This window comes from Bacillus sp. Medicinal_06, assembly GCF_056711665.1.
This window is the reverse complement of sequence record NZ_JBWYHD010000002.1, coordinates 346029-461371: the sequence shown is the minus strand read 5'-3', so window position 1 is coordinate 461371 and position 115343 is coordinate 346029. Positions and strand designations below refer to the sequence as shown.

Annotated in this window: 110 protein-coding genes, 2 tRNA genes, 1 pseudogene and 4 other annotated features (2 of these 117 cut by a window edge); of the genes and pseudogenes, 20 read left to right on the top strand and 93 right to left on the bottom strand. The window is 36.6% G+C overall.

What is annotated here, in order from left to right; all coding sequences use genetic code 11:
- A protein-coding gene (locus tag AC1M36_RS05970) for an MOSC domain-containing protein (protein ID WP_336450229.1) crosses the window boundary here: on the top strand, positions 1-330 show its 3' portion. It extends 318 nt beyond the left edge of the window; only the last 330 of its 648 coding nucleotides appear in the window; its start codon lies off the left edge, out of view; it ends in the stop codon at positions 328-330.
- Between the two features lie 43 nt (positions 331-373).
- On the opposite strand, the gene pheA is transcribed toward AC1M36_RS05970, so the two are convergent.
- The 24 genes from pheA to AC1M36_RS05850 form a co-directional block, all read right to left on the bottom strand.
- Positions 374-1225, bottom strand: a complete 852-nt coding sequence (gene pheA / locus AC1M36_RS05965; RefSeq protein WP_336450623.1) for a prephenate dehydratase — start codon at positions 1223-1225, stop codon at positions 374-376.
- A gap of 95 nt (positions 1226-1320) precedes the next feature.
- Complete coding sequence (locus tag AC1M36_RS05960) at positions 1321-3234, bottom strand: ABC transporter permease (protein ID WP_479845650.1); 1914 nt, start codon at positions 3232-3234, stop codon at positions 1321-1323.
- A 49-nt stretch (positions 3235-3283) separates the two neighbouring features.
- Positions 3284-5197, bottom strand: coding sequence for an ABC transporter permease (locus tag AC1M36_RS05955; RefSeq protein WP_336450231.1), 1914 nt, complete (start codon positions 5195-5197; stop codon positions 3284-3286).
- On the bottom strand, positions 5172-5948 hold the full coding sequence (locus AC1M36_RS05950; RefSeq protein ID WP_336450232.1) for an ABC transporter ATP-binding protein: 777 nt from the start codon (positions 5946-5948) through the stop codon (positions 5172-5174). The genes AC1M36_RS05955 and AC1M36_RS05950 overlap by 26 nt, the downstream gene beginning before the upstream one ends.
- 93 nt (positions 5949-6041) lie before the next feature.
- Complete coding sequence (locus AC1M36_RS05945) at positions 6042-7124, bottom strand: HAMP domain-containing histidine kinase (protein ID WP_336450233.1); 1083 nt, start codon at positions 7122-7124, stop codon at positions 6042-6044.
- The gene (locus AC1M36_RS05940; protein ID WP_336450234.1) at positions 7114-7821 is read right to left on the bottom strand and encodes a response regulator transcription factor; all 708 of its coding nucleotides are present in this window, start codon (positions 7819-7821) and stop codon (positions 7114-7116) included. The genes AC1M36_RS05945 and AC1M36_RS05940 overlap by 11 nt, the downstream gene beginning before the upstream one ends.
- A 141-nt stretch (positions 7822-7962) precedes the next feature.
- Positions 7963-9249: a GTPase ObgE gene (gene obgE, locus AC1M36_RS05935; protein ID WP_336450235.1), complete on the bottom strand. Its 1287-nt coding sequence runs from the start codon at positions 9247-9249 to the stop codon at positions 7963-7965.
- Entirely contained in the window at positions 9249-9797 is a 549-nt protein-coding gene (locus AC1M36_RS05930) for a sporulation initiation phosphotransferase B (RefSeq protein WP_336450236.1), read from the bottom strand. The genes obgE and AC1M36_RS05930 overlap by 1 nt, the downstream gene beginning before the upstream one ends.
- Positions 9798-9861: 64 nt before the next feature.
- Positions 9862-10152 carry a 50S ribosomal protein L27 gene (gene rpmA, locus AC1M36_RS05925; protein WP_017150650.1) on the bottom strand — a complete coding sequence of 97 codons (291 nt, stop codon included), beginning with the start codon at positions 10150-10152 and terminating at the stop codon, positions 9862-9864.
- Positions 10153-10155: 3 nt separating this feature from the next.
- A complete protein-coding gene (locus tag AC1M36_RS05920; protein ID WP_336450237.1) occupies positions 10156-10500 on the bottom strand; it encodes a ribosomal-processing cysteine protease Prp in 345 nt (114 codons plus the stop codon).
- Positions 10501-10511: 11 nt separating this feature from the next.
- Positions 10512-10820, bottom strand: coding sequence for a 50S ribosomal protein L21 (gene rplU / locus AC1M36_RS05915; protein WP_003200848.1), 309 nt, complete (start codon positions 10818-10820; stop codon positions 10512-10514).
- Between the two features lie 14 nt (positions 10821-10834).
- Positions 10835-10912, bottom strand: a sequence feature (ribosomal protein L21 leader region).
- Positions 10913-10989: 77 nt separating this feature from the next.
- Complete coding sequence (locus AC1M36_RS05910) at positions 10990-12378, bottom strand: Rne/Rng family ribonuclease (RefSeq protein ID WP_336450238.1); 1389 nt, start codon at positions 12376-12378, stop codon at positions 10990-10992.
- A 67-nt stretch (positions 12379-12445) separates the two neighbouring features.
- On the bottom strand, positions 12446-13306 hold the full coding sequence (locus tag AC1M36_RS05905) for a M50 family metallopeptidase (RefSeq protein ID WP_336450239.1): 861 nt from the start codon (positions 13304-13306) through the stop codon (positions 12446-12448).
- Positions 13299-14042, bottom strand: a complete 744-nt coding sequence (locus tag AC1M36_RS05900; protein WP_336450240.1) for a M23 family metallopeptidase — start codon at positions 14040-14042, stop codon at positions 13299-13301. The genes AC1M36_RS05905 and AC1M36_RS05900 overlap by 8 nt, the downstream gene beginning before the upstream one ends.
- A 172-nt stretch (positions 14043-14214) precedes the next feature.
- Positions 14215-15012 carry a septum site-determining protein MinD gene (minD, locus tag AC1M36_RS05895; RefSeq protein WP_336450241.1) on the bottom strand — a complete coding sequence of 266 codons (798 nt, stop codon included), beginning with the start codon at positions 15010-15012 and terminating at the stop codon, positions 14215-14217.
- 2 nt (positions 15013-15014) lie between these two features.
- Positions 15015-15701 carry a septum site-determining protein MinC gene (minC, locus tag AC1M36_RS05890; RefSeq protein ID WP_336450242.1) on the bottom strand — a complete coding sequence of 229 codons (687 nt, stop codon included), beginning with the start codon at positions 15699-15701 and terminating at the stop codon, positions 15015-15017.
- 35 nt (positions 15702-15736) lie between these two features.
- Complete coding sequence (gene mreD, locus AC1M36_RS05885; protein WP_336450243.1) at positions 15737-16279, bottom strand: rod shape-determining protein MreD; 543 nt, start codon at positions 16277-16279, stop codon at positions 15737-15739.
- Positions 16280-16291: 12 nt separating this feature from the next.
- Positions 16292-17146: a rod shape-determining protein MreC gene (gene mreC / locus AC1M36_RS05880; protein WP_336450244.1), complete on the bottom strand. Its 855-nt coding sequence runs from the start codon at positions 17144-17146 to the stop codon at positions 16292-16294.
- A 41-nt stretch (positions 17147-17187) separates the two neighbouring features.
- Positions 17188-18204 (bottom strand): cell shape-determining protein MreB, encoded by a 1017-nt coding sequence (mreB, locus tag AC1M36_RS05875; protein WP_336450245.1) that lies wholly within the window; start codon positions 18202-18204, stop codon positions 17188-17190.
- A gap of 159 nt (positions 18205-18363) precedes the next feature.
- Positions 18364-19041: a RadC family protein gene (gene radC, locus AC1M36_RS05870; protein WP_336450246.1), complete on the bottom strand. Its 678-nt coding sequence runs from the start codon at positions 19039-19041 to the stop codon at positions 18364-18366.
- 47 nt (positions 19042-19088) lie between these two features.
- Complete coding sequence (locus AC1M36_RS05865; RefSeq protein ID WP_479845649.1) at positions 19089-19664, bottom strand: Maf family protein; 576 nt, start codon at positions 19662-19664, stop codon at positions 19089-19091.
- Between the two features lie 200 nt (positions 19665-19864).
- Entirely contained in the window at positions 19865-20824 is a 960-nt protein-coding gene (locus tag AC1M36_RS05860) for a stage II sporulation protein B (RefSeq protein WP_336450248.1), read from the bottom strand.
- 166 nt (positions 20825-20990) lie between these two features.
- Positions 20991-22292 (bottom strand): bifunctional folylpolyglutamate synthase/dihydrofolate synthase, encoded by a 1302-nt coding sequence (locus tag AC1M36_RS05855; protein ID WP_336450624.1) that lies wholly within the window; start codon positions 22290-22292, stop codon positions 20991-20993.
- Between the two features lie 115 nt (positions 22293-22407).
- Positions 22408-25053 (bottom strand): valine--tRNA ligase, encoded by a 2646-nt coding sequence (locus AC1M36_RS05850; RefSeq protein ID WP_336450249.1) that lies wholly within the window; start codon positions 25051-25053, stop codon positions 22408-22410.
- 39 nt (positions 25054-25092) lie between these two features.
- Positions 25093-25324 (bottom strand) — a binding site (T-box leader).
- Positions 25325-25612: 288 nt separating this feature from the next.
- On the opposite strand from AC1M36_RS05850, the gene AC1M36_RS05845 reads away from it, so the two are divergent.
- Complete coding sequence (locus AC1M36_RS05845) at positions 25613-25807, top strand: hypothetical protein (protein WP_079999563.1); 195 nt, start codon at positions 25613-25615, stop codon at positions 25805-25807.
- Positions 25808-25834: 27 nt separating this feature from the next.
- Here the strand turns inward: AC1M36_RS05845 and ysxE are convergent, their stop codons facing one another.
- The 8 genes from ysxE to hemA form a co-directional block, all read right to left on the bottom strand.
- Positions 25835-26860, bottom strand: coding sequence for a spore coat protein YsxE (gene ysxE / locus AC1M36_RS05840; protein WP_336450250.1), 1026 nt, complete (start codon positions 26858-26860; stop codon positions 25835-25837).
- Between the two features lie 219 nt (positions 26861-27079).
- Positions 27080-28132 (bottom strand): stage VI sporulation protein D, encoded by a 1053-nt coding sequence (spoVID, locus tag AC1M36_RS05835; RefSeq protein ID WP_479845648.1) that lies wholly within the window; start codon positions 28130-28132, stop codon positions 27080-27082.
- 172 nt (positions 28133-28304) lie between these two features.
- Complete coding sequence (gene hemL, locus AC1M36_RS05830; protein WP_336450252.1) at positions 28305-29594, bottom strand: glutamate-1-semialdehyde 2,1-aminomutase; 1290 nt, start codon at positions 29592-29594, stop codon at positions 28305-28307.
- The gene (gene hemB, locus AC1M36_RS05825; RefSeq protein ID WP_336450253.1) at positions 29594-30583 is read right to left on the bottom strand and encodes a porphobilinogen synthase; all 990 of its coding nucleotides are present in this window, start codon (positions 30581-30583) and stop codon (positions 29594-29596) included. The genes hemL and hemB overlap by 1 nt, the downstream gene beginning before the upstream one ends.
- A gap of 30 nt (positions 30584-30613) precedes the next feature.
- The gene (gene hemD / locus AC1M36_RS05820) at positions 30614-31372 is read right to left on the bottom strand and encodes a uroporphyrinogen-III synthase (RefSeq protein ID WP_479845647.1); all 759 of its coding nucleotides are present in this window, start codon (positions 31370-31372) and stop codon (positions 30614-30616) included.
- A gap of 2 nt (positions 31373-31374) precedes the next feature.
- Positions 31375-32304, bottom strand: a complete 930-nt coding sequence (hemC, locus tag AC1M36_RS05815) for a hydroxymethylbilane synthase (RefSeq protein ID WP_479845646.1) — start codon at positions 32302-32304, stop codon at positions 31375-31377.
- A gap of 15 nt (positions 32305-32319) precedes the next feature.
- A complete protein-coding gene (locus tag AC1M36_RS05810; RefSeq protein ID WP_336450256.1) occupies positions 32320-33153 on the bottom strand; it encodes a cytochrome c biogenesis protein in 834 nt (277 codons plus the stop codon).
- A 16-nt stretch (positions 33154-33169) separates the two neighbouring features.
- Positions 33170-34507, bottom strand: a complete 1338-nt coding sequence (gene hemA, locus AC1M36_RS05805) for a glutamyl-tRNA reductase (protein ID WP_336450257.1) — start codon at positions 34505-34507, stop codon at positions 33170-33172.
- Positions 34508-34946: 439 nt separating this feature from the next.
- Here hemA and AC1M36_RS05800 point away from each other — a divergent pair, with 439 nt between their 5' ends.
- Both AC1M36_RS05800 and AC1M36_RS05795 read left to right on the top strand, forming a co-directional pair.
- Positions 34947-35399 (top strand): MarR family winged helix-turn-helix transcriptional regulator, encoded by a 453-nt coding sequence (locus tag AC1M36_RS05800; protein ID WP_336450258.1) that lies wholly within the window; start codon positions 34947-34949, stop codon positions 35397-35399.
- 2 nt (positions 35400-35401) lie between these two features.
- On the top strand, positions 35402-35818 hold the full coding sequence (locus AC1M36_RS05795; protein WP_336450259.1) for an organic hydroperoxide resistance protein: 417 nt from the start codon (positions 35402-35404) through the stop codon (positions 35816-35818).
- A 99-nt stretch (positions 35819-35917) separates the two neighbouring features.
- Here the strand turns inward: AC1M36_RS05795 and ysxC are convergent, their stop codons facing one another.
- The 7 genes from ysxC to AC1M36_RS05760 all read right to left on the bottom strand — a co-directional run bounded on the left by ysxC (position 35918) and on the right by AC1M36_RS05760 (position 45442).
- Complete coding sequence (gene ysxC / locus AC1M36_RS05790) at positions 35918-36514, bottom strand: ribosome biogenesis GTP-binding protein YsxC (RefSeq protein ID WP_336450260.1); 597 nt, start codon at positions 36512-36514, stop codon at positions 35918-35920.
- Positions 36511-38841: an endopeptidase La gene (gene lon / locus AC1M36_RS05785; RefSeq protein ID WP_336450261.1), complete on the bottom strand. Its 2331-nt coding sequence runs from the start codon at positions 38839-38841 to the stop codon at positions 36511-36513. The genes ysxC and lon overlap by 4 nt, the downstream gene beginning before the upstream one ends.
- A gap of 234 nt (positions 38842-39075) precedes the next feature.
- Entirely contained in the window at positions 39076-40746 is a 1671-nt protein-coding gene (gene lonB, locus AC1M36_RS05780) for an ATP-dependent protease LonB (RefSeq protein WP_336450262.1), read from the bottom strand.
- A 106-nt stretch (positions 40747-40852) separates the two neighbouring features.
- Positions 40853-42112 (bottom strand): ATP-dependent protease ATP-binding subunit ClpX, encoded by a 1260-nt coding sequence (gene clpX, locus AC1M36_RS05775; RefSeq protein ID WP_018764399.1) that lies wholly within the window; start codon positions 42110-42112, stop codon positions 40853-40855.
- Between the two features lie 268 nt (positions 42113-42380).
- A complete protein-coding gene (gene tig / locus AC1M36_RS05770; protein WP_336450263.1) occupies positions 42381-43664 on the bottom strand; it encodes a trigger factor in 1284 nt (427 codons plus the stop codon).
- 332 nt (positions 43665-43996) lie between these two features.
- Positions 43997-44995 carry a hypothetical protein gene (locus AC1M36_RS05765; protein ID WP_336450264.1) on the bottom strand — a complete coding sequence of 333 codons (999 nt, stop codon included), beginning with the start codon at positions 44993-44995 and terminating at the stop codon, positions 43997-43999.
- A gap of 198 nt (positions 44996-45193) precedes the next feature.
- Positions 45194-45442: a hypothetical protein gene (locus AC1M36_RS05760; protein ID WP_336450265.1), complete on the bottom strand. Its 249-nt coding sequence runs from the start codon at positions 45440-45442 to the stop codon at positions 45194-45196.
- 523 nt (positions 45443-45965) lie between these two features.
- Here AC1M36_RS05760 and AC1M36_RS05755 point away from each other — a divergent pair.
- A complete protein-coding gene (locus tag AC1M36_RS05755; protein WP_174098826.1) occupies positions 45966-46580 on the top strand; it encodes a PH domain-containing protein in 615 nt (204 codons plus the stop codon).
- A 305-nt stretch (positions 46581-46885) separates the two neighbouring features.
- Here AC1M36_RS05755 and AC1M36_RS05750 read toward each other — a convergent pair whose 3' ends face one another.
- The 9 genes from AC1M36_RS05750 to gerE form a co-directional block, all read right to left on the bottom strand.
- The gene (locus tag AC1M36_RS05750) at positions 46886-48556 is read right to left on the bottom strand and encodes an IS200/IS605 family accessory protein TnpB-related protein (protein ID WP_336450266.1); all 1671 of its coding nucleotides are present in this window, start codon (positions 48554-48556) and stop codon (positions 46886-46888) included.
- Between the two features lie 122 nt (positions 48557-48678).
- Positions 48679-48752 (bottom strand) — tRNA-Arg (locus tag AC1M36_RS05745).
- 1 nt (position 48753) lies between these two features.
- Positions 48754-48827, bottom strand: a tRNA-Gly gene (locus tag AC1M36_RS05740).
- A gap of 102 nt (positions 48828-48929) precedes the next feature.
- Positions 48930-49436 (bottom strand): metallophosphoesterase, encoded by a 507-nt coding sequence (locus tag AC1M36_RS05735; protein ID WP_336450267.1) that lies wholly within the window; start codon positions 49434-49436, stop codon positions 48930-48932.
- 13 nt (positions 49437-49449) lie between these two features.
- On the bottom strand, positions 49450-50061 hold the full coding sequence (locus AC1M36_RS05730; RefSeq protein ID WP_336450268.1) for an XTP/dITP diphosphatase: 612 nt from the start codon (positions 50059-50061) through the stop codon (positions 49450-49452).
- A gap of 11 nt (positions 50062-50072) precedes the next feature.
- Positions 50073-50810, bottom strand: coding sequence for a ribonuclease PH (rph, locus tag AC1M36_RS05725; RefSeq protein ID WP_336450269.1), 738 nt, complete (start codon positions 50808-50810; stop codon positions 50073-50075).
- Positions 50811-50939: 129 nt separating this feature from the next.
- Positions 50940-51986, bottom strand: a complete 1047-nt coding sequence (locus AC1M36_RS05720; RefSeq protein WP_479845645.1) for a GerMN domain-containing protein — start codon at positions 51984-51986, stop codon at positions 50940-50942.
- A 146-nt stretch (positions 51987-52132) separates the two neighbouring features.
- A complete protein-coding gene (gene racE / locus AC1M36_RS05715) occupies positions 52133-52948 on the bottom strand; it encodes a glutamate racemase (protein ID WP_420792321.1) in 816 nt (271 codons plus the stop codon).
- Between the two features lie 190 nt (positions 52949-53138).
- Positions 53139-53363 (bottom strand): spore germination transcription factor GerE, encoded by a 225-nt coding sequence (gene gerE / locus AC1M36_RS05710; RefSeq protein ID WP_000659494.1) that lies wholly within the window; start codon positions 53361-53363, stop codon positions 53139-53141.
- A gap of 459 nt (positions 53364-53822) precedes the next feature.
- Here gerE and AC1M36_RS05705 point away from each other — a divergent pair, with 459 nt between their 5' ends.
- Both AC1M36_RS05705 and AC1M36_RS05700 read left to right on the top strand, forming a co-directional pair.
- On the top strand, positions 53823-55646 hold the full coding sequence (locus AC1M36_RS05705; protein WP_336450271.1) for an APC family permease: 1824 nt from the start codon (positions 53823-53825) through the stop codon (positions 55644-55646).
- A gap of 207 nt (positions 55647-55853) precedes the next feature.
- On the top strand, positions 55854-56039 hold the full coding sequence (locus AC1M36_RS05700) for a PspC domain-containing protein (RefSeq protein WP_026593550.1): 186 nt from the start codon (positions 55854-55856) through the stop codon (positions 56037-56039).
- Positions 56040-56070: 31 nt separating this feature from the next.
- On the opposite strand, the gene AC1M36_RS05695 is transcribed toward AC1M36_RS05700, so the two are convergent.
- The 8 genes from AC1M36_RS05695 to AC1M36_RS05660 form a co-directional block, all read right to left on the bottom strand.
- Entirely contained in the window at positions 56071-57792 is a 1722-nt protein-coding gene (locus AC1M36_RS05695) for an amylo-alpha-1,6-glucosidase (RefSeq protein WP_336450272.1), read from the bottom strand.
- Positions 57793-57842: 50 nt separating this feature from the next.
- Positions 57843-60929 (bottom strand): beta-galactosidase, LacZ type, encoded by a 3087-nt coding sequence (lacZ, locus tag AC1M36_RS05690; RefSeq protein ID WP_479845644.1) that lies wholly within the window; start codon positions 60927-60929, stop codon positions 57843-57845.
- A gap of 49 nt (positions 60930-60978) precedes the next feature.
- Positions 60979-61806, bottom strand: a complete 828-nt coding sequence (locus tag AC1M36_RS05685; RefSeq protein WP_336450274.1) for a carbohydrate ABC transporter permease — start codon at positions 61804-61806, stop codon at positions 60979-60981.
- A gap of 23 nt (positions 61807-61829) precedes the next feature.
- Positions 61830-62774 (bottom strand): carbohydrate ABC transporter permease, encoded by a 945-nt coding sequence (locus tag AC1M36_RS05680; protein WP_336450275.1) that lies wholly within the window; start codon positions 62772-62774, stop codon positions 61830-61832.
- 22 nt (positions 62775-62796) lie between these two features.
- Entirely contained in the window at positions 62797-64047 is a 1251-nt protein-coding gene (locus AC1M36_RS05675) for an ABC transporter substrate-binding protein (RefSeq protein ID WP_479845679.1), read from the bottom strand.
- Between the two features lie 187 nt (positions 64048-64234).
- Positions 64235-65401, bottom strand: coding sequence for a response regulator transcription factor (locus AC1M36_RS05670; RefSeq protein ID WP_336450276.1), 1167 nt, complete (start codon positions 65399-65401; stop codon positions 64235-64237).
- The gene (locus AC1M36_RS05665; RefSeq protein ID WP_479845643.1) at positions 65388-67106 is read right to left on the bottom strand and encodes a sensor histidine kinase; all 1719 of its coding nucleotides are present in this window, start codon (positions 67104-67106) and stop codon (positions 65388-65390) included. The genes AC1M36_RS05670 and AC1M36_RS05665 overlap by 14 nt, the downstream gene beginning before the upstream one ends.
- Before the next feature lie 119 nt (positions 67107-67225).
- On the bottom strand, positions 67226-67798 hold the full coding sequence (locus tag AC1M36_RS05660; RefSeq protein ID WP_336450278.1) for a helix-turn-helix domain-containing protein: 573 nt from the start codon (positions 67796-67798) through the stop codon (positions 67226-67228).
- Positions 67799-67903: 105 nt separating this feature from the next.
- Here AC1M36_RS05660 and AC1M36_RS05655 point away from each other — a divergent pair, with 105 nt between their 5' ends.
- Positions 67904-68869: a DMT family transporter gene (locus AC1M36_RS05655; protein ID WP_479845642.1), complete on the top strand. Its 966-nt coding sequence runs from the start codon at positions 67904-67906 to the stop codon at positions 68867-68869.
- Positions 68870-69046: 177 nt separating this feature from the next.
- The gene (locus AC1M36_RS05650; RefSeq protein ID WP_479845641.1) at positions 69047-69712 is read left to right on the top strand and encodes an aquaporin; all 666 of its coding nucleotides are present in this window, start codon (positions 69047-69049) and stop codon (positions 69710-69712) included.
- Positions 69713-69768: 56 nt separating this feature from the next.
- Here AC1M36_RS05650 and AC1M36_RS05645 read toward each other — a convergent pair whose 3' ends face one another.
- From AC1M36_RS05645 to AC1M36_RS05635, 3 genes are all read right to left on the bottom strand, one after another.
- Complete coding sequence (locus AC1M36_RS05645) at positions 69769-70200, bottom strand: Rrf2 family transcriptional regulator (protein WP_000512994.1); 432 nt, start codon at positions 70198-70200, stop codon at positions 69769-69771.
- 116 nt (positions 70201-70316) lie between these two features.
- The gene (locus AC1M36_RS05640; protein WP_336450281.1) at positions 70317-71537 is read right to left on the bottom strand and encodes an ABC transporter permease; all 1221 of its coding nucleotides are present in this window, start codon (positions 71535-71537) and stop codon (positions 70317-70319) included.
- Positions 71538-71539: 2 nt separating this feature from the next.
- Positions 71540-72424, bottom strand: coding sequence for an ABC transporter ATP-binding protein (locus AC1M36_RS05635; RefSeq protein WP_336450282.1), 885 nt, complete (start codon positions 72422-72424; stop codon positions 71540-71542).
- Positions 72425-72795: 371 nt separating this feature from the next.
- Here AC1M36_RS05635 and AC1M36_RS05630 point away from each other — a divergent pair, with 371 nt between their 5' ends.
- Entirely contained in the window at positions 72796-73623 is an 828-nt protein-coding gene (locus AC1M36_RS05630; protein WP_336450283.1) for a 5'-nucleotidase, lipoprotein e(P4) family, read from the top strand.
- Positions 73624-73854: 231 nt separating this feature from the next.
- On the top strand, positions 73855-74634 hold the full coding sequence (locus AC1M36_RS05625) for a M15 family metallopeptidase (protein WP_479845640.1): 780 nt from the start codon (positions 73855-73857) through the stop codon (positions 74632-74634).
- Positions 74635-74740: 106 nt separating this feature from the next.
- On the opposite strand, the gene AC1M36_RS05620 is transcribed toward AC1M36_RS05625, so the two are convergent.
- The 5 genes from AC1M36_RS05620 to sdhC form a co-directional block, all read right to left on the bottom strand.
- Positions 74741-75040: a hypothetical protein gene (locus AC1M36_RS05620; protein WP_336450285.1), complete on the bottom strand. Its 300-nt coding sequence runs from the start codon at positions 75038-75040 to the stop codon at positions 74741-74743.
- Positions 75041-75097: 57 nt separating this feature from the next.
- Entirely contained in the window at positions 75098-75544 is a 447-nt protein-coding gene (locus AC1M36_RS05615; protein WP_336450286.1) for an acyl-CoA thioesterase, read from the bottom strand.
- Positions 75545-75886: 342 nt separating this feature from the next.
- A complete protein-coding gene (gene sdhB / locus AC1M36_RS05610) occupies positions 75887-76648 on the bottom strand; it encodes a succinate dehydrogenase iron-sulfur subunit (RefSeq protein ID WP_016116528.1) in 762 nt (253 codons plus the stop codon).
- Complete coding sequence (gene sdhA, locus AC1M36_RS05605) at positions 76641-78434, bottom strand: succinate dehydrogenase flavoprotein subunit (protein WP_336450287.1); 1794 nt, start codon at positions 78432-78434, stop codon at positions 76641-76643. Before sdhA ends, sdhB begins: the two co-directional genes overlap by 8 nt.
- Positions 78435-78447: 13 nt before the next feature.
- A complete protein-coding gene (sdhC, locus tag AC1M36_RS05600) occupies positions 78448-79074 on the bottom strand; it encodes a succinate dehydrogenase cytochrome B558 (protein WP_336450288.1) in 627 nt (208 codons plus the stop codon).
- Positions 79075-79385: 311 nt separating this feature from the next.
- On the opposite strand from sdhC, the gene AC1M36_RS05595 reads away from it, so the two are divergent.
- Positions 79386-79835, top strand: coding sequence for a YslB family protein (locus AC1M36_RS05595; protein ID WP_017150595.1), 450 nt, complete (start codon positions 79386-79388; stop codon positions 79833-79835).
- 306 nt (positions 79836-80141) lie between these two features.
- Here AC1M36_RS05595 and uvrC read toward each other — a convergent pair whose 3' ends face one another.
- Positions 80142-81926, bottom strand: coding sequence for an excinuclease ABC subunit UvrC (gene uvrC / locus AC1M36_RS05590; protein ID WP_336450289.1), 1785 nt, complete (start codon positions 81924-81926; stop codon positions 80142-80144).
- Positions 81927-82230: 304 nt separating this feature from the next.
- On the opposite strand from uvrC, the gene AC1M36_RS05585 reads away from it, so the two are divergent.
- The gene (locus tag AC1M36_RS05585; protein ID WP_336450627.1) at positions 82231-82476 is read left to right on the top strand and encodes a cytoplasmic protein; all 246 of its coding nucleotides are present in this window, start codon (positions 82231-82233) and stop codon (positions 82474-82476) included.
- Positions 82477-82521: 45 nt separating this feature from the next.
- On the opposite strand, the gene trxA is transcribed toward AC1M36_RS05585, so the two are convergent.
- The 6 genes from trxA to AC1M36_RS05555 all read right to left on the bottom strand — a co-directional run bounded on the left by trxA (position 82522) and on the right by AC1M36_RS05555 (position 88276).
- Positions 82522-82836, bottom strand: a complete 315-nt coding sequence (trxA, locus tag AC1M36_RS05580) for a thioredoxin (protein ID WP_097898333.1) — start codon at positions 82834-82836, stop codon at positions 82522-82524.
- Positions 82837-83228: 392 nt separating this feature from the next.
- Positions 83229-84206, bottom strand: coding sequence for an electron transfer flavoprotein subunit alpha (etfA, locus tag AC1M36_RS05575; protein WP_336450290.1), 978 nt, complete (start codon positions 84204-84206; stop codon positions 83229-83231).
- A 36-nt stretch (positions 84207-84242) separates the two neighbouring features.
- The gene (gene etfB, locus AC1M36_RS05570; protein ID WP_174098805.1) at positions 84243-85016 is read right to left on the bottom strand and encodes an electron transfer flavoprotein subunit beta; all 774 of its coding nucleotides are present in this window, start codon (positions 85014-85016) and stop codon (positions 84243-84245) included.
- Positions 85017-85094: 78 nt separating this feature from the next.
- Positions 85095-85871: an enoyl-CoA hydratase gene (locus AC1M36_RS05565; protein ID WP_336450291.1), complete on the bottom strand. Its 777-nt coding sequence runs from the start codon at positions 85869-85871 to the stop codon at positions 85095-85097.
- An 11-nt stretch (positions 85872-85882) separates the two neighbouring features.
- Positions 85883-86470: a TetR/AcrR family transcriptional regulator gene (locus AC1M36_RS05560; protein ID WP_431613198.1), complete on the bottom strand. Its 588-nt coding sequence runs from the start codon at positions 86468-86470 to the stop codon at positions 85883-85885.
- 114 nt (positions 86471-86584) lie between these two features.
- Positions 86585-88276 carry a long-chain-fatty-acid--CoA ligase gene (locus tag AC1M36_RS05555; protein WP_336450293.1) on the bottom strand — a complete coding sequence of 564 codons (1692 nt, stop codon included), beginning with the start codon at positions 88274-88276 and terminating at the stop codon, positions 86585-86587.
- Positions 88277-88819: 543 nt separating this feature from the next.
- On the opposite strand from AC1M36_RS05555, the gene AC1M36_RS05550 reads away from it, so the two are divergent.
- On the top strand, positions 88820-89794 hold the full coding sequence (locus AC1M36_RS05550; protein ID WP_336450294.1) for an ABC transporter substrate-binding protein: 975 nt from the start codon (positions 88820-88822) through the stop codon (positions 89792-89794).
- Positions 89795-89801: 7 nt separating this feature from the next.
- Entirely contained in the window at positions 89802-91838 is a 2037-nt protein-coding gene (fhuB, locus tag AC1M36_RS05545; RefSeq protein WP_336450295.1) for a Fe(3+)-hydroxamate ABC transporter permease FhuB, read from the top strand.
- A gap of 262 nt (positions 91839-92100) precedes the next feature.
- Here fhuB and AC1M36_RS05540 read toward each other — a convergent pair.
- Positions 92101-92250 (bottom strand): annotated as a pseudogene (locus AC1M36_RS05540) (sigma factor); the annotation flags it as partial.
- Between the two features lie 124 nt (positions 92251-92374).
- Between AC1M36_RS05540 and AC1M36_RS05535 the strand changes: the two are divergent.
- Positions 92375-92878 carry a DinB family protein gene (locus tag AC1M36_RS05535; RefSeq protein ID WP_336450296.1) on the top strand — a complete coding sequence of 168 codons (504 nt, stop codon included), beginning with the start codon at positions 92375-92377 and terminating at the stop codon, positions 92876-92878.
- Positions 92879-92939: 61 nt separating this feature from the next.
- On the opposite strand, the gene AC1M36_RS05530 is transcribed toward AC1M36_RS05535, so the two are convergent.
- The 9 genes from AC1M36_RS05530 to AC1M36_RS05490 form a co-directional block, all read right to left on the bottom strand.
- Complete coding sequence (locus tag AC1M36_RS05530; protein WP_336450297.1) at positions 92940-93632, bottom strand: ABC transporter permease; 693 nt, start codon at positions 93630-93632, stop codon at positions 92940-92942.
- A 52-nt stretch (positions 93633-93684) separates the two neighbouring features.
- The gene (locus AC1M36_RS05525; RefSeq protein ID WP_336450298.1) at positions 93685-94041 is read right to left on the bottom strand and encodes a hypothetical protein; all 357 of its coding nucleotides are present in this window, start codon (positions 94039-94041) and stop codon (positions 93685-93687) included.
- 23 nt (positions 94042-94064) lie between these two features.
- On the bottom strand, positions 94065-94934 hold the full coding sequence (locus tag AC1M36_RS05520; RefSeq protein ID WP_336450299.1) for a DUF4097 family beta strand repeat-containing protein: 870 nt from the start codon (positions 94932-94934) through the stop codon (positions 94065-94067).
- Between the two features lie 55 nt (positions 94935-94989).
- Positions 94990-95694: an ABC transporter permease gene (locus AC1M36_RS05515; protein WP_479845639.1), complete on the bottom strand. Its 705-nt coding sequence runs from the start codon at positions 95692-95694 to the stop codon at positions 94990-94992.
- Positions 95695-95740: 46 nt separating this feature from the next.
- Positions 95741-96142, bottom strand: coding sequence for an ABC transporter permease (locus AC1M36_RS05510; RefSeq protein WP_479845638.1), 402 nt, complete (start codon positions 96140-96142; stop codon positions 95741-95743).
- Complete coding sequence (locus tag AC1M36_RS05505) at positions 96142-96393, bottom strand: hypothetical protein (protein ID WP_479845637.1); 252 nt, start codon at positions 96391-96393, stop codon at positions 96142-96144. Before AC1M36_RS05505 ends, AC1M36_RS05510 begins: the two co-directional genes overlap by 1 nt.
- Before the next feature lie 19 nt (positions 96394-96412).
- Positions 96413-97336, bottom strand: coding sequence for an ABC transporter ATP-binding protein (locus AC1M36_RS05500; protein ID WP_336450302.1), 924 nt, complete (start codon positions 97334-97336; stop codon positions 96413-96415).
- A 122-nt stretch (positions 97337-97458) separates the two neighbouring features.
- Positions 97459-98394, bottom strand: coding sequence for a HAMP domain-containing histidine kinase (locus AC1M36_RS05495; RefSeq protein WP_336450303.1), 936 nt, complete (start codon positions 98392-98394; stop codon positions 97459-97461).
- Between the two features lies 1 nt (position 98395).
- Positions 98396-99088, bottom strand: coding sequence for a response regulator transcription factor (locus tag AC1M36_RS05490; protein ID WP_479845636.1), 693 nt, complete (start codon positions 99086-99088; stop codon positions 98396-98398).
- A 170-nt stretch (positions 99089-99258) separates the two neighbouring features.
- Here AC1M36_RS05490 and AC1M36_RS05485 point away from each other — a divergent pair, with 170 nt between their 5' ends.
- Complete coding sequence (locus AC1M36_RS05485; protein WP_336450305.1) at positions 99259-99432, top strand: hypothetical protein; 174 nt, start codon at positions 99259-99261, stop codon at positions 99430-99432.
- On the top strand, positions 99433-99627 hold the full coding sequence (locus tag AC1M36_RS05480) for a YwbE family protein (RefSeq protein WP_336450306.1): 195 nt from the start codon (positions 99433-99435) through the stop codon (positions 99625-99627).
- A gap of 70 nt (positions 99628-99697) precedes the next feature.
- Here the strand turns inward: AC1M36_RS05480 and AC1M36_RS05475 are convergent, their stop codons facing one another.
- The 8 genes from AC1M36_RS05475 to zapA form a co-directional block, all read right to left on the bottom strand.
- Complete coding sequence (locus AC1M36_RS05475) at positions 99698-100897, bottom strand: class I SAM-dependent rRNA methyltransferase (protein WP_336450307.1); 1200 nt, start codon at positions 100895-100897, stop codon at positions 99698-99700.
- Positions 100898-100990: 93 nt separating this feature from the next.
- Complete coding sequence (locus tag AC1M36_RS05470; RefSeq protein WP_479845635.1) at positions 100991-102781, bottom strand: cation:proton antiporter; 1791 nt, start codon at positions 102779-102781, stop codon at positions 100991-100993.
- 152 nt (positions 102782-102933) lie between these two features.
- Positions 102934-104259, bottom strand: a complete 1326-nt coding sequence (gene brnQ6 / locus AC1M36_RS05465; protein WP_479845634.1) for a branched-chain amino acid transport system II carrier protein BrnQ6 — start codon at positions 104257-104259, stop codon at positions 102934-102936.
- A 121-nt stretch (positions 104260-104380) separates the two neighbouring features.
- Positions 104381-104632: a binding site (T-box leader), on the bottom strand.
- A 121-nt stretch (positions 104633-104753) separates the two neighbouring features.
- Positions 104754-105443: a 23S rRNA pseudouridine(2604) synthase RluF gene (locus tag AC1M36_RS05460; RefSeq protein ID WP_336450310.1), complete on the bottom strand. Its 690-nt coding sequence runs from the start codon at positions 105441-105443 to the stop codon at positions 104754-104756.
- 208 nt (positions 105444-105651) lie between these two features.
- Positions 105652-108012: an endonuclease MutS2 gene (locus AC1M36_RS05455; RefSeq protein WP_479845633.1), complete on the bottom strand. Its 2361-nt coding sequence runs from the start codon at positions 108010-108012 to the stop codon at positions 105652-105654.
- 20 nt (positions 108013-108032) lie between these two features.
- The gene (gene polX / locus AC1M36_RS05450; protein ID WP_479845632.1) at positions 108033-109751 is read right to left on the bottom strand and encodes a DNA polymerase/3'-5' exonuclease PolX; all 1719 of its coding nucleotides are present in this window, start codon (positions 109749-109751) and stop codon (positions 108033-108035) included.
- A 56-nt stretch (positions 109752-109807) separates the two neighbouring features.
- Positions 109808-110347 (bottom strand): CvpA family protein, encoded by a 540-nt coding sequence (locus AC1M36_RS05445; RefSeq protein WP_336450313.1) that lies wholly within the window; start codon positions 110345-110347, stop codon positions 109808-109810.
- A gap of 1 nt (position 110348) precedes the next feature.
- Positions 110349-110618: a cell division protein ZapA gene (gene zapA / locus AC1M36_RS05440; RefSeq protein WP_000082702.1), complete on the bottom strand. Its 270-nt coding sequence runs from the start codon at positions 110616-110618 to the stop codon at positions 110349-110351.
- Between the two features lie 124 nt (positions 110619-110742).
- Here zapA and rnhC point away from each other — a divergent pair, with 124 nt between their 5' ends.
- Positions 110743-111681, top strand: a complete 939-nt coding sequence (gene rnhC / locus AC1M36_RS05435) for a ribonuclease HIII (protein WP_336450314.1) — start codon at positions 110743-110745, stop codon at positions 111679-111681.
- Positions 111682-111848: 167 nt separating this feature from the next.
- Complete coding sequence (locus AC1M36_RS05430; protein WP_336450315.1) at positions 111849-112103, top strand: hypothetical protein; 255 nt, start codon at positions 111849-111851, stop codon at positions 112101-112103.
- A gap of 150 nt (positions 112104-112253) precedes the next feature.
- Here the strand turns inward: AC1M36_RS05430 and AC1M36_RS05425 are convergent, their stop codons facing one another.
- The 4 genes from AC1M36_RS05425 to AC1M36_RS05410 form a co-directional block, all read right to left on the bottom strand.
- Entirely contained in the window at positions 112254-112388 is a 135-nt protein-coding gene (locus tag AC1M36_RS05425) for a YuzL family protein (protein WP_174098783.1), read from the bottom strand.
- Between the two features lie 93 nt (positions 112389-112481).
- Positions 112482-113873 (bottom strand): asparagine--tRNA ligase, encoded by a 1392-nt coding sequence (asnS, locus tag AC1M36_RS05420; protein WP_336450316.1) that lies wholly within the window; start codon positions 113871-113873, stop codon positions 112482-112484.
- Positions 113874-113925: 52 nt separating this feature from the next.
- Positions 113926-114177 (bottom strand) — a binding site (T-box leader).
- A 63-nt stretch (positions 114178-114240) separates the two neighbouring features.
- Positions 114241-114582, bottom strand: coding sequence for a hypothetical protein (locus AC1M36_RS05415; protein WP_336450317.1), 342 nt, complete (start codon positions 114580-114582; stop codon positions 114241-114243).
- Between the two features lie 78 nt (positions 114583-114660).
- Positions 114661-115343, bottom strand: the final stretch of a protein-coding gene (locus AC1M36_RS05410; RefSeq protein WP_479845631.1) for a YcdB/YcdC domain-containing protein. It continues 742 nt past the right edge of the window; only the last 683 of its 1425 coding nucleotides appear in the window; its start codon lies off the right edge, out of view; it ends in the stop codon at positions 114661-114663.

Genomic DNA, 115343 nt, shown 5'->3' with positions numbered 1-115343 from the left:
TTAGGTGAAGCAATTATCCAAGTCACACAAGGTAGAGTGCCATGTAGTACCATTTCCAAACGTCTCGGTATCCCTGGAATCTTACCTCGCATTGTAGAAACGGGTTATACTGGCTATTTATGTCGTGTTCTTCAAGAAGGTGTTGTTCGGAAAGACTCACCGATTCAACTACTAGAGCGCCATCCAAGTCAAGTTTCTATTCTATTTTCTAACGAAGTATATTTTCATAGACGGAAAGATAAAGAGGCGATGGAGAAAATCCTTGGCGTTTCAGAGCTGGCAGAAGTTTGGCGTGAGCAATTAACAGATCGTTTAGCGAAATTGAAATAACATAAAAAATCCCACCTTATCATCTGGTGGGACTTATTTATGTCTACAACCAATACGAAGAATAACTCCCTAGCACCGTAACAGAAAAACCAAGCGCCTCAAGCTCCATCGTCACGCCTGGCAATAATACATCATCATACTCCTTATCAACATCGATTAAGAAAAAGTAATTTCCAAGGCCCGTTTTCATCGGACGAGATTCAATTTTTGATAAATTTAATTTTCTCCATGCGAAAGCTGATAACACTTGATAAAGTGCCCCCGCATAATCAGCAGGTAACGTTATCATAAGTGTCGTTTTCTCTCCGCGGTTCTCACCATTTTTCGGCAATAACGCTTGCTTCTTTTTATGTAACACTAGGAAACGCGTATGATTGTTTTTATGCGTATGAATATCACGCTGCACAATTGCTAACCCATACTTTTCCGCTGCCGCTTCATTTGCAATTGCTGCGATCCTTTCTTCTGGATGTTCTTTCACATACTGCGCTGCCGCACTTGTCGATGTCATATCACGGACTGTTACACCTTTTAATTCTTCATTTAAAAATTTATGGCACTGCGCAATCGCATGCGGATGAGAATGTACAGCGTATACTTCTTTCCACATTTCTTCATATTGTGGATGCACAAGCAAATGTTGCTGAATAGGTACTGTAATTTCTCCTACAATACAGAGCGGCTGCTCATGTACAAGATAATCGACAGTAATATTTACTGACCCTTCTATTGCATTTTCTAGTGGTACAACCGCAAAATCTACATTTCCATTTGCCGCAGCATCCATACAATCAGGAATCGTTCGATACGGTACATGCTCTGCTTCCGGAAAAAAACGACTCACCGCCATATTTGTAAATGTTGCTTCTGGTCCTAAATAGCCAACTCGAATCATCATCTTTCCCCTCTTTTTCGTTTTCTTACTGTTATACCATAAATATTTATATTCCTCTATATAAATTTCGAATATTTAAAAAAGACTAGCATTTGCTAGTCTAAATGTTTCCTATATTCTCTTTGAGCGAAGAAGAAATAAACGATACATGCCGCAATGTAAAACAGAATAAATAAGCCTACTTTTCTTAAGGATCCGTCCATAAAGACAGTATTATGAAACGTATATAACGCAACTGCACTGTGCATACTCCCTACTATAATTGGCGCAAAAAATAGCATACATAATTGCCAACGAGAAATTTTCCACACTTCTTCTTTCGTCATTCCAAGTTTAGAGAGCGCCCCATACTGTTTACGATCCGATGCAATATTATGAAACCATTTAAAATATACGATACTACATGAAGTAAGGAAGAATAATATACTAATGAACGAGCCTACAAATAGAGTAATATCGCCGAACTCTTTCATATTCACATATAACTCCATATTATTTCGAAATGTATCATTTGTATCTTGTTTCATATGTTTCCGTAAATCTGCATTTAATTCCTTTGAACTTTCAATATTTGATAATATATAACCTCTATATATCATTTTTTCAGAATCCGGAACCTTATTTGCAATACTAGCAAAATCTTCATCATTCATGACGAAAAACAGACCATTAATATGCGAAGGGTGATAGTTAAATTGTACCCCTTCTTTCTGACCGTTAAATGCGAATTGATACGTTTGATTCATTACTTGTAATTGAATATCTTTTTGATTATATACATTCGGATGATTGCGTTTATTATAATAAACAAGTGTCACTGTTCCTTTTTTAGGATGATACGTTTTCTGTTTTTGTTTTCTCGCCTCTTGATTGTATTCACTTTCCTTTATAAGCGGTGCAACTTCTGTTTCTCCTTTATTGGACTGAAAAGATGCATACACTCCAACAAAACTCATATATTGAAAATCATCATACCCATATTGATGCAATAATTTTTCAACCGCACCTTCCTCAAAGACTTCATGAGAAGAAGTACCTTTTTCTAGATAAGAAAATGAGTGTACTCCTCCATCTCGCCACATATCTTGCATCCCTGAAAAATATAAGAACACCGTACCTGTTGCCGTAACTACAAACGTCGTTGCCATGGACAATATAAAGAAAAATCGACCATTTTCCTTCATTCGATGTGACAATTGATTCACTATAAATAAATACGGATATGTATACATAATCTTTTTATTTCGTTTTATCATTTCTAACAATTGGCTAATACCGTGTGTAAAAGAAAAATACGTTCCAAAAAAGATAAGTATAGATATAGGAAAAAAGTATAACGCTATCGTTGCCATCGTCACTTGTAGCGCTAACGCATATCCCGTTCCTAAACAAGCAAAACCGAATAAACAAAGCCACCTTGAAGTTTTCTTCTCTTTTTTATCTGTTCGAAATTCTTTCAATAACCGAATGATTTTTATATTCCATATACGTAAAGCACTTATAAAAGATAACAGAATAAAAACGACCATATATGTAACAAACGTTACACCAATCGCTCTCACGTCAAATATGACAGGGAGTTCTTTCGGAAGGCGAAGTAACATACTAAATACCATAAAAAAGAGTTTCAAAAAGATCATACCAAGCCCAATACCGAAAATATTAGCAAAAATTCCAATTAATATTTGCTCGGTCATAATCACTCCTATTACGTTAGACTTCGTCGCTCCCATTAACATATATAATCCTAATTCTTTCTTACGTGCTTCTATAAAAATAGAAGTAGAATACAAAATAAATATAACGAAAAAAGAAATAATTATAACATTACATATGATAAGTCCCCAGCGTACGTTTTGATACCACATCGTTTCTTGCATGTATGGATGTACAATGACAGACATATATGCATAAGAAGCAAATATCGCAAAACAACTGCTTAAGAAAAACACTTTATAATTACGCCAATTCCCCTTTATATTTTGCATCGCTAGTTGCCGAATATTCATCTATCGCCCTCCTGTAACATACTACATACGTAAAAAGCTAGAGGTTTCCCTAGCTTTTCACGTGTTTTAAATATCCTCTTTGCGCGATCATAAAGTAAATCGCAGAAGCTAAAATGTATGCTCCAATTACAATCGTACCTGATTTCCATAGATCTAAATAAAGCATTTTCCCTAATGTATGAAGAGCAAATCCGCTATGAATAGCACCAATGAGAATTGGGATAAAGAATATAACTCCCATTTGACGAATTGCAATTTTACGAATTTCTTTATCTGTCATACCAATTCGCTTTAATGATTTAAATTGAATACGATCTTGTTCTTTATCGTTAAACCATTTAAAGTATGTCATGCTACAAGCAAAGAAGAAGAAGAGTACTGCTACAAAGAAACCGATGAACATTGTAATTGCCCCTTGTTCCTTCATCGCTTTATACGCAAGAACAGAATTATGGAAATTCTCTTGTTGTTCTGGTGCAATTTCTTTTTTCAAGTCTACTACAAGATCCTCTGTTCCTTTCCAATCTCCAATATAATAGCCGTAATATTTCGTCTTTTCTTCATCTGATACGAGCTGTGCATATTTCACAAAGTCTTGGTCATTCACAATGAGATAGCCTTCATCATTAAAAACAGATTGCGAAATTGGATCCTTTAGCTTAATAGACTGTTTTTGTCCGTTCAGCGTAAACTCAAATGGCTTCGTACTATCTATCTTCACAAAGTCATTCATCATATCAATTAAAACCATCGTTGCGCTTCCTGGTGCATTATGAACTTCCTCTTTCTTTTGCTTACGTGCTTCTTCATTATATTCTTTTTCTGAAATAATACTTAAAGGCATCTCATGCTCACCATTAAACATCGCCAATTTTTGTTTTCCAGGAAGTTTTACATATGTTACTTTTCTCGCGTCTTCAAACCCGTGTTTTTTCAATAACTCTTGCATTTTCTCGTCACTAATGACATTATGCGTATTTACGCCCTTTTCCTCATATGAAATCGCATGAGGGGTACTAGCCACTGTTTTATAACTCATATCTTGAAAGAATACATAAAGCGTACCGATTGCGGAAGAAACAACAGCTGTAATAATTGAAATAACAAAGAGAAAGCGAGCATTGTCTTTCATTTTATAGATGAGATTACTAAGTACAAACATATTTGGATAAGTATAAAAAGATTTTTTTCGTTTTTGTAACGCCTTTAATACGACAGTGCTACCTTGCGTGAATAATAGATACGTCCCTGCAATTGTGAGTCCCACAATTGGTAAGAAATACATCAAAAAATTCATCAATGTAACTTGGAAACAAAGCACATACGCTACAATAATGCATAATACGCCGATGATACATAACCATGTAAATGCAAAAGGCTCTACTTTTTGTTTTCTCGCTTCTCTTAACAAATCAATAATTTGCAAGCGTCCCACTGTCCAAACACCAAACAATGATAAGATAAAAAAGAGAATGAAGTATATACTAGCTGTAATCAAAACTGCTTTTCCATTCCAAACGAGTGGAAGGGTTTTATCTATACCTAGCAATACACTTAAAGCTTGAAAAAACAACTTTGAACAAAGCATACCAAGAGCGATCCCTACTACAATTGCGATTACACCTAAAATCATTTGCTCTAGTATAATCATACGGCCAAGCTGTACTTTTGTCCCACCTATTAATGTTAATAAACCAAACTCTTTCTTTCTTGCTCGTAAAAACGTTGAGTTAGCATATAGAATAAAGAGTGCTGAGAAGATGACAACAATATAGTTCATAGATTCTAATCCTTTTGTAATCATCACCTTCATGCTAATGTTCCCGCTTACTACATCTGGATGATAGATAAAAGAAGCATACATAAAAAATACTAAAATCGATAAACAACTACTAATAAGAAATGCTTTATAATTACGCCAATTTCCTTTTACATTATTAAGCGCGAGCTGGCGAAAGTTCATGATATTCCCCTCCTAGCATCGCAAGTACATCTAAAATTTCTTGGAAAAAGGCTTGCTTTGTTTTTCCTTTATGAATTTCTGAGAAAATTTCTCCATCGCGTATAAAGAGAATTCGTTCGCAATAACTCGCTGCTACTGGATCATGCGTTACCATTGCAATCGTTACTTTTTTCTGTTCATGTAAATCTTGCAGAGCACCCATTAACGATTTTGCAGACTTAGAATCTAAGTTCCCCGTCGGTTCGTCTGCTAAAATTAATGTTGGTTCATGAATAATTGCTCGTGCAGCTGCTGCACGTTGTTGCTGTCCACCTGATACTTCATATACTTTTTTGTTTAAGATTTCTTCAATATTTAAGAACTTTGCAATCTCAAGTACCTTCGTATCAATTTCTTTTACAGAACGTTTTGCCATTACAAGCGGCAAAATAATATTTTCTTTAATGGATAACGTATCAAGCAAATTAAAGTCTTGAAAGATAAATCCTAAGTGCGTACGACGAAATTCCGCTAGTTTTTTAGCACGCATTTGGCTAATCTCCTCGTCATTTACGTAAACATGACCTGATGTTTGTTTATCAATTGTTGCTAACAAATTCAGAAGCGTTGTTTTCCCGCTTCCTGAAGGCCCCATAATTCCAACAAATTCGCCTTCCTCAATTTTAAAATTTATATCATGTAAAGCGGTCGTTGCCACTGAACCTTTTGATTGGTACACCTTCGTTAACCCTTTTACTTCAAGAACACTCATTTCTAATCCCCCTATGTGTTTTCTTCTTACATTTACTATAAAAAAAATGAGAAAAAGAAACGAGTGATTTCTCTTACAAAACCATTTGTTATCTTACAATTTTGTCATTTTTCTCATCAATGTATGATATTCTTCATCTTTTGCAAATTGGAACGTGAATGTCGTTCCTTCTCCTACAACTGATTGGGCATACATTCCATGATGTAAATTATCGCAAATTTCCTTCGTAATATATAAACCCATCCCAGTCGCTTCCCTCGTTTTACGGCCGTTTATTCCCGTAAAGAACGGATCAAATATACGCTTGACATCTTGCTCTGGAATACCAACTCCATTGTCCTTAATATGTAGCAACACCTTTTTGTCTTTCTCTTCAATTTGAAATTGAATTTCTTTTTTCTCTGCTTCTGAAATTTTTGTATACTTAATTGCATTTACAACAATTTGACCTATAGCAATACTTAGCCATTTTTTATCAGATGCAACCATACAAGTATCTTCTTCAAACATCACTTTCGGAAACACTGACGATTGAATGAAAGATTTTCGATTTTCATTAATAATACCTCGAATAATCTCTATAACATTTACTACTTCTACTTTATAATCCTTTGCAAATTGCTCTAATCTTGCCATATGTAATGCTAAATCTAAACCATTTAGTATGCGGTTGTTTTCTTCGCGAATACTTTCAACTGTTACTCTCGCTTCACGATGCTCTTTACCAAACTTCTGCAACAATAATTCAATAACAGATACTGGTGTTTTCATTTGGTGAATCCATTGGTTCATAAATATCATTTGCTGTTGCTCTCTCGCATGCTGTTTATGAACTTCATTCATATATTGCTGTCTTAGCAAAGTGAAAGCCTCAACGACCATCTCTTGCTCTGGTGTATAAGATTCATCAATAAGTAAAGAATCATGTAATGTATTTCCACCAGCAACATATTTTTCGATTCTATTTAAAAATACACTTCGTTTTCGGTAATCATAAATGAGGTATACAGTAAACACAACTGTCCCTAATAAAAGCCCGTATAACCACGCACTCCAATCAATTGATCTTTTTTCTAAGATACTTTGCAACTGCAATACGAGTCCAAATAAACAAAGGCTTACAATATAAGATAAAATTAAAGAAAAGCGGTCTATAAGGTACGTTTTAACCTTCATGCCCTTCGCCCCACTCTGTCAGGAGCGCGTAACCGTATCCACGTTTCGTTACAATTGCATTTTTTATGCCTAACTCCTCTAATTTCTTCCTTACGCGCTTTACATTTACGGTTAATGTATTATCATCAACAAAAGCTACTTCATCCCATAGAGCTTCTAACAGCTCTTCACGCGTTACATATTGGTTTGCCTGTTTCATTAAACACTCTAATAAGTAAAACTCATTTTTTGTCAGTTCTGTTTGTTGCCCCTGCCACTCAACAATATGCTGGGACGGAAATAACAACAGTCCATTTACACCTAAACAATCACTCTCTGCCGCAGAAGCATACTCACCATACCCACGGCGAAGTGCGCTTTTCACCTTTGCCATTACGATATCTAAATGGAATGGCTTCGTAATGTAATCATCTCCGCCATTTTCAATCGCCATTACTTGATCCATTTCTCCTGTTCTTGCAGAAACAAAAATAATGGGCGCATTCGATACAGTACGAATTTGACGACACCAATAGAAACCATCAAAATACGGTAAATTAATATCCAGTAGCACGAGATGAGGATTTACTTTTACAAACTCATCTTTTATATGACGTAAATCGCTCGCTCTAAATGCTTGATAGCCGTACCTTTCTAAATGCTCTTCTAATATTCCCGCAATTTTCTCATCATCTTCTACAATTAATATTTTATACATGTTCTTTTTCTCCCCATGAAAAAATTCTTTTAAAATTACTCCTTTTTTCCATTATAAATTGAAAATTAAATTAGTGGGGATTTTTTCCTATATCAATCTAACTATTGCGATATAAAAAAAGACTGCCGTATTTTGGCAGTCTTAATCGATAAATTCAAACTCATATTCAAGAATTTTTACAATATCCCCGTCTTTTGCACCGCGTGCACGAAGGGCTTCATCAATACCCATACCACGCATTTGACGAGCGAAACGACGTACAGATTCATCACGCGAGAAGTCTGTCATCTTGAATGTTTTCTCAATGTCATAACCAGAGATAACAAACGTACCGTCGCTTTCACGTGTAATTTCAAATTTAACACCTTCAGTTTCAAATTTGTACATTACACTTGCTTCAGATTCGTCTACAACATCATGTACTGGGAATTCTGGTGTTGTTTCCACTAAGTTTGCTACTTCAAATAATAGATCACGAACACCTTGTTTTGTTACTGCAGAGATTGGGAAGATTGGAACTTCGTCTCCTACTTTCTCTTTAAACGCTTGTAAGTTTTCTTCTGCATCTGGCATATCCATTTTGTTTGCAACAACAACTTGTGGACGTTCTGTTAAACGCAGATTGTACTCTTTTAATTCAGCATTGATTGTCACATAATCCTCATATGGATCACGGCCTTCTAAACCAGACATATCAATTACATGCACGATAACACGTGTACGTTCGATATGACGTAAGAATTGGTGTCCAAGTCCAACGCCGGCATGTGCTCCTTCAATTAATCCAGGAAGGTCAGCCATAACGAAGCTACGGTTATCACCTGTTTCAACAACACCTAGGTTCGGAACGATTGTTGTAAAGTGATATTCTGCAATTTTCGGACGTGCTGATGATACAACAGATAATAATGTTGATTTACCTACGCTTGGGAATCCAACAAGTCCAACATCCGCTAATACTTTTAGTTCTAAGATTACATCACGTTCTTGACCTGGTTCCCCATTCTCAGCAATTTCTGGTGCTGGGTTCGTCGGTGTTGCAAAACGTGAGTTACCACGACCACCACGACCACCTCTTGCGATAACTGCTGATTGCTCATGCGTTACTAAATCAGCAAGAATTTGACCAGTTTTTTCATCTTTTACAACTGTTCCTGGTGGAACCTTTACGATTAAATCGTCAGCTTTACGACCATGCTGCCCTTTACTCATTCCGTGCTGACCACGATCAGCTTTGAAATGACGTTGGTAGCGGAAGTCCATTAATGTACGTAAGCCTTCGTCAACAACGAAAACAACATCTGCACCTTTACCACCATCGCCACCTGCTGGGCCACCTTTTGGAACATACTTCTCACGACGGTACGCAACCATTCCGTTTCCACCGTCGCCACCTTTTACATATATCTTGACCTGATCTACAAACATTATTTCACCACACTTTTTTCAATTGGTTGTAATATAACCGAGACTTCGTTATCTCGCATTGTATAAGAAATGGAATACCATTTATTGTTTTGGTTTGTAAGCCACGTTTGCAGTTCTTCTACATTTGTTAGCTTGCCACGAAAATCAAAAAAGAAACGAGCATTCTCCGCGTTACATTCAATTGTGATACAAACATAATTTTCAACATAAACGTCTAAACTATGCTGAAGTATTGAGAAAAATTGACTCGTCCATGTATATACAGTCTCATCAACATGAGATAAGTTATGTAGTTCTCCTAATACTTCGTACTCCAATAAGCACGGTTGCTGTTTCCAATTATATGTTAAAATCCATTCTGAAAATAGAGGCATTGATAGCTCCATCAAATAGGATTCTTGTCTCGCTTCTTGGACAAAACGCTCGATGAGCCCATGAATCTCTTCCACTCTTCCAAGTGAAAGGTTTCCTTTAATCATCTGCATACGATTCAGCCAATCATGTCTTGAATGGCGCAATGCATCTATAATTGTCCATTTTTTATTCATCCAGATACTCCTTAATATAGAAAAACTCTAACCTGCACTCAGGTTAGAGTTTTCCGTGAGTTTCTTATGCTTCTTGAGCAACAGGATATACGCTCACTTGTTTGCGGTCACGGCCAAGACGCTCGAAGCGTACTACGCCGTCAACTTTCGCGTATAAAGTGTCATCGCCACCACGACCAACGTTAACACCTGGATAAATTTTTGTACCGCGTTGACGGTAAAGAATTGAACCACCTGAAACCATTTGACCATCTGCGCGTTTAGCACCAAGACGTTTTGACTGAGAGTCACGACCGTTCTTTGTACTACCTACACCTTTCTTAGATGCGAAAAACTGAAGATCTAATCTTAACATACGTTACACCTCCTGCACTTTTTCTATTAAACGGATATACTTTCCGTAATCAAGTTCAATCGTCTTAAGCGAAACAACTAATCCTTCTAAAAGTGTTTGTGCTTTTTCCATCGCATGAGCGTCTAAATCATTAGGCAATTCATACGTTAAGAATCCGCCGTCACTTCCGAGTTCAATAGTTGCCTGCACATTACAAAGTACTTCCACTGCATTTATAGAACCAAACACAACCGCAGTTGTTCCAGCACAAACAAGATCTTGTCCATGCGGCGCATAATCGGCATGTCCAGTCATTTTAAATGATTGGATACTTCCTAACTTCGTGCGACTTATCGTAATTTTAATCATCTTAACCAGAATTAAGCGTTGATTGCTTCAATCACTAGCTTAGTGTAAGGTTGACGATGACCTTGCTTTTTACGATTGTTCTTTTTCGCTTTGTATTTGAAAACGATGATTTTCTTAGCGCGACCTTGTTTTTCAACTTTCGCAGTAACTGTTGCACCTTCTACAACTGGGCTACCAACTTTCACGTTTTCGCCACCAACGAAAAGAACTTTGTCAAAAGTAACAGTTTCACCAGCTTCAGCATCTAATTTTTCAATGTAGATTTCTTGACCAGCTTCAACTTTGATTTGTTTTCCACCTGTTTCGATAATTGCGTACATACTTGCACCTCCTCATAATTACTAAGACTCGCCAAAACGAGGTAGACATAGCATGTCTTTTAGGAACCTGTCTTGTGCGGTTGTAGCATATAGCAGTTTAGGTGCTATAAACTATAACATAGAGATGTTATCATGAAACATAGACCATTGTCAATAAATGTTCTGCTAACTATTTTTTCCGATTCATGATTTCTTTCTTCGTTCCAAATCGAATAATCGCATACTTCTCAGTTTCTTCATCTGTGAAATAAATTTGAAGTAGTATATTTTTCTGCAATTCTTTTTGTAAAAATATTTTTTGCACTTCTTTGGGCGCTGCAATTAACACCGCTTCATCTTCTGCATGATTGTACGTAATAAGCTCTCTTTCTAGCTCATATGCAATCGTTTCATTTGAAATGACATATCCTGTCGTTTTGCAATGTAAACAATCTTCTAGTAATACGTCACGTAATGAATGTTTCTTACGCTTACGTGTCATTTCTAAAATACCGAGCTCTGTAAATCCGAGAACACGTGTATATGTACGATCTTTTTGTAAAGAAGAAACGAGTTTCTCTCTTACCTTCTCTTTATCTTCTTGTTTTTTCATATTAATGAAGTCAATTAAAATCATACCACCAATATCACGTAATCTTAATTGACGAGCAATTTCTTCCGCAGCTATTTCATTTGTTCGTAATACTGTATCTTGCAAGTTCTGTTTCCCAGTAAATTTACCGGTATTCACATCAATTACAGTCATTGTCTCCATTTGTTCTATGATTAAGTAAGAGCCGTTTGGAAGCCACACTATTTTTTGCAGTGCTTTTTCAATTTCACGCTCAACACCATAATGACCAAACATAGAAGTTTTTTCATTATAAAGCATAACTTTTTCTTTTCCTACTTTATCTTCTACTTCATTTAAAATACTGTGCGAGTCTATTATTACTTTTGAAATGGATTCAACTGGGTTTTCTTGAAACACACGATCTAAAAACGTCTCAGGACGATGAAGCAATAGAGGAGCCTTCCCTTTTCCCTCTTTTCTTTTTAACTCTTCAAACATCTCCTGAAAATGTTTCATTTCACTCTGAACTTTATCCACGGAACCTTTTTCACATGCTGAGCGAAAAATAAAACCTCCAGTTCCCCCTACTTGAATTTCCATTAATTGTTGTCGTTTCTTATAATTTTTTATTTTCCGGGAAACAGCACGCATCTCATCATACGGCATATAAACGACATATTTCCCGGTAAATTCTATATTAGCTGTTAGCTTTGGACCTTTTGTATCAATTGCTTCTTTCACAACTTGTACGAGCAGCGCTTGCCCTTCATGTATTCGATATGATGATGGAACATCGTCGTAGGAAAGATATGCATGTTTTTCTAAACCTATATTTACAAAAGCTGCATTCATCCCCGCAATTGTACGTACTACGCGTCCTAAGTAAATATGTCCGACAATTTCTTGTTCTTCGTTTCTTTTCCATAGTAGTTCGACAATCTCTTGTTCTTCTTCGACGGCAACTCTCTTTTCCGAACCAGTATAGTTGATGTATAACGTCTTCAAAATACTTTCCTCACTTTTTTATTTTCTTTTCCTCTTACAATATAAAAGGTTAGTGTCATCGTCAACACTAACCGATTAATTCTGCTACAGATGAAGTTGTTCGTTTTTCAGTAAAATATGCATAAAGCAATTCATTTTCATCTAATGTATAGTGCTCTTTATATTGGCCCTGAACGATAATCGAGTGTTTATACCCTCTCCGAAACTTTGTAAAAATCGTATACAACCGGTCGTCCGTTCGCACCTCGATTGGAGCAATTTTTTCAATATCTCGCTTGTTTCCATAATAACGTTCTAGTAAAAAACGCATAAATGCATAGCGCCGTTGCTTCCATTCTTGATATAAAGAAATAGCTAAAAACAGAAGAAGCGCCCACATCATAATATTATTACTATTCCAAAAGAGTTGCCATCCTAATATCGCACTAAAAAAAACACATGATATTTTCATCATCTTCTCATGCGCCTGTAAATAAGGGAATTGATGTGATAAAACATTAAACAATACTTTCCCACCATCTAGTGGCCAGATTGGTAATAAATTAAACCCTAGAATAATTAAATTGTTCCATACAAAAAAATGATACAGTTCCTCACTAACCCACCCTGTCCTAACCAAGACATACGCTACCCCAATCATCCATACATGTTGAATAGGTCCCGCTATTACAACGACTAATTCTTCCTTTAACGGCTTATTCCCATGCTCCTCAAGCTCCGCCACACCGCCAAACGGCAAAAGTTTTATTTCCTTAATTCTCCATTTATAATAAGCTGCTGCGAAGGCGTGCCCAAGTTCATGAATCAAAACGATACAAAATAAAAGTAGTATTTCTTTAAAACGCGCTGTAAAAATCCCAATCGCTATAATTCCCCAAAACAGTGGGTGCACTGTAATTTTTGACAATACTTCACTATATTTATTCAAATGAAATCACCTGAATCGGATCGATAAATTTTTCATTCTTTTTGATTGCAAAATAGAACTTACCATTCTTGTTATCTGCACTGCTCCCAACTGTTCCAATCTTTTGTTTCTTTTCAACATAATCATATAATTTTACAGATGTCTCACCTAAATTTCCATACCAAGATTCCGTACCATCTGCATGTTGGATCTCAACTATATTTCCATATTCCTCTTTCTTACCAGCGAAAATGACAACTCCTTCATTTACAGATTCAACAGCTGTATTCGCAGCTGTTTGTACAAATACCCCCTGACCATCTTTTTGAAAACTTTGCATGACTTTCCCTAAAGCTGGAACTGCATAATCTTTTTGCTGCGCTGATTGTTTCTTTTCATTTGCAGGTAGAAAGGCAAGCGGTTTTCCAAATTGATCTTCGTACCATTTAGATACAGTAGCAAACTGAAATTCTTCTTGCATAATTTGTTTTACAACCGTTTTTGCTCCATCAAAAGAAGCCGGTGCATTTTTAAATAAAATAGCTACCGAGAGAACGAGAATTGCTGCTAATAAAAATTTAAATAAAAATACTTCTTTTCGAAAAAGAGGATGCACCTCTTTTTCACCTTCTTCAATGAACATCGTTTCTCCATCAAAGTTACCTTCTGAAAAATACTGTTCTTCCTCGAGCCTCTCTTGTTCTTCTTTTCTCTTTGCAATCCGCTTTTTAATCTCTTCTACACGTCTATTCTTCATCTTGTCTCCTTCCTTTTTCCACCTCTTCTTGCAAGAGGCAAGTAAAGTAAAACTTCCAGTAAATAAAAGTTCTCTATTTACCAAAATACAGTTTGTACATATGTATGAACTCTGAAGAGAAGATATTCATGAGAAGAAAAAAGAAAGCACCTCGCATACATGCGAAGTGCTTTTAACGAATTCCAAAGAAATTCTTTACTTTTGTAAAAACAGATACTTTTTCTTGTTCAAAGGCTTGTAAAGGTACAGATTCGCCTAACAAACGTCTTGCAATATTCCGATAAGCTAATGATGCTTTTCCATTTGGCTGCAACGCTACAGGTTCTCCTGTATTTGTGGCACGAATGACCTCATCATCGTCTTCGACAACTCCAAGTAAATCAATCGAAAGCGTACGTACAATCTCATCTACATCTAACATATCTTGCTCATGCAACATGTGGCTACGCACACGGTTAATAACAAGTTTTGGTGGTTCGATATCTTCTTTTTCTAAAAGCCCGATAATACGGTCTGCATCACGCATAGAAGATACTTCAGGTGTCGTTACAACAATTGCTTTATCTGCACCTGCCACCGCATTTTTGAATCCCTGCTCAATACCGGCAGGGCAATCAATTAATATGTAATCATAATCTTGACGTAATACCTGTATTAATTCATCCATTTGTTCAGGTGTTACCGCTGATTTATCACTCGTTTGTGCTGCAGGTAATAAATAAAGCTCATCAAAGCGCTTATCTTTAATCAGAGCCTGAGATAAACGACAACGACCTTCGACGACATCAACAAGATCAAATACAATACGGTTTTCTAGCCCCATTACTACGTCTAAATTTCTTAGACCAATATCCGTGTCGATTAAACAAACCTTTTTCCCGGATAATGCTAGGGCTGTACCAATGTTTGCAGACGTTGTAGTTTTGCCTACTCCGCCTTTTCCAGATGTAATTACTATTGCCTCTCCCACAGCTATACAATTCCCCTTTCTAACTTTGTTAAATTAGGTCTAAGATGAGTGAGAAGTTGCAGGCGATCGACAACAATGTGATTGTTCTCATTAATATACGCACATTCTGCCGTCTCTGCTCCGTCTTCTTTCTCTTCCGGAGCCCGCATTGTCAAATCACTAATTCGAAGTTGCATCGGATTCATAACAGATGCCGCGATTACAGCATCTGTATCCCCATAATATCCTGCATGTGCAATACCTCGTAATGATCCAATGACAAAAATATTTCCCCCAGCGATAACCGTTCCGCCTGGATTAACATCTCCAATTAATAATAGATTTCCTTTTACTTGCAATACTTGACCTGAGCGAACAATTTTGGAAACAGGGACAATTTCTGTTTCTTCTTTCCACGCTATTGCTTCAGCTTTCGTGATAACATCACTCTCAATTGAATCGACAACAAGATTTTTTTTATTGCGAATCAAAGTACGAATTTCTTCTTGCTGTACATCTGTCAAATAGCGATTGCCAACTTTAACATGTACTTCGATTAATGAACGTCCATCACCATCATAATAGTGAGTAGAAAGTTTTTCATCCAGTTCTTTCAGTAATTCAGAAAATGAACAGCAATCATCTAAATGTAATGTCAGTCCATCTTTTGTCCCTTTTATCGTTACATTCTGTTGCTTTTTTTCTTCCACTAAAGTTCACCCCAACGATTCAATTCGACATAAAATCAGAAAATCCTTTTTTCTTTTTCTTCCATCGCTTTTGAAAGACGCACAAGATATCGTCTCAGTGGGAAACAAACTAGCAATAAGAAAATTCCATTTAACAATAAAGTAGCAAGGAGACGATCTGAGAAAAAGATATGCGCTGGTATATGAATACGTCCTAGCAACGTTAAAAATCCATATACATAATATTCTAATGCCGCAATACCCGCTAATACAATAAAAGAAACAATGAATAAATTCAATTGCAATACTCTCATTGCACTATACACAAGATACGCTAAAATCGGATAAGCAAATATATACACACCAACAAGTTCTGTATATACAGTATCAAATAAAAAACCAAATAATAGTCCGTAATAAATACCTTGCAAAGGACTAAAATAAACGGTAATAAAACATAGTACAATCATAAAGAAATGCGGAGCTGCAATACTATCTTTCCAAAACAATTCCGTTGGAACTACAGTAGAAAACATATTTTCGAATAAAAACACAAAAAGAAGCAGCAGAGGAAGAATTGCTCTTTTCAAAATAGCCATATCCTCTCCCCCTTACTGTTCTAACGCTGCTGAGGGCATAACTCTTTTTGTAACCATAACATGGTCTACATCATTTAAATCCGCAGCAGGTTTTACGTAAGCTGTTTGTGTTAATCCATATTCATCCGGTGCAACATCTACAATTTTCCCAATTACTAACCCTTTCGGGAAAATATCACTTAATCCTGATGTTACAACTGTTTGATCTTTCTCTACTTTTACATCAGATGGAATCTTTGTGAAAACAAGAGTTTGTTTTTCTTTGTCGTAGCCTTCAATCAATCCAAAAATACGCTCTTGCCCTTCTACTACAGCAGAAATACGATTTGTTCGATTTAGTGAGCTCAATAATTCTACAGTTGATGTAAATTGAGATACACTTTTCACTCGTCCTACTAAACCTTTTGATGTCATAACAGCCATATCCTTCTGGATTCCTTGCTGTTCACCTCTATCGATCCCGATTAAGTCATACCACTTGTCCGGATTGCGTGCAATCACTGTAGCTTGAATTGGCTTATAGTCACGAAGAGAATCTTTTTTATCAATCGTTTCACGAAGCGTCGCATTTTCTTTTTTTAAATCTTTTACTTCAACAGATAATTCAGCATACTTGTCTAATTTTTCTTTTAATGTTTTATTTTCTTCATACGTGCGCTTTACATCTTCTACGTTCTCAAAGAATCCGGCAACATAATTCGCTGGCTTTTGGAATACACGCTCTACAACACCGACAGTATCTTTTACAAACTGCTCTGGCCATGTTAGACTTTTTCGTTCTTTCAATGAGATTCCAATCAATGCCACGAGAAGAATAATACTAACTAGCAAAACAATTAATCTTTTGTTTAAGAAAAACTGTGGCACGTTCACACCCTCTTAATTTCATTGATTTTTATTTTGAAATATTATCGAGCAGTTTTGAAAAGGTCGATATTATCTAAAGCTTTACCTGTTCCAATTGCTACACAGTCAAGTGGATTTTCTGCAACAAGAACTGGCATTTTCGTTTCTTCACTAATTACTTTATCCAAGTTACGAAGCAATGCACCACCGCCTGTTAACACAATTCCACGGTCCATAATATCCGCAGCTAATTCAGGTGGCGTTTTTTCTAATGTATTTTTCACTGATTCAACGATTGCCTCTACTGTGTCTTTTAATGCATCTGCAATCTCTTCAGGTTTAATTAATACCGTTTTTGGTAAACCACTTACTAAATCACGACCACGGATTTCCATTGGTTCAACACCTTCTGGCTCGCCAGCAGACCCAATTTCCATCTTTAATGCCTCTGCTGTTCTTTCCCCGATCATTAAGTTGTAGCTCTTCTTAATGTATTGAATGATTGAATCATCCATGTCATCACCAGCAACACGAACAGATTGACTTGTTACAATCCCACCTAAAGAAATAATTGCAACTTCTGTTGTACCACCACCGATATCAACAACCATACTACCAGTTGGTTCCCAAACAGGTAAGTTTGCACCGATTGCTGCTGCAAATGGTTCTTCAATTGGATATGCATCGCGCGCACCTGCTTGGCGAGTTGCATCGATTACTGCACGTCTTTCTACAGCCGTAATACCAGATGGTACACATACCATTACATAGGGCTTACGAGAGAAAAATCCATTTGATTTTTGCGCTTGTTGAATATAGTATTTCATCATTGTCGCTGTTGTTTCATAATCAGCAATTACACCATCTTTCATAGGGCGAAGAGCCACTACGTTTCCTGGTGTACGACCAATCATTTGTTTCGCATCGCCACCAACTGCTACGATTTGTTTTGTGTCTGTTTGCAGAGCTACAACTGAAGGCTCACGTAAAACTACACCTTTTCCTTTCACATATACAAGCGTATTCGCTGTTCCTAAATCAATCCCAAGATCACGAGTAAAACCACCAAATCCAAACATGTCATCTATCTTCCTTTCTCATTTTCACGGACTCATTTTCTTACTTTATATTTATAATAAAACAGTACGTTTTTATATTTTCTATCCTTTATTGTAAGCGAATGCCTACAAAAAACTCATAAATCACATTATAAAACAAAATAAGTAAAAAGAATAGTCTTAAATATGACCTTTTTCTTTTAAACTCACGAATTTATGGTCACCTATAATAATGTGGTCAAGGACTTCAATCCCAATGATTCTCCCACATTCTACCAATCGTTTTGTCACTTCGATATCTTCACGACTCGGCGTAGGATCTCCTGAAGGGTGGTTATGCAGACATATAATAGAGGCTGCTGCACGGCGAAAAGCTTCTTTGAAGACCTCGCGCGGATGCACAATTGAGGCATTTAGACTCCCAATAAACACAGTTTGCCGATGCATAACTTGATTTTTCGTATTTAAGTATAAACAAACAAAGTGCTCTTGTTGTAAAAAACGCATCTCTTCCATCATATAACTAGCGCAATCTTCTGGACTCCGAATACTATACCTGTTTTGATACTCTAAACGCACCATTCTTCTTCCTAGTTCAAAAGCAGCGATTAACTGAGACGCCTTTGCTACTCCTACACCATGAATGCTTGTCATTTCTTCTATTGTAGCATCTTTCAACATTCGTAATCCGTCAAAATGATATAAAATTTGATCCGCTAATGTTAGAACAGACCCTTCCTTAGACCCCGTTCTAAGTAACACTGCAAGAAGTTCCCGATTCGATAAATTGTTTGCTCCTTCTACTAATAAACGTTCCCGTGGTTGTTCTTCTTTCAAAACATCACGAATGCCGTTCATATTTTCACTCCTTTTTCAATTTTTCGCAAAGAAAACCCCATGCAATTTCACGCATGGGATGCATCACTATCGAACTGTTTTAATTCACGAACAAGACGTGCAATTGGTAATCCAACCACACTGTAATAATCTCCTTGAATATGTTGAACAAAGATGGAACCTTTTCCTTGAATACCGTAACTTCCGGCCTTATCAAGCGGTTCTTTCGATGCAATATACGTATCAATTTCTGCTTCTGTTAACTCCCAAAATGTAACTTCTGTACGCTCATAAAAAGTGACTGTTTTTTCTTTTTCAATAAGTGCAACACCTGTATATACTTCATGTGTTTTTCCTGATAATAGTTGTAGCATTTCTTTTGCCTCATTCTCATCAGAAGGCTTACCAAGAATACGCGATTCATATGTGACAATTGTATCTGCACCTAATACCACACAATCACCATAATTTTCTGCTACAGCAGACGCTTTTTGCAAAGCAAGTGACATTACAATATCAGCAGGTGATAAATATGCACCGATTGTTTCTTCTATTTCACTTACAACAATTTCAAATGGTACACCTGCTAGTTCAAGTAATTCCTTTCGGCGCGGTGACCCAGATGCTAAAATAAGTTTCTTCATATGTTCTCCTTTCTTACATACAGCAGAAAAATATAACTTAATCGTATCAAACAAATATCTTTCCTACAAATTGTAAAAACATCATTTTCTTTTTAGGAAATGATGCTTTCTCACTATATAGCGAGAAAACATTTCTATAGATATATCATCCAAAAGAAAAGAAAGAAGTATACACACTTCTTCCCTCTTACTCCATTATCCTACTCTTTTGCTTTTTTCGAAACCACTTTTTCATAAGAAAGTAAACCATCAATGATAACTTGATTCAATTTACCTACTGCTTCTTTATCAGTCTTTCCTTCTTTTATTGTATGCATAGCTACTGATGCATACGTATATATTTTTTTTACATCCTCACGCTTAATTAATTTCCCTTCTTTTTCAATTGCCTTCCATTCCTTTTCAATAGCCTCTATTTCTTTTTGATTACTTTTACTTCCAGATTGTATACTAGTCAAGTATTTTACAAAATGCATGTATAAAGGCTGCAACTTACTTAACAACGGACCAGATTCTTTATCATTTTTCAATAATGCTTGATCTGTAATTTCCCATTTCTTTTTCAAAACTGATACGCCATCTTTTTTATATTGTCCGACTAATTGATCTACGGATTGCTCATTACTAGAAATTCCAACTACAAGTGAATACTTATCATTATTTGGTTTAATAGCTGCCACGCTCCCATTATCTTTCCACTCCTGAATAGCTGCCTGTCCTTTTTCTTCAGAAGAATAAAGACCACCTTGTACGAAATATAAGGTGATTGGTTCTAAAGCAGCGCTATTTCCCACTTTCGGTTTTTCTGCTTTTTTCTCTTCAGGCGTTATTTCTTTTTGCTCTGCTCCATTATTCTTTTCTCCACTTGTTACCGTAGCTTCCCGAACCGTACCTTGTCCCGTTAACAAGTGAAGCATTCCCATCCCTAACACTGTGCCAATAACAATTGCGGTAGTAACTGTAAAAATTAGTATATTACTCCATTTCTTTCGGCGTTGCCGAATAGATGATAACTTATTTTTTTGAAACGGCACTACATTTTTCGATGTTTCACCATCCACTACCATCCAATCAAATTCTTCTTTTTCTTTCTTCTTTTCCTCATACTTTGCTTCCGTTCCATTTACTTTAACCGAGATTGTTCGTGATTGCTTGTCCATACCCTCACACCTCACCTCTTATCATTGTCCGCATCATAACATATTCACTTCACAAAAAAACGAGATATTTGTCGGAGAGGTTCGTCAAATTGTCCCATATAGTTATCCTATATGTATGCATTTGACTTCATTTGTAGAACAAAAAACTAGGACAGCAGTTGCTATCCTAGTTTTTTTCACGAACGTATTTTCGAACTTCTGAAATGAAGTAAAGGGAGCCTGTTATGATGAAAACATCCTTTTCTTGTAGCTTGCTCATTTTCGTATCAATCGCTTCTTTCCAATTCTCAAAAACTTGTTTTGATTCCTTATTTGAATGAGTAGCAAGGTCCTTAGCGGAAATCGCTCGATCAAATATAAATGTTGTAAAAATTATTTCATCTGCTACGGTTTCAAGCGTACCAACCATGTTGTCTAATTGCTTATCACCAAGAGCTGTAAATAAAACGATAACATTTTTATCGCTATAATGAGCCTTCACCGTTTTCACAAGACTTGCAATTCCTTCTGGATTATGGGCACCATCTATAATTACGTCTGGATTACTTTGTAGTCGTTCAAATCGGCCAATCCAATATGCTTCACTTAATCCTATTCGAATATCCTCTTCCTCCAGTAAGAATGATAAGTATGTTTTAAGATACATAACCCCCATCAATGCTAGTGCTGCATTTCCTACTTGATGATTTCCTTTCATTGAAATCCGAACTTCCTCAAACGAAGCGAACGGACAAGAGAAATCAAAGTGTTCTCCATCTTCATCGGAACGCTGGTGAATTGCTTTAAATTGCTTTCCAAGTTCATAAAGGTTTGCATTTTTTTCTTTGGCAATCTTTTGAATCACCTCAAGTGCTTCTTCATCCTGCACACCTGTAATAACAGGAACACCAGATTTAATAATGCCCGCTTTTTCATACGCAATTTCTGCTAGTGTATTCCCTAGAATATGCATATGGTCATGGCCGATATTTGTAATCATTGTAAGAACTGGATGAACGACATTTGTAGAATCAAAACGACCTCCAAGTCCTGTTTCAAACAAGACAATATCGCAGAAGTTTATTTTACCAAAATAGCAGATTGCCATTACTGTAATAATTTCAAACTCCGTTGCTTCTCCTAAATTTGTTTCATCTAATTTTTCTACAACTGGTTTGACCATATTTACAAGTTCAACAATGTCTGTGTCTGCAATTGGTTTTCCATTCACACCAATTCGTTCATTGAATGTTTCAATGTATGGAGAGGTAAATGTCCCGATCTTATATTTTCCCGCTTCTAGCATATAACGCATATATGTTAAAGTTGAACCTTTTCCATTTGTTCCTGCAAGATGAACACACTTTATATGACGCTCAGGATTTCCAAGTTCCTCAAGCATCCACTGCATTCTTTCTAATCCTGGTTTAATGCCAAACTTTAATCGGCTATGAATCCAGTCTATCGCTTCTTCGTATGTATGTACCACGCCTGCCATTCCCCTTTCAAATCAACAAAAAGAACTAATTTAACAAATTACCTTAACTCTATTATACGCAATTAAAAGAGACTCACCAATATGGTGAGTCTCTTTGGAACAACTTTTATTTTTGAAGATCAGCTAAACGTTGGCGAACTGCCTCACGTTTTTCTAGATAATCTTGCTCTTTTGCACGCTCTCCTTCAATAACTGCTGCTGGAGCTTTTGCTACGAAACCTTGGTTTGCAAGTTTTTTCTGTACGCGCTCTACCTCTTTATCGAACTTCTCAAGTTCTTTTTCAAGGCGTGCTTTCTCTTCATCAAGATTGATTAGATCAGCTAACGGTAAGAATAACTCTGCACCTGATACGATCGCAGTCATCGCTTTTTCTGGTGCTTGTAAATCTGTTTGAATTGTTAATTCACTTGGATTACAGAAACGCTCAATGTAAGAGCTGTTTTTCGTAAGTTGTGCTAATACTGCTTCGTCTTTTGCTTTAATTTGCAATTGAACTTTTTTGCTCATTGGCGTATTTACTTCAGCACGAATGTTACGAACAGAGCGAATGATATCAACTAGAAGATGCATTTCTGCCGCTGCTTCTTCATCTTGTAAATCTTCGCGAACTGTTGGCCATGCAGCTACTGTAATAGACTCACCTTCATGAGGTAAATGCTGCCAGATTTTCTCTGTCACGAACGGCATGAATGGGTGTAATAGACGCATCGTTTGATCTAATACATAAGCTAGAATAGAACGAGTCGTTTTCTTCGCTGCTTCATCTTCACCGTATAATGGAATTTTTGCCATTTCAATATACCAGTCACAGAAGTCATCCCAAATGAAGTTGTATAAAGCACGGCCAGCTTCACCGAATTCATATTTATCCATATTACGAGTAACACTTTCAATCGTTTCATTTAAGCGAGTTAAAATCCACTTATCTGCAACTGATTTTTCACCAGTTAAATCAATATCTTCATATTTCATATCATCCATGTTCATTAATACGAAACGAGATGCATTCCAAATTTTATTAATAAAGTTCCAAGTAGATTCTACTTTCTCCATGCTGAAGCGTAAATCTTGTCCTGGTGCACTTCCTGTTGATAAGAAGAAACGCATTGCATCCGCACCATATTTGTCGATGACATCCATTGGATCAATACCGTTACCAAGAGATTTACTCATTTTACGCCCTTGCTCATCACGAACTAAACCGTGAATTAATACATCTTTAAATGGACGCTCTCCTGTAAACTCTAAACCTTGGAAAATCATACGAGATACCCAGAAGAAGATGATATCATAACCAGTTACTAGAGCATCTGTTGAATAGTAACGTTTGAAGTCTTCTGCATCTTCATTTGGCCAACCAAGTGTTGAGAATGGCCATAACGCTGAGCTAAACCATGTATCAAGCACATCGTTATCTTGATTCCAGTTTTCGATATCTGCTGGTGCTTCTGTACCTACGTATACTTCACCAGTTTCTTTATGATACCAAGCTGGAATTCGGTGTCCCCACCATAATTGACGAGAAATACACCAGTCATGAATGTTTTCCATCCAGCGTAAGTATGTGTTCTCGAAACGATCTGGTACGAACGTTACTTTTTCTTCTTCTTTTTGTTGCAGAGCAACAGCCTTTTCTGCAAGTGGTGCCATTTTTACGAACCATTGTGTTGATAAGTAAGGCTCAACAACTGCTCCGCTACGCTCACTATGACCTACCGCATGCATATGAGGCTCGATTTCTACTAATACGCCAGCTTCTTGCAAGTCTTTTACTAACTCTTTACGGCATTCGAAACGATCCATACCGTTATACTTACCAGCTTTTTCGTTCATTGTTCCATCTTCGTTCATTACTAAAATGCGTGGTAAGTCGTGACGGTTACCTACTTCAAAGTCATTCGGATCATGAGCTGGTGTGATTTTTACAACACCCGTTCCGAAATCTTTCTCTACATACTCATCGGCAATAATCGGAATTTCACGCTCTACGATTGGAAGTGTAACTGTTTTTCCGATTAAATGCTTGTAACGATCATCTTCTGGATGAACTGCTACTGCTGTATCACCAAGCATTGTTTCTGGACGAGTTGTCGCAAGACGAATGTGACCAGAACCGTCTGTTAATGGGTAATTCATATGGTAGAATGCACCTTGAACATCTTTATGAATGACTTCAATATCAGAAAGGGCAGTACGTGTTGCTGGATCCCAGTTAATGATATATTCACCGCGGTAAATTAAACCTTTTTCGTACAATTGAACGAATACTTTGTTAACCGCATCAGATAAGCCTTCGTCTAATGTGAAGCGCTCACGAGTATAATCTAATCCTAGACCAACTTTCCCCCATTGCTCGCGAATGTGAGAAGCATATTCTTCTTTCCATTCCCATGCTTTTTCAAGGAATTTCTCACGACCAAGATCGTAACGTGAAATACCTTCTTCACGAAGTTTCCCTTCTACTTTCGCTTGCGTTGCGATACCCGCATGGTCCATACCAGGAAGCCATAATACATCGTATCCTTGCATACGCTTTGTACGTGTTAAAATATCTTGAAGTGTTGTATCCCAAGCATGACCTAAATGCAATTTACCTGTTACGTTTGGAGGCGGGATTACAATTGTATACGGCTGTTTTTCCGCATCTCCTTTTGCTTCGAAATATTTGCCTTCAAGCCACCATTTATAACGACCTTCTTCAACGGACATATGATCATATTTAGTTGGTAAATTCTTTTCCGTGTTTGACATTATTTTCCCTCCTTCAAAATAAAAAATGTCCCTCATCCAAAAAAGGACGAGGGACATCGCGGTACCACCTTTATTTACAAACAAATTCAAAATTTGCTTATACTCTTAATTTGATAACGGACAAATCCGTCTTTTCCTAATGAGAATGACTCTGTTCAGAAAAGATGCTCCAGGGCTACCTTCTAACATGACTATCTAGAGAATCTCACAGCCAATGATTCTCCTCTCTGCAGACGTTTAATGTTATACTCTTCCCCTTCAATGCATTTATATAATTGTTATTTATTATATACAATAGTGTAAAAAACGAAACCATATTCGTCAAGATAAAAATATTTTTCAGCAATTTTCTACAATTGATAGATTCCATATTTTCTCACCATCTAAAAATCAGTGTGCAATCATCAATTAGCGTAAGCATTTTTTATAACCTATGTACGAAAAATGAAAAAAGCAGCACAAGCACCCTAGGTACTTATCCTGCATACTGTAATATTGCATCTTCATTTTTCAAGATTCATGTTTATTAAATGCTTTCTATACGGAGGAATGATTGATTATGCGACGCTACCGACGCACCTACAATTTTTCAGCCCCTTCATGGGTTAGAAATTTACAAACGATATTTTCTGATTTTGCCATTCCACTTACTATTTTCCAAGGAATTCGCACATTACTACTTCCAACCTTCTTAGATTTCATTATTCTTATTATCTTCGTTGTAGCAACAATCCGTTTACATTTTCAGCCGTAGCCTCACGGCGACTTGAGACTACGGCTATTATTCATTTCCTTGCTGCGCAGCTTGTAATTGTGAAATGAAATATTCTATATTACTTACAAGCCAATGCGCTTGTTGTAACATTTTCACACCTTGAAGTTCTTTCTTTTCACCACGGCTCTGCTGTTTACTTGTATAAGATTGAATTTGCCTAATAAATGGGGACGGATATGTTAGATAAGCAAACATAAGAAGTTGTTCTTCTTTTGTAAACGGAAAATTCTTTTGATACACCTGATACCATTCAAAGCGATCGCTTCTCGCAATTGGATACGTGTTCAATGAGCGGGAATAAAAACGGACAAGTTCTTGAACTGGTGTTGCAAATCCCGACCTTTCTAAGCTAATAAAATAACCGTTTCGTTCATAATCAAATAAAAAATGATTCATCGAAACATTACCATGAATAAAAGAAACGCGTGTTTTTTCTTTCTCTTTCATCGCTTCATGCCACTCGGAAAGCTGTTTCGTTGCAAATTCGCGCGCCCTCATCACATGATGAAAATACGTACAGTACTGTAGTTCAAACGGAGACATATACCATTTTGCCTCAGACTCTACAAGGAATCCCTCTAAGAGTTCCCCATCTTTCTCCCAACGATCAGATATATTTGTATAATGCTCCTCTAATGCCTCTTCCGTATACTTCTCTTCTTTTACCGTCCTTTGATGAAGTAGCGCTAGCGTCTGAAACATTTTATGATATTGATCATTGTCCTCTCCGCTTCCTTCTACTCGCTCTAGCCAAGGCATTAAATAATAACTATATGTTTCGTCGCTCAAAATATGATTTCCATCTGTCGCATGGTAAATCGGGACATAATGCGTAAATCCCTTCTCACGTAAAAATTGAACATGATACATTAAATTATTTCTTTTCAATCGATGAGATGGCAATTTCTTCAATGCATATGGACCTTGATTCGTATAAATTTTTATGACACTCCCATGCTCTTCCATATGATGGACGTCCAATTGATACCGCTGTACTATCGGTGCATAACGATCTCTCAATTCTATATCCATACGAATGATCCTTTCTCATTCAAAACGTAAGATAAAGTGAAACTTTAATCAGTATGCATCTCTTCATCCTCACTGATTATAAGCCTGCACCAACCGGGCTTTTACGGGCGGTTTATCTCCTACCTAACTTCCTCGCCCCTCTCTAAATCCTGAGGTTGTGGTCTTACTGCCCACGATCGCATAATAAAAAGAAAAGAGGTGAAGAAGAAGCTCCTTCACTCACTTTGTCTTCACTCTTGGCACAGGTATATATATAATCTGTCCTGCAGTTAAATATACTTCATCGGTTTGATTCACGCGGTGTAGATGCTGGACAGACGTTTCATATCGCTCCGCAACCGATTCAATTGTATCTCCTTCTTGCACGAAATACATACGTAATTTCGTAAATTCTTCTTCCGGCTCTTTCGTAAACAATTTTGTTAAGTATAATGCATTTTCATCCCGTTGCGAGTAGGCCGCTTCGGCTTCTTCCTCTAATTTCTTTTCCTTCTCTTTCTTAAAATCTTTCCGGCCAAACAATTCAAACTGTGGTGTAGTTTCTTTTGCTAATTCTTCTCGTTCTTCCTCTTCCGGTTCTTCTAGATCTTCTACCTCTTCTACCTCTTCTTCTAACTCTTGTTCTTTACGCTCCTCTAATTGGAAAGGTTCAAATGCATAATCCTCCCATCCATCTGATTCTGTATGGACTGTTACTTCTTCCACTTCCACTTCCACTTCCACTGGTGCTTTATCCTCATCCACCACTTTTGCTTCCTCAATTCTAGCAACTTCTAGATGCCCTATCTCTTCCTCTTGCATTTCATTCTGTATTCTCTCGTCCTCGCATAATCCAGATATCGATATATCTGCTAATAATTGCAGACAACCGTTTTCCTTTAATTCATAATCAAATTCCTCAATGGAAACATACAATTCTTCAACTTGTTTCACTCGATTTCGCGGAATCGAAATTTCTAATGGAAAAGAGTGTACAAGTTCGTTCACACCATCTTCTCTCGTTTCTACATAATCAATGGATTTCGCTGGAGATGAATCTCGTAATGAAAACGTAGAATCCTCTTGCCTTGCGACGTATTCCCCTGTCAAATCTAACTGCCCTCTCACAATTACTTCATATTCAAGCTCTTCTATCTCAACGTCTGGATCTAACGAAATTGACAAAAGTTCTTCGACTTCCTGTCCTTTTTGGAACCAAACCGATTCTTTTAATGAAAAACGTAATGAATGATCTGTTGCCACTTCTTTTCCCCCTCCCAAACTGTATGTCATTACAGATTTATGTGTCTGGGAGTCATTTTATGAGTAAAAAATCGAACTGCACATGTGAACCTCCTATCGATTTTTTCATATATCAACCAGCAGGCACCACTTATCGGAGCTTCAACAATATGTGACATAACAAAAAAAGGTTGTCAGAAATCTCCTGACAACCTTTTTTTCTTTACGCTTTTAATTTTGACATTGCAATTTCTGCCGCTGCAATCGTTGCTTCAATATCTGCATCACTATGCGCTGTTGATAAGAATAATCCTTCAAATTGAGAAGGTGGTAAGAATACACCTTGTTCTACCATTTCACGATAGTAAGCTGCAAAGAATTCTAAATTTGATGTTTTCGCTGCATCGTAGTTAATAACTGGTTCATTCGTGAAGAAAATACCAATCATAGAACCTGCACGGTTTATATAATGCGGAATGCCATGTTTTTCAGCTGCTTTACGTAGGCCATTTTCTAACATTTCCGCTTTACGTTCAAACTCTTGATAACATTCTGGTGTTAATTGTACTAATGTTTCATAACCTGCTGTCATTGCAAGAGGGTTACCGGATAATGTACCCGCTTGATAAATTGGTCCGCTCGGTGCAACTTGGCGCATAATTTCTGCTTTACCACCATATGCTCCTACTGGCAATCCACCACCAATTACTTTTCCTAAACAAGTTAAATCAGGCGTCACACCGTAATAGCCTTGTCCACAGTTGTAAGCAACACGGAATCCTGTCATTACTTCGTCGAAGATAAGCAGAGCACCATTTTGCTCTGTTACTTCACGAAGTCCTTCTAAAAATCCTGGCTGAGGTGGTACAACACCCATATTTCCTGCTACTGGCTCTACAATTACACAAGCAATATCGTCACCGAATTGTTCGAAAGCATATTTTACACTTTCTAAATCGTTATATGCTACTGTAATTGTGTTTTTCGCTACACCTTCAGGTACTCCAGGACTATCTGGTAAACCAAGCGTTGCAACACCAGAACCAGCTTTAATTAATAGAGAATCGCCATGACCATGGTAACAACCGATAAATTTCAAAATTTTATTACGACCTGTGTAACCACGTGCTAAGCGAAGTGCACTCATTGTCGCTTCTGTTCCAGAGTTTACCATACGTACAATTTCAATCGATGGCACACGCTCAATCACAAGCTGTGCTAATTTATTTTCAATTTCTGTTGGCGCACCAAAGCTCGTTCCTTTTTCAGCAACAGCTTTTAATGATTCTACAACACGGTCATTTGCATGTCCGTGAATAAGAGGTCCCCATGATAATACGTAGTCGATGTATTCATTCCCATCAATATCGTACACTTTAGAGCCTTTTCCGCGTTCCATAAAGAGCGGATTCATGCCAACGGATTTAAATGCACGAACTGGACTATTTACACCACCAGGCATTAAATCTTGCGCTTTTGTAAATGCTTCAATCGATTTATCGAACTTTTTCATTATTGTGCGCCTCCTTCTTGTAACCATCGTGCTGCATCTTTCGCATGATACGTAATAATTAAATCTGCTCCTGCACGTTTCATACTTAATAATTTCTCAAGTACAATGTCTTTTTCATTAATCCAACCATTTTGCGCCGCTGCTTTAATCATGGAATATTCTCCGCTCACGTTATACGCAACAATCGGTAAATTAAAATTATTTTTCACATCGCGAATAATATCTAAGTAAGAAAGAGCTGGTTTTACGATTAAGAAATCTGCTCCTTCCATTACATCTGATTCAGCTTCACGGAATGCTTCCATACGGTTTGCTGGATCCATTTGGTACGTTTTACGATCCCCAAATTGTGGTGCACCGTGTGCTGCATCGCGGAATGGACCGTAAAATGCAGATGAATATTTCACCGCATATGACATAACCGGTACATGTGCAAAGCCATTCTCATCTAAAGCATGACGAATCGCAGTTACAAATCCGTCCATCATGTTAGATGGTGCGATAATATCTGCCCCCGCTTTCGCTTGGCTTACCGCTGTTTTCGCAAGAACTTCTAATGATTCATCATTTAAAATGATTCCATTCTCAATAACGCCACAATGTCCATGGCTTGTATATTGACATAAACATGTATCCGCAACTACTACTAACTCTGGAAACTGTTCTTTAATTTGTTTAATTGCACGTTGTACAATGCCATGCTCACAAAATGCAGAAGATCCAACTTCATCTTTTTCAGCAGGTAAGCCAAATACGATAACAGAACGAATACCTAGATCTACAACTTCTTGCATTTCAGCTTGCAGAAGATCTAAAGAGATTTGATATACATCTGGCATAGAAGGAACTTCGTTACGAACATTTTCTCCTTCTAATACAAAAATAGGATAAATAAAATCTTCTGTATGTAAAAATGTTTCACGCACAAGCGCACGCATATTTCCACTTTGTCTTAAACGACGGTGACGATTGAATTGTAAAGAACTCATAGATTTCTATCTCCCATTCTTTTATTTAGATTATGCATTTTGATTATATTTTGAAATGCACTGTATTAACGCTTCTATTGTATATTCTTTTGGAACGATTACATCGGCAAAATAACGCCTTGCCTCCTGCTCTGTTATCGGTCCTATACAAGCAATTGTACATTTTTTTGTCCATTCTCTCCAGTTTGTACCCTCGAGTAATTTCACAAAGCTTATAACAGTAGATGGACTCGTAAATGTAACCACGTCTATCTTACCAGATTCTAAAGCTGCGATAAGATCTTGTTGTTTCTTATCATTTGTTTTTGTTTCATATACAATAAGTTCCTCTAAGAGTACTCCTAATTCTTGGAGTTTAATCGGAATCACATCTCTAGCTAAATTCCCTTTTGGAAATAAAATGCGTTCCTTCCCGCTTAATTCTCTTACAAATTCTTCTGCAAAGGTTTCAGCAACAAACGATGTTGGAACAAAACGAACCTCATAACCCCGCTTTTCTAATTCTTGACCTGTTTTCACACCTACTGCAGCGATGTGAACAGTAGAGGGAATTTTCTCTCCTAAACCATCTAAAAAGAACTTTACCCCGTTTTTACTCGTAAAAATAATCCAGTCATATAAGTGTATCTGCTGCGATACACTTTGAAACACTTGCTGAGATACACCTTCCATACGCAAAAGCGGAATTTCCACTGGAATTCCGCTCTCTTTTTTCACTGCTGCACTCATTTGTCTTACTTGATGCTTTGCACGCGTAATCAGTACTGTTTTACCAGCAAGAGCTTCCATGATTACTGTTGCTCCTTAGTTGCAGCGAGGATGAGCTCTTTTGCTCCTTGCTGAATTAACCGCTCAGCTGCTTCTAGGCCAACTCGCTCTGAATCCATACCTGTAACTGTTTCTTTTAACAAAACAGAACCGTCCATCGAGCCGACAAGAGCTGTTAATTCAATTTCATTATTCTCCGCAAGTGTTGCATAGCCAGCAATCGGTACTTGGCAGCCACCTTCAAGTTTGTGAAGGAACACTCGTTCAGCCGCCACTGTTCGTTCTGTTACAGCATCATTGATATGTGATAATAATTGCAATAAATCTTCATCATTCTCACGGCACTCAATTGCTAAAGCTCCTTGTCCTACAGCTGGTACACATAATGTTTCATCTAAATGCTCAGTAATCACATCATCATCCCAGCCCATTCTTTGTAATCCAGCTGTCGCTAAAATGATTGCATCATAGTTTTCTTCTTTTAATTTACGTAATCTCGTATCAATATTCCCACGAATCCATTTCACTTGTAAGTCTGGTCTAGCAGCTAATAGCTGTGCACTACGTCTTAAACTACTCGTACCAAGAATTGCACCTTCCGCTAAATCCTCAAATGATGCCCCGTTTTTTGAAATGAACGCGTCACGTGGATCAACACGCTTTGGTATACATCCAATTGTTAATCCATCTGGAAGCACAGCTGGCATATCCTTCATGCTATGTACAGCCATATCGATTTCTTTCGTAAGCAATGCATGCTCAATTTCTTTTACAAATAAACCTTTACCGCCTACTTTTGAAAGTGTTACATCTAAAATAACATCGCCTTTTGTAACAATTTCTTTCACTTCAAATTCATATGGTAAACCAAGCGCTTTTAACTGATCAATAAACCAATTTGTTTGCGTTAACGCTAGCTTACTCTTTCTCGAACCGACAATAATTTTGCGCATAATTTTCTCTCCTCATTATAAATACCAAAAGTGGAAGTTGGATAAACTGCTTAATAGGAAAATATTAATTAGCATAACGAGAAAGGCAGCAATATTCCAATTTATAATCTTCTTACCTTGCAATATATCTGATCCTCGTAAATATAACCCCATGCAATATACAAATAAAACAACAAAAGACCCGATTACTTTCGTGTCATACCAATGGAAATTATCTAACTTTGTATATCCCCATATACATCCCAGTAAAATAGCTAACAAGAAAAAAGGAACAGAAAATAGATTTAGTCCATAAGACATTGACTCAAGTTTCGGTAAATTTCCTAACCTTCTTAATCTTGCATTCCATTTCTTTTGTTTTAATAATCGATATTGCAATAAATACATAATCGAAAAGATAAACGATACTGTAAACGCCGCATAGGAAATAATCGCCATTCCTACATGTACGTATACAAGTTCTGAAACTAATTGATGCGCAAGTACCGGCGACATTTTTCCAAGCGGAGTAAAAATAGAAAAAGCGCTTACGCCAAACGCAATGACATTTGTAAAAAAGACTAAAAAGTCAATGCGCATAAATCGATTGATTACGAGCGACATTGTAATTAATAACCACACATAGAAATAAATTCCCGACAATAACGTTAAAATCGGATGCGTCTCTGATTCCGTAGCCCGAAGTAACATAAAAATAGACTGCAATATCCATACAATTGCAAGTAACCAAAAAGCAATTCGATTCGCCTTTCGGTTACTTTGAAAATAATCTATAAAATATAAACTAATGCTACAAGCATATAAAATAATTGCGATATGATAAATAATACTATTATTTAAAAAGCCCATCCGATCATCCTTCCAGTTATAAAGATGGAACGGATGATGTCCACGCTCGTTTATGTTCTCGTTCTTCCGTTTGTTTCACAGCCTCTTCTTGCACTTCTAAATCAAAAATCTTCGCGAATAAAGCGAGCTTTTCCGCAGCTTCCCCTTCAGCTGCCAACTCTTTCGCTACTAAAATTGGATCCTTTAGCAATTGATTGATAATGCTTTTCGTATGCTTACTAATCACTTTTCTCTCACGATCACTAAGCGTTGGAATTTTTCGTTCAAGACTTTGCATCGTCTCACTTTGAATTGCCAATGCTTTATCACGAAGAGCTGATATTAATGGAACAACACCCAGCGTATTTAACCACGCTTTAAATATAACGATTTCCTCTTCAATCATAAGTTCAATTTTTTCTGCTTCTTTCAAACGCTCCGCACGATTTGCTTCTACTACGCCTTGCAGATCATCAATATCGTACAAGAAAGAACCCTCTAGCTCATCAATTGCTGGATCAATATCACGCGGTACTGCAATATCTACCATAAATAACGGGCGACCACAGCGCATCCGTTCCACTCTTGTCATCATTTCTTTCGTAATCACATAATCTGAAGCGCCAGTTGAACTAATTAAAATATCCGCTTCTAAAAGCGCACATTGCAATTCACTTAACGGTTTCGCATGTCCCATATATTTCTCAGCCATTGTTTCCGCTTTCGTAAACGTACGGTTCATAACGGTTACTTTACGCGCTCCGCTTCCGTACAAGTTTTGCAATGCAAGTTCGCCCATTTTTCCAGCGCCAAGAATTAAAACGTGACAATCTGTTAAATCACCGAAAATTTTCTTTCCAAGCTCAACAGCTGCATAACTAACCGACATTGCACTTTCACCAATTGTTGTTTCTGAATGAGCACGCTTCGCTAACGTAATGACTTGTTTAAACAATTCATTAAAAATTGTACCAGTTGCTTTCACTTCTTGCGCCTCTAAGAAGCTATTTCGAATTTGACCTAAAATTTGCGTTTCACCAACTACCATAGAATCTAATCCGCACGTTACACGGAATAAATGTTCAATCGCACCATCTTGTTCAAAAATAGACAAGTATGGCGACACTTCTTCTATCTCAAGCTGAAACCAATCAGCTAAAAACTTCTTAATGTAATATCGTCCCGTGTGTAATTGATCGACGACAGCATAGATTTCTGTGCGGTTGCACGTTGATACAATGACATTTTCTAACACGCTCTTTTGATTTTGTAACGTTGTCATTGCCTGCTCTAACTCTGCTGCCTGAAATGTGAGTTTCTCACGAAATTCTACAGGGGCTGTTCGATAATTTACACCAACAACAAGAATATGCACGCAGCATGTCCCCCTTCAACCGTTTTATCACCTATCTACTATCATAATACAACTTTCCTGTTATGAATCTGACAATCGTGTGAACATCGACAAATTATTTCTTGCTGATTTTCACACCTAGCAGGAAATACGTTACCCATCTGCATAAATCCCTTACTTTATAATCATTATAAAATAATAACTCTATTTGTACGTTACCAAAAAAAACTGTCAGAATCAAGTGATGGAAACTATTCCATAAGGATTGGAAGGCTATCTTTTTTATCTTCTTTCATCATACAGAAAAATATGTATGATTGTTCCAAAATGTAACAATTTCTTTCATGTGACACATTACTCAACATTTTTTCGTTGCAATGTATTTGACATCTCATTTCTTTTTCGTTATATTTATTTTACAAAATTAAATTGCGCACAATTTTAAAAAGGGGGGATGTTTATGAAAGAGAATTCTTTACATCTCGATAATCAACTTTGTTTTTCTATTTATGCCTGTTCTAAAGAGGTAACACGCTTTTATCGGCCTTATTTAGAAGAAATGGGTATTACGTATCCACAGTACATTACATTATTAGTACTTTGGGAACAAGATGGATTAACTGTAAAAGAAATTGGCGAACGTCTATTTTTAGATTCTGGTACATTAACACCTATGTTAAAACGCATGGAAACATTAGAATTAGTTACACGTGTTCGCTCTAAGGAAGATGAACGCAAAGTGTGTATTGAACTAACAGAAAGAGGATACGCTTTAAAAGAAAAAGCTTGTTCATTGCCAGAAACTATGGCTACCAATTTAGGAATTACAGAACAAGAATATCGATCATTATTAATTCAATTAAATCAATTAATTGAAACCATGAAAACAATCAATGATAGAAAAGGGGAATAAACATGGAAAAATTATATACAGCAACTGTAACTGCAACAGGTGGAAGAAATGGGAAAGTTGTTTCTGAAGACGGCATTCTAAACCTTGATGTGAAGATGCCAAAAGCATTAGGCGGTATGGGCGGTGAAGCAACGAATCCAGAACAATTATTTGCAGCTGGCTATTCAGCTTGCTTTGATAGTGCTCTGCAGCTAGTTATTCGTACAAAACGTGTAAAAGTAGAAAGTACAGAAGTAACAGCCCACGTTTCCATTGGAAAAGATACAGATGGTGGTTTTGGATTATCTGTTGTACTTGATGTACGTGTAGTTGGCGTATCTCATGCTGAAGCACAAGAACTTGTAGAAGCTGCACATGGCGTATGTCCGTATTCAAAAGCGACTAGAGGGAATATTGAAGTTACATTAAATGTACTGTAAAGAGGTGTTCATAAGGTCCGGTAAAGATAGTTGTCTTATTTCTTTATCCCCTCTTTGCATTTGTACTATAATAAGAAACAAAAAACGTGCGACGAATTGTCACACGTTTTTTGTTTTCGTAAACTTATGAATGGCTTTCCAAGCTTCTTCTTTTCCAAGCCCTGTTTCTGATGAAAATAGAACAACCTCATCGCCAACCTCGACATCAAGCGTTTCTTTTACAACCTTCAAATGCTTTTGCCATTTCCCTTTCGGAATTTTATCAGCTTTCGTTGCAATGATAATCGTTGGAATTTCATAATGCTTTAAGAAATCGTACATCATCACGTCATCGTTTGTTGGTGGATGACGTAAATCAACTACTAATACAGCCGCGTCTAATTGCTCACGCGTTGTAAAGTAAGTTTCAATCATTTTGCCCCATGCCGCTCGCTCTGATTTTGATACTTTCGCATAACCATAACCAGGAACATCGACAAAGTGCATCATTTCATTAATTAAGAAAAAATTCAACGTTTGCGTTTTTCCTGGTTTAGAAGAAATACGTACTAACTTTTTACGGTTTAAAATTTTATTAATAAAGGAAGACTTCCCAACATTAGAACGACCTGCTAATGCAATTTCTGGTAAGTCACCATCTGGATATTGTTCTGGTTTAACAGCACTAATAACAATATCTGCTTTTGTTACTTTCATTGTTTCACTCCTACTAATGCATGCTCCAATACTTCATCTAAATGAGACACAAGCACAAACGTAAGATTTTCTTTTACGCTTTCTGGAATATCATCTAAATCTTTTTCATTTTCGGCTGGCAAAATAATTTTTGTTAAGCCCGCGCGGTGAGCACTTAATGTTTTTTCTTTTAAACCACCGATTGGTAATACACGACCACGAAGTGTAATTTCACCTGTCATCCCTACTTCTTTGCTTACAGGTACACCTGTCAGTGCGGAAATAAGCGCCGTCGCCATCGTAATACCAGCTGATGGGCCATCCTTTGGAACCGCCCCTTCTGGAACGTGAATATGGATATCATTCTTTTCGTGGAAATCTGGATCAATATGAAGCTCTTCTGCACGAGAACGAATATAGCTAAATGCAGCTTGTGCAGATTCTTTCATAACATCCCCAAGTTTCCCTGTTAAAATTAATTTTCCTTTTCCTGGTGCTACAGACACTTCAATTGCAAGCGTATCACCACCAGCAGCCGTATACGCTAAACCAGTTGCCATCCCAACTTGGTCTGTCGTTTCAGCTTGTCCATAACGGAATATATGTTTACCAAGTAAATCTGTAATATTTTTTTCCGTTACAATAATACGTTTACGCTCTTCTGTAACGATGATTTTTGCTGCTTTACGACAAATCTTTGCAATTTGACGTTCTAGTGTACGAACACCAGCCTCACGCGTATAGTAGCGAATAATCTCAAGCAACGCATCATCGCGCACTTGTAGATTTCCTTTTCGCAAGCCATGTTCTGTTAATTGCTTCGGTAATAAATGTTCACGAGCAATATGTACCTTTTCAATCTCTGTGTAACCAGCAATTGAAATAATTTCCATACGATCAAGAAGTGGACCTGGGATGCTGACAAGTGTATTTGCAGTTGCAACAAACATTACCTTTGATAAATCATACGGCTCCTCGATATAATGATCGCTAAAGTTATGGTTTTGTTCTGGATCTAATACTTCAAGTAACGCCGCCGATGGATCACCACGGAAATCATTAGACATCTTATCAATCTCATCTAATAAAAAGACTGGATTTATTGTCTTGGCCTTTTTCATTCCTTGAATAATACGACCTGGCATTGCTCCAACATATGTACGACGGTGACCACGAATTTCAGATTCGTCACGAACACCACCAAGGGAAACACGAACAAAATTACGATTTAACGATGTTGCAATCGAACGCGCTAAAGATGTTTTCCCCACACCTGGCGGGCCAACTAAACAAAGGATCGGTCCTTTTAAAGAATTTGTTAGCTTTTGAACAGCTAAATATTCTAGCACACGTTCTTTCACTTTCTCAAGACCGTAATGATCTCTATTTAAGATTGTTTCAGAATGCGCTAAATCGATCATATCTTCTGTTGCTTCTGTCCACGGAAGCGCTAATAACCAATCAAGATAATTACGAATTACACCGCTCTCCGCAGAGCTTACTGGTAACTTTTCATAACGATCTAATTCTTTTAAAGCAGCCTTCTTCGTTTCTTCTGGCATTCCTGCCTCTTCGATTTTTTCACGAAGCCCTTCAACTTCGCCGCCTTTACCTTCTTTATCACCAAGTTCTGTTTGAATCGCCTTCATTTGTTCGCGCAAGAAATATTCTTTTTGCGTCCGTTCCATCGAACGTTTCACTTTTTGACCAATTTTCTTTTCTAAGCTCAGTAGCTCTTGTTCGTCTTGAATGATAGAAATGAGTGTATGTAATCTTTCTTTTACAGATAAGATTTCTAAAATCTCTTGCTTTTGTTTTGTTTTAATCGGTAAATGAGAAGAGATTAAATCAGCTAAGCGACCCGGTTCTTCTACATCCACTACTGTTGCAAATGTTTCATTCGATACTTTTTTCGAAACTTTAATGTATTGCTCGAAATGTTCTAGCAACGTGCGCATAAGGGCTTTTTCCTCTAGAGTGCCCTCTTCTTCTTCTGTTACCGTTTGAATCGAAACTTTTACTACATCTTCTTCTTCAATAAACTCAACTATTTCTGCTCTATGTAAACCTTCTACAAGGACACGAAGCGTGCCGTTCGGCAGTTTTAACATCTGCTTTACTTTCGCTACTGTACCCACACTATATATGTCATCTTCTTTTGGATCATCGATATTCATTTCTTTTTGCATTGCTAAAAAGATGATATTTTCATCCATTGCTGCCTGCTCTAGTGCTTGTATTGATTTATCACGTCCTACATCAAGATGCAGAACCATCGTTGGATATACGAGAACGCCTCTTAATGGTAGGAGGGGCACAATTCTTTCGTTCGTATTCATACTAGACATAGCACCTCCATAATAAATTAAACTCCTGTTCAACTATTTTATATTACAATACATCTTGATGCAATTGCAGAGATTCCTTGCAATTGCAAATCCCCTACTTTTTCTTTCTCCAAAAAAGAAAAAGGGACCCCGCTTAAGCATACAAACTTAAACGAAGTCTGGCAAATATTATTATATTCTAGTTGCTGCTCACCTTAGATGAAATCGTCTATTACAACCTTATTCGGTTTCATATTACATGGATTGTACGTCACCTTCATCAACCTGATGACGCACATTGATTTCACGATGCAAGTTTTCCTGTACGAATGTTAACTCAAAAACTTCCTTCAATTTTCGAACAGGTATAATTTCAATACCCTTTATCGTATATAAAAATGGTTGCATATTTTCAGCAGGGATAATTACCTTTTTTGCTCCCGCCTTTTTTGCTGCTTTCACTTTTGCATATACGCCACCTACTGGCTTTACTTCACCATGAATACTTATTTCTCCTGTCATCGCGATTTCATTATTCACATAAACTTGATGGAGAGCAGAGTATACCCCTGTTGCCATTGCGATTCCTGCTGAAGGCCCATCAATTGGAACGCCGCCTGGGAAATTAATATGTATATCATATCCTTCTGGCAACAAATCAAGAGAACGCAGCACTGTCAACACATTATCAACTGAGCCTTTTGCCATACTTTTGCGTCGGATTGATTTCGTTTGACTACCAATGCTCTCTTCTTCCACAATCCCTGTAACATTTATCGTACCTTTTTCCGTAGCTGGTATTGCTGTTACTTCAATTTCTAATAGTGCTCCTGTATTCGGTCCATATACTGCAAGTCCATTCACAAGACCAACCTTCGGAATTGGATAAATACGCTTTTCATATTTTGGAGTAAGCTGACTAGAATGAACGACCCATTCAATATCCTCATCTTTAATAAATGAGCGTTCCTCATTAATTGCCATTCCAGCAGAAATTTGCACAAGATTAATGGCTTCTCTTCCATTCCTTGCATACATTCCAATTAATTCAATACCTTGTTCCCCGATTTCCATCTTTACTTTTTCTGCTGCATTCTTCGCTACTTTTTGAATTTCTTCCGTATCGAGTTCACGGAAGAAAACTTCTAGACAACGAGAGCGAATAGCCGGAGGAATTTCATCTGGAGAACGAGTTGTCGCTCCAACTAAGCGAAAATCTGCTGGTAAGCCTTTTTGAAAAATATCATGTATGTATGTTGGAATCATTGAATTTTCTTCGCTATAGTATGCACTTTCTAGAAATACTTTACGATCTTCTAATACTTTTAGCATTTTATTCATCTGGATTGGATGCAATTCACCAATTTCATCAATAAATAAAATACCTCCATGCGCATCTGTTACAGCACCTTTTTTCGGCTGCGGAATCCCCGCCTGTCCCATTGCACCTGCACCTTGATAAATCGGATCATGCACCGAGCCAATTAACGGATCAGCAATTCCACGCTCATCAAAGCGAGCCGTTGTTGCATCCAGTTCAATAAATGTTGCGTTCATACGAAATGGTGATTTTTGATTTTTCTTCGCTTCTTCTAACACAAGACGCGCCGCTGCCGTTTTTCCTACTCCAGGAGGGCCATATATAATGACATGCTGCGGATTCGGTCCACAAAGCGCCGCCTGTAATGATTTAATTCCGTCCTCTTGCCCAACAATATCTAAAAAAGATGTAGGGCGTACCTTTTCAGCAAGCGGTTCTGTTAAAGAGATTTCACGCATTTTGCGAAGTTGTTCTAATTCTTTTTTTGATTCTCGATCAATTGAAACTTTTTGTGTTCGCTGGTTTCGAAGCAAATGCCAGAAATACAATCCGACAATTACGCCAAAAACAAGTTGAACAAGTAAGAATATATTTGTCCAGCTCATAATTCATTTCCTCCCGCTATGTTTTACCATTCAGTATTTCCTGGGAGGAATCGTGCTAAACATAATAAGAAACAGCAATTATAAAAATTGCTGTTTCTCACTTATACTATGCAGATGTTTTTGTATCAAGCACAGTACCGTCTTGCAGCACCAACTTTGGTGGTGCATTGTCCGCTACTGTTTCTTTTGAAAGAATACACTTCTCGATATCTTTACGAGATGGAAGTTCGAACATTACATCTAGCATTAAGCCTTCAATAATAGAGCGAAGTCCACGAGCACCTGTTTTACGTTCAATTGCTTTTTTAGCAATTTCAATCAGTGCTCCTTCTTCAAATTCAAGCTCGACATCGTCAAGCTCCAATAATTTTTGGAACTGTTTCACAAGTGCATTTTTCGGTTTTGTTAAAATATCAACAAGAGCACCTTCATCAAGTGGCTCTAGGTTCGCAATAACTGGAAGACGACCAATAAACTCTGGAATTAAACCGAATCGTAAAAGGTCTTCTGGTAACACGTGAGATAAAACATGCTTTTCATTTACATCAGCATTTTTCTTCTCTGAACCAAATCCAATTACTTTTTCACCAAGGCGGCGTTTAATAATTGGCTCAATGCCATCAAACGCACCACCACAAATGAATAGGATGTTCGTTGTATCAATTTGAATAAACTCTTGATGCGGATGTTTACGACCACCTTGAGGTGGAACGCTTGCCACAGTACCTTCTAAAATTTTCAGAAGGGCCTGCTGTACACCTTCACCAGATACATCACGTGTAATTGATGGATTTTCTGACTTACGCGCCACTTTATCAATCTCATCAATATAAATGATTCCTTTTTCCGCTTTCTCTACATCATAATCAGCTGCTTGGATAAGTTTTAGTAAAATGTTTTCTACATCTTCACCTACATATCCAGCTTCTGTTAAAGATGTTGCGTCTGCGATTGCAAATGGAACATTTAAAATACGTGCTAATGTTTGTGCCAATAGTGTTTTACCACTACCTGTCGGCCCAATAAGCGCGATATTACTTTTCGCCAATTCTACATCATCGATTTTGCTGTTAGAATTGATGCGTTTGTAATGATTATATACCGCAACCGCTAGTGCTTTTTTCGCATTATCTTGTCCGATGACATACTCATCTAAGATTTCACGAATTTCTACCGGTTTCGGTACATCTTTGAATTCTACTTCTTCGTCTTTTGCAAGCTCCTCTTGCACAATCTCTGTACAAAGCTCAATACACTCATCACAAATGTAAACACCTGGACCAGCAACAAGCTTTCGGACTTGCGTTTGTGTTTTACCACAGAAAGAACATTTTAATTGCCCTTTTTCATCATTAAATTTAAACATATTTTCACACCCCTTACAAAGTGCTAATCTCTTGCCTTCGTATGTACACGATAAATGTATCGTATGTAAATACATATTATGTCACTACGTGGCGAGAAATACAAATAATATGACTAGTTATGTACAAATAAAAATTTTTTAAAACTTTTGAAATATGTATATTCGACTTTAGAAGGCTCATTTCCTTCTTCATCGAAAAGTTTTATAAATATATTTATATCTATATTTATAAAACAAGGCACGATTAAAATCGCGCCTTGTTATTTTATTATGCAGCTTTGCTGTTGTCTACTAAGAAGTCTACAGCTTTACGAACTTTAAGGTCTTCAGATAAAGCATCTAAGCTTCCAAGAGCTTGTGTGATAGCGTCAACTGGCATGTTGTACATTGCAGCCATTTTTTCAACTTCTGCAGTTACTTCTTCTTCAGTAACTTCGATGTTTTCAGCTTCAATGATCGCTTCAAGAACAAGGTTGATTCTTACACGTTTTTGTGCATCTTCTTTCATTTGTTCTTTTAACTTGTCAGCGTCAGTACCTGTGAATTGGTAGTAAAGCTCAAGGTTCATACCTTGTTGGCTTAAGCGTTGTTCGAACTCACGAACCATACGATCTAACTCAGTTTCGATCATAGCTTCTGGAATTTCGATTTCAGCGTTAGCAGCAGCTTTTTCTACTACTTCGTCACGAACTTTGTGCTCAGCTTCGTGCTTTTTGCCTTCTTCTAAGTTTGTACGAAGTTTTGCTTTTAACTCATCAAGAGTTGCAACTTCTTCGTCTGCATCTTTAGCGAACTCATCGTTTAACTCAGGAAGTTCTTTTGCTTTAATTTCATGAACTGTTACTTTAAATGTTGCTGGTTTACCAGCAAGTTCTTCTGCATGGTACTCTTCTGGGAATGATACTTCAACGTCTTTTGATTCGCCAGCTTTTAGACCAATTAATTGCTCTTCAAAACCTGGGATGAATGTACCAGAACCGATTGCTAGAGAGTAGTTCTCTCCTTTTCCGCCTTCGAATGCTTCGCCATCAACGAAACCTTCAAAGTCGATTACAGCTGTATCGCCGTTTTCAGCAGTACCGTCTTCTTTAACAACTAGTTCAGCTTGACGCTCTTGTAAAGATTTTAATTCATTCTCTACATCTTCGTCAGTTACAGTTGTTTCAACTTTTTCTACTGCTAATCCTTTGTATTCACCTAATTTAACTTCAGGTTTTACCGTAACTTTTGCAGTGAAGATTAAGTTTTCATTTTTCTCGAATTTCTCGATGTCGATTTCAGGATGAGCAACTGGGAAGATACCAGTTTCATCGATTGCTTCACCGTATGCTTTTGGTAAGATAATATCTAAAGCATCTTGGTATAAAGATTCAACACCAAAGCGTTGTTCGAATAACGGACGAGGCATTTTCCCTTTACGGAAACCAGGTACGTTAATTGTTTTTACTACTTTTTTGAACGCAGCGTCGATAGAGTTGTTTACTTCTTTAGCATCAACTTCGATTGTTAAAACGCCAACGTTACCTTCTAATTTTTCCCATTTTGCAGCCATTTATTCTTTCCCTCCAACTATAATAATGTATGCACATACCTCTACAGATTGAGCTTTCATTATTTCTTTTTTAGAAACAACAAAAGCGCGAAAGCCTATTGTTTCAAGTTTTTCAACCTTCTAGCAACAAGCTTTAAACCACGTAATTCTCAATCTATTATTTGTCTATAAGACAAACACGGTATATTTTGTTCGAGAATAATATGAAACATATTAAGTAAGAGAATTATACTTCTCTCCTCTTACAAACAGGCATAATTCAGCCTTTTGCAACCCTTACATTATAACATAGAATATTCTCGTTTCAATAACTGAACGATTCTTTTTCGTAATTATACTGGTAAATGCCCTTCTCTTTCCACACGTAAAAACCATTGATAAGCAATATGAAACTCCTCAACCGTAATATTATACGCTGCCATCAGTTCCTCTTCATCGATTATCAATCCAAAACGTTTTCTTCCGATTCTCTCTAAAACAGCAGCCCATACTTCATGCTTATCCATTAATAACGGGAACGGGAAAATACTAGTTTGCATTTCTCTCCAATATGTAATAATTGCCTCAAATATATCAGGATGATCATTTTCTAATCGATTAGATAATATATGTATAACTTTTTTCGAATACTCATCATTATGACCCAAATGAGCTGGGATAATCATTATTCTTTCGCCAAATTTCTCTACTTCTATTTCTTCTTCCATACGCTTTTCTACCATTTTGTATATAATGGAAGTTTTTAAATACGGATGTCGCGTTTCATCAATAAGAAATTTCTGTAAAGCTGGCAAAGCTTTTTCAAGATCTTTAAGTAATAGAGCATTAATCACTTGCAATTGTTGCCCAAAACTTTCCACAAATAGATTCTCCGAGAATTCTTCCAAATCAAAATCTGATTCTATTGGTGGTGCTTCCTCACCACTTAGCATATTCTCAGCAAACTGGGCAAGTTGCGCTAATTTTTCTCTTTGCTCTACGGTCAATTCTTTCTTCTGCAAAACCTCTTCAACAGTTTCAATTACACCTACATAATCATTTGTTTGAACTAAAATTGTAACGTATGTTTCAAGAATATCCCCAAACAAGACTGTCCCTGTTTCAAGCAACTCCTCACATCGTTCTTTCGATTCTTCCATTCGCTTTAATTCTAATAAACAAATAACTGAAGCTAATTCTGTTTGTTCTGTTTCTCCATTATACTGACGCAATATTTCAAAACAGCGCAATGCATCTTCGAACTTTCGCTCCCGCAGCGCCAAAAACCCTTGATCAATATAACGATCCGACAACTGTGGAAACAATACGACCGTATTTTCCTTTTTATCCATACGTCCGCCTCTTTTTTTAGATTTTAAATCTCTTCAAAGTAAATATAACAAATGACTGTTAAGAAAACAACATTCCAAATACATTTATTTGAAATATGAAAATATTTAACTTTTATAATTAAAATGAAAAAGTTACATCAAAAAAACCTCTTTATACACAGTAAAAAACCTCAGCAAATAACGCAGAGGATTTTCTAATCAATGGAAAGCTTTTATAATTGTAGGATATACGAAAAGAGTAATGATTTGGAGAACAATAATTGTAACAACAATCATGCTAAAAAAGAAGATTGACTTACTTTGTTTCATCAGAAACATAATAATAAGCATAATACAGGCAAGTAAACACATAAAAAATAAACTTGTAGTGGGGCTCAGTATTCCACTTGGGACAAATAACAATAGTATAACACTACAGACACCTATAATTCCGAATAACCATTCCATTCATCTACCCATTCCCTCTCATAACGATTCTATCTATGCTACTAAATGTTTTACGATATCAATTACATCTATTAATTTCTCATATGCAACAAATCCAAAAGCTACTGTTAAAGCTGTTACAACTAACCCTTTCATTTTTTATTCCTCCTCGTTTCATCTTTGTTACCTCCATTATAAAGAACTGACCATTTGTTACCATCGAACTTCCTTACATCTACCTTACAGAATTGTAAGATTTCAAATATGAAATAAAACCACTTAACATAATTGAAAGTGGTTTTTACGGAATTTCTCTATAGTTATCTACAAAATGAACGTTCTTTTCTTGCTGATTCTTCGGAGGGTCTATTCGTAAGCTAATTGATTTACTAAATGATTTCGGATTAAAGTTATTCTCTAAACAAAGTTCGGTAATTCGTTCACAATCCCTCCTTCAAAATTTTCATTTAAACCATATAAATTTTCCGCAAAAAATGATAGTATATTTTCGTACAATTCAGAACACAAAAAGGGGATGATACATATGTTCAAAAAAGTAGCTGCTGATGTTCTTGGGCTAAGCGATGTAGGTTCTGTAATCACACCGAAAGATTATGATAAAGTCGATGCCGATGATTATGTTATGCATGAAGATGGGGAAAAAATTTATTTTCTCATTAAATCAAAATCAGATGAATATTGCTTTACAAACAAAGGTTTAATTCACTTAGATGGCACGAGTGCAGCGAGTAAAAAACGCACACTACGTCGCTTTAGCTACAGTAAATATCAAATTAGAAATGTAGCGCTAGAAACTGCTGGCACAATCGATTTAGATGTAGAAATTAAGTTCCATATGGGTGATGAATATTACTCCATTGATGTTCATAAAAAACATATCGAAGAATTAAAAGATCTATATAAAGCCCTTCTCAAAATCGAGGAGATTTCATACGAGAACGATATTACATTACAATACGCTCATAAAAGCTTAGACATGGCTTCTAACACATTTAGCCGCATTACAAATGCACAAGTTAATTTAGCAGAGCAATTTAAAGAAATGAACCAAATTGCGTTTAATTGGCTTGTTGATACGAAGAAGCAATATAACGTGAAAGATTATGGATTCGTGTTTGAGAAATTTATTAATAACTAATTTAAAGATAATTGAACTACCCCCACCTACCTCTACAAGAGCTTGAGGTGGGGGATTCTCCTGTCTCTGTCCTCACAAAAACAGTTCCTCTCGTTCAACAAAGAGGATACAACGATATAGAGTTCGGTAGTGTCTATATGGAATGTAAGACGACCCATTCTATCTTCCGACGAAAGGCAAACAAAATAGGTACAACTACTTTTTCTTATATCGAGGCTAGAACACTTTGTCATGCATCCAGTTCCTAGACTTATTATCTGCTCTGGTAATAAGCGTAAAAATCTGGGACAAAGTGTTCTTCTTTATCATACAGATAGTTTTGCTAGTTTTTTCTTTTCATTTTCAAACAAGTGTAATCGCTCGATTTGTAATGCCTCTTGCGGTTGATCTACATCATATAGCTGATAGAAATGATGCGTGCGAATATCCAATTGATTGTTTAATTGATGCCAATGACTCCAGTGGTGCGCTTCTTTCTTTGGAATATAAGATTTCAGAACCCGAGGCACTTTTTCTTTATATCCTAATCCACGACGACCAATTATAAAGGCCGCGGATTGATGAATAGAAATCCCGAATTTTCGCATGTATTTCATCTTTCCGGAGATTGAAGTATAAGCGGGATTCACTTGAAAGACAGCCACGCCCCTTTTATCTGCACGATTCAGAATGGCACTTGTCATCTTCTCATATGCAAACATACTCTTCATCCGATTCACATGTTTATTTCCATATCGATTCCCTGTTTTCGATTGGGTCGTATCTAATTTCTCTAGTACAATTGGTTTGTTATACCGCTCCGCTAAGTCCACTAAGCGAATCACTTCCACTTCGATGATTTTTGTGATTTGTCCTGTAGATTTACCCATAATAGAAAAATGAAGGGAGCCACTTCCTTTATAATTCCCATCCTTCGTTACATTTGCCCAAGCAACATGCTCAAGATTACAATCTACACCGATCATACCATCTGATGTACTGTAATTCGTATGAGGGTTTTTCGGCACATCGACTAAACATTTTACAATGTAATACTCCCCGTGGTCTTCCACAGACCACGCAATCGGTTTGCCATCCTTTTTCTTATTCTTACACTGTAATTGGGTTGTGATTACTTCTTCAATCATTTCTTGTCCATACGGGAACGTAACAGCTGGAAACATAAGTGTTTTCCCAGAACTTGTCGTCATCCACAATTCTTTTGTCTCGAGCACATACTGAAATACAAAATTGCCATGTTTGGCATCTTTCCGACCAGATAGGATCAGTTGTTTATTTAGAGCACGAGAAAATAATGTTTTCCATTTGTCATGGTTACGTACAAACTCGCGGATGGTAAATTGCGAGCAAAACAGTTTTTTACTTCCAAATACTGCGCTTGGAATATGCGTTTGATCGGATGAAAGTTTTTGGGTTAAACGGGATTGTCTGTGGGTGAGATGACCAATTTTTGCCTGAATTCTTTTGATTTGCACATCTAAGTATTGGTGTTCAAACAGATATTCATTTAGCCAAATTAAGGTGTCTTTTTTACGGGATAAGGAGATGAGGTTGTTGTGCTTCGCGAAGCGGGTGTTTTTCGGAAACGTCAGCGTTCCTTTCACACAACTTTGTTTGATTTTGCGAAGATTTGTTAGTTTTGTCCGTTCTTGTTTCAACTTTTTCTTGAGCTTCTTAAGCTTCTCTTGCGTTTGCTTCTCATATCGTTTTTGTAACGCCATTAAACCTGTAAACAATGCCTTTGCTTCTTGCGCTACACTGTTTGCATAATAATCATTCAATTGATATTTCCGCTTGAGAACGAGATGAAGACTGTCTGTATACAACTTACGGCTCCAACGTTTTTCACGAACAATCGTTTGAAATGCAAATCGTTTCGCTCGATTAAATGTTTCGACTGTCTCTGCCAATGCATCTACCATTTCATGCGGTACATCTATCTTGTAGATCCGTTTCGAAAAATGCGCTTTCTTCACCTGTTCTCACCTCTTTTTATTTGATAAGATCATTATACATCAAATAGAACGTTAGTTCTAAAAAAGACGTTTTCTTTAAAAAGAAAAAACCTTGTTATTAAAAAATAACAAGGTTTTTTTAGCGTCCCAGGAGAGATTCGAACTCCCGACCGACGGCTTAGAAGGCCGTTGCTCTATCCTGCTGAGCTACTGGGACATGGAGCGGGTGAAGAGAATCGAACTCTCGACCAGAGCTTGGAAGGCTCTTGTTTTACCACTAAACTACACCCGCATATATTGTTTTTATTTTTTTGCCGATGTCTTATCGACAAGTTTTATTATATTTGCACACGAGGATAAAGTCAACACTTTTTTTCAAAGAGGATAATTTTTCTTATCCTCTTTGAAAAGTTTTATGTGCGACAACTTTTCCACCTAATGTTTCAAATCGAATTTCAATGTCATTTTCATTTATTTCTAACAAAGTAAATGTTTTTTCTTTACGGGAACGCGGTAATAAAATACTTCCAGGATTGATGAATAAAATATCATCAATAAATTCCGCTCCCAACATATGAGAATGTCCAAAACAAACAATATTCGCTTCCACTTCTTTTGCACGGTATAAAAGTGTTTGCAAACTCATTTTAACATTGTACCGATGACCATGCGTAGCAAAAAAACGTATCCCCTCTACATCAGTAATGATTTCTTCGTCAAAACCATTATAGAAATCGCAATTTCCTTTTACTACTTGGAACCCTTGTAAATCTGGATGCTCTGGTGTTAACTCTGAATCACCGCAATGAATCATAACATCTACATTTCCCTCATATGTATCCTTTAATTGCTGTAATTCTTTCGTAGAACCGTGACTATCGCTTACAATCAAAGCCCTCATCGGTCTCTCTCCCTTATTCTTCGTCTAAAAACCACGCTTGAAATTTCTCTTCTAACTTACGAAGAGCACGCCCGCGGTGACTAATTTCATTTTTCTCGTCTGAAGTTAACTCAGCCATTGCTCGTTTATATTCTTCTACATAAAAGATTGGATCATATCCGAAACCATTTTCACCACGAGGCTGTTCTAAAATCTTCCCTTCACACGTGCCATTTACAATAACTGGTTCTTTATCCTCTTCTGGAAAAGCAACTGCTAACGCACAATAAAAACGTGCTGTACGCTTTTCCATCGAAACGCCATCTAATTCTGTTAAAACTTTATCAATATTCGCCTGGTCATCTTTTTGTTCACCAGCATAGCGAGCAGAGCGCACACCAGGATTTCCATTCAATGCATCAACAATTAAACCGGAATCATCTGCAATAACGATTGAATTTAACTGTTTACATAAACTGTCCGCTTTCAAAATTGCATTTTCTTCAAACGTTTCACCAGTCTCCTCGACTTCTTCTATATGAGGGAAGTCATGAAGAGATTTTACTTCTAAATCAAATCTCTCGAATAACTCTGCAAATTCACGCACTTTCCCCGCGTTTTTCGTTGCAACAACAACTTGTTTCATATTTTCCACCTCTACTCTATGTGAGATACGATGTTGCCTAATGCTTCTTTTTGTTTTTCAACGAGTTGTAGAATTCCCTGTTCAGCTGCATCAAGTAATTCATTTAACTCCGCACGGCTAAATGTCGCTTCTTCTCCAGTTCCTTGTACTTCAACAAACTGGCCTTTTCCTGTCATAATGACGTTCATATCAACATCAGCTTTAGAATCTTCAGCATAGTTTAAATCTAATACTACACCTTGATCTTCAACAATTCCAACAGACGTTGCAGCTAAATAATCTTTCACTGGAATTTTAGATACTTTTTCTGCTTGTAATAACTTTTCAAATGCTAATACCATTGCGACATAAGCGCCTGTAATCGAAGCAGTTCTTGTTCCACCATCTGCTTGAATAACGTCACAGTCAATCCAAACTGTTCTTTCTCCAAGCGCTTCCAAATCAACAACCGCACGTAATGCTCGTCCAATTAAACGTTGAATTTCCATCGTACGACCAGTTACTTTCCCTTTACTGGACTCACGAATTGTACGCTGCTCTGTTGCGCGTGGAATCATCGCGTATTCTGCTGTTACCCAGCCTTTTCCTTCGCCTCTCATAAATGGCGGCACACGTTCTTCAATTGTTGCCGAACAAATAACCTTCGTATCTCCAACTTCAATCAGAACAGACCCTTCTGGATGTTTTAAATAATTTGTATGAAGACGTATATGACGCAGTTCTGCCGCTTGTCTACCATCTACTCGCATAAAATAACCCCCTAGTAACTACTAACTGTTAGTATAGCCCATTTTCAATTGCTGATATGTATAACAATAAGAAGGGGAATTCAAAAAGAAATTCCCCTTTCTTACATAATTATATCAAATTATTTACGATTAAAAACTACCTGTATTCACGTTTTGTGGACGATCAACAGGTTTTGTTAGTTTCTCACCTTTCTCGTTCATAAGATTTGCTTTACCATTCACTTCAATAGAAACGTTTTTCACTCCTTGCTTTTCTGTCAAAGATAAAACGATTGATTGTAACACATGATTTGAAATCATGTTTTTATCTTTGTTTGCATATATATTTTCGTTAAAGTTCAATGTTAACTTTCCATCTTGTAGTTTTGGCTCACTAACCAACTTAACATCCGGATTAAAATCATTAAGTAACGATGAACCAGACGGCCCTTTCACAAGCTCATTTATAACCGTCGTAACCTCATGTTCTTTCCCCTCTGCTACACGGCGCGTCACGGGCACATAGTACTGTTTTTTATTATTTTGCGCTAAGAAATAAAGTGTCACTGACTTCGTATTCGTGATATCTGCTACTTGTTCATCATCAAAATTAATGCCATCAGCACGGCTCACACCTTCACCAATTGGTGTACCAGCAACTGGCATCTTCGCTAATTTTTCACCATTTATTTGAAACTTCACTTGTTTAATCTCTTTAAATTGTGTTAATGTCCAAGCAACTGACTCAATAATTTGACGTTCTTCTTCTTTTTTATAACTCTTCATTTCCTTTGAAAAATCAATGACTGCCGTACCATCCTTTTTCAAATCCATAGTCATTGTTGTACCTGCTGGAAGAACTGCCCTAAACCCATTTGGTAGTAAGTTCTCTACTGGACCATCCTTCACTAAGTATTCTAATGTTTGTTTCACAACTTCATTTTGTTTTGGAGTAGGCAATGCTAACGTTTGTGGCACCACATAACCATTTTTATCAACAAGATATAATTCCCTTTGTGTCGTTTGCTCTTGCTTACCTTTCTTGGCAGTATCTTTCTTCTCACCTTCTGTATACGAAACTTTTTTCGGCGGATCAATTTGTTCCGTCTCTTTCTCCTTATTTAACAAACCGCACCCTGTTAGTAAAGCTGCGCTTACTGCCGTACAAACAAGCCATTTAAAAGTGGATTTAGGCATACCATTTCCCCCTAAAATCTAAGTTTGTACTACATGTATACGAGCTTTTTATCATTTTAGAACAAGCAATGAAAACTTATCTTACAATTTACAAAATAAAAAACTCCTAATTTCTTAGGAGTTTTCATACGAATATACTATTTTACTTATAAATTAATATGCTTTACATTTTCAATCGGTTGTCCAAACCATTTAGATGCAATTTCTTTGAATAAATCAATTTTCCCTGTTGTTAAGAAGAGATGATCGCTTTGCTCTTCTCCTTCATTTAACATCTTACTATGATATAAGATTGTGCTCACTTCACGAGCCGTTTCATCTCCAGAACTAATTAACTGCACCTTATCCCCCATTACCCGCTTAATAACTGGACCTAGAATCGGATAATGTGTACACCCTAAAATCAGCGTATCGATTTCAGTATTTTTTAATGGTTGCAACGTTTCTCTAACAACCTCATACGCCATCTCACTCTCAAAGTTTCCACTTTCTACAAGTTCAACAAACGGCGGACACGCTAAACTCTCTACCATAACACGATTATTAATAGATTTTAGCGCCTCTTCATACGCGCCACTTTTTACCGTTCCAATTGTTCCAATAATACCAACATGGTACGTATTCGTCACTTTCAAGGCTGTACGCGAACCCGGATGAATGACACCCACTACCGGGATTGGTAATTGCTTTTGCATCTCTTCTAGTACAACCGCAGTTGCCGTATTACAAGCAATGACTAACATCTTAATATCAAGTGCCAATAAATGCTCTGTCATTTCCCATGTGAATTGACGCACTTCCTCGCGAGAACGTGGACCATAAGGACAACGTGCTGTATCTCCTAAATATATAATACGCTCTTTGGGCAGCTGACGAATTAACTCTTTCGCTACTGTTAATCCTCCTACTCCCGAATCAATAACACCAATTGCTCTATTCAACATAATCACCCATTTTCTCATTCATCATCTTATTTTTGCATACGAATATATCTTACATACTTTAGATCATATAAACTAAAGCATCCTTTTTTAGTAGATTTTTAAATATGTACCTGTATAGACCAGGGACTTTTTTATTTTGCTCCTTTTCTTCATAATTTGCAAGACAGAAAAATAGCCGACCTTTTATAAAAAAGTCGACTTCATCTGTTTATAATTCGAGTTCTCCCATACGAAGAAGCTCAACAACCGCTTGTGAACGTCCTTTAACCCCTAGCTTTTGCATTGCATTTGATATATGGTTGCGTACTGTCTTCTCACTAATAAAAAGTTCACTTGCAATTTCTTTCGTTGTTTTATCTTGAACCAATAATTCAAACACTTCTCTCTCTCTCTTTGTCAATAAAGGTTTAGATTGATATGCTTTTTCCTTCAACTGGTATAACCCTCCTTGCTTAAGCCAGAGCTGTATATGTGTAAGTTGGGTGTTTATTTAGTCAAGATATTGTATGAACAATATGTGCAGGAGGTGAATGAAAATGGGCGAATTTCGGCATGTTATTTATGCCCTATATGTATGTAAGAACTTCCAAAAAATCTTTTTCAAACAATATTTGCTATTCATCAAAAAAATTATTAAATAATAGACTCAAAAATGCTTATAATACATATAATTATCCGATTTTTTCTCATTAGGTCCTAATACTCGAGCAATTTTTTATTTTTCATGAACAGAAGGGAAGATTCCTTTCTCACCTAAGACCCTTCACTCCAGTTATTACCTTCTTCTTTCCAGAAAGATTCACCAAAAAGACGCCAATACTACCAACTAGGAATATATGTGTCCATAACAATCCGCTTTGCGCACAAAATTTTATGTATTGGTGGTGTCATTATGTTTTCGACCTTTAAACGATTTCTAATCGGTAGACCCCTTAAATCAACAGCACTAGGAGAACAAAAATTAAATAAACTAAAAGCACTCGCTATTCTATCTTCTGACGCCCTTTCTTCTGTTGCTTATGGAACAGAACAAATTTTAATTGTACTGGCTGCATTTGGAGCAATTGCTTTTTGGTATTCCATTCCCATCGCAATTGGGGTTCTTATTTTATTAACAGCACTCCTTTTATCATATAGGCAAATCATTTTTTCTTATCCACACGGAGGCGGTGCTTATGTTGTTTCAAAAGAAAATTTAGGCACAAATGCCGGGCTCATTGCGGGAGGATCCCTACTTGTTGATTACATACTTACTGTAGCCGTAAGTGTTTCTGCTGGAACTGATGCTATTACGTCAGCCTTTCCAACACTGCACACCTATACTGTTCCTATCGCAGTCATCCTTGTAATGTTCATTACAATTTTAAACCTACGAGGCGTAACTGAATCCGCTTCGATATTGGCATATCCGGTCTATCTCTTTGTATTAGCACTTGTTATTTTAATAATTGTAGGTATTTTTAAGATTTCTTCCGGACAAGCTCCCGCCAATTTACATGCACCAATGGGAACTGTCGTGCCTGGAATTACACTCTTCCTTTTGTTAAAGGCATTTTCATCTGGTTGTTCCGCTTTAACAGGAGTAGAGGCCATTTCAAATGCAATTCCAAACTTTAAAGAACCGGCTGCAAAAAATGCAGCAAAAACACTAGTTATCATGGGCATGATTCTTGCCGTTTTATTTACCGGTATTACGTTTTTAGCATATTGGTATGGAATCGCACCTAAACATAATGAAACTGTCGTGTCCCAAATTGCTTCAAATATATTTGGAAGAAATTTTGTATATTACTTTATTCAAGGAACAACTGCTCTTATTTTAGTGCTAGCTGCCAACACAGGTTTTTCAGCATTTCCACTTTTAGCATTTAATTTAGCATCCGATAAATATATGCCGCGTATGTATTTAATGCGTGGAGATCGCTTAGGATATTCAAACGGAATTATTACGCTAGGCATCGGTTCCATCTTTTTAATTATGGCCTTTCAAGGCAAAACCGAACAATTAATTCCACTATATGCAGTGGGAGTTTTTATTCCTTTTACATTGTCACAAACAGGGATGATTATAAAGTGGATACGCGAAAAACCACAAGGCTGGGTGCCCAAATTATTAACAAACTTACTAGGTGCCCTCATCTCGTTAACTGTACTTCTCATTTTTTTCATTACTAAATTTACACACGTATGGTCCGTTCTTATTTTCCTACCTATCATTGTTTTCATCTTTCATCGTATTCATAATCATTACGTTGCGGTGGGGGAACAGTTACGTATTGATTGCACGAAACTCCCTAAAAAAATGACTGGTAATGTCGTCATCGTACCCATCGCCGGTATTACAAAAGTAGTCGCACAATCTATCAATTACGCGGAAACAATTGGTGATCACGTTATCGCTGTATATGTAGCTTTTGATAGAGAAAGCGAAATACGTATGCAGGAAAAATGGAAAGAGTGGCAGCCAAATATTCGCCTTGTTACATTTGTCTCATCTTATCGAAGCTTAATGGGACCTATTGCAAAATTAATTACAATGATTCAGCATAAGGCAGAGGAAAAGAATCATTTTGTTACAGTTCTTATTCCACAGTTCATCACTAAAAAGAGCTGGCATAACGTTTTACACAATCAATCGAGTGTATTATTACGCGTATATCTTTTATATAAACAAAACGTTATTGTTACGACTGCGCCCTATCGCTTTCGAAAATAACAACAATATGCACTTAAAAAGAACATTTTTCATTTCTATTTAGGTGCATATTCCTAAAAACCCCTTACACAACTGCAATCTTTTTTCAGAAAAATGTAATATAATTCGATAGTTTCCATATTCTTTTCCATGTAAGATAAAAGTATAAGGTATCATCAATACATAAAATAAAAAACATGGTGATATTAAAAAGGAGAGGATTTTATAATGGAAAAAAAGTTACGTAGATCCGAAACTGATAAAATGTTATTTGGTGTATGCGGTGGTTTAGGAGAATATTTCGATATAAGCGCTAGTATGATTCGTATCCTTTGGGTTATTGCGATTCTATGCTTCGGAACAGGTTTTTTAGCTTACCTCGTTTGTTTATTGCTTATGCCGCGTTCTTACTAAAAGGCACCGGTGCCCAATCGGTGCCTTTCTTTCATCTTGTCACTTTTTGATGGAGCATACTTTCTTTTTGTGTTAACAAATACTTATTCGCTAAAATAAGAAATACACTAGAAGTCCATGTAAATGCTAAATCACGCAATCCTTGCCCAGTTTGCGCATGAAAATTTTCAGCCATCCCACTTTTATTTGCCATCGCGCAAAAACGAGAGGCAATATCCTTCGCGAACTCATTTTGATCCACTGCTTGTAAAGCCTCAGTCATAATAAATGTTGTCGGTGCCCAAATTGGTCCGCGCCAATATCCATCGTCTCGATAGTAGGGGCTTCTTACACTCTCTGTAGCAAATCCATGTTTTGTCAGAAAGTGATTTTCTTTTTTCAATTCCGTAAGTAAGTTTTCAATGATTTCTTTCGGCAACCTTTTCCCTAAAATGAGGGGAATATATAACACAAGACTATCTGATACTTCATATGAATGATTCCCAGATTGCGGGGCAATAAAACGGTTTTCTCTCCAACAATGTTGAATCATACGAGTAAGCGTTGTATTTGCTCGCTCTTCCCATCTTTTCGCCTCCTCTTCAAACCCAAGTTTTTCTGCGACTTCCGCTAATACTTCCATTTGCAAAATGAGAAATGAACTTAAGTCTGGGCTCTCAATAGGAGCACCACGGCGAAAAATCGTACTATTATCCCAACCACTATCATTCCCATGATTATATTGAGGAACCCCATCCCCATCATCATCTCGATATGTAAACCACCAATCCGTCCATTTGCATAATGGTTCATACACTTCTTGTAAATGCTCTTCTGTTATAAAGTTTGTATGTTCCATCATCCATTTCAGCGTCCACCCATGAATAGGTGGTTTACAGCAATTCCATAGCCCACTTTTATCGTTAATATAATCCGGTAATACACCACACTCATCTTGCTTATCAAAGAAAATCATAAATTGATCCCACGCCACTGTCGGCTGATGCATCGCTAGTGCCATCGCATTAAAACAATGATCCCAACTCCATATATTCGTCATCCAGTTTTTTGACATATACATCGCTTTTCGCGGCAAATACCCTTCCGCTTCCACCATACAAGACCATGTAATATAAGCTGCCAACTCTTTTCCTTTCCATAAATCTTTCGGGACAGCCAATGTATGATGTAACCAATTTACAAAATCCGCTTCAGCAGCATCCACCGCCTCCACGAATGTCTTTGCCTCCTTCGGCTTTTGCAATACTGTTTTGTATTCCGTTAGTTCTACATCAATCCCTGATTCTTCATCTTGCGCATAAATATCAACAATAATATGTTTACAACGAAGTTCTTCAAACGGGGCATCCATATGCATAACCCCTTCTATAGCAGACAAATGAAATCTCATTTCTTTTGAAAAGCTATTAATTTCCCATCCACCTTGTGCATTTGGAATACAGTAATCATACGAACTAGTAATCCCAATAAAACGTAGATGCAATTGATCCGAATAAAAACGAATTGTATCAGAATGAGAAAAACAAATCTTCACATCTCCTTCTACAGTTTGGAGCGTTAGTAAAGATGGCGACATCTTTGCTTCACATGGTAAAACCTCTCCTTTCCGATTTAATACCTCTATTTTAAACACTTCACCAAAATCATCGTCACCACCACGAATGTTTCGAATCAGTAATCCGTTATCATAGTTTAAAGAAATAACTAAAAAAGAACCGTATCGACTAAATGGAACTTGTTGTAAATCTAACATTTATATCCCCCTAGGAAAGAGCCCTAGCAATAGAAGGGCTCTCTTGTAATTTAAGATTCTTTTACGATCTCAAAAGCTCGCTTATGATCCCCATTAAAAGGGACAATGTACACTTCAAACTGGCATGACTCCGGCTTCAACTGATACTCCAGAAGCTGAGCCGGCCCACAACTTGCGCTTCCTAAACCATTTTGCTTATAATCTAGATGGAATGTAACAAACTCTTTTTCTTGTAATTCATATAAATGCTCTGCTTTCTCTAAATCTTCTGTCGTGTAAGGCAAGGCACTAAAATTAAAATCTTGCGTACTATAGGCAACAAATCCAACCTGATATTGATCATATAACGAAACCCACTTTACATCTGTTCGATTTCCCGTCTCTTGCGGAAAAACATATGGGAAAAATAAATCTTTTACAGTCATTTCATACAAATCTATTTTGTTAGCTTCTTTACTATCCACATATGATTCTCCTGGTCCACGTCCAAACCAACTTACATTTTGATATTGTTTTGGCAGACGCATCTCAAGCCCAATTCGCGGAAGCATCTCTGGTAAAGTACCGCTTGGATTAAGCTTTATCTCTATTTTCATCGCCCCGCTTCTTTCAATTTCATACGTGTAAGTAAAGGCAATTTTCCAGTTCACAACAAGCGGAGAAAGATTTCCTTTTACAACAACTTCTATACTCCCATTTTCAAGTTGCATAGCTTCTACACTCGCTACGTCATGCTTTACGAGATGTACATATTGTTCTTTCCATTTTTCAACTACATACATATCATTATCAATTGTCGCCCGCCAAATATTTAATTCAGGCCCTTCCTCCATAAGCGTTTGTCCTTTAAAGGTCCAATTTTTCATACGCCCTGTTACAGGATGAAAAGAAATAACAAAATTCTCACCAGTAACTCGAATTTCTTCCGTTGTTTCTTGTAAAGTTACTGGCTCATATAACTTCGAATCTCTTTTTCTTCTTATCTTTTTCAGAGCTGGAATACAAAATTGTTCCCAAGCTACTTCATGTCCTGCTACGCCCCAATTTGTATCTGCTCCTAATACAATAGATACTGTTACATAGCAATCCTCTTCTGTATGAAGGGCTATATCATCTATAAAAGGCAGCTGAATTTCACAACTCTCTTTCGGTAACAAAGGCGGGGCATCTATAGAATCACTCACAATCACTTTGCCTTCTTTTTTGACAGTCCACTGCACACGATAGCCTTTCAATGAGCGAAAATCGTATATATTTTGTATCGAAATCCTACCACTTCGTATCTCTATCTCTCCTACTTTAATAGGTTCGATTATTTTCTTATATTGCAACAACGCTGGCGATGGCGTTCGATCTGGCAAGAGTAGTCCATCAATGCAGAAATTACCATTATGCGGAGTATCCCCAAAGTTACCTCCATATGCAAAGTACTCTTCTCCCTTTTCATTCACTTGACGTAATCCATGATCAATCCATTCCCAAACAAAGCCACCTTGTAATCTTTTATGACTATAAATCGCTTCCCAATATTCTTTTAATCCACCTGGTCCATTCCCCATCGCATGAGCATACTCACATAAAATATGAGGTTTTTCCCACTTTTCTTCTTCTGCATAACCAATAATCTTTTCGACTGAAGAATACATTGTACTAAAAATATCAGCAACTTTCGTTTCTCGATCCCCTTCGTAATGAATGATTCTTGATTGGTCCAATTCCCTACACTTATTCGCCATTGCAATAAAATTACAACCGAACCCAGATTCATTTCCGAGTGACCACATAATAATAGAAGGATGATTACGATCCCGACGCACCATACGTTCTACACGATCTACATAAGCATTTTCCCATTCAGGATCATCACTTAATATGTTTGCATTACCAATTAACTCAAATCCATGACATTCTAGATCAGCCTCATCAATTACATATAAACCATACTCATCACATAGATCATAAAAACGTGGATCATTTGGATAATGTGCTGTTCGCACCGCATTAATATTATGCTGTTTCATAAGCATTACATCTTGCTTCATCGTTTCATATGTGACATATCTCCCTGTATCCGGGTCGTGATCGTGACGATTCACCCCTTTAAATATAATAGGAATACCATTGACAAGAAGATTCCTATCTTTCATCTCAATCATACGGAAACCAATTTTCTGTGAAATCACTTCTACAACTTCACCATTTTCATTTCGAATCGTACACAATACAATATACAAATATGGTTCTTCTGCAGACCATTTCTGTGGCCTTTTAACAAAAAATGAATGTGTGTCCTCTATAACCTTCTCCCCTTGTAAGTCCAGATAGGATATATGTTTATCCAATACTTCCCCATTCTTATTACAAAACTTATACTCTATTACATAATTTGTTTGCAGTAATTGTTCGTTACAAATCTTTGTACTTAGTTGTAACACACCATTTTCATAATTTTCATCAAGTGTTGTACAGAAAGTCATATCATAAATATGTACAGCAGGTTCATGCACAATGTACACATCACGAAAAATACCACTTAACCACCACATATCTTGATCTTCTATATACGATCCATCACACCATCTATATACACATACTGTCATCGTATTCTTTCCGGCATGAACAAACGATGTAATATCATACTCTGCCGTCAAACGACTTCCTTGACTATATCCCACTTCTTCTCCATTTATCCATAAATGAAAGGCACTATCCACACCTTCAAATCGAATTCGAATACATCCACCGTTCCAACCTTCTGGTATATAAAATTCATTCTTATAACAACCCACTTGATTTTCAAATGGAACATGAGGTGGCTGAACTGGAAACGGATAATATAAATCGGTATAATGTGGCTTTCCGTATCCTTGCAATTGCCAATGCCCAGGTACATGAATCGTATCCCATTCACTACAATCAAATTCACTTAAGAAAAACTTCTCCGGAAGTTGCTTTGGGGATTCTAAGTACAAAAACTTCCACATTCCATTCAGCAATTTGTAATAAGAAGAGCTTTCACGCGTAAAAGATAGAGCCGCTTGTTCAGTTTGAAATGGAATAAAATGCGCTCTTCCTTCCATGCGATTCCGCCCTGTTACTTGAACATTTTCTAAGTCTTCTAACATGTTACGTCCCATATCGATCCTCCTTTTTGCATTCACTTTGTCACATCATTTCTACACTCTATTATTTAAGGCCCGTATGTCCCGACTCTTCCACAATATAGCGTTGTGCGAAAAAGAAGAGGGCAAGAGGTACAATACTAATTAACAATGTCACCGCCATAATCCCTTCCATATCAACGCCAAACATACCTTTAAACTGTGCTAAGCCTAGCGTTAATGTATATTTACTTTGGTCATTTAAGAAAATAAGCGGTCCTAGGTAATCGTTCCAACAACCTAAAATATTAAAAACAGCAACAAGAATTAAAATCGGTTTCATAATCGGTAAATAAATACGGTAGTAAACTTGAAAAGCGTTCGCACCATCCATCCTTGCAGCCTCATCAAGCTCCTTTGGAACAGACATAATAAATTGTCTCATTAAAAAGATAAAAAACGCACCGCCAAACCAAGATGGAATAATTAACGGTTTTAACGTATTAATCCAGCCAAGAGCATTAAATTCCATATACAGCGGAATCATTGTTACTTCCCACGGAATCATCATCGTCGCTAGCACAATCATGAACAAAATATCGCGTCCTTTAAATTTAAAGCGTGCAAAACCATACGCTACTAAAGATGATGAGATTAACTGTCCGATTGTTGAAAATACTGTTACAACAATTGAATTCCATAAAAAAGTATTAAATGGTTGACTCGTCCACGCCTTTGCAAAATTACTAAATTTAAACTCCGATGGAATCCACTTTGGTGGATATACATATAATTCTTCTGGTGATTTCACAGATGTTGTAATCATCCAAAAGAAGGGCAATAAAAATAAAATGGAAAAACCTATTAATAGTGCGTACACTACAATTCGATGTATGCGCTTCTTCGTTTTCACACCGCATCCTCCTTATTCATTTTCTACTTCGACTTCATCTCATTTTCGTAATAAACCCACGCTGCTGATGATTTAAAAACAAGTAATGTTAACCCTAAAATGATTAAAAACATAAACCAAGCATTCGCTGATGAATAGCCCATTTTAAAATACTTAAATGCATTTTCATATACATACATCGCGTAAAAATAGGTAGACTTTAATGGTCCTCCACCCGTTAATACAAGCGCTAATGTTAATTGTTGAAACGCACCGATAATTGTTGTAATTAAATTAAATAAAATTGTCGGCGTTAACATTGGCAATGTGATTTTGAAAAATTGTTGTACTTTGCTAGCTCCATCAATGGAAGCTGCTTCATACAAGTTTTGCGGAATATTTTTTAATCCTGCTAAAAAAATGAGCATAAGCGTACCTTGTCCCCATAAACTTGCAATTACCATCGCAATGAGCGACCAGTTCGGATCACTTAACCAATTGGGTCCTTGTATACCAACAAGCGATAGAAAATAATTCAAAATGCCATACTCTCCGTTATACACCCATGCCCAAATCATTGCTAAAGCCACACCAGAAATAACGCTTGGCAAATAGAAAAATGTTCGAAAAAACGCATGTCCTTTTACTTTTTGATTTAGCAAAATCGCTAAAAATAGAGCAATAATTAAATTAAACGGAACAAATAATGCTGCAAATTTCACCGTAATCCATAGAGAATCCCAAAACATCGGATCATTCAGAAACATATCTTGGTAGTTTTTTAATCCAATAAATTGAACTTCTCCAATAAGCGGCCAGTCAAAAAAACTAATAAACAATGAGAATAAAAGGGGACCAAGGGTAAAGGCTACAAAGCCAAATACCCATGGAAATATAAATGCGTAAGGAACGAGTTTCTCCCATTTCATTTTCTTTTTTCTGACGGCTATATTCGTTTCACCCTCTATAGACACTCCATATTTCAACATCCACACCTCTTTGCTTTTACAATTATTTATCCATATACTTCTCTGAATCTTGAACCGCTTTATTTAATAATTTCTCTGGATCTTGTCCAAGCATAATTGCATTAATTGCCGCTGATAAATTCCGATTTACTTCATCCCATTTTGGGTTAAGTAAAAATGCTGGTGTATTTGTTGAACGTTCTAGCATTGTGTAAAACGGTTTAATATTCGCATCTTCTTCTTTCTTCAGTTCTTTCACAACACTGATTCGAACTGGTAAATCAGAAGTTCGCATTTTAATCGCTTCTGGTGAAGAGTAAAATTTAACAAATTCCCAAGCTAACTCTTTCTGTTTTGCATCCTTTGCAATTGAAACAGCTGATGTACCAACAAGTCCCTTTACCGGTTTCCCTTTAAATGTAGGAGGTTCTACTGTACCAAAATCAATTTTTGCATCTTTAAATCCTTCTAATGGCCAAATTCCACTCTCCCACATCGCTAGCTTATTCGCTTTAAAAATATCGTCACCACTCTGTTGATTCTTTCCACCTACTAATACAGCCGTTTTATCCTTTAGCATACTTTGAAAAGATTTCATAACCTCAATTGTTTCTGGACTATTCATATGTCCTTTTATTTGTTTCCCATCTTCACTTACAAAACTACTACCGTTACTCCAAATAAACCCTTGTAAATCATACGTATCTGGCTCAGGTCGTAAAGCAAAGCCATATTGTTTATTACTTGCATCTGTTAACTTTTTCGCAGTGTCTACAAACTCATCCCAAGTCCATCCATCTTTCGGGTATGGAATATTTGCTTTATCAAATAACTTTTTATTGTAATATATAACCCGCGTTGTAAAACCTGCTGGCATACCATATAATTTCCCTTCAATACTAGAGTAGTTAAATAACCCTTGATAAAAGTCATCTAATTTCATATCTGGATCCTTCTTTGCTAGTTCATCTAAAGGCTCAAGAGATTTATAGTAAGCTGGGAAATTCCACATATACATAACATCCGGTGGGTTTTTCGCTCCGAAAGATGCTGCGAGCTTTTGATCAAAACCATCACCATAAGCCTCCACCTGTACTTTTACTCCCGGATTCTTCTCTTCAAACTTCTTTGCAATTTGCTGCTGGATCTTTAAATTTTTCCCAGCATCCCAAGTTGCAAATCGCAATACTTTTCCATCATTTGATGTTTGTTCCTTTTCATCATCCTTTGATGATTTTTTACTTGCAGTCTCATTTGAGCTACAACCAGCTAAAAAAACAATAAGTACGAGCATAAAACTAAGACATACATGTACCATTTTTCTCACTACACACACTCCCCTTCTCCAAAAAGCTTTATTATTTCTGATTTTTCAGAATAAATAATTTAACCGCTTTCATTTTACCTTTTATGAAAGCGGTTAAAAACATCGTTTTGTTCGATTTTTGTTATCAAATTGTTCGTTTAACAAAAGTAAGGTGTCAATTTGTTTTAAATAAAGTTTCACATTGTTTTTCTCGATATTCTGATGGCGTTGTTCCTGTACACTTTTTAAACCATTTACTAAAATATTTACTATTTGAAATACCAATATGTTCCGCTACCTCTTGAATCGTAAGTGCGGTTGTTTGAAGCATTTGCATGGCAAGTTCAAGTTTTCTTCGTTCTGTAAAAGAATGGAAACTTTCACCTATTATCTTTTTAAAAAGCATACTAAAATGACTCCTGCTTAGCCCCACCATCTCTGCCACTTCTGAAACAACAATTGGCTCTGATAAATGATTCATTGTATACAAAATAGCCTCTTTAATTGTTTTTGGCCAATTGTTAATCGTTACTTTATACTTAATCTCAAGTTCTGCAAATTGCTTCATCGATTTAACCGAATCCATCCATTGCTCGGTGCTGAACAGCTCCCCTGATGTAATCCAATATAGCTCTTCGTAGTTACTCTTTACATCCATAAACATTTGCTCCATCATTTCCTTATAGTTTTCATTAAGAAATAAGAAACATTGCTCCTTTCCACATAATATCTTCACATGTGGATTTGGTATCTTTTGATCAACCTCTTGTAATATGAGATGTAATCTCGATTCCGATCTTATAAAACAAGCATAATACCCATCGTTCATCCATTTCCATTCATTACGAAATAAATCCACAAGTACTTCTTGAAACTGATTTTGAAAACCACATAACCATTGAAAAAAATCTTCGTAAAAGAGAGATTTTTGCTGTTCAATCCCTTCTACTTCCCTATGAATCATTAACTCTTTTTGAAATGCTCGTAAATATTGATCCAGCTCCTCATCATGAAACGATGTTTTCAATAAATAACCTGAAACCCCTAGTTTAATTCCTTCTTGCGCATATTCAAAATCACGATGACAACTTAATAATAATACCTTTGTTTTCGGCGCATATTGTTTAATCATTTTCACAAACTCAATTCCATTTACAACAGGCATAACAATATCCGTAATAACTACTTCTGGCTCATGCTGTACAAACTCCTCCCATCCTCTCTCACCATTTGGCACATCCGCTACTACTTCCATATTATACGCTGACCAGTCTACCGCCATTTTCAAGCCCCTTCGAACAATCGTCTCGTCATCCGCAATGAGCACTTTAATGCGTTTCATTTCTGTCTCCCCCCTTTGGCCAAAGAATCTGAACTATAGTCCCTTTCTTTTCTTCTGATTGAATCGTTAATCCATACTCTATCCCAAAATGCAATTTAAATTTTTGATCGATGTTATATAATCCAAGTCCACCTCTTTGTTCTGCAGACGGCTCTTGTAATAAATTTTGTTTCCGCCTATCAAAAATACCACGACCATCATCGGTAATCTGTATGCATAAGTCACCATTATCCTTTTCAAATGCCGATAATGTAATGATTCCGTGTCCATCATCGAAAGCATGAAAAAATATATTTTCAAATATAGGCTGAAGCGACATTCTTGGAATTTGCTCCCCTTTCATAGAAACCGAGACATTTTGTGTATAAGAAAAATGATTCCCAAATCGAATTTCCTGTACTTTTAAATAATGCTCAATAATCGTTAATTCACTTTGGAGTGTAACAAGGTCATTCGCAAAGTTTAAATTTCCTTCTAGCACAGCAACAAGATGATAAATCATTTCACTTACATCATTTGCCCCCTGAAGCTTTGCTTTCCATTGAATCGAATTTAACGTATTAAATAGCAAGTGCGGATTAATTTGATAATGAATTGCTTTGAGCTCAGCTTCTTTTTTCAACTTTTCCTTCTCATATATTTCCTCTACTAATGATTTAATTTTGACAACCATTTTATTAAAATTCACAGTTAAACTCCCTACTTCATCTTGTGAATTTACTGGTATATTTGTATAAAAATCTCCTTTACTTACTTGAGATATTGCATAATCCAAATTCGTTACATTTTCCGTTAACTTAGCCGAGATTAAAAATGCCAACATAAAAGCTAAGCATAGCGATACAACAATTCCAATCAATGTAACAAACAAAATGATTGTAGAAGATTGATAAAATTCTTTTTCTGGGATAATAATTTCTAGACTCCATTTATTTGATGGAATTGGCTTTTCCCAAATGATATCACCCTTGTTTTTTTTATAATTTTCATCCGTCGTATAAATCACCTGTTTTTTTTCATCCCGAATCGTAATCAGCGCATGCAAATCTGTTTCTAATGAATCAACAAACTTAAATAAATCCGTCACATCTGTTTCTACTAATATCCGGCTATCTTTCAAGCTACCAAATGATGTTTTGACTGGAACAAGTAATCCAATTACTTTGTTTTTATCAGTTACAGAGTAATGGTTCGGAACATAGATCCCATTCCAATACCCTTGTGATAAATCTCCTTGTTCTTCCCAAAATTTTTCTTGTTTTAGTTTCTGCACATCTAAATACCGATCTCCATAATAATAACCGCTAGGTGTAATTAAAAAGATTCCCTTCGTTTGTGCTGTTTTATGCGCTTCTAAAAACCTTTCAAAATTTTTCTCAGTAATAAATTCCGAATACGATTTCGGTGCTTCTTTTTTCAAAACAATTAATGTCGGGTCTGATAAATACTCTTGAATATCACTAGCAATTAAATGCATATGGCTTAATGTTAATTCAATCTGAGTTTGAAGCTGCGATATAGCAAACTTTCCATAATCCCCAAACTGTTCATTTACAAGATTGGATGACTTTTCATATGACATCCAGCTAAACAGTATAAGCGGAATAAGTGCGACAACTAAAAAACATGTTAATAACTTTAAACGAAGGCTTTTTCGAATTTGTTGCACCATTCTCCATAATCTAAATTTCTTCATTAGCTCCATCCCTTATCCTACTTATCCATCTTATTTTTTCAGAATATTCCAACTTAAATATATTTTATCAAAAATAACGTTAAAATCTATAAAAAAAAAGCGCTTTATTACAAGCGCTCTTTTTTTAGCTAAGAAGAATACTTCATCGTTAAATGCAAAACAGCTATTTCATCTCCAGCATTTTTATAACTATGCTTCTTATTCGCTTCAAACTGAATCGAATCAAATTCATTTAATTCATACACATCATTTTCAACTTGAATCGCAACTTGTCCCTTCATAACTGTAACGAGTTCAATTGCCCCTTCATGGTGAGACTCTGGCTCGTATATACTCCGGGGCCTTAAACAAGCACGATGCATCTCCATGCCGGTTTCTTTCGTATATCGAAATATAGTTTCTAATCGCCATGCTTGTCCTGCATCTACCGCAAACCCTTCCCCTGATCGTGAAATAGCTACTGGTTCTCCAACTACCATTAATCTCGACAACGGGATTGACAACCCCTTCGTAATTTTCCAGATGACGGCTAATGTTGGATTCGTTTCACCTCTTTCAATTTTTCCTAATGTTAATTTACTAACTCCCGTTTTTTGTGCCAATTCTTCTAAACTTAATTTTTGTTCATTACGAATTTGTCGTAATAACTGACCAACTTGCTGAATAACTTCTTTTGTTTGCATATCCTCTTTTTCTTTCATAATAACAAAATCACCTCGAAGTATAAAATAGTTTACTTTTATATAATTTTAGTATATTATACTATACATAAATGTTTCAAATCTCGAAAGGAGTGCTTACGCATCATGCGTGCAATATTATTAGGTATTTTATCATCAGCTTTTTTCTCTGCAACATTTATTATTAATAGAGCGATGAATGTATCCGGAACAAGCTGGGCTTGGACTGCTTCTTTCCGCTTTTTATTCGCTCTTCCTATTTTATTCCTTATCGTTTTATTTCGCAAAAACCTCGGGGGACTCTGGTCAGAAATGCGAAAACATCCTTTTGCATGGCTAGGCTGGGGGTCTTTAGCAGGTATCGGTTTCTATTCTTTATTAAGCTTTGCAGCTGTCTTTTCTCCAGCTTGGCTTGTTGCGGGAACTTGGCAAGTTACAATACTAGCTGGCTTGCTACTATCGCCATTATTTTTTATTACGACTGAAACAAAAACAGGGACAAAACGTGTACGAGGCAAAATCCCACTTCGTAGTTTATACGTATCACTTTTCATTTTAATCGGTGTCATTTGCATGCAAGCAACAGAAGCTGGGCATATTACAGCAACTCAATTTATATCTGGTTTTCTTCCTGTTGTTCTTGCAGCTTTCCTATATCCATTTGGTAATCGAAAAATGATGGAAGTTGTAGAGGGACGCCTTGATACATTCCAGCGTGTATTAGGAATGGCGATTGGTAGTCTTCCTATAGCAGTGATTCTTGGAATATATGGTTTTTGGGAAACGGGTATACCAACATCAGGACAAATGCTTCAAGGATTTTTATTAGCACTATGTTCAGGTGTTATTGCGACAATGACATTTTTCTTTGCCACAGATTTAGCAAAAGATAACCTTTCCTTACTAGGTGCTGTAGAAGCAACACAAGCCGGAACGATGATATTTACTGTTCTTGGTGAAATCATTTTCTTAAATGGTTCATTCCCTATCGGACTCTCACTTATTGGGATGATTATCATTATGGCTGGAATGGTCACAAATAGTATTTTGAATCGTTCTGTTCCAGTCGCTGGGCAAAAGAAAACAGCATAACAGGGCGTTAAAAAAACATGATTCTTCTTTGGAGAACCATGTTTTTTTATGTAATTAAAATTGTATAAATCTTAATCATTTATTTAATCGGAATATTTTTTCATTCCTTGTTTATAATTAGAACAGCATCATTCTATGTTATAATACGTTCTCATGCGTATTTTAAGGAGGGAAATTATGCTAAAAAAAGGAATTGCTGAATTTATTGGAACTTTTGTACTTGTATTATTCGGAACTGGAACTGCTGTTTTAGGCGGCGGAATTGAAGGAATTGGTATTTTAGGAATCGCCATGGCTTTTGGTTTATCAATTGTTGCTATGGCATATAGCATTGGAACAATTTCTGGATGTCACATAAACCCAGCAGTATCAATTGCCATGTTCATAAACGAACGAATGAATGCTAAAGAGCTTGGGTGTTACTTATTAGCTCAAGTTTTAGGTGGTTTATTAGGAACTACAACATTAGTAACAATTTTAAAATCTGCTAATATGTCTTTAGATAACTTAGGACAAAATGGTTTTGGGAAACTTGAATTATCAGGCTCTTTCTTAGTTGAATTTATTTTAACATTCGTCTTTATTTTAGTTATTATTGCTGTAACAGGTAAAAGGGGTAATGCACAATTCGCTGGATTAGTAATTGGTTTCACGTTAGTATTAGTTCACTTACTAGGCATCCCATTAACAGGAACTTCAGTTAACCCTGCCCGTAGCCTAGCACCAGCTTTATTTGCTGGAGGAGAAGCTGTATCTCAATTATGGGTATTTATTGTCGCTCCGATTCTTGGTGGTGTTGTTGCTGCCATTATAGGGAAATTTGTATTAAATACTGAAAGATAGAATTTTCAATCTTTTTAAGATTGAAAGAAGCGAGCCTTTTATATGAGGCTCGCTTCTTAATTCCGAATTTTCGATTGTAAGTTTGTCACAAGCTGCTGAACAGTTACATTTGCAAGTACATTTTCCATCGCTTCTTGTGCTTGCATTAATATAATCTCCAATACCGATTGAATATTCGCTCCTACTGGACATTCAATGTTAGGATTCTCATGGAAAGAAAATAGATGCCCTTCTTCCACTACTTCTACTGCTTTATATACATCAAGTAATGTAATCTCATCTAAATCACGAGCAAGTGATGTACCACCTTTTCCGGCCTGAACATCAACAAGCCCCGCTCTCTTCAACATTCCTGTAATGCGGCGAATCACAACTGGATTTGTATTCACACTACCGGCAATCCATTCAGAGGTACAGCGAGAGTTTCGATCTATCGCAAGTAACGTTAACATATGAACACCTACTGTAAAACGGCTACTAATTCCCATCTGCACACCCTCCTTTACGTTCATTCTATCAAAAGCTGATACCTATTATTATATACTATATTTCATTTATACATAAAGAAAAAGCATGATTCCCTTAGAAAATCATGCTTTCATGATTATTGACGCTTAATAAATTTAGCTAAATCTTTGAATTTCACTTTATCAGAGTAATTCATCACACCATTGACGAAAATGCGGCTGGCAATCCAATTAATAATTAAAATTGTTACAACTAAAATTGCTAATGTAACGCTAATCTCTAACACTCCTGCTTCCCCAGCTACAACGCGTGAGAACGTAACCATCGGTGTAAAGAACGGAATATATGAACTAATTAAAACAAGTGTACTATTTGGATCAAATAGCGACTTCATACTAATGAAGAATGCTCCCATACCTAAAAATGTAATCGGCAATGCAACTGATTGTAAATCTTCTAACTTAGATACAACTGCTCCAGCCGCTGCATATAACATTGCATATAGTAAATATCCTGTAATAAAGTAGATAATAAACATACTGACCACTAATGTATCTAAAGTTGAAAAATCTAAAGAAAGTCCAAATATTGAAGCATTATCTAAATCAATCCATCCTAATAAATACGGAATGATAAATCCACAAGCAAGTACAGCAATTTGTAATAAAGCTGTAGCTACAACAGCTAAAATTTTCGCATACATCATCGTAAGCGGTTTTACTTTTGGAAGCATAAGTTCCATAACACGTGATGCTTTTTCAGATGCAATTGTTGTCCCAATTGCATTTCCAAATGAGATAATAAACATATACAGCGCAAACGAAAATGCATAACCGATACCAAAAGAAGATGCGCGATCTTTTATTGCCTCTTGCTTCATGGGAATTTCTATTTGTAATTGTTTCGCTACTTCTGGTGAAACATTATTCTTCTTAATCATTACAGCTGTGTATTGCTCCTTCAAATAACTTGCCATGAGCGTAGAAGTTGACTGACTTGGAAATCCACTATACATATACGTAACTTCTGGAATACCATTTTTTTCTGTGATATGAAATAAACCGTCTAAATCTCCTTCTTCCACTCTCTTATGCAGTTTATCAAACTCTTCCTTTGAGGCTACAGTTACTTTTGCTGAAGGAAGTAATTTATTTAAATCACTTTCTTTTACTTTATATGTAGCACTTTCTGTTACCACCGCAATTTTATCTTTCCCTTTATCTGTATCAGAAGTAAAGTGGGTAAATGCTACAATCCCAAACACAATTAAAAATAAAATAGCACTCGTAATCAAAGATTTTTTAGATAAAAATGATTCTCTAAAATAAAATGAAAATACATGAGAAAATTTACGCATTGTTATTTCGCCCTTTCTACAAATATTTCGTTTAGCGTCGGCTCTAACATTTTAAATTGTCTTAAGCTTATACCTTGTTCCTGCAATTTCTTTAAAATCATTAAAGCTTCTGCATCATCGTGGACTTTCACATATAGCAGTCCTTGTTGTTTTTCATACGAAATATGCAAGGCTTGTAATGCTTGTTCATTTTCCACCGCATCTTCAATTGTTAAATTTCGAAAACCGTATTCTTGCTTAATATCGCTTAGTTTTCCTTCTACAACCGCTTCCCCTTTTTTCAAAATACACACATGTTGGCAAAACGCTTCTACTTGTTCCATACGATGGCTAGATAAGATAATTGTTTTTCCACTTTGCACTTGTTCTTCAATAATGTTTGCTAACATACCAGCATTCACTGGATCTAGTCCGCTAAACGGCTCATCTAAAATAAGGAGCTCTGGATCGTGAATAAGTGCAGCAATTAATTGGATTTTTTGCTGATTTCCTTTTGAAAGCTCCCCTGCCGTTTTGTATTTATATTCCGGGATTGCCAATTTTTCTAACCATCGATCAATCGCACGGTCTACTTCTTTTTTTGTCATTCCTTCTAATCTACCAAAATAGCGAAGCTGGTCTATCACTCTACTTTTCGTATATAATCCTCTTTCTTCCGGAAGATAACCAATTGTTACACCACTTTGAGAAATTGCTTTCCCATTCCATGTAATGGATCCTTCATTAGGAGTTAATAAACCAAGAAGCATTTTAATCGTTGTCGTTTTTCCTGCACCATTTCTTCCAAGTAGTCCTAACACTTCACCTTTTGGTAATGAAATTTTCAATTGATTGACCGCTTTTGATTCTCCAAATATTTTCGTTAAGTTTTTTATTTGTAAGCTCAAATATAGCCCTCCCCTTTTTCAGCATTCTTCCAATCTTCTAAATGGTATGTTGAATACAGGAGAAATATTGTAACATATATAAATCTTTTAATTTTTATAATCAAATTTAAGATCCCTCATATATCCATCCACCATTTGTTTCATTTAGTTAAAATTGTAAATAAAAATCTAGCATTTGTCAATTATAATTGTCATTATGACAAAAAACATTGTCATTTATCATCATCTAATTCCTTACTTATTATACTTAAATAGGACATACTACTGTATATACAAAGGACAATATGCAAAAGTTCATAAAAAAGATTACGTAAAATATTATATTTTAATATATAATATTAAATGATTTATTTACATCAAGGAGGATACATATGAAGATGAAAAGGGGAATTACCACATTATTATCTGTAGCCGTTCTCTCTACATCACTTGTAGGATGTTCAGGAACAGCAGAGAAAACTGTGGCAAAAGAAGAAAAAGTAAAATTAACAGACCAGCAACTCATGGCTGATTTATGGTTCCAAACAGCTGGTGAAACGAAAGCATTGTATTATCAAGGGTATAACATTGGACAATTGAAACTTGATGCAGCTCTTGCAAAAGGTACAAGCAAAAAGCCAGCAATTGTACTAGATTTAGATGAGACTGTTTTAGATAACAGTCCTCACCAAGCAATGACTGTGAAAGAAGGAAAGGGCTATCCTTATAAATGGGATGAGTGGATCAATAAAGCAGAAGCTGAGGCTCTTCCTGGTGCAATTGACTTCTTAAAATATACGGAATCTAAAGGTGTAGACATTTATTACATTTCAAATCGCAAAACAAACCAACTAGATGCAACAATTAAAAACCTTGAGCGCGTTGGTGCTCCGCAAGCAACGAAAGAACACATTTTACTACAAGATCCGAAAGAAAAAGGGAAAGAAAAGCGCCGTGAACTTGTTTCACAATCGCATGATATTGTCCTATTCTTTGGTGACAACTTATCTGACTTCACTGGATTCGATGGAAAATCTGTAAAAGATCGCAATCAAACAGTTGAAGAAACAAAAGAACAGTTTGGCGAAAAATTTATCATTTTCCCTAACCCAATGTATGGTGATTGGGAAGGTGCACTATATGATTACAACTTCAAAAAATCTGATGCAGAAAAAGATAAAATTCGTCGTGATAACTTAAAATCATTTGAAGTAAAATAGCAAAAAAGGATGGCCTAGGCCATCCTTTTTTGCTATTTTCTCTCCCAATTCCATAAATCCAATTATATATATATCCGAACGTTATATATAATTCAACAAAATCACACATTTTTTGACATTTTCTTTGCAATTCTATTACGTTATGACTCTTATATTTCTTTTTATAATAACTAGACTTATAATAAAGACTGTTAGACAAACTATATGAAAGGACTGAGATTACACAGCGTTATGAAAAAAGTAATTATTATTTCTGCCACTGCGATTGTAATCGGTATCACATCCTTCGCTTACTTCGGCTCTAAATCTCCACTACAAAATGAAGCGAAAGCTGTCGAAACAAAGAAACATATTGAACACCCAAAAGAAGAGATTCCTGTATTTCCAAAAGCAGCTCATACAGCAAAAAAAATAGATGAGAACTTCTCCCTTGTTACAAATCCGGATTCACCTCTTGTATTAGTAAATAAACATCGTAAACTACCAGATGGCTATACACCAGATGGCCTTATAAAACCAGACGTTCCATTTGCATATCCAAAAGATAAAGAAAAAACATTACTTCGTAAAGATGCTGCGGCAGCGCTTGAAAAGATGTTCCATGCAGCAAAAGAGCAAGGGCTAGAACTTACTGCAGTATCAGGATACCGCTCTTATAAACGACAACAATCGTTGCATAATATGTACATAAAAAGACAAGGACAAGCTGAAGCAGATTCGGTAAGCGCAATCCCTGGAACAAGTGAACATCAAACAGGCCTTGCAATGGATATTAGCTCTAAATCTGCAAAATATCAGTTAGAACCTATTTTTGGCGAAACAAACGAAGGAAAATGGGTAGCCAAACATGCTCATGAATTCGGCTTTGTTATTCGCTATTTAGAAGATAAAACAGATACAACAGAATACTCATATGAACCGTGGCACCTTAGATACGTCGGTAATCCATATGCTACATACTTACATAAACATCACTTAACATTGGAAGAAGCAATGGGTGCAAAAAAATAAGAGGCTCCTCTCTTATCCAGATATAAAAAATAAAGTAGAAAACATATTAACCATATATAATATGTTTTCTACTTTTATTTTTTTCCACTTAACATACTATATTTCATCATTCTTCAGACCACGTGTAAAAGATAGCGGCAATCCCATCCTTTTTGGCTCGATCAAAACACTCAAGTTCTTCCTTTAATTCATAATCCGTCTCGTACTGCTTTCGATCTGCGATAAATTGCTCCTTAACATTTATTACTTTCCATCCTTCATTCTCAATGTAGTGATTTGCTTCAGTCAATGCTACGTTCGTATCACTTGAACCTATCCAAAAATTAATAAACGCTCCTGTACAGTCATTCTTTTCTGGATTATCGGAACACGGTATAGCCTCAAAACAAAAATAATAGATGGTCATTGGATCCTCCGTCAACATTATTATTTTTATATGCGTCTACCCTATTCATATCTCACTTTATTGCAGTAACTTTTGCTTCCATTCTTCCAGCCACGGTTCTCCTTTTCCCGTTTTCTTGGACGCTTGCACCATTGCCCCGCGCCCGACTAAGCAAATCTCTCCAGCTTCATTCTTCACCATGTAGTGTAAATCTAAAGAAGAATTTCCAATTGATTCCGCTTTCACATAAACTTTTAAGTTTTCATCAAAGAAAATCTGCTTCAAAAAGTTACACTGTAAGTCAGCAACAACGATCATTGTTTCGGATGCTTCATGTGTCCATTCTTGCATAAAACCAAGCTCTTTAAAAAATTCAATACGTGCCTCTTCAAAATATGTAAAAGCAACACCATTATTCATGTGTCCAAACATATCCGTTTCACAAAAACGAACTTTCACAGGAATATAAAAGGAAAAACCTTTTTCCCATCTCTCAAAGTCTTCAATGTAGGAAATCTTCTTCATGTTCTTCTCTCCTTTTTCTTTTATCCTATATATTTATTTTAATTTTCCGACATATATATCCATTTTGATCTTCAAGCACCTAAGTCACGGCTATGAAAACAAAAGAAGATCTCCACTCGCTTTCTCCTTTTGTCCTCACTTGGCATGGGACTATAAAATAGGCACTGACCGCTTCTAGCCATGAATGGATCCCCTCTTCCACCTAAAAGGAATGATTTTATATCAGTTTTTCAATCTGTATTTATATAATAAGTAACACAATTTATTTCAGAATAGAGCAAAAATTCAAATGATAGAAACCTATATAAATATTGCCTCTTCAAATCGAAGAGGCAATATTTATTAATAGTTATTGTCGCTACCAAAGAAATCTTTAAACGACTGAATTGTTGTATCACGGTTTAATGCTGCAATTGATGTTGTTAATGGAATACCTTTTGGACATGATTGCACGCAGTTTTGTGAGTTACCACAGTTTGCAAGTCCACCATCACCCATAATTGCACGTAAGCGCTCTGCTTTATGCATTTCACCAGTTGGATGTGAGTTAAACAAACGAGCTTGTGAAAGCGGTGCTGGTCCGATAAAGTCAGATTTACTATTTACGTTCGGACATGACTCTAAGCAAACACCACATGTCATACATTTTGAAAGTTCATATGCCCATTGGCGTTTTTTCTCTGGCATTCTTGGTCCTGGTCCTAGATCATACGTACCATCAATTGGAACCCAAGCTTTAACACGTTTTAACGCATCAAACATACGACTACGGTCAACTTGTAAATCACGTACAACCGGGAATGTCTTCATCGGTTTTATACGAACTGGTTGTTCTAATTTATCGATAAGTGCTGTACATGATTGACGTGGTTTACCATTAATCACCATAGAACAAGCACCACATACTTCTTCTAAACAGTTCATATCCCATGCAACAGGAGTTGTATGGTTTCCTTTTGCATCAACAGGATTACGACGAATTTCCATAAGAGCCGAAATAATATTCATATTTGGGCGATACGGAATTTCAAATTCCTGATCAAACGATTGTGCATCTGGTCCATCTTGTCTCGTAATGATGAGGCGGATTGTTTTCTCAGACATGTTGTTTATCCCCCTTCTCTTCACCCTTAGCAGCTACATCATGTTTTGAAGAATAATCACGTTTACGTGGCTTGATTAATGAAATATCAACGTCTTCGTAATGGAATGCTGGTGCATTTCCTTCTCCCTCAAACTTCGCCATTGTCGTTTTTAAGAAGTTCGCATCATCACGATTTGGGAATTCTGGTTTATAGTGCGCACCGCGGCTTTCATTACGGTTATATGCACCAATTGTAATAACACGTGCCAATTCAAACATATTTGCCAGTTGACGTGTAAATGAAGCACCTTGGTTACTCCATTTTGCTGTATCGTTAATGTTAATGCGTTTATAACGCTCCATTAACTCTTGAATTTTTGCATCTGTTTCTAATAACTTTTTATTTTCACGAACTACTGTTACATTATCTGTCATCCATTCTCCAAGCTCTTTATGAAGAACATATGCATTTTCATTACCATCTAACGTTAAAATATTGTTAAATTTCTCTGTTTCGATTAATTCATTTTGCTCATATAAAGCAGATGAAACAGCATCAGATGATTTTGAAAGACCTTTCATATATTCAATCGCATTTGGTCCCGCTACCATACCACCGTAAATCGCTGATAATAATGAGTTCGCCCCTAATCGGTTACCACCGTGCATAGAGTAATCACACTCACCTGCTGCAAATAATCCTGGAATACTTGTCATTTGCTTATAATCAACCCATAGTCCGCCCATTGAGTAGTGAACAGCTGGGAAGATTTTCATCGGTAGTTTACGAGGATCATCACCTGTGAATTTTTCATAGATTTCAATGATTCCACCAAGTTTAATATCTAACTCTTTCGGATCTTTATGAGAAAGATCTAGATACACCATGTTTTCACCATTAATACCTAGTTTTTGTTCTACACACACGTCAAAGATTTCACGCGTTGCAATATCACGAGGTACAAGGTTTCCGTATGCAGGGTATTTCTCTTCTAAGAAGTACCATGGTTTACCATCTTTATATGTCCAAACGCGTCCACCTTCACCACGTGCAGATTCACTCATTAGACGTAATTTATCGTCCCCTGGAATTGCAGTTGGATGAATTTGAATGAATTCACCATTTGCATAATATGCGCCTTGTTGATATACAGCAGATGCTGCCGTACCTGTATTGATAATAGAGTTTGTTGATTTTCCGAAGATGATACCAGGGCCCCCTGTTGCCATAATCACGGCATCAGCTCGGAAACTCTTAATCTCCATAGATTGTAAGTCTTGTGCAACGATTCCGCGGCATACACCTTCGTCATCCACAACAGCGCGTAAGAAATCCCAACCTTCATATTTCGTTACAAGCCCTGCTACTTCATGACGACGCACTTGCTCATCTAAAGCGTACAATAGCTGTTGTCCTGTTGTTGCACCAGCAAATGCTGTACGGTGATGTTGTGTTCCACCAAAACGTCGGAAGTCAAGAAGTCCTTCTTCCGTACGATTGAACATAACACCCATGCGGTCCATTAAATGAATAATACCAGGTGCTGCTTCACACATTGCTTTAACTGGCGGTTGGTTCGCTAAGAAGTCCCCACCATAAATTGTATCGTCAAAGTGAATCCATGGAGAATCCCCTTCACCTTTCGTATTTACGGCACCGTTAATACCACCTTGTGCACATACAGAATGCGAACGTTTTACTGGTACTAAAGAGAACAGTTCCACATTTACTCCTGCTTCTGCTGCCTTAATCGTTGCCATTAAGCCGGCTAAGCCACCGCCGACTACTATAAGTTTCCCTTTCATGCTCTCCCACTCCTTACTGATTTGCTAGCTGTGGATCGATGAACGCTAATAATGCACTCACACCTACATAAGATAAACCTAAGAAAATAGCTAATGTTACATAAGTAGAGATACGTTGTGAACGTGGCGATACTGTAATTCCCCAGCTAATGCAGAATGTCCATAGTCCATTTGCAAAGTGGAAAATTGTTGATACAACCCCAACTAAGTAGAAGCCAAACATAGCTGGATTGCTTAAAATATCTGCCATCATGTCATAATTTACCTGTTTACCTAACAATGCTTGAATACGAGTTTCCCAAACATGCCAAGCTATGAAAATCAACGTAACGATACCTGAGATTCGTTGGAAGACAAACATCCAGTTACGGAAATAACTATAAGATGTCGCATTGTTCTTAGCTGTAAATGCAATATATAATCCATATATAGCATGGTACAGTATCGGTAAAAAGATAACGAAAATTTCTAGCGCATACCGGAATGGAAGGAGCTCCATAAAATGTGCAGCTTTGTTAAAAGCCTCTGCCCCTCTTGTTGCAAAATTGTTTACTACTAAATGTTGCGTCAAAAAGACACCAACCGGGATGACTCCCATTAATGAGTGCCACTTGCGAAACGTATACTCGCGGCCTTTCATGTCCCCATTACCCCCCTTGAATGTTTGACTGCTGCTTTCAGATTAGTTTATAACAATAATGTTTTTTCACTATTGCTATAAGAAAAACTGAAAAAATTATTCGAAATATTTCAGCATAATTTGATACCAAGTTCATTTTACTCCTATTTTTGTCGAAGCGTCAAGAAAACGTATACATAATTTGTACATAATTTGCATATAATTTGCCAATTCCTTTTTTCTTCCCCTATATTCAGATTTTCCCAAAGAAAGTTCTGTTTTTATAAATGGGAAATGTTATATAATAATTCCTATAGAAAGAGGGGAATATTGTGAGCAAAAATACAATTGATATCGCATCTTTTGAAGATGTTTCATTGAACGCCTTCGCTTATGAACTGCTGCGTGAAGAAGTATTACCTGACCTAATTGGAAAAGAACTAGATGACATCTTATACTGGGCTGGCAGAAACTTAGCACGAAAATATCCGCTAGAGACGATTGAAGAAGTCATTCATTTTTTTGAAAAAGCTGGTTGGGGCCGTTTGAACATCATCGAGCATAAACGCCGTGAAATGCATTTTCAGCTAACAAGCCCGCTCATTACAGAGCGCCAAAAGCAAAATAGACATTCTTCTTACCAATTAGAAACTGGATTTGTTGCAGAGCAAATTCAAAAGCAGCGAAATGTTGTTGCAGAGTCATATGAAGAGCAAAAAAAACGTTCGGATTCTATCACATTTCTTGTAAAATGGGACGTAAAAGATCCTGTCGAAGTGTAGAATCCACATTAACAGTCAACTAGACATATAGGTTTAGTTGACTTTTCTATATAAATCCAATTAAAAACGACATAAACCTTTTCTTTTTAAGTGGGAGAGAGCATTTGACCATGCATAGAAGGGGTCAGCTCCTTTTTCCCCATGCCGTGTGAAAACAAAAAGAAGAAATGAATGGAAAACTATTTTTGTTTTCATAGCCACAGATTATATGTCGAAAAATCAAAATGGATTTATATTGTATATTCATTCACTTCTAATGATTTTTAATCTTCTGAAATTATATCAAAAAATAGAAGACATTGTAAACTACAACGTCTTCTTATCTGTTAAATAGGAATAAATAGTTTCTGCAACATTTTGCGGCATCCCCGCTTCGACAAATTCTGTCACCGAGGCTTCTTTCATCTTTTTTAGTGATCCAAAGTGTTTTAACAATACTTTTTTTCGCTTCTCTCCAACTCCAGGAATCCCATCTAAAGCAGATTGAATAATTGATTTCCCGTGAAGCTGACGATGGAACGTAATCGCAAATCGATGTACTTCATCTTGGATACGCTGTAGTAAATAAAACTCTTGGCTATTTCTTTCAAGCATAACAGGCTCAGGAGGATCACCGATCATTAAATGCGATGTACGGTGCTTATCATCTTTAACAAGTCCAGCCATCGGAATATATAGCCCAAGTTCATTTTCAAGCACATCACTAGCAGCTGCAAGATGTCCTTTCCCTCCATCAATCACAATTAAATCAGGTAGTGGCAAGTTTTCTTTTAAAGCGCGCGTATAACGCCTACGTACAACCTCTCGCATCGATTCATAATCGTCCGGCCCTTGAACCGTTTTTATCTTATATTTTCGATACTCTTTTTTCGCTGGCTTTCCATCAATAAAAACAATCATGGCGGAAACTGGATTCGTACCTTGGATATTTGAGTTATCAAATGCTTCAATACGATATGGTGTTTCAATGTCAAGCTGCTTACCTAAATTTTCAACAGCTTTAACTGTACGCTCTTCATCACGTTCAATTAAATAAAACTTCTCTTCTAAAGCGATTTTCGCATTTTTATTTGCCAATTCAACGAGGTCTTTTTTCTTTCCTCGTTTCGGCTGCGTTACATCGACTTCTAAGAAGCGCTCTACTAACTCAGGATCAATACTTCCTGGCACTACAATTTCCTTTGGTTTAAAATGGTTGTTTTGTTCATAAAATTGACCGATAAATGTTAAAAATCCTTCTTCAGGCTCATCATAAATTGGAAACAAAGAGACATCGCGCTCAATTAACTTACCTTTCCGAACAAAGAAAACTTGCACGCACATCCAGCCTTTATCAACCGCATACCCAAATACATCACGGTCAACAATATCATTCATAATCATCTTCTGTTTTTCCATAATTGCATCCATATGGGCGATTTGATCGCGCAACTCTTTCGCTCGCTCAAATTCTAATTTCTCGGATGCTTCATACATTTTCTTTTCAAGTTCCGAACGGATCTCCTTATGTCCACCATTTAAAAATTTTGTAATTCCATCAACGATTTCTTTATTTTGTTCATCGGTTACCTCTTTAACACAAGGCGCTAGACATTGCCCCATATGATAATACAAGCACACTTTATCTGGCATGTTTGTGCACTTACGCAGCGGATACATACGATCCAGTAGCTTTTTCGTTTCATGCGCTGACTGTGAATTCGGATAAGGCCCAAAATATTTACCTTTATCTTTTTTTACATTTCTTGTAATAAGTAACCGTGGCTGCTTTTCTGCCGTAATTTTAATAAATGGATATGTTTTATCATCTTTTAATTTAATGTTATATCGAGGGTCATACTTTTTAATTAAATTTAATTCTAAAATAAGTGCCTCTAGATTTGAGGAGGTAACAATGTATTCAAAATCAACAATTTCTCCAACAAGACGGAGTGTCTTCCCATCATGTGAACCAGTAAAATACGAGCGCACACGATTTTTTAACACCTTGGCCTTCCCGACATATATAACTGTTCCTTGTTTGTCTTTCATTAAATAACAACCTGGTTGATCTGGTAAAATCGCTAATTTTTCTTTTAAATGCTCGTGCACTCGTAAACCTCCGTTTCTTACATGGTTATCATTGTTGTTTCCAAGCAAAAACATACAATCGTTAAATCCCCAACATATGTTCTTTAATTGTAACGGAAAGCGCAAAAAAATGAAAATATTATACATATTTTTATCTTTTCATATCGTATTTTACTATTGATTTTCATGTTAAACTAACAAGATAGAATTTGGAATTTTTCCTTTTAAACTTTCCTAATACACAATGCAAATGATTGGGTCATAAAATACAAAAAAATTCATTCAAATATGAAAATCAAAGAACAGCGTAAACAGGAGGATAAAAATAGAAAAATATTTTGAAGACGCACACCGTTTCTGTTCTCATAATAGAACTTACTTGGAGAAGGATACTATATGTGGTTGTTTTTATTGTTTAAAAATTTTTCACCCAAGTAGGATTAATGAATGGTGGGATGATGATAATACAGCAGTTTGTCCCTACTGTGGTATTGACTCTGTTATCGGAGAAAATTCTGGATATAAAGTCACAGAAAGCTTTCTAAAAGAAATGCATCAAAGATGGTTTTAATTAGATAAATTAAAATAAAAAGCTGCCCTACGGCAGCTTTTCCGATTAGAAGTGTTTAGAAACTAATTCTACTAACGCTTCTTTTGGTTTATAGCCTAACGCTTGGTCAACCACTTTACCATCTTTTAATACGAAAAGAGATGGAATGCTCATTACTTCAAATTGGCGAGCAGTTTCTTGGTTTTCATCAACGTCTACTTTTACTACTTTTACTTTTTCGCCTAATTCTGCATCGATTTCCTCTAATACAGGAGCGATCATTTTACAAGGTCCACACCATGGTGCCCAGAAATCTAATAATACAATACCTTCGCTAGTTTCAGCTGCGAAGTTTTGGTCAGTTGCGTTTACAATTGCCATTTTATTTCCTCCTTCAAGTGTATTCTACCAAAAGTATATCATTAAGTTATATACGTGGCGAATATTATGTATCGTTATGTATTGTAACAAAAAAGGGTTCCTTTATACTATATAAAAATACAAGCTATATAGATATCAAATAAAAAAACGACATAAAACCTTTCTTTTTTAGATGGAAGAGAGTATCCAACCATGCATAGAAGCGGTCAGATCCTTTTTTAGCCCCACGCCAAGTAAAAACAACAAGAGAAAATGAGTACAAATCTTCTTTTGTTTTCATAGCCGCGAATTATATATCAGATAGAAATACATGTAAAAAAACGAGAGGCAGGGGACCTCTCGTTTTTTCTATATATAGGGGTATTTCACTTGGAACTCAAGGGTTACTCAAATTAAGAATGCACTTTTAACTTTTTAAACTCTTCTGTTAATAAAGGAACCACTTCAAATAAGTCGCCCACAATACCATAGTCAGCTACTTTGAAGATACTTGCTTCTGGATCTTTATTAATTGCAACGATTACTTTCGAGTTAGACATACCTGCTAAATGTTGAATTGCGCCGGAAATACCGCATGCAATATATAAGTCTGGCGTAACAACTTTACCTGTTTGTCCAATTTGTAATGAGTAATCGCAATACTCTGCGTCACACGCACCACGTGATGCTCCAACAGCACCGCCTAATACATCTGCTAATTCTTTTAACGGTTTAAAACCATCTTCACTTTTCACGCCGCGTCCACCAGCAATAATAACTTTCGCTTCTGAAAGATCTACACCTTCTGCCGTTTTACGCACAACGTCTTGAATGATTGTACGTAAATCTTTTACATCAACTGTAATAGAAGACACATCACCTGTACGCGCTTCATCCTTTTCTAGTGGCGTAATGTTATTTGGACGTACTGTCGCAAATAAAATGCCATCTGTGACAATCTTCTTCTCAAACGCTTTACCAGAGTAAATTGGGCGTGTAAATACAACATTACCACCCGCTACTTCTAATGCAGTGACGTCGGAAACAAGGCCAGCTTCAAGTTTTGCAGCTAGCTTTGGCGATAAATCTTTACCAAGCGCCGTGTGCCCAAATACGATTCCTTCAGGCTTTTCCTCAGCATACACACCAAGAAACGCTTGTGCATAGCCATCGGATGTATATGATTTTAATTTATCATTTTCAACTGTCACAACGCGATCTGCACCGTAATGAATCAATTCATTTGCAAAAGATGCAACGCTCTCTCCAACTAGAAGACCAACTACTTCACCGCCTTCTGCAATTGTTTTTGCTGCTGCTACTGCCTCAAATGAAACGTTGCGTAGTGATCCGTCACGAACTTCACCCATTACTAATACTTTACGAGCCATAGATTTTCCCTCCTGCATATATAATTTCGTATTTTATTAGATTACTTTCGCTTCTGTATGGAGCAACGATACAAGTTCTTTTACTTGATCTTGCAGCTCGCCTTGTAACACTTTTCCTGCATCTTTCTTAGGAGGCAAATAGATTTCAATTGTTTTTGTCTTTGCTTCCACATCAACTTCCTCTAAATCTAAATCATCTAATTCTAGTTCTTCAAGTGGTTTTTTCTTCGCTTTCATAATACCTGGAAGCGATGGATAACGAGGTTCATTTAACCCTTGTTGTGCTGTTACTAAAAGCGGTAATGATGTTTCAATGACTTCAGTATCACCTTCAACATCGCGCTCAATTTTCACGCTTGTACCGTTAATTTCAAGCTTCGTAATTGTTGTTACATATGGAATATTTAGCGCTTCAGCTACACGAGGTCCAACTTGTCCAGACGCGCCATCAATCGCTACGTTTCCAGCTAAAATTAAGTCTGCTTCTTTATCTTTTAAGTACTCAACAAGCACTTTCGCTGTTGTAAATTGGTCACCATTCTCAACATCATCTTCAATATTAATTAATACCGCTTTATCACAGCCCATCGCTAGCGCAGTGCGAAGTTCTTTTTCACTGTCTACACCGCCGACTGTTACAACTGTAATTTCACCGCCTTGTGCGTCTCTTACTTGAATTGCTTCTTCAATCGCATATTCATCGTAAGGGTTGATGATGAATTCCGCTTCGCCATCATAAATTGCACCGTTTTTAATTGCGATTTTCTCTTCTGTATCAAATGTTCGTTTCATGAGTACGTAGATGTTCATTCCATTTACCCCCTTGTTTTTCAGAAAGATTCCATCAATTTTAATATTCTGTTAATTTATATTAAAAAATAATTCGAACTACCTACCACTAAATGAAGGTTTGCGTTTTTCTAAAAATGCCGCTACACCTTCTCTTCCATCTTCACTCGTAAACACTTCCCCAAATATTTGCGCCTCACGCTGCACACCTTCATAATAATGAGATGATTTTGTTGTTTGTAATAACTCTAATACAGCACGAGTTGTCGCTGGGCTTTTACTAGCAATTTGTTTTGCAATTTGAAGAGTATCCTCTAAAAGCGACTCTTCAGGGAATACATCATTAACAAGTCCCCATTCTAACGCTTGTGCCCCTGTAATCGGTGCACTTGTTAACATCATTTCACAAGCCTTCGCTTTACCAACGTAGCGTGGCAAACGCTGTGTACCTGCAAAGCCAGGAATCAATCCAAGCGTTAACTCTGGTAAACCAAGCTTTGCACTTTCAGTTACAAAGCGCATGTGGCAAGACATAGCGAATTCAAGGCCACCACCAAGTGCCGCTCCATGAATTGCCGCAATAACTGGTTTTGAACACTTTTCTACACGCTCAAACGTAACTTGTCCAAGCTGTGCTAACTCTGTCGCTTGTTTCGCTTCCTCAACAGAAGTAAACTCTTTAATATCTGCTCCTGCTGAGAAGAAGCGTCCTTCGCCATGAAGAACAACAACGCGGACATTTTCATCCTTTTCGACTTGATCAATTAACTCAGTAACGTCATGCATAACTTGTGAAGACATAGCATTAGCTGGCGGATGATTTAATGTCGCCACCGCGATATGGTCTTCTACTGTTACAGATAGGAATTTCAACATGATCCCTCCCATTATTGACGATAACCACAAGCTGAAACAAGCAGCCCATGTACCGTTTTTGAAAGTGCGACCAAATCATATTTATGATCGCTCATTACCCAATTGGTCACAACTTCATCTACTGTTCCGAAGATCATTTGTCTTGCTACGCGAACATTTAAATCCGCCCTGAATTCTCCTTGTCTTACACCTGTTTCCAAAATTTCATCAATGACTTGTAAATATCCTTTTAACACTTCATTTATTTTGAAGCGCAGGTCTTGGTTGGATTGCCGAAGCTCTAGTTGAGTAACGATAGCAAGAGGATCATTTTGCGACAACAGCAAGAAGTGCGTTTCTACCAACATAAATAACTTCGCTACAGCGCTTTCAATTCCTGCTGTTTTTTGACGAATTGTTTCGATAAATTCTCCCATCTTCTCTTGGAATAAGGATATAAGTATATCTTCTTTATTTTTAAAATATAAATAAATAGTTCCATCAGCAACGCCAGCTTGCTTCGCAATTTTAGAAACCTGCGCTTGATGGTATCCATTTTCTGCAATCACAATAACCGCCGCATCAATAATTTGGTTATATTTTGGTCGATTTTTTTTCACTTTACTGTCCCCTTCAAGAAGATGACTGAATGAATAATCATTCATAATCCAATAATACTGACTATTTTAAAAATTGTCAATCCTATATCCTATATTTTCAAAAAGAAAGGGCCTTTAGCCCGTTTGCTCATCCTCGTTCTCTTTCTTTTTCTTCTCTTCATCTATAAGGACACGTCGTAAAATTTTCCCAACTGTTGTTTTGGGCAACTCGCTCCGAAACTCATATACTTTTGGCACTTTATAAGCGGCCAAATATTTGCGAGCAAACTGATCTAACTCTTCTTCAGAACAAACTTCATCTTCTTTTAATACAACAAATACTTTCACAGTCTCACCACGATATGGATCTGGGACACCAATCGCAACCACTTCCTGCACCTTTTCATGCTCATATAATACTTCTTCTACTTCACGCGGATAAACATTGAATCCACTAGCAACAATCATGTCTTTCTTACGATCTTTTATATAGAAAAATCCATCTTCATCCATATAGCCGACATCACCCGTGTGTAACCAACCATCCTGTAATACGGCCGCTGTTTCCTCAGGCTTATTCCAGTATCCCTTCATTATTTGCGGACCTCTCACAACAATTTCACCAATTTCTCCTGGTGGTAACGATTCTCCAGTTTCAAGTGACATAATGCGAGCATCTGTATCTGGCCACGGGACGCCAATGCTTCCCGGCACACGTTTTTCCCATAAGAAATTGCTATGTGTGACTGGAGATGATTCTGTCAGTCCATATCCTTCTACGAGCTTACCGCCTGTAATCTTTTCAAACTTCTCTTGTACCTCTACTGGAAGCGGAGCAGAACCACTAATACAAGCACGAATCGATGAAATATCATATTCCTGAAGCAAAGGACTATTTAAAAGGGCAATATAAATCGTTGGAGCTCCTGGAAATAGTGTCACTTTATGCTTTTTAATCGCTTCAAACACCATTTTCATATCAAACTTCGGAACAATTACCATTTTGTATCCTTGCATAACAGTTAAATTCATCACAGCTGTCATCCCGTACACATGGAAAAATGGAAGGACACCGAGAATTACTTCTTCTCCTTCTTCACAGTTATATAGCCAATGCACACCCATCAATGTATTCGATACAAGATTTTTGTGCGTTAACATGACTCCTTTCGGAAATCCTGTTGTACCTCCTGTATATTGCAGGAGTGCTAAATCATTTTCAGGATCACAGGGTACTTCTACACTTGCATCACTTTCTCTTTCTACTGATTTCCAAACATGAATCGTTTCACTTTCAGTTACTTTTACAACGAGGTTTGTTTGCTTTTTTTGTACAAATGGATAAATTAAGTTTTTTGGAAATGGTAAAAAATCTGCAATGCGGGTTACGATAACGTGCTCAACCTTTGTAGCAGACTGGACATCGATAACTTTCGGAAAGACTAAATCGAGACAAAGAATAACTTTCGCTCCAGAATCATGGAGCTGATATTGTAGTTCTCTCTCTGTATAAAGAGGATTTGTTTGTACAACAATACCACCTGCGAGCAATGTACCATAATATCCAATTACAGCTTGCGGACAATTTGGTAACATAATTGCAACTCGATCACCTTTTCTCACACCAAGCTTACGCAGATAATTGGCAAATTGTTTCACCTTACTATTTAGCTCTGAAAATGTAATATCCTTACCTAAAAAGTGAAGCGCTTTCTTTTCTGGATACCGCGTAGACATCTGCTGTAAATATACGTGAAGCGGCTGAATATCATAAGAAATTGTATGTGGAATTTCCTCAGGATAACTTTGTAACCAAGGTTTTTCCATCCCCATTCCCCCTTCCTGCTCTTACAAGAATAAAATGAATGTCCATTCATGATGATTGTTTTCATTATATTATAGTCACAATCACGTTACAATCATAATATTCTGACTTTTATATAACTATTCCATTGTAACTCTATAACTGTTTATATTATTGTCAAATGAAAATATTTTGGTTTATTTCCTTATTCTATATTTTTTGTTTCTCCTTCCGTTTCGGTTGTTCAACATACAAATCACGGATACATAGAAAAAAGGATGTGCATTTTAAAATTTATATTTATACATAATAACATCCTAATTATTTTATACTTTCCGCCCTTCTCCTACTCTTCTTAAAGGCTCATTTACAAATCCCATTTTGAAAGCGTTATAGTAGCAAACAAATCCCTCCATATTCTAAAGAGATTTTTTTATCTGAATAGAAAGAAAAGGATTGACACTATAAAAGCCTTCATAGTATGATTTCCGTGTTGAAACTGATAATCTTTTTCAATTGAAGGAAGATTATATATCATTTCAAAATAATTCATTTGGGGGAAAAAGATGAAAAAGGTTCTTAGTATTTTTATGGTCATCCTTCTATTCGTTGTGGGATGTGGACAACAAAAAGAAGAGAAGAAAGAAGTAAAAACAGATGATAAAAAACAAGCTATAACAATTAAACACGCTGAAGGTGAAACAAAGTTAGATAAACCAGCGAAAAAAGTTGTTGTACTTGAGTGGGTATATGCAGAAGATTTATTAGCACTTGGCGTTCAACCTGTCGGGATGGCTGATATTAAAAATTATAATAAATGGGTGAATACAGAAACAAAACCAAATAAAGATGTTGTGGATGTCGGTACACGCCAACAACCAAACTTAGAAGAAATTAACCGCTTAAAACCAGACTTAATTATTACAGCTTCATTCCGTAGTAAAGCAATTAAAAATGAATTAGAACAAATTGCACCAACAATTATGTTCGATCCATCAACAAGCAATAACGACCACTTCGCTGAAATGACAGAAACATTTAAACAAATTGCAAAAGCAGTTGGAAAAGAAGAGCAAGGTAAAAAAGTATTAGCAGATATGGACAAGACATTTGCTGATGCAAAAGCAAAAATTGAAAAAGCTAACTTAAAAGATAAAAATATTGTCTTAACACAATCATTTACAGCAAAAAATGTTCCAACATTCCGTCTGCTAACGGACAACTCTACAGCGATACAAATTACGAAAAAATTAGGTTTAACAAATGCATTTGAACCTGGTAAATCTGAGCCAGACGGCTTCAAGCAAACAACTGTAGAAGCATTGCAAAATGTACAAGATGCAAACTTCTTATACATCGTAGCTGATGATGATAACATCTTTGATAACCAACTAAAAGGTAACCCAGCATGGGAAGAATTAAAATTCAAAAAAGAAAACAAAATGTATAAACTAAAAGGCGACACTTGGATCTTCGGTGGCCCTGAATCTGCAAAATCATTAGCAAAACAAGTTGCAGATGTAATGACAGCGAAGAAGTGATGGCATAATGAATAACTTACAACATACACTTCGAGCAAGTCTTGTATTCGGAGGAGGAGCATCTCTCTTGCTTCTCCTTTTCTTTATTCATATCGGACAAGGACAAGCAAATATTTCTTACAGCATGATTATGGATGCTCTCTTTTCGCCAAATCAATCTCTTGAACATCAAACCTTAATTATGCTGCGTTTGCCACGGGCCGCTATTGCTATTTTAGCTGGTGGCGCGCTCGCTGCATCAGGCGTTATTTTACAAACCTTAACGAAAAATCCACTTGCTGAGGCAAGTACAATGGGAATTCATTCAGGAGCATATTTCTTTTTAATTGCTGCTACTATCTTTTTACCGGAATACTTACAAGGCCAATCGCTTCTATTCACATTTATTGGAGGAGCAGTAACCGCTTTGTTCGTATATCGTATTTCCGGCGGCAGAAAGGGAACACCACTACGTATGGCATTAGCAGGTATGGTTGTCACTTTAATGCTCTCTGCTTTTACCGGAACGATGCAACTTTTTTATGAAAACGAAACCGCAGGACTATTCCTTTGGGGCGCAGGGTCACTTGTACAAAATAACTGGGATGGTGTTCAATTTGCGGTTCCATTTGTTGTCTGTGCCTTTCTTGCTGCATTGTTTATGTCACGTAAATTAAATGTGCTTCTTTTAGGTGATGATGTTGCTGTTTCACTTGGAGAAAAAACAGAAGTAACACGTTTTATTGCTTTTATTGCTGCGATTTTTTTAACAGCAGTCGTTGTAACAGTTGTTGGACCAATCGGTTTTGTTGGCTTAGTTGCACCACATTTAATGCGCCTGATCGGCTATCGCCAACATTTCCCACTACTTCTCTCCTCTTTCTTATGGGGGGCTATTTTGTTACTTGGAGCAGATGTTGTTGGTAGATTAATAGACCCAACTGGCGCTGAACTTCCGGTTGGTGCTGTTACTGCAATGATTGGTTCGCCATGGCTCATTTACTTAGTTTATCGCATGATGAAATCAAAACAATATATGAATGATAATGGAGCAAATACAGCTGGTGCTAGCTCACGCTATTTCTCTTATAGAAAAGTACTCATCATATCTATGATACTTGGCGTTGTAACAATTGCTCTTGGCGTTGTAATCGGTAGCAATGCTTACATAGAAAGCATAACAAATGTAATAACAGGACAACTTACACAATTTGATCAAAATATGATGATGAACCTTCGCTTGCCAAGAATGCTCGTTGCGGCTGTCGCTGGGGCATGTCTTGCAATAAGTGGGCTGGTCTTTCAAGGAATATTACGCAATCCGCTTGCCGATCCATCTATCATTGGTATTTCATCTGGTGCAGGTGTCGGTGCTTTAACAATTATGTATGTCTTCCCGGCGCTTCCAGGAGTCTTCTTACCAATCGGTGCATTCATTGGCGGACTACTTGCAGTTGGAATTGTCCTCTTCTTTTCATGGAAGTCAGGCTTTAGCCCAACAGCACTGGCATTAATCGGAATTGGTGTATCAGCTCTAGGCTCAGCAATTATTCAAATCTTTATCGTTAGGGCAAACTTAAACGTAGCTGCTGCCTTAACTTGGTTATCAGGTAGTACTTACGCAAGAGGATGGAATCACTTAGAAAATATACTTTTATATCCATCTCTTATTCTCGTACCAATCATATTCTTCTTAATGAAACAACTTGATGTTCTCGTACTTGGAGATGACTTAGCAACAGGACTAGGGCAACGCGTAAACAAAACACGTTTTGCACTTATTATCCTAGCAACATTACTCGCCTCAGTGAACATTGCCGCTGTTGGCACAATCGCTTTCTTAGGGCTCGTTGCACCACACCTAGCACGTATTGTTGTTGGGATGAATCACCAAAGATTGTTTGTTTGTTCAGCACTATTTGGAGCGATTTTGCTCTGCATCGCTGACTTACTTGGACGGACGATTGCATACCCGAAAGAAATTCCTTCGGGGCTTGTTGTTGCTGTACTTGGGGCACCATACTTTCTTTGGTTAATGAGGAAGAGTGGGAAGAAAGTTAGTTAATAAAAAACGAAGGCCTCTGTTATTTTAGAAGCCTTCGTTTTTTATTAGTGTGGCATAAAGTGAAACTTTAATCAGTGGGGGGTTTTCTTCATCCCCCACTGATTATTAGCCCTCACCAATCGGGCTTTTACGGGCAGTTTATCTCCCACCTAACTTCTTTGCTCCCGCCAAATTTTGAGGTGGGAGTATTACTGCCCGTTAATGCGGGATAAAATTAATATAAGCTTTATAAAAAAAATATATTACCCATGAATACATTACTATATATATCTTGCTGAAACTCTTGTAATCGATACGTTTGATTACTCTTTCTTTTGAAATCAATCGCTTTAAACTTCGCAACAGATATAAGCCAACTTCTAAATTTCCCTCGCTTTTGATCATAACTCTCAATGTTGTACCAAATAATTATTGAACTACCCCCACCTTCACTTCGTTTAGAGGAAGGCGTCTTCTCAGTTAAAATGATAAAAAGAGCAGGAAAAACCCCTCTCTTCACGAATTTACTCTATGAATATAACCATTGGGGGGATAACATGTATCAAACAATTGAGGGCTTTCTAACAACATGGAAATACGAGTCTGAATCTACACAAAAGGTATTGGATGCATTAACTGATGAATCTTTGGCACAAGAGATTGCTCCTGGTCATTGGACTTTAGGCAGAGTTGCTTGGCATATCGTTACTGCAATTCCTGTGATACTATCAGGAACCGGTTTACAGTTTGAAGGGGAAACAAAAGATTATCCTGTTCCCACTTCCGCAAAGACGATTGCGGAAGGCTATCGCAAAGTAAATATGGATTTTGTGGAAGCACTTCAAACAGAGTGGACTGATAAAGATTTAGCAACAATTAATGATTTCTTTGGGCGCCCCATGCCAAACTCTATCTTTTTGATGACTCTCATTAATCATCAAAATCATCACCGTGGGCAAATGACTGTCTTAATGCGTCAAGCTGGGTTACAGGTTCCAGGTATTTATGGACCTGCTAAGGAAGAGTGGGCAGCTGCCGGGATGGAAGCTCCGAAAATGTAATAACGAAAAAGACAAGGTAACTGCACCTTGTCTTTTTCTGTAACTTGTTTCATGTGAAACTTTATAACGCATCTTCCTTCTCAATATTTCTAATTCCATAATAAGCAATCATAATACCAATAGCCGCAAGTGCTAATTGAAGTGGTAGAAAAGTTGCTAATGAGAATTCTGGCTGACTTTGACATGCAATCATCACAACAAGTAAGGAAGAAACAATCGTTGTTGGAACAGAGTATTTACGCATACCAAAATATAAGGGAATTACCCCTGATCCTGCAGCTGCCATAGCAAAAGGAATCACTTTTATACCTTCTTGAATCAACTCAGCTACCGTTATTGTATTCGGAATAACTAACATATAACTATTCAATGTAAAGAAGATACCTATTACAAAAATATTAGATAATAAAACTGTTACAAACGTTAGCATTGCTATGATTAATAACTTACTAGCAATGATTTTTTTTCGACTAATTGGATACGAAAACATGAGTAATATTGTTTTGTTTTTATATTCTTCAATTACTAATTTTGCAATTAATACTCCCGCAAAGACAATAAATGTTCCTCGCACCATTGCACTTGCCATTAAAAGAATTCCTTGAGGATTTCCTAGTTCTACATCCCCTTCAATCTGTGACATATAGCTTACAAAAAATAGCATCGCAATCATCACTATATTTGCGATAATCGCACCTTTTATATACCATCCAAGCTTAGATTTCTTCATTTCTAGCTTTATAAGTTGCAGCATTTTATCCCCCTTAGTTCATCTATTTTATTTTTAAAAATCCACCGGTTTGATTTTATTGTTTATTCATTGGTAATACTTTACGATAATTTCTCGATAAAAAATTCAAATAAATACGAAGATACTTCCAACTAAAATAGGCGATGCTTCCCACGATTCCACCTATGATCAGAGCATAAACCATGCTCCACTCCTGAGGAATTGATAAACCAGGACCCATATCCATTTGTACCCATGTAACTCCAAAGGAACGAATAATACCTGCAATTAATATAAGTACAGTACAAAAACCGAAACCGTACGCAATCGTTGCCAAAACTGGAACAACAATAACGCTTAATAGTCCCGTCGTACAGTAAAAAAACAGCATAGCAAATATGCCACTGACGGAACGAATTGATTTTTTCTGCATGATATATTCACCTCTTCTGAATATTATTTGATACATATAGTGCCTTTTTTACTTAAAATCTCCACCTTATTTGATGCATCACCAATTACACCTTCTTTTGTTTTTTCCGTATTCGTTCTTTTCTTAAACCCATTTAAACTCACTGCTATATCGGATGAGTCGCTGTTAGCAGCAAGCTGTAATGAAGTTGGAGCTTCTTTATAAGACACACTAATATCTCCTGATTTTGTTTCTATAAGTAATGACTTCCCTTCTATTGTCTCTTTAATCAATACTTCACCATCTGTTGAAGTAACCTTGATCTTAGGGCTCCTTACATTTGTAAGGTAGTTATCACCGGTAGTAGAAGCTACAGATAGTTCCTGTAACGAACTATTTTTCAAACTTAGTTCCCCACCTTTTGATGTAAAATTACCTTTTTTTGCTAATAGTCCCTCAATCTTTTCAGCACCAGATTCGTTTGAAAATACAATATTCTTAGTTGTTACATCATTCATTTTTATATCACCAGAACTATTATTCAATGTAATCGTATCTACTCCATTTTTGGGGATGGAAATATAAATAATACCTTTCTTTCCAAAACTGAATCCTCCCGCAAAACCTTCCTTTTGCCCTTTCTGATCCACAACAATTTTCTTTCCATCCTTTTTCATTGTTACAGGATCATTCTTCTTATCTTCCTGCTTTCCCTCAACTGCGATTGCTACTTTGTTTGATTGTGCACTTTTGATCGCAACATCCCAATTTTCGTTATTTATTTCTATTTCTTCTACGCTATCTACCATAAAAGAAGTTTCTGTTTCAAAACTCTTTGCCCCTACTTCCTTGAGACTAAAAACTACTCCTGCAACTAGAACTATTAAAATAGAACCTAACATTATTTTCTTCATTTTTTACTCCCCAGTTCATTTTAAATCCACATCTTATTCAAGATTGTATCTGTATTTAAGCCACATCCATTTTATCCACTTTGTGATAAGAGAGATAGCCAATTGCAAGACCTAATAGACAAAACGCAATCGGCACTACAATGAAATCAAACAAACTAATCTGTCCTTCCCCATTAGAAACAGTTGAGTTAATCAATAATCCAATTATTATAGACGAGGTAATCGTTGTAGGAGTTGACTTTTTTCTCATACCAAAATATAAAGGAACTAAGCTGATTCCAGCCATCATGAATGCACTAATAAAAGTAGCTGGGATGGTAGCAATGATTTGTGCCATAGTAACAGGTATTTCAAAAAAAACTATAATTGGGTTTAAAAAGAAAATTAGTATGTTGATGATACACGTCGAAATAATAATATTAAAAAAACAAAATCCAAAGGTAATCGCTAACTTAGCTTGCATTATTTTTTTTCGCTCTAATGGATACGTAAACAATAATTGCATCGTTTTACTCTTGTATTCATCAATTACTAAACGAGATAAAATAACAGCTGAAAAAATCATAAATGTTGTTCGAGTAAAAATATTTGTTAAAGACATGAACCCTGTATAATCTAGAAACATTTGCTCACTCTCTGCTTTAGATCCCCATGCCATAAGACCAACAGCAGCGAAAATTGCTATACTGTAAATGGCTACTCCTTTAAAATAGCGAGATAAACAATGTTTTTTCCATTCTAATTTCATCAATTTAAGCATGGCGCTTCCTCCATCCACTATATTTTTTAGCTGTACTTGTTTTCTCTTATTTAAACAAATCCACCTGCTCAATCTTTCTTATTGCCATATATGCGATCAACAGACCAGCACAAGCGGTCATAATCGGAACCACGATAAAACTGAACAATGAAACTTCACCATTCAAGCTAGAAGCAAATAAACAAGTAAGAATAATTGCAGATACAAATGTTGTCCGCACTGAATACTTTTTCATTCCAAAGTAAAGTGGGATTAAACTGATTCCTGTTGATGCTAAAGCATTCAAAAATAATGTAGCTGCGTTCTGAATTAGAATCGCCACCGTTAACGGTTCCATGATTACTGGATGATATACATTTAAAACATAAACGAAACTAAACAGAATAATTTCCGAAATTATCATTGCGCATAGCGTAAACAGAATAATGATAAGAATTTTTGCTGCCATCATTTTTTTCGATTAATCGGATACATAAACATAACTGTCATCGTTTTATTTTGAAACTCTTGAATAATAAATTTTGCAATCAAACTTACTCCAAAAATCATAAATACCGCTCGAGAAAAACGATCAATAAATTGAAAGGCACTTTCATAGGTATCAAGTTCCCCATCAAAAATAATTACTGGAATAAATATAGAAACAATACATATTGCGATGAGTGCCCCTCTAATAGTCGGCCACAACTTAAATTTCATAAGCTCAAGCCTCATTAAATTAAGCATGGATTCCCTCTCCATTTACAAGATTTAAGAAATACTCTTCTAATGAGCTATGCTTTTTATTTATACTTTCAATTTCTATATCATTCATGATCAGCGTTTTAGAAATTGCTTGTTGCGTCTCTGTCATTTCATACACGCGAATGATACTCTCACTCATAATTTTATAGTTTGTTATGCTAAGTTTATTTTCTAAAATATAAGCTGCTCGTTTTACATCTTGAACGTGAATTTCAATATACTCCGTTTGCTTACCATTAATACTTTTCATCGAAACTTCTTTTATCAATTTTCCATTTTGAATCACACCAATCGTATCTGCCATTTGCTCCATTTCTCCTAAAATGTGACTAGAGACTAATAGAGTAATTCCATATTCTTTACAAAGCATTTTAAATAAATCACGTAATTCTCTAATCCCGATTGGATCTAAACCGTTGATTGGTTCATCTAAAATTAATAACTCAGGTTTCGTCAAAATCGCTCTGGCAATTCCTAATCTTTGTTTCATCCCTAGTGAAAAGTCTTTCACCTTTTTATTCTCCACGTTGTGTAAATTGACAAGATCTAATGCATGCTCAATTCCTTTCTTATCGTAGTAACCCATATATTCGCAATGGAGATGTAAATTTTCCTGAGCTGTTAATTTTTCATAAAAAATAGGATACTCTATAATCGTTCCCATGCGTTTTAACACTTCATAAGATGTATCTGTTAACTTCTCACCAAAGATTTCAATATCCCCACTCGTCGGTTTTATTAAATTAGTAATCATCTTCATAATCGTTGTTTTACCAGCACCATTTGGTCCTAAAAACCCGTAAATTTCTCCTTTTTTCACATGCATGTTGACCCCGGAAATTACTTCTTTTCCGTAAAACACTTTTGTTAATTGGTTTGTTTTTAATATATATGTCATACTGTTTCCCCTTTCGCATCATCTTATATTCCTATTATAGTCAATGAATGTCTCTTTTCTCTTACCCATTCCTTACAAATTCCTTAATTCAAAAAAGCTTGTAGAACCCTCTTTTCTACAAGCTAAAATTTCATTTTCTTCAGCACAATTGTAAATACTGTTTTCTCATATGGCTTACTAAAAAGATGAATTTCTCCACCTAACGCTTCCACAAGTCTTTTCGTAATCGTAAGTCCAAGGCCGCTTCCTTGATACAACCTATTTCTCGAATCTTCTAACGTGTACATCCGTTCAAATACTTTATCAATATGAGATTCATCAATTCCCTTCCCGCGGTCCCATACATCAACATACACATACCTATCATCATCTCTTAATGCCATGCCAAGTGTTTTACCATCATATCCGTACGCAATCGCATTGGAGATTAAATTATTTAGCACCCGTCCCAATACTTCAGCATTTCCAAGTGCGTATACATTTTTCTCCGGTATATCGATATGCACCTCAAATCCTTTCGTCGTCAATAAATCATAAAACGATAAAATTCGCTCTCGGCACACTTCATTCATATTCACCTTTGTCATTTCAATTGCTTTATCTCCAGATTCTAATTTTGTCAAATCAAAGAACTTATGAATGAGTTCCATAACTTCTAACGTTTTTATATGTACCTTTTCTAATAATACTTGTTGTTCTTCTTTGTTCATCGTTTTATCTGTATTTAACATTTCTATATACCCAAGAATAACAGTGAGTGGTGTTTTTAAATCATGTGAGATATTAGAAAGCATTTTTCGCATGGAGATCTCTACTTTCGCATGATCGGCATTCGTTTTTTGTTTTGCATCTAATAAATGATTAATCGCTACTAATAATTTTTGTAGTTCTTTCTCATCCGTCATCACTAATAATTTCTCACCTGTTTGTTTTGCTACAATCTCTTGCAACTTTTCATATGTATAACGTAAATTTGCGCTTTTACTTTTCTGCATTCTATATTGAAGGTAAATCACACCTACTAAAATGCAAATAACGATTGTCAAAAGAGTGACCATACTATATCACTTCCAGCTTGTAGCCAATGCCCCATAGTGTTTTAATATACTTTGGATTAGATGGATCATCTTCAATCTTTTCACGCAATCTTCTCATATGAACATTAATTACATTATTATCACCATAATATTCTTCATTCCAAATAAGATTATAGATTTGCGCTTTTGTAAATACACGATTTTGATTCTTCACAAATAATTTTAAAATCTCAAACTCTTTCAAAGTAAGTTTTAACTGTTTTTCTCTTTTTTGCACGATAAAGTTGATCGGATCAATTTTCAAATCACCAATCTTAATTATTTCTTCTTTCTGCTCTGCAGCTGAATACTTTGTCGATCTTCGAATGCTTGCCTTAACCCGTGCTGCCAGTTCAATCATAGAGAATGGTTTACAGATGTAATCGTCTGCCCCGAGGCCTAAACCGATTGCTTTATCCACATCTGTATCTTTTGCAGACATCATTAAGATCGGCACAGCGCTTTTTTCGCGAATGATTCTTACAACCTCTAAACCATCTAGCTTTGGCATCATGATATCGAGAATGATTAAATCAAACCTTTCTTTTGCAAACTTAATAACAGCTTCTTCTCCGTCACAAGCTGTTATGATAACAAATCCTTCTTTGGTTAAATAGTTTTCTACCATCTCACGAATGGATAGATCGTCTTCTACTAGTAAAATATGATGTGGCATGTTTCTATCTCCTTTTTTACAAACATTAACAATTTAATTGTAACTGAAGGAACTAAAACTGAAAAGAATTATTCGAAAATTCAATCCAACTTTCCTTCCTTCCTCAACAATGATATGATAAAATTCACTACTAATATGCACAATTTCACTTTATATAAAGGAGACTTACCATGTCAGAAAATAAAAAAGTAAGCTTAGCTGATTTAATGCGTGAACAACTTGCAAAGAAAAAGCAAGGGAATGGAAATGGCGCAAATGCGAAAAACAAAAGTCAAGCAACGAAAAAACTACAAAACCAGCAAACAAAAAAGCCAAATAACCAACGCAGACGCACAGGTGTGTAAATGAACGGACAAAAACGATCTAATATTTCACCAGGCCTTGAAGTTGACATTGTCTTAAAGAAAGATCAACGTACTGGTACACTCACTCGAGGGATTGTAAAAGACATTTTGACAAACTCGCCATCTCACCCGCACGGCATTAAAGTGCGATTGCAAGATGGACAAGTTGGCAGAGTACAGCATATTGTTCAATAAGAAAAGGAGCTCACTTTGAAATTGAGCTCCTTTTTTCTGTTCGAACCGATATGACGCTATTCTATTTTCATTAGCCTTTCATTTTTTCGATAAAGACTACTTTTAAGTAGTTACCTTCTTTAAATTGATCAATCGTACGGAAATCTTCTGGCAGTGAATGTTCTTCTAATATTTTGTATTTCCCGTTCATTTCTTTAAAAGCGGTGTCGATAAAACCTTTAAACTTTTTCATATCGAACGTACTACAGTTTGTAGAAGCAACAATAATACCGTTATTTTCTGTAATAGCGATTGTTTCTTTTAATAAATTCTTATAATCTTTCGCTGCACTAAATGTATATTTTTTAGAACGTGCAAAGCTCGGAGGATCTAATACGACCATATCAAATTTCATTTGTTTCTTCGCTGCGTATTTAAAATAATGAAATACATCTTCTACGATAATATCTTGTGCTTCGTAATCGATGCCATTTACGCTAAATTGTTCAATTGTTTTACTTAAGCTACGATTTGCAAGGTCAACACTTGTTGTTTTTGTTGCTCCGCCAAGCGCTGCAAATACAGAGAATGCACCTGTATAAGAGAACATATTTAATACTGTTTTTCCCTTCGCATATGTATCACGAATTTGTTTTCGCACGTTACGCTGATCTAAGAATACGCCAACCATTGCTCCGTCATTTAAATACACCGCAAAGTTTACACCGTTCTCTTTCACAATGATTGGGAACTCACCGCGCTCTCCAGCTACAAAGTCGTCATCTTCAATATATTTTCCTTTTGTATCAAAACGCTTCTTCTCATAAATCCCTTTAAAGTTTGTTACTTTTTGAAGTGCACCGACAATTTCATTTCTAAAAGTGTAAATCCCTTCACTATACCAGCTTATTACGTAATAGCCATCATAATAATCAATGATTAAACCACCGAGACCATCGCCTTCACCATTTACAACACGGAATGCTGTTGTATCATTTGATTTATAAAAGCTTTTTCTCTTATGTAACGCTGATTTTATTTTGCTTTCAAAAAAAGATTGGTCAATGCTCTCTTTTTCTTTTCGCGTTAAAATCCAACCGTATCCTTTATTTTGCTTTCCATAGTATCCTTTTCCAAGAAATTGGTTCTTCTCATCGACAATTTTGATGATTTGTCCCTCTTCACGTATATCATGTAAGTTTTGAATTGCATCTTTTAAAATAAGTGGATAACCACTTTTGATTTCTTTTATAAATTTCGGTTTTATCTTTACAGTTACTTCTGATCGCATGTAATGTCTTCCTTTCCATTTGAATGCTTTCTATCAAGTAGGAAGCATTTAAAAAACGAGACCGAAAAAACAGCCTCGTTTCACTATACCATATTATTGCTTTGCGAGTACAACTAGCTCGTCACCCGGCATAACTGTTATATATTTAAATAATGTTGAGAAAGTAAGACTACCATCACTATGACGAATAAATAGTAGTACGTCTTCGGATTCCCTCTCTTCCTTGTTAATTTTTTGTTCTTGCTCTACTTGAATCGTTTTAAACTTATAACCTGATTCCATTTTTCTATTTAGTTCTTCATAAATTTCATCTTCTCCAAATAATAAATGCGCCTTTTTCGAAAGTGAAATACGTTCCTGTGCAATCTTTTCCACATCATGAATCGGTAACAAAAATGTATTATGATGGCCAAACTGTGGTACATACGTGTTTGCTACTAAAACGTTATACGAATCCGTATCTGTAACGGCAATTAAGTATTCATACTGATTCATGTCTACTTCAAATTGCAGTTGTTCTGAGAGCACTTGACCATTATATGTCTTAAGCCCTTTTTCCCTTGCACATTGCAAATGTTCTTCTGATACATCAACGATTAGCGTTGGAATCCCCATCTCCTTACAATGAACACCAAATGCCGCAGAAAATTTACTAGCCCCTGAAATTAAGATTCCTGGTGGCTGTGTATTAGCAAGCCCCAATTTTTTTGCTAGAAATCCGATAGAAAATCCATGAGCACAAACAGTCGTAATAACTAGTGCAAATGTAAGTGCTGTTAATATAGAAGCATCTTGATAGCCTTCTTGTAATAACTCCGTTGCAAAGTAACTTGATACTGTTAATGCTACAATTCCTCTCGGTGCAATCCAGCCAACTAATGCACGTTCTGGTTTTGTTAATTCTGTTCCAATCGTCGATACCCAAATGGATAACGGACGAACAACGAATAACATCATGAGTACAAAACTAATAATTGGCCAACTAAAGATCTCCATAATTGTCGTTCTTGGAAGTGACGCCGTTAAGATGATAAAGACTGTCGATGTTAGTAGTACTGAAATATTTTCATTGAAATGACGAATATCACCAATGGATGAAATATATTTTTTCATACGGGCAAGCGTAATTCCCATTACTGTTACTGCTAACATACCCGTTTCATGCATCACTTCATCTGTAATACCAAAGCATAGTAGTACTGTCACAAGCAGAATCGGTGCCTTTAAATATTCTGGTATTTTCCCTTTTAAAATCATATAACTCATAAATATTCCAAAGATATACCCTAATACCGTTGCAAAGATAGAACCCGCAAAGAAGTACAGCAATGTCTGTAAATGTACACTTTCTTTCGTTAAGAAATTGACAATTTGAAAAGCAAATACAGCAAGCAATGCACCAAATGGGTCTACAATAATACCTTCCCATTTTAAAATGGCTGCGGTTCTTGGTTTTAACTTTGCTTGCCTTAATAATGGAATAATTACTGTTGGTCCTGTTACGATAAACAGTCCTCCAATAATAAAAGCAACTGCCCAGTCTAACCCCGCAACATAATGCGCGGCTAATGACCCTGCAATCCAAGCGATAAACGCTCCAAGTGTAACAATGCGAAACACCGGTTTCGATAATCCTCTAAGTTCACGAATATCTAAACTTAAACTTCCTTCAAATAATATAATTGCTACTGAAAGTGATACGAGCGGGCTAAAAATATCACCGAGTACCTCTTTTGGGTTGATAATACCAAACACAGGACCAATTAATAACCCTGCAATTGCCATTACAACAATAGCAGGAAGCTGATAACGCCACGCTGTCCACTGTGATGCAATTCCTAATGTAACAATAATAACGATACTAAGTAACAATGATTCAACCATAATGCCCTCCTTATTCATAGTATTGCGAAAGCATAGCCTAATCCATACTTTGCATATAGTTCATTTTTGTTTTGTTTTAATAATATATAACCTTATTAACTATTTAGTCAAATGAAAAAGGAGCTTTCCTCTTTCAGGAAAACTCCTCTCACTTACTTCTCTACAACGATGTCTCCCTTTTGAAAAACAGAAACGACATATCCAACAAATATACCAATCATTCCTGGAATGAGCCACCCGATTCCTACACTATAAAGCGGAACTTTTTCTAAAATCGGCGCTAATGCTGCAATTTGAATATGTGCATTATTTAAACCATCAAAGAAGCTAATAACAAACGCTCCTACAATACCACCCACATACATCGCTAGCGGAATACGAATGTAATTTTCAATTAGCGATAATACGATTAACACGATTCCAATTGGATAGATTGCAATTAAAATTGGTAACGCTAATGCATTTAATTGTGTTAAACCTAGATTTGCTACCATAAATGCTAATACGCAGAAGATGAACACAACTTTTTGATAAGAAAGCTTTGATAGTAATGCTGAGAAATATTCTCCACAAGCTGCGACAATCCCAACAGAAGTTGTTAAACATGCAGCTGCAATTGCTAATCCAAGTAGTAGTGTCCCGTAACTTCCGAATAAATGATGAACAACGTTTGTTAAAATAACGCCACCGTTTTCTCCCATACCAAGGGATACACTAGAAGCTCCGAGATAAGCAAGTGCTAAGTAAATAATCAGTAAACCAAGCGCTGCAATAATCCCTGCAACAATTGTTACTTTTGCAATACTTTTCTTGTTTGTAATTCCTTTTCCTTTTAAAGTATTGATCACCACATTTCCGAAAACAAGTGCTGCTAATCCATCTAAAGTTAAATATCCATCAATAAACCCTTTGAAAAGTGGGTCTTTATATGTTTCTGTTGGTGCTCCAAACTCACCCATCGGTGAAATAAGTGCTTTTACTACAATAACTGCAATTATAGCTAATAAAATTGGTGTTAATACTTTTCCAATACGTCCTACTAGTTTCGAAGGATTTAGTGCCAAATAAAAAGTCACTGCAAAGAAAATAAATGTAAACATAACAAGTGGATAACCCGCACCAGCGACTGAATTTGGTAAAAATGGAGCAACTGCCATTTCATAAGCAACAGTTCCTGTACGGGGTACACTAACAAATACACCTAAGCATAAATAAATCGCTACGATAAAAACAAGTGAAAATAACGGATGTACGCGACCTGCGAGTGAGTTGATATCTCCTTTTAAAGCAATGGCGATTACTCCCAGTAAAGGAAGCCCTACACCTGTAATCACAAAACCAAACAATGCAATCCATACATCTGTTCCAGCACCTTGTCCTAATGCTGGCGGGAAAATCATATTACCTGCACCGAAGAATAACGCAAATAACATTAAACTTATCGCAAATATCTCAGATAATTTTAAAGATGATTTCATTTTTTCTCTACCTCCTAAAAAATCATTAAACAGACGAAATATTCAGAAATATAAACTCGTTACATTTCCTCTTTCAATCCTACTTCCCCTATAAAAGAACGCAAAAAACACCCGTCCCTAACAAAGGGACGAGTGTTGAAATCGTGGTTCCACCCTTATTCTAATAAAATGAATCTATAACAAAATAAACTCATTTTATAGCTCGTGTAAATTGATAACGGTTTTATCCGCCAAGAATTACAATGCATCATGCAGTTCACTCTTGAAGTTTAGAGGTGGTAAGTGTATCTTTTCGTATTAGGAAGCTCACAGCCTAAGGCTTCCCTCTCTGAGAATCGTAAAAAATAACTCGTGTCCTCATCATTACTTTTCAAAATATATTGTCGAATCTTGTTGTTTTTTATTATATGGGCTATTTTTAAAAAAATCAACAGTTTTATTTTTTCTGACAAAAAAATAAAAAAAGAGAAAGAGTATACTCTTTCTCCAGGATTTCATAGTTGCTTCAGTAGTTCTTGCAATTCCCTCTCTGTGAGGTTTCGCCACTTTCCAACCTCTAACCTGTCAAGCTTAATATTCATAATGCGTACCCGTTGTAGCTTCGTTACTGTATATCCAAATGCACGGCTCATTCGGCGAATCTGTCTATTCATCCCTTGCGTTAAAACAATTCGAAATATCGAGTGATCTACTCTTGTCACTTCACATGGTTTTGTCATCCCATCTTTAATCTTCACACCGCGGCTCATTCCATCAATAAACCAATCTGTAAACGGCTTATCAACTGTTACAATATATTCTTTTTCATGCTCATGGTCACCGTGTAAGATTTGATTGGCAATTGCCCCGTCATTTGTCAGTAAAATTAGCCCCTCTGACGCTTTATCTAAGCGACCAACTGGAAAGATTCTCTCCGGGTGATTAATATAATCAATGATGTTTCCTTCAATATGTTCCGCAGCCGTACAAGTAATCCCAACAGGTTTATGGAAGGCAATATAGATTTTTTCTTTATCCTCTTTTTCAATCGCTTTACCATCAATCGATACAATATCATCCGTCGTAACAATCGCACCATGCGTACAAATTTCACCGTTAATTGCCACGCGTCCTGCTTTAATGAGACGATCTGTTTCTCGCCTTGAGCAGGAACGTGCTTCGCTTATAAATTGGTTAATTTTCATTGTTTGTTCCTTTTTTCTTATAGATTATCCGAAAAGAAAAAGCATCAATCTCAGACGGTATAATCATGCTGAGATTGACGCTCTCTTACTTCGCAAAAACCACTAAATAAATAACCCCAATCACAAAAAATATGCCGCAACAAGCTAACAATACTTTTGCAAGTTTGTCCATAAACATAATGGTTTACCCCTTTTGCTTGTTTTTTTGCTATTTTAATTCGACAACTGTAACGCCGAGGCCTCCCTCACCCATATCACCATAACGGTAGTTTTTCACGCCGCGATGTTTTTTCAAGTAATCTTGTACACCTTGACGCAGTGCTCCCGTTCCTTTTCCATGAATGATCGATACGCACGGATAGTTTGCAAGCTGTGCATCGTCTAAATACTTTTCTACACGCATCATCGCATTTTCAAATCGTTCACCGCGGAGATCAAGTTCTAAGGAAACATGATAATCTCTTCCCTTAACAGTTGCGACTGCTTTTTTCTCAACCGGTTGTGGTGAGTTAATGTATTCCATATCAGGTTCTTTTACTTTCATTTTTAGAATACCAATTTGGACATTCCATTCATTCTCACTTACTTTTTTCAGCAACTGGCCTTTTTGACCAAATGTTAATACTTTTACTTCATCGCCTGGTCTTAATTGTTGTTTTGGCGCTGTATTTTTCACTTTTACTTTTTGTTTTTTCACAAGCTCTGGCGCTGCCCCTTCTAGACGGCTTTTCGCTTCAATTAACTCGTGATCTTTCACATTTGCAAGCTGCGCTTTACGTAACTGACGAAGTTCGTGAATGATGCCTTCTGCTTCTTTTTTCGCAGCTTCTACTTTTTCTTCGCCCTCTTTTTGCGCTTTTAATAATCTTTCATCGCGCTCATCGTTAAATTCAATAATTTGACGTTGTAATTCACGATGAAGTTTTTCAGATTGTTTACGATGCTCTTCTGCTTCGTTCCATTCGCGCTCTGCATTTTTTTGACTTTCTTCTAGCTTCGCAATCATATTTTCGATTTTATTCGTATCGGTACTAATATGATTACGAGCACGATCAATTACTCGGTCAGATAAACCAAGACGTTTGGAAATTTCAAAAGCGTTACTGCGTCCCGGTACACCTATTAATAACTTATAAGTTGGGCTTAATGTATTTACATCAAACTCCACACTCGCATTAATCACTTGTTCACGATTATAACCATATGCTTTTAGCTCTGGATAATGCGTTGTTGCGACAACACGCGCTCCGCGGTTATATACTTCATCTAAAATAGAAATCGCAAGGGCTGCCCCTTCTTGCGGGTCTGTTCCAGCACCTAATTCATCAAATAATACTAAGCTTTCAAAATCAGCTTTTTCTAAAATATCTACAATGTTCACCATATGTGAGGAGAACGTACTCAAACTTTGTTCAATCGATTGTTCATCACCGATATCAGCAAAGATATTTTTAAACACACAAATCTCTGATTCATCCATTACTGGAATATGAAGACCAGACTGCGCCATTAATACACAAATACCCACTGTTTTTAATGTAACCGTCTTACCACCTGTATTCGGACCTGTAATAACAATTGTTGTGAAGTCTTTACCTAACATAATATCATTTGGCACGATGATTTCTGGATCGATAAGTGGATGACGCGCTTGTCGTAAATCCATATATCGCTCATTATTTACAATTGGCTTCGTTGCTTTAATACGCTTTGCATAAAATGCTTTTGCGAAAATGAAGTCAAGGTTTGCAATAACCTCTACATTTGCTAATACAATATCAGCTTCAACTGCTACTTCTTCTGTTAACATCATTAAGATGCGTTCTACTTCTTGTTTTTCTTTCACACGTGCTTCTTGTAAGGCGTTATTTAGTTCCACAATCACTTGTGGCTCAATAAATAACGTTTGTCCAGACGCTGATTGATCATGGACAATACCGCCATATACACCACGGTATTCCTGTTTCACAGGAATTACGTAGCGATCATTACGGATTGTTACAATTGCATCTGATAACATCTTCTGTGCATTAGAAGACCTCGTCATATTTTCAAGTTTCTCACGAATGCGGCTTTCTGCAGTACGGATTTGGTTACGAATACCACGCAATTTATCACTTGCGCTATCAAGTACTTCGCCACCATCGCCAATACAGCTTGTAATTTTCTTTTCTAAATCATATAAAGATACGATTTGTGCCACATGTGTTTCTAAAATTGGTAGCTCTACACCATTATCAATCATATCTTCAATGAATCGCTTCATTTGGCGACTACCATACATCGTACTTGCGATATCAAGCAGTTCATGTGGGCTTAACATACTGCCAATTTTCGCACGTTTTACATTTGGACGAATATCAAAAATCCCGCCGAGTGGTACATGTCCTTTTAAACGAATGACTTTCGCTGCTTCATCCGTTGTTTCTTGCATTTCTACAATTTCTTCAAAATTTGTACTTGGCATAAGGCTCTTCACTTTATCACGACCAAGCGAAGATGCAACATGCTCAAGTAATTGCTCTTTTACTTTGTTATATTCTAATACACGCAACGTTCGTTCTAACATAGTTGCACGTCCCCCTTGTGTTACTTATTCCGTTTAATAAAATCTAATAAACGTTCAATATCCCATGTATTAATCACGTTATCTTTTTGAATCCAACCTTTACGAGCTGCCGCTACACCTGTTTCCATATCTTCTAACATTTCAAGTGTATGGGCATCCGTATTAATTGCTACTTTTACACCAGCATCTTGTGCTTGTTTTAATAGCTTTGCACTTAAATCTAGACGGTTCGGATTCGCATTTAATTCTAAAACTGTATCAGTTTCTTTTGCGAGTTCAATCAGTAAATCTGTATCTACATCGTACCCTTCGCGGCGTCCAAGAAGACGACCTGTTGGGTGAGCAATCATTGTAACATGCTTATTTTCAATCGCTGTGCGCAAGCGTTTCATAATTGTTTCACGATCTTGTGAGAAGCTAGAGTGGATTGCTCCAATTACATAATCAAGCTCCGCTAATACTTCATCATCAAAATCTAGCGTTGCATCTGGTAAAATATCCATTTCGATTCCGCGTAAAATTGTGATATCTGGGTATTTTTCGTTAATACGCTCAATTTCTTTTCCTTGCTCACGAAGACGTTCTTTCGTTAAACCATTTGCTACTTTCAAGTATTGTGAATGGTCGGTAATTGCCATAAATTTATACCCACGCGCGCGGCATGCCTGTACCATTTCTTCAATCGAAAAAGCACCGTCGCTCCATGTTGTATGCATATGTAAATCACCTTGTATATCAGAGAACTGAATTAAATTCGGATATTCTTTAATTAACTCAATCTCCTTTCCATCTTCACGCACTTCTGGTGGGATGAATGGCAGGCCAAAATGAGCAAAGAATGCCTCTTCTGTTTCAAATGTTTTCACTTCACCTGTTTCTAAGTCTTCCACACCATATTCACTAATTTTTTCACCTTTATCTTTCGCAATTTGGCGCATTCTTACGTTATGATCCTTGGACCCTGTAAAATGATGAAGCGTTGTAATAAATTCTTCAGGTTTTACAAGACGGAAATCAATTGAAATATCGTATTCATATTGAAGACGAACAGATACCTTTGTATCACCACTTGCAATCACTTCAATCATATTATCAAATTGCAATAAATGTTCACGTACTGCTGCTGGATTTTCCGTTGCAATAATGAAATCTAAATCTTTCACTGTTTCGCGAATACGTCGCAAACTCCCAGCGCGAGAAAATCGAACAATTTCCTGGATATTCGACAATTTCTCTTCTATTTCCCCGGCAATAGGCAGGACCATTGCAATCGGTAAACGCTCCGGACGAGAGCCAACTTGAGCGATTGCTTCTAATATTTTCTCTTCCGTTTTCTTACCGAATCCCGCCAGTAGCTGTACTTTATTCTCTTCACACGCTTTTTGCAATGTCTCCATATCAATAACACCAAGTTCTTTGTACAACTTCGCTACTTTCTTGCCGCCAAGCCCTGGCAATTTTAATAATGGTAATAGGCTGCTCGGTACTTCCTTTTCAAGCTCCTCTAATACTTCTGAAGTTCCAGCTTCAATATATTCTTGAATTACCGCCGCTGTTCCTTTTCCGATGCCTGGAATTTTTGTGAAATCTTCAATTTCGGAAAGACTACGATCGTCGCTTTCCAATGCTGCTGCCGCTTTACGAAATGCTGATATTTTAAATGGATTTTCGCCCTTTAGCTCCATAAAAAGGCCGATTGTCTCTAGTAATTTAATCACTTGTTTTTTATTCACTTTCATTCTTGCCCCGCCTTTCTTTCATAGAAAAAAAACTCCTCTTTCCGAAAAAAGAGAAGTTATACTCTGCTACCAGTCTGCCATAGTTCCTTCACCTTTTCAGAAAGAATCGGTGTATCGTCTACAATTATTTTGCTAATTGATGATTTTTGTAATGGTGTTTGTACTTGTTCAATCGGAAGAATTGTTCCAATAATAATTAAGACAAACAAGATAATATACACTTCTAAAAAGCCAAGAAGTGCCCCAGCAAATGCATTTACTTGCTTTAAAACGGGAATTTCTGTAAACATATTCAGGAGATTCCCAAGCAATGAAAGTGCGATTTTTGTAATAATAAACAATACAATAAACGCAATTGCTTGATAGAATACTGCTTCGATATTATTCGCATCAATCCATTCTGGAACAGATACGTTCTTATCAAATGGATACGGAATAAATTTCTCAAGCACTGGCGCTAAATCTTTACAGTACCAGTATGCAACAAGGTATGCGATAATAAAGCTTGTTAACTTTACAAGTTGCAAGACAAACCCTCTTCTTAAACCGAGGAAAAATCCCATAACAAGCAGTACAATGATAATAATATCAATCATGTTATTCCATTCCTTTTTTTGTCATACTTTCTTTCAATTTTTCATGTTCATCTTTTAATTTTATGTAATCGTGTATGACGTTTACCGCCGTCAATACCGCTAGTCTACTCGTATCAAGCGAAGGATTCTTGGCATTGAGTTCGCGCATTTTATCATCCACAATCGCTGCTACCATGCGGATATGACTTGTACTTTCATCGCCAACAACTGAATATTGCTGACCATAGATTTCTACATTAATTCGACTTTTATTTCCCTTTTGTTGTGACAACTCACCGGCCTCCAATCACGTACAGAATCCTAAAGTTTATCATACCATGAACCATCATAATATGGAAACAGAAAGAACAATCCGATATGATAAAAATAACAATATTGAAAAAGGAGCGACTACTTTGTCAAATTCTATCGTAATCCAAACAAATCCTGCAACAATTGAAGACATGAAACAAAAGTATAAACAAGCAATTGCCCCGAAAGTTCCGCAAGGCGGTGTCTTTATGGCAAAACTCCCATCTTGTACCATTACGGCCTATAAATCCGGTAAAGTAATGTTTCAAGGTATTCGTGCTCAGGAAGAAGCAGCACGCTGGCAAGATGTTTCCCAAGCACCAAAATCTCCTGGTAAGAAAACAGTAAATTCGCATCCCTATGCTCCGCCCGCTACCATTGGAACAATGTCTATAGCCGGATCTGATGAAGTTGGTACTGGAGATTACTTCGGCCCCATGACAGTTGTTGCTGTATATGTAGATGCAAAGCAAATTCCTTTATTAAAAGAACTTGGTGTAAAAGACTCTAAAAACTTAAATGATGCACAGATCGCTGAAATTGCAAAGCAGCTGCTTAGCGTTGTTCCTTATAGCTCTCTCGTTTTGCATAATGAAAAATATAACGAAATGTTCGAAAAAGGAAACAATCAAGGTAAATTAAAAGCGCTCTTACACAATAAGGCTCTTACAAATTTACTGGCAAAGATCGCGCCAACAAAGCCTGAAGGCATCCTAATCGACCAATTCACGCAGCCTGATACATATTATAAATACTTGGCAAAGCAAAAGCAGGTACAACGCGAAAACGTGTATTTTGCGACTAAAGGTGAAAGTGTTCATTTAGCAGTTGCCGCAGCTTCCATTTTAGCCCGCTACTCATTCGTAAAACAGTTTAATGAGCTAAGCAAAAAAGCAGGTATGCCACTTCCGAAAGGAGCAGGCAAACAAGTTGATATCGCCGCAGCTAAACTGATTCAAAAACTAGGGAAAGAACGACTTCCTGAGTTTGTGAAACTTCACTTTGCAAATACAGAAAAAGCATTTCGTTTATTGAAAAAATAACTATTTTTTAGTATCGACAATATATAAATGAACTAAACAAGGCGAAAAGAATCCGTATTTCTTTTCGCCTTGTTTTTTGTTATAATTTAAATATACAGAAATTTCATTTTATTAAAATTCAATTCTTTACACACTCATTATAAAACTATACAAAAGAGGGGATTACTTTGTTATTACTACAAATGATTTTGAATGTTTTAATAGGTAAACCACATGAAAAACAAAGCAGGATTAGAGAAAATATCCGATTATTAAACGAAGAACCAAAGTTTAATGAATTAATAGAACGGTATGGCAGATCTATCCTATTAAAATTTCGAGTTCGCAAATATATTGGTACTTATGATGCTTACGAATTGATTCATACCCCTAAAAAACTTGAACAATTTTGTAAAGAGCTTGAGAAAATGGTTTCAAAATGACAATACCTATAATAAGTCAGAGATAGGAATATTCACCTAAAAAAGAGCAACTATTGAATCACTTTACAATAAAATTGTGAAAGAAATTGAAAATAAGAAAAATAAAACCGTATAAAAAGAGTAGTCATCTTGACTACTCTTTTTATACGGTTAACTACGCTTTTGTCTCTTATTTGATGAAGGCACTTTAAAGGAACCAGTTTCGTGCGTTGTAGTTCCTTGCCCTTCAACTTGCGAGGAACCAAGGCTTGCTCTAGAAGGATCTTTTTTTACTTTTTTACCCATTTCATTCACCCCTTTTTGTTACTTTTTACTTAGAAATAAGAAAGTATACAGCACAAAAAAGAGAGAGGATTTTCCTCTCTCTTTTTGCATATCTTAAAACTCTGAAGAACCTGGAGTTCTTGGGAATGGAATTACGTCACGGATGTTTGCCATACCAGTGATATACATTAGGAAACGTTCGAAACCTAGACCAAATCCAGCATGTTTTGTACCGCCGTATTTTCTAAGTTCTAAGTACCACCAGTAGTCTTCTTCATTCATGCCTAATTCTTTAATTCTGTCTACTAAAACGTCCATTCTTTCTTCACGTTGGCTTCCGCCGATTAATTCGCCGATGCCAGGAACTAGAAGGTCAGTAGCAGCTACTGTTTTACCGTCATCGTTCATACGCATGTAGAATGCTTTAATGTCTTTTGGATAGTCTGTTACGAATACAGGACGTTTAAAGATTTCTTCTGATAAGTATCTTTCGTGCTCTGTTTGTAAGTCAATACCCCATTCTACTGGGTATTTGAAGTCTGCATCTGATTCTTGAAGCACTTTAATTGCTTCTGTATATGTGATACGACCGAAGTCAGAGTTAATTACGTTGTTCATGCGCTCAAGAACTGTTTTATCAACAAAGCTGTTGAAGAATTCCATTTCTTCTGGTGCATGCTCTAGTACGTATTTCATTGCATATTTTAGCATATCTTCTGTAAGATCCATTACATCTTCAAGTTCAGCGAATGCAATCTCAGGCTCAACCATCCAGAACTCAGCAGCGTGGCGAGTTGTGTTTGAGTTTTCAGCACGGAATGTAGGTCCGAATGTGTATACATCACGGAACGCTAATGCATAAGCTTCAGCATTAAGTTGTCCACTTACTGTTAAGTTTGTTTCTTTACCGAAGAAGTCTTTTGATTCATCAACTTGTCCTTCTTCATTTTTTGGTAAGTTGTTCAGATCTTGCGTTGTTACGCGGAACATTTCGCCCGCACCTTCTGTATCACTACCAGTGATAATTGGTGTGTGAACATGTACGAAACCACGCTCTTGGAAGAACTGGTGAATCGCAAACGCTGCGATAGAACGTACGCGGAATGTTGCAGAGAATGCATTTGTTCTTGGACGTAAATGAGCGATTGTACGTAAATATTCAAACGTATGACGTTTCTTTTGAAGTGGGTAATCAGAATCTGATAAGCCCTCGATATCGATTTTTTCTGCTTTAATTTCAAATGGTTGTTTTGCCCCTGGTGTTGCAACTAGCTTACCTTCTACTTTAATAGAGGAGCTAAGCGGAAGCTTCGCAATTTCTTTAAAATTATCTAATTCTGTATCGAAAACGATTTGAACGCTTTTGAAAAAGCTACCATCGTTTAATTCGATAAAACCGAATACTTTTGAATCACGTAAGTTACGAATCCAACCTGATACTTGTACTGTTTGATCTACATATTTATCTGTATCTCTATACAGACTTTTTACTAATGTGTTTTCCATAGTGAATTTCTCCTTTGCTGATATATTTAAATACAAAAAAACCTTTCATCCATAAAGGGACGAAAGGTTAAACTTCGCGGTACCACCCAATTTGTCATAAAGACCAACTTTAACTCGTATGTAATACATACTTCCCGGTTTGTAACAGGCCGGATTCCCGTCTAAGTCTACTCTTGAATACAAGTTTCAATTTCGGTTAGCAACTCCAAGGTGTTCTTCACATATACCGCCTCATCAGGCTCTCACCGTCCCTGACTCGCTATGGATTATAGTATATACTACTTTTCCTTATCATCGTCTTTCATTTTGTTAAACTAAAATTAATGTACTACATTCGAGAGAAAGATGCAAGATGTCTTTAAACGTCTTACCACTCACGCCATTCTTCTGTTATATCTTCGTCTACTTCTAAACCAGCTATTGCCGCTGCTTCTGTAATAAACTCATATAATTCTTCCCGCTCTAACGTCTCAATAAAATAATCGTATTTTTCATTTAATTCATTTAGTGCAACTACCACATTCTCTACGCATTTCATAATCTCTTGTTCCGCTGGCTGCTCACCAACATTTTGTAAATCTCTTACATAATGATTTAAAACATTTGCGGTTTCTTTAATGTTTTCATCCGTGAAAATATCGTCTCCTTCATTCATTCTATCAGTCCAGTTAATTGTTGGCTGATGCTTTGCTAATTCTTCAAGTTTCATCATATCCCTCCGCTAAATCAAACTTAAATTCCTTTTCTGTGCAATCTTCGAATAATAAACCACATCTTAAAAAATAGTTCACGCTTCTTTTATAATACATCCTGTATCAATGTAAAAGGCTTTACCTGTATGTGCTTCAATCATCTTCACATGCCCATTAGTCTTCGGAAAGGCAGGCATATAGCACGCATGATAGCTTGTCACGTCTTCTTCAACTTCTTTTCCCCATGAAAACTCCATATCTACAGCGTTCATGACAATTTCTTTTGCTTCTTCAATTGAAATATTTGGTTCTAGAGAAATACCTACAATTTCCTTTTCATCAAAGTCACATGCTTGAAAACGAATGATATTTCCGGATTCTTTCCCTACGTTAATTGTCATACTATACACATCTACTTTGACATCATTATAAATATGTTGAAAATAAAAAACATACTCCGATTCGTATTCATCCCCTTCTTCCCACATAAGGTGATGAGATGGATGGCTTTTCTCCATCATAAATCTATCATTTGCATCTGGATAACGAGCAAATAAAAACTGTAGCGCTCTCTCTTTCGCTTTTTCTTCTGTCAATGCTTCTTTATTCTGTTTATATTGTTCATTATTCACTATACTCATATATTGTCCAGTCTCTTTATCTAAGCAAACTTGAATCACCTGCGACGATAGTTCCTCTTCTCTTCGGACGATATGTTGAACCTGCTCTTTTCTCGCCCACAATTCTATAACCTTATCATCCATTGTATTTGTATGAA

What these genes read in the sequence shown, in the direction of transcription:
- pheA (WP_336450623.1), bottom strand. Translation starts at nt 1,225, where the DNA reads ATGATTCGAGTTGGCTATTTAGGACCAGAAGCAACATTTACAAATATG.
- AC1M36_RS05960 (WP_479845650.1), bottom strand. Translation starts at nt 3,234, where the DNA reads ATGAATATTCGGCAACTAGCGATGCAAAATATAAAGGGGAATTGGCGT.
- AC1M36_RS05955 (WP_336450231.1), bottom strand. Translation starts at nt 5,197, where the DNA reads ATGAACTTTCGCCAGCTCGCGCTTAATAATGTAAAAGGAAATTGGCGT.
- AC1M36_RS05950 (WP_336450232.1), bottom strand. Translation starts at nt 5,948, where the DNA reads ATGAGTGTTCTTGAAGTAAAAGGGTTAACGAAGGTGTACCAATCAAAA.
- AC1M36_RS05945 (WP_336450233.1), bottom strand. Translation starts at nt 7,124, where the DNA reads ATGAAGGTTAAAACGTACCTTATAGACCGCTTTTCTTTAATTTTATCT.
- AC1M36_RS05940 (WP_336450234.1), bottom strand. Translation starts at nt 7,821, where the DNA reads ATGTATAAAATATTAATTGTAGAAGATGATGAGAAAATTGCGGGAATA.
- obgE (WP_336450235.1), bottom strand. Translation starts at nt 9,249, where the DNA reads ATGTTTGTAGATCAGGTCAAGATATATGTAAAAGGTGGCGACGGTGGA.
- AC1M36_RS05930 (WP_336450236.1), bottom strand. Translation starts at nt 9,797, where the DNA reads ATGAATAAAAAATGGACAATTATAGATGCATTGCGCCATTCAAGACAT.
- rpmA (WP_017150650.1), bottom strand. Translation starts at nt 10,152, where the DNA reads ATGTTAAGATTAGATCTTCAGTTTTTCGCATCTAAGAAAGGTGTAGGT.
- AC1M36_RS05920 (WP_336450237.1), bottom strand. Translation starts at nt 10,500, where the DNA reads ATGATTAAAATTACGATAAGTCGCACGAAGTTAGGAAGTATCCAATCA.
- rplU (WP_003200848.1), bottom strand. Translation starts at nt 10,820, where the DNA reads ATGTACGCAATTATCGAAACAGGTGGAAAACAAATCAAAGTTGAAGCT.
- AC1M36_RS05900 (WP_336450240.1), bottom strand. Translation starts at nt 14,042, where the DNA reads ATGAAGAATAGACGTGTAGAAGAGATTAAAAAGCGGATTGCAAAGAGA.
- mreD (WP_336450243.1), bottom strand. Translation starts at nt 16,279, where the DNA reads ATGGCTATTTTGAAAAGAGCAATTCTTCCTCTGCTGCTTCTTTTTGTG.
- mreB (WP_336450245.1), bottom strand. Translation starts at nt 18,204, where the DNA reads ATGTTTGGATTTGGTGGTTTTACTCGTGATCTTGGGATTGATTTAGGA.
- radC (WP_336450246.1), bottom strand. Translation starts at nt 19,041, where the DNA reads ATGAACGGCATTCGTGATGTTTTGAAAGAAGAACAACCACGGGAACGT.
- AC1M36_RS05865 (WP_479845649.1), bottom strand. Translation starts at nt 19,664, where the DNA reads ATGAAGAAACTTATTTTAGCATCTGGGTCACCGCGCCGAAAGGAATTA.
- AC1M36_RS05860 (WP_336450248.1), bottom strand. Translation starts at nt 20,824, where the DNA reads ATGGACAAGCAATCACGAACAATCTCGGTTAAAGTAAATGGAACGGAA.
- AC1M36_RS05850 (WP_336450249.1), bottom strand. Translation starts at nt 25,053, where the DNA reads ATGTCAAACACGGAAAAGAATTTACCAACTAAATATGATCATATGTCC.
- AC1M36_RS05845 (WP_079999563.1), top strand. Translation starts at nt 25,613, where the DNA reads ATGCGACGCTACCGACGCACCTACAATTTTTCAGCCCCTTCATGGGTT.
- ysxE (WP_336450250.1), bottom strand. Translation starts at nt 26,860, where the DNA reads ATGGATATAGAATTGAGAGATCGTTATGCACCGATAGTACAGCGGTAT.
- spoVID (WP_479845648.1), bottom strand. Translation starts at nt 28,132, where the DNA reads ATGACATACAGTTTGGGAGGGGGAAAAGAAGTGGCAACAGATCATTCA.
- hemL (WP_336450252.1), bottom strand. Translation starts at nt 29,594, where the DNA reads ATGAAAAAGTTCGATAAATCGATTGAAGCATTTACAAAAGCGCAAGAT.
- hemB (WP_336450253.1), bottom strand. Translation starts at nt 30,583, where the DNA reads ATGAGTTCTTTACAATTCAATCGTCACCGTCGTTTAAGACAAAGTGGA.
- hemD (WP_479845647.1), bottom strand. Translation starts at nt 31,372, where the DNA reads ATGGAAGCTCTTGCTGGTAAAACAGTACTGATTACGCGTGCAAAGCAT.
- hemC (WP_479845646.1), bottom strand. Translation starts at nt 32,304, where the DNA reads ATGCGCAAAATTATTGTCGGTTCGAGAAAGAGTAAGCTAGCGTTAACG.
- AC1M36_RS05810 (WP_336450256.1), bottom strand. Translation starts at nt 33,153, where the DNA reads ATGGGCTTTTTAAATAATAGTATTATTTATCATATCGCAATTATTTTA.
- AC1M36_RS05800 (WP_336450258.1), top strand. Translation starts at nt 34,947, where the DNA reads ATGAAAGAGAATTCTTTACATCTCGATAATCAACTTTGTTTTTCTATT.
- AC1M36_RS05795 (WP_336450259.1), top strand. Translation starts at nt 35,402, where the DNA reads ATGGAAAAATTATATACAGCAACTGTAACTGCAACAGGTGGAAGAAAT.
- ysxC (WP_336450260.1), bottom strand. Translation starts at nt 36,514, where the DNA reads ATGAAAGTAACAAAAGCAGATATTGTTATTAGTGCTGTTAAACCAGAA.
- lon (WP_336450261.1), bottom strand. Translation starts at nt 38,841, where the DNA reads ATGTCTAGTATGAATACGAACGAAAGAATTGTGCCCCTCCTACCATTA.
- lonB (WP_336450262.1), bottom strand. Translation starts at nt 40,746, where the DNA reads ATGAGCTGGACAAATATATTCTTACTTGTTCAACTTGTTTTTGGCGTA.
- clpX (WP_018764399.1), bottom strand. Translation starts at nt 42,112, where the DNA reads ATGTTTAAATTTAATGATGAAAAAGGGCAATTAAAATGTTCTTTCTGT.
- tig (WP_336450263.1), bottom strand. Translation starts at nt 43,664, where the DNA reads ATGGCTGCAAAATGGGAAAAATTAGAAGGTAACGTTGGCGTTTTAACA.
- AC1M36_RS05765 (WP_336450264.1), bottom strand. Translation starts at nt 44,995, where the DNA reads ATGGATAAAAAGGAAAATACGGTCGTATTGTTTCCACAGTTGTCGGAT.
- AC1M36_RS05760 (WP_336450265.1), bottom strand. Translation starts at nt 45,442, where the DNA reads ATGGAATGGTTATTCGGAATTATAGGTGTCTGTAGTGTTATACTATTG.
- AC1M36_RS05755 (WP_174098826.1), top strand. Translation starts at nt 45,966, where the DNA reads ATGTTCAAAAAAGTAGCTGCTGATGTTCTTGGGCTAAGCGATGTAGGT.
- AC1M36_RS05735 (WP_336450267.1), bottom strand. Translation starts at nt 49,436, where the DNA reads ATGAGGGCTTTGATTGTAAGCGATAGTCACGGTTCTACGAAAGAATTA.
- AC1M36_RS05730 (WP_336450268.1), bottom strand. Translation starts at nt 50,061, where the DNA reads ATGAAACAAGTTGTTGTTGCAACGAAAAACGCGGGGAAAGTGCGTGAA.
- rph (WP_336450269.1), bottom strand. Translation starts at nt 50,810, where the DNA reads ATGCGAGTAGATGGTAGACAAGCGGCAGAACTGCGTCATATACGTCTT.
- AC1M36_RS05720 (WP_479845645.1), bottom strand. Translation starts at nt 51,986, where the DNA reads ATGCCTAAATCCACTTTTAAATGGCTTGTTTGTACGGCAGTAAGCGCA.
- racE (WP_420792321.1), bottom strand. Translation starts at nt 52,948, where the DNA reads ATGAGAAAATGGGTGATTATGTTGAATAGAGCAATTGGTGTTATTGAT.
- AC1M36_RS05705 (WP_336450271.1), top strand. Translation starts at nt 53,823, where the DNA reads ATGTTTTCGACCTTTAAACGATTTCTAATCGGTAGACCCCTTAAATCA.
- AC1M36_RS05700 (WP_026593550.1), top strand. Translation starts at nt 55,854, where the DNA reads ATGGAAAAAAAGTTACGTAGATCCGAAACTGATAAAATGTTATTTGGT.
- AC1M36_RS05695 (WP_336450272.1), bottom strand. Translation starts at nt 57,792, where the DNA reads ATGTTAGATTTACAACAAGTTCCATTTAGTCGATACGGTTCTTTTTTA.
- lacZ (WP_479845644.1), bottom strand. Translation starts at nt 60,929, where the DNA reads ATGGGACGTAACATGTTAGAAGACTTAGAAAATGTTCAAGTAACAGGG.
- AC1M36_RS05680 (WP_336450275.1), bottom strand. Translation starts at nt 62,774, where the DNA reads ATGTTGAAATATGGAGTGTCTATAGAGGGTGAAACGAATATAGCCGTC.
- AC1M36_RS05675 (WP_479845679.1), bottom strand. Translation starts at nt 64,047, where the DNA reads ATGCTCGTACTTATTGTTTTTTTAGCTGGTTGTAGCTCAAATGAGACT.
- AC1M36_RS05670 (WP_336450276.1), bottom strand. Translation starts at nt 65,401, where the DNA reads ATGAAACGCATTAAAGTGCTCATTGCGGATGACGAGACGATTGTTCGA.
- AC1M36_RS05665 (WP_479845643.1), bottom strand. Translation starts at nt 67,106, where the DNA reads ATGGAGCTAATGAAGAAATTTAGATTATGGAGAATGGTGCAACAAATT.
- AC1M36_RS05660 (WP_336450278.1), bottom strand. Translation starts at nt 67,798, where the DNA reads ATGAAAGAAAAAGAGGATATGCAAACAAAAGAAGTTATTCAGCAAGTT.
- AC1M36_RS05655 (WP_479845642.1), top strand. Translation starts at nt 67,904, where the DNA reads ATGCGTGCAATATTATTAGGTATTTTATCATCAGCTTTTTTCTCTGCA.
- AC1M36_RS05650 (WP_479845641.1), top strand. Translation starts at nt 69,047, where the DNA reads ATGCTAAAAAAAGGAATTGCTGAATTTATTGGAACTTTTGTACTTGTA.
- AC1M36_RS05645 (WP_000512994.1), bottom strand. Translation starts at nt 70,200, where the DNA reads ATGGGAATTAGTAGCCGTTTTACAGTAGGTGTTCATATGTTAACGTTA.
- AC1M36_RS05640 (WP_336450281.1), bottom strand. Translation starts at nt 71,537, where the DNA reads ATGCGTAAATTTTCTCATGTATTTTCATTTTATTTTAGAGAATCATTT.
- AC1M36_RS05630 (WP_336450283.1), top strand. Translation starts at nt 72,796, where the DNA reads ATGAAGATGAAAAGGGGAATTACCACATTATTATCTGTAGCCGTTCTC.
- AC1M36_RS05625 (WP_479845640.1), top strand. Translation starts at nt 73,855, where the DNA reads ATGAAAAAAGTAATTATTATTTCTGCCACTGCGATTGTAATCGGTATC.
- AC1M36_RS05620 (WP_336450285.1), bottom strand. Translation starts at nt 75,040, where the DNA reads ATGACCATCTATTATTTTTGTTTTGAGGCTATACCGTGTTCCGATAAT.
- AC1M36_RS05615 (WP_336450286.1), bottom strand. Translation starts at nt 75,544, where the DNA reads ATGAAGAAGATTTCCTACATTGAAGACTTTGAGAGATGGGAAAAAGGT.
- sdhB (WP_016116528.1), bottom strand. Translation starts at nt 76,648, where the DNA reads ATGTCTGAGAAAACAATCCGCCTCATCATTACGAGACAAGATGGACCA.
- sdhA (WP_336450287.1), bottom strand. Translation starts at nt 78,434, where the DNA reads ATGAAAGGGAAACTTATAGTAGTCGGCGGTGGCTTAGCCGGCTTAATG.
- sdhC (WP_336450288.1), bottom strand. Translation starts at nt 79,074, where the DNA reads ATGAAAGGCCGCGAGTATACGTTTCGCAAGTGGCACTCATTAATGGGA.
- trxA (WP_097898333.1), bottom strand. Translation starts at nt 82,836, where the DNA reads ATGGCAATTGTAAACGCAACTGACCAAAACTTCGCAGCTGAAACTAGC.
- etfA (WP_336450290.1), bottom strand. Translation starts at nt 84,206, where the DNA reads ATGGCTCGTAAAGTATTAGTAATGGGTGAAGTTCGTGACGGATCACTA.
- etfB (WP_174098805.1), bottom strand. Translation starts at nt 85,016, where the DNA reads ATGAACATCTACGTACTCATGAAACGAACATTTGATACAGAAGAGAAA.
- AC1M36_RS05565 (WP_336450291.1), bottom strand. Translation starts at nt 85,871, where the DNA reads ATGTTGAAATTCCTATCTGTAACAGTAGAAGACCATATCGCGGTGGCG.
- AC1M36_RS05555 (WP_336450293.1), bottom strand. Translation starts at nt 88,276, where the DNA reads ATGGAAAAACCTTGGTTACAAAGTTATCCTGAGGAAATTCCACATACA.
- AC1M36_RS05550 (WP_336450294.1), top strand. Translation starts at nt 88,820, where the DNA reads ATGAAAAAGGTTCTTAGTATTTTTATGGTCATCCTTCTATTCGTTGTG.
- fhuB (WP_336450295.1), top strand. Translation starts at nt 89,802, where the DNA reads ATGAATAACTTACAACATACACTTCGAGCAAGTCTTGTATTCGGAGGA.
- AC1M36_RS05535 (WP_336450296.1), top strand. Translation starts at nt 92,375, where the DNA reads ATGTATCAAACAATTGAGGGCTTTCTAACAACATGGAAATACGAGTCT.
- AC1M36_RS05530 (WP_336450297.1), bottom strand. Translation starts at nt 93,632, where the DNA reads ATGCTGCAACTTATAAAGCTAGAAATGAAGAAATCTAAGCTTGGATGG.
- AC1M36_RS05525 (WP_336450298.1), bottom strand. Translation starts at nt 94,041, where the DNA reads ATGCAGAAAAAATCAATTCGTTCCGTCAGTGGCATATTTGCTATGCTG.
- AC1M36_RS05520 (WP_336450299.1), bottom strand. Translation starts at nt 94,934, where the DNA reads ATGAAGAAAATAATGTTAGGTTCTATTTTAATAGTTCTAGTTGCAGGA.
- AC1M36_RS05515 (WP_479845639.1), bottom strand. Translation starts at nt 95,694, where the DNA reads ATGCTTAAATTGATGAAATTAGAATGGAAAAAACATTGTTTATCTCGC.
- AC1M36_RS05510 (WP_479845638.1), bottom strand. Translation starts at nt 96,142, where the DNA reads ATGGCAGCAAAAATTCTTATCATTATTCTGTTTACGCTATGCGCAATG.
- AC1M36_RS05505 (WP_479845637.1), bottom strand. Translation starts at nt 96,393, where the DNA reads ATGAAATTTAAGTTGTGGCCGACTATTAGAGGGGCACTCATCGCAATA.
- AC1M36_RS05500 (WP_336450302.1), bottom strand. Translation starts at nt 97,336, where the DNA reads ATGACATATATATTAAAAACAAACCAATTAACAAAAGTGTTTTACGGA.
- AC1M36_RS05495 (WP_336450303.1), bottom strand. Translation starts at nt 98,394, where the DNA reads ATGGTCACTCTTTTGACAATCGTTATTTGCATTTTAGTAGGTGTGATT.
- AC1M36_RS05490 (WP_479845636.1), bottom strand. Translation starts at nt 99,088, where the DNA reads ATGCCACATCATATTTTACTAGTAGAAGACGATCTATCCATTCGTGAG.
- AC1M36_RS05485 (WP_336450305.1), top strand. Translation starts at nt 99,259, where the DNA reads ATGTCAGAAAATAAAAAAGTAAGCTTAGCTGATTTAATGCGTGAACAA.
- AC1M36_RS05480 (WP_336450306.1), top strand. Translation starts at nt 99,433, where the DNA reads ATGAACGGACAAAAACGATCTAATATTTCACCAGGCCTTGAAGTTGAC.
- AC1M36_RS05475 (WP_336450307.1), bottom strand. Translation starts at nt 100,897, where the DNA reads ATGCGATCAGAAGTAACTGTAAAGATAAAACCGAAATTTATAAAAGAA.
- AC1M36_RS05470 (WP_479845635.1), bottom strand. Translation starts at nt 102,781, where the DNA reads ATGGTTGAATCATTGTTACTTAGTATCGTTATTATTGTTACATTAGGA.
- brnQ6 (WP_479845634.1), bottom strand. Translation starts at nt 104,259, where the DNA reads ATGAAATCATCTTTAAAATTATCTGAGATATTTGCGATAAGTTTAATG.
- AC1M36_RS05460 (WP_336450310.1), bottom strand. Translation starts at nt 105,443, where the DNA reads ATGAAAATTAACCAATTTATAAGCGAAGCACGTTCCTGCTCAAGGCGA.
- AC1M36_RS05455 (WP_479845633.1), bottom strand. Translation starts at nt 108,012, where the DNA reads ATGTTAGAACGAACGTTGCGTGTATTAGAATATAACAAAGTAAAAGAG.
- polX (WP_479845632.1), bottom strand. Translation starts at nt 109,751, where the DNA reads ATGAAAGTGAATAAAAAACAAGTGATTAAATTACTAGAGACAATCGGC.
- AC1M36_RS05445 (WP_336450313.1), bottom strand. Translation starts at nt 110,347, where the DNA reads ATGATTGATATTATTATCATTGTACTGCTTGTTATGGGATTTTTCCTC.
- AC1M36_RS05425 (WP_174098783.1), bottom strand. Translation starts at nt 112,388, where the DNA reads ATGGGTAAAAAAGTAAAAAAAGATCCTTCTAGAGCAAGCCTTGGTTCC.
- asnS (WP_336450316.1), bottom strand. Translation starts at nt 113,873, where the DNA reads ATGGAAAACACATTAGTAAAAAGTCTGTATAGAGATACAGATAAATAT.
- AC1M36_RS05415 (WP_336450317.1), bottom strand. Translation starts at nt 114,582, where the DNA reads ATGAAACTTGAAGAATTAGCAAAGCATCAGCCAACAATTAACTGGACT.